Annotated in this window: 93 protein-coding genes and 2 pseudogenes (2 of these 95 only partly in view); 30 read left to right on the top strand and 65 right to left on the bottom strand. The window is 38.7% G+C overall.

The annotated features are described in order from the left end of the window. On the top strand, positions 1–651 hold the 3' portion of the coding sequence (locus tag HPE63_RS04295) for a sulfatase family protein (protein ID WP_188312979.1). 858 nt of this gene lie to the left of the window's left edge; the window shows 651 of its 1,509 coding nt (coding positions 859–1,509); the start codon falls outside the window, past its left edge; its stop codon occupies positions 649–651. A gap of 82 nt (positions 652–733) precedes the next feature. Here the strand turns inward: HPE63_RS04295 and HPE63_RS04290 are convergent, their stop codons facing one another. The 9 genes from HPE63_RS04290 to tsaD all read right to left on the bottom strand — a co-directional run bounded on the left by HPE63_RS04290 (position 734) and on the right by tsaD (position 14,553). Further along, on the bottom strand, positions 734–4,063 hold the full coding sequence (locus HPE63_RS04290; protein WP_188312978.1) for a VCBS repeat-containing protein: 3,330 nt from the start codon (positions 4,061–4,063) through the stop codon (positions 734–736). A gap of 134 nt (positions 4,064–4,197) precedes the next feature. Further along, a complete protein-coding gene (locus HPE63_RS04285) occupies positions 4,198–5,889 on the bottom strand; it encodes a RagB/SusD family nutrient uptake outer membrane protein (protein WP_188312977.1) in 1,692 nt (563 codons plus the stop codon). Positions 5,890–5,899: 10 nt separating this feature from the next. Beyond that, a complete protein-coding gene (locus HPE63_RS04280; RefSeq protein WP_188312976.1) occupies positions 5,900–8,995 on the bottom strand; it encodes a SusC/RagA family TonB-linked outer membrane protein in 3,096 nt (1,031 codons plus the stop codon). A 444-nt stretch (positions 8,996–9,439) separates the two neighbouring features. Further along, positions 9,440–10,567: a THUMP-like domain-containing protein gene (locus tag HPE63_RS04275; RefSeq protein WP_317172897.1), complete on the bottom strand. Its 1,128-nt coding sequence runs from the start codon at positions 10,565–10,567 to the stop codon at positions 9,440–9,442. A gap of 73 nt (positions 10,568–10,640) precedes the next feature. Then, positions 10,641–11,729 carry an AI-2E family transporter gene (locus tag HPE63_RS04270; RefSeq protein WP_188312974.1) on the bottom strand — a complete coding sequence of 363 codons (1,089 nt, stop codon included), beginning with the start codon at positions 11,727–11,729 and terminating at the stop codon, positions 10,641–10,643. A 3-nt stretch (positions 11,730–11,732) separates the two neighbouring features. Continuing rightward, positions 11,733–12,383, bottom strand: coding sequence for a DUF4159 domain-containing protein (locus tag HPE63_RS04265; RefSeq protein WP_188312973.1), 651 nt, complete (start codon positions 12,381–12,383; stop codon positions 11,733–11,735). A 23-nt stretch (positions 12,384–12,406) separates the two neighbouring features. After that, positions 12,407–13,114, bottom strand: coding sequence for a 16S rRNA (uracil(1498)-N(3))-methyltransferase (locus HPE63_RS04260; RefSeq protein ID WP_188312972.1), 708 nt, complete (start codon positions 13,112–13,114; stop codon positions 12,407–12,409). 15 nt (positions 13,115–13,129) lie between these two features. Then, the gene (locus HPE63_RS04255; protein WP_188312971.1) at positions 13,130–13,480 is read right to left on the bottom strand and encodes a TfoX/Sxy family protein; all 351 of its coding nucleotides are present in this window, start codon (positions 13,478–13,480) and stop codon (positions 13,130–13,132) included. A gap of 11 nt (positions 13,481–13,491) precedes the next feature. Further along, positions 13,492–14,553 carry a tRNA (adenosine(37)-N6)-threonylcarbamoyltransferase complex transferase subunit TsaD gene (gene tsaD, locus HPE63_RS04250; protein ID WP_188312970.1) on the bottom strand — a complete coding sequence of 354 codons (1,062 nt, stop codon included), beginning with the start codon at positions 14,551–14,553 and terminating at the stop codon, positions 13,492–13,494. 18 nt (positions 14,554–14,571) lie between these two features. Here tsaD and HPE63_RS04245 point away from each other — a divergent pair, with 18 nt between their 5' ends. The 4 genes from HPE63_RS04245 (at position 14,572) to HPE63_RS04230 (ending at position 22,125) form a co-directional block, all read left to right on the top strand. Next, a complete protein-coding gene (locus HPE63_RS04245) occupies positions 14,572–19,029 on the top strand; it encodes a translocation/assembly module TamB domain-containing protein (RefSeq protein WP_449405378.1) in 4,458 nt (1,485 codons plus the stop codon). A gap of 157 nt (positions 19,030–19,186) precedes the next feature. After that, entirely contained in the window at positions 19,187–20,170 is a 984-nt protein-coding gene (gene pfkA, locus HPE63_RS04240; RefSeq protein WP_188312969.1) for a 6-phosphofructokinase, read from the top strand. Positions 20,171–20,192: 22 nt separating this feature from the next. Next, positions 20,193–21,194 (top strand): type I glyceraldehyde-3-phosphate dehydrogenase, encoded by a 1,002-nt coding sequence (gap, locus tag HPE63_RS04235; RefSeq protein ID WP_188312968.1) that lies wholly within the window; start codon positions 20,193–20,195, stop codon positions 21,192–21,194. Between the two features lie 79 nt (positions 21,195–21,273). Next, positions 21,274–22,125, top strand: coding sequence for an N-acetylglucosamine kinase (locus HPE63_RS04230; protein ID WP_188312967.1), 852 nt, complete (start codon positions 21,274–21,276; stop codon positions 22,123–22,125). A gap of 120 nt (positions 22,126–22,245) precedes the next feature. On the opposite strand, the gene HPE63_RS04225 is transcribed toward HPE63_RS04230, so the two are convergent. Then, positions 22,246–23,298, bottom strand: a complete 1,053-nt coding sequence (locus HPE63_RS04225; RefSeq protein ID WP_188312966.1) for a class I fructose-bisphosphate aldolase — start codon at positions 23,296–23,298, stop codon at positions 22,246–22,248. Between the two features lie 169 nt (positions 23,299–23,467). Between HPE63_RS04225 and HPE63_RS04220 the strand changes: the two genes are divergently transcribed. Continuing rightward, positions 23,468–24,670, top strand: coding sequence for a 6-phosphofructokinase (locus HPE63_RS04220; protein WP_188312965.1), 1,203 nt, complete (start codon positions 23,468–23,470; stop codon positions 24,668–24,670). Between the two features lie 209 nt (positions 24,671–24,879). Here the strand turns inward: HPE63_RS04220 and HPE63_RS04215 are convergent, their stop codons facing one another. Then, entirely contained in the window at positions 24,880–25,260 is a 381-nt protein-coding gene (locus HPE63_RS04215; protein WP_188312964.1) for a RidA family protein, read from the bottom strand. Positions 25,261–25,523: 263 nt separating this feature from the next. Next, the gene (locus tag HPE63_RS04210) at positions 25,524–28,226 is read right to left on the bottom strand and encodes a putative LPS assembly protein LptD (RefSeq protein ID WP_188312963.1); all 2,703 of its coding nucleotides are present in this window, start codon (positions 28,224–28,226) and stop codon (positions 25,524–25,526) included. A 138-nt stretch (positions 28,227–28,364) separates the two neighbouring features. Between HPE63_RS04210 and HPE63_RS04205 the strand changes: the two genes are divergently transcribed. From HPE63_RS04205 to HPE63_RS04155, 11 genes are all read left to right on the top strand, one after another. Further along, the gene (locus HPE63_RS04205; RefSeq protein WP_188312962.1) at positions 28,365–29,669 is read left to right on the top strand and encodes an N-acetylmuramoyl-L-alanine amidase family protein; all 1,305 of its coding nucleotides are present in this window, start codon (positions 28,365–28,367) and stop codon (positions 29,667–29,669) included. 55 nt (positions 29,670–29,724) lie between these two features. Next, a complete protein-coding gene (locus HPE63_RS04200; RefSeq protein WP_188312961.1) occupies positions 29,725–30,693 on the top strand; it encodes an MlaD family protein in 969 nt (322 codons plus the stop codon). Continuing rightward, positions 30,694–32,040, top strand: coding sequence for a (Fe-S)-binding protein (locus HPE63_RS04195; protein WP_188312960.1), 1,347 nt, complete (start codon positions 30,694–30,696; stop codon positions 32,038–32,040). Between the two features lie 18 nt (positions 32,041–32,058). Further along, entirely contained in the window at positions 32,059–32,850 is a 792-nt protein-coding gene (locus HPE63_RS04190) for a (Fe-S)-binding protein (protein WP_188312959.1), read from the top strand. Positions 32,851–32,891: 41 nt separating this feature from the next. After that, complete coding sequence (locus HPE63_RS04185; RefSeq protein ID WP_188312958.1) at positions 32,892–33,374, top strand: ABC transporter ATPase; 483 nt, start codon at positions 32,892–32,894, stop codon at positions 33,372–33,374. A gap of 107 nt (positions 33,375–33,481) precedes the next feature. Continuing rightward, positions 33,482–36,394: a glycoside hydrolase family 3 N-terminal domain-containing protein gene (locus tag HPE63_RS04180; protein WP_188312957.1), complete on the top strand. Its 2,913-nt coding sequence runs from the start codon at positions 33,482–33,484 to the stop codon at positions 36,392–36,394. A 132-nt stretch (positions 36,395–36,526) separates the two neighbouring features. Beyond that, positions 36,527–37,672 (top strand): N-acetyl-alpha-D-glucosaminyl L-malate synthase BshA, encoded by a 1,146-nt coding sequence (gene bshA / locus HPE63_RS04175; protein WP_188312956.1) that lies wholly within the window; start codon positions 36,527–36,529, stop codon positions 37,670–37,672. A 1-nt stretch (position 37,673) separates the two neighbouring features. After that, positions 37,674–38,141 carry a hypothetical protein gene (locus HPE63_RS04170; RefSeq protein ID WP_188312955.1) on the top strand — a complete coding sequence of 156 codons (468 nt, stop codon included), beginning with the start codon at positions 37,674–37,676 and terminating at the stop codon, positions 38,139–38,141. A gap of 120 nt (positions 38,142–38,261) precedes the next feature. Then, entirely contained in the window at positions 38,262–39,443 is a 1,182-nt protein-coding gene (locus HPE63_RS04165) for an OmpA family protein (protein WP_188312954.1), read from the top strand. 161 nt (positions 39,444–39,604) lie between these two features. Continuing rightward, the gene (locus HPE63_RS04160) at positions 39,605–40,567 is read left to right on the top strand and encodes an ATP-grasp domain-containing protein (protein WP_188312953.1); all 963 of its coding nucleotides are present in this window, start codon (positions 39,605–39,607) and stop codon (positions 40,565–40,567) included. A 144-nt stretch (positions 40,568–40,711) separates the two neighbouring features. Beyond that, the gene (locus tag HPE63_RS04155; protein ID WP_188312952.1) at positions 40,712–41,398 is read left to right on the top strand and encodes a metallophosphoesterase family protein; all 687 of its coding nucleotides are present in this window, start codon (positions 40,712–40,714) and stop codon (positions 41,396–41,398) included. Positions 41,399–41,437: 39 nt separating this feature from the next. On the opposite strand, the gene HPE63_RS04150 is transcribed toward HPE63_RS04155, so the two are convergent. The 20 genes and pseudogenes from HPE63_RS04150 to HPE63_RS04060 form a co-directional block, all read right to left on the bottom strand. Beyond that, the gene (locus HPE63_RS04150) at positions 41,438–42,103 is read right to left on the bottom strand and encodes an LbetaH domain-containing protein (RefSeq protein ID WP_188312951.1); all 666 of its coding nucleotides are present in this window, start codon (positions 42,101–42,103) and stop codon (positions 41,438–41,440) included. 323 nt (positions 42,104–42,426) lie between these two features. Beyond that, a complete protein-coding gene (locus HPE63_RS04145; protein WP_188312950.1) occupies positions 42,427–42,642 on the bottom strand; it encodes an acyl carrier protein in 216 nt (71 codons plus the stop codon). 3 nt (positions 42,643–42,645) lie between these two features. Further along, a complete protein-coding gene (locus tag HPE63_RS04140) occupies positions 42,646–43,716 on the bottom strand; it encodes a 3-oxoacyl-ACP synthase III family protein (protein ID WP_188312949.1) in 1,071 nt (356 codons plus the stop codon). Between the two features lie 3 nt (positions 43,717–43,719). After that, positions 43,720–44,442, bottom strand: a complete 723-nt coding sequence (locus HPE63_RS04135; protein ID WP_188312948.1) for an SDR family NAD(P)-dependent oxidoreductase — start codon at positions 44,440–44,442, stop codon at positions 43,720–43,722. Further along, on the bottom strand, positions 44,439–44,837 hold the full coding sequence (locus HPE63_RS04130) for a MaoC/PaaZ C-terminal domain-containing protein (protein WP_188312947.1): 399 nt from the start codon (positions 44,835–44,837) through the stop codon (positions 44,439–44,441). The genes HPE63_RS04135 and HPE63_RS04130 overlap by 4 nt, the downstream gene beginning before the upstream one ends. Further along, the gene (locus tag HPE63_RS04125) at positions 44,834–45,076 is read right to left on the bottom strand and encodes an acyl carrier protein (protein ID WP_188312946.1); all 243 of its coding nucleotides are present in this window, start codon (positions 45,074–45,076) and stop codon (positions 44,834–44,836) included. The genes HPE63_RS04130 and HPE63_RS04125 overlap by 4 nt, the downstream gene beginning before the upstream one ends. 4 nt (positions 45,077–45,080) lie before the next feature. Further along, on the bottom strand, positions 45,081–46,805 hold the full coding sequence (locus tag HPE63_RS04120; RefSeq protein WP_188312945.1) for an HAD-IIIC family phosphatase: 1,725 nt from the start codon (positions 46,803–46,805) through the stop codon (positions 45,081–45,083). 148 nt (positions 46,806–46,953) lie between these two features. Further along, a complete protein-coding gene (gene wecC, locus HPE63_RS04115; RefSeq protein WP_188312944.1) occupies positions 46,954–48,165 on the bottom strand; it encodes a UDP-N-acetyl-D-mannosamine dehydrogenase in 1,212 nt (403 codons plus the stop codon). Continuing rightward, on the bottom strand, positions 48,165–49,286 hold the full coding sequence (gene wecB, locus HPE63_RS04110; protein WP_188312943.1) for a non-hydrolyzing UDP-N-acetylglucosamine 2-epimerase: 1,122 nt from the start codon (positions 49,284–49,286) through the stop codon (positions 48,165–48,167). The genes wecC and wecB overlap by 1 nt, the downstream gene beginning before the upstream one ends. Positions 49,287–49,340: 54 nt before the next feature. Then, entirely contained in the window at positions 49,341–50,585 is a 1,245-nt protein-coding gene (locus tag HPE63_RS04105; RefSeq protein ID WP_188312942.1) for a glycosyltransferase family 4 protein, read from the bottom strand. 51 nt (positions 50,586–50,636) lie between these two features. Then, complete coding sequence (locus HPE63_RS04100) at positions 50,637–52,508, bottom strand: alginate lyase family protein (protein ID WP_188312941.1); 1,872 nt, start codon at positions 52,506–52,508, stop codon at positions 50,637–50,639. A gap of 46 nt (positions 52,509–52,554) precedes the next feature. Further along, positions 52,555–54,675, bottom strand: coding sequence for a bi-domain-containing oxidoreductase (locus tag HPE63_RS04095; RefSeq protein WP_188312940.1), 2,121 nt, complete (start codon positions 54,673–54,675; stop codon positions 52,555–52,557). Between the two features lie 96 nt (positions 54,676–54,771). Then, positions 54,772–54,945: pseudogene (locus HPE63_RS18635) on the bottom strand (DapH/DapD/GlmU-related protein); the annotation flags it as partial. An 81-nt stretch (positions 54,946–55,026) separates the two neighbouring features. After that, a pseudogene (locus tag HPE63_RS18630) lies at positions 55,027–55,146 on the bottom strand (antibiotic acetyltransferase); the annotation flags it as partial. An 88-nt stretch (positions 55,147–55,234) separates the two neighbouring features. After that, positions 55,235–56,413, bottom strand: a complete 1,179-nt coding sequence (locus tag HPE63_RS04085; protein WP_188312938.1) for a glycosyltransferase — start codon at positions 56,411–56,413, stop codon at positions 55,235–55,237. Positions 56,414–56,790: 377 nt separating this feature from the next. Continuing rightward, positions 56,791–58,071, bottom strand: a complete 1,281-nt coding sequence (locus HPE63_RS04080; protein ID WP_188312937.1) for a nucleotide sugar dehydrogenase — start codon at positions 58,069–58,071, stop codon at positions 56,791–56,793. A 219-nt stretch (positions 58,072–58,290) separates the two neighbouring features. Next, complete coding sequence (locus HPE63_RS04075) at positions 58,291–59,619, bottom strand: UDP-glucose dehydrogenase family protein (protein WP_188312936.1); 1,329 nt, start codon at positions 59,617–59,619, stop codon at positions 58,291–58,293. A 6-nt stretch (positions 59,620–59,625) separates the two neighbouring features. Then, on the bottom strand, positions 59,626–60,624 hold the full coding sequence (locus tag HPE63_RS04070) for an SDR family oxidoreductase (RefSeq protein WP_188312935.1): 999 nt from the start codon (positions 60,622–60,624) through the stop codon (positions 59,626–59,628). A 567-nt stretch (positions 60,625–61,191) separates the two neighbouring features. Continuing rightward, on the bottom strand, positions 61,192–61,572 hold the full coding sequence (locus HPE63_RS04065; RefSeq protein WP_317172895.1) for a GIY-YIG nuclease family protein: 381 nt from the start codon (positions 61,570–61,572) through the stop codon (positions 61,192–61,194). Between the two features lie 836 nt (positions 61,573–62,408). Then, on the bottom strand, positions 62,409–63,443 hold the full coding sequence (locus HPE63_RS04060; protein ID WP_188312934.1) for an NAD-dependent epimerase: 1,035 nt from the start codon (positions 63,441–63,443) through the stop codon (positions 62,409–62,411). Between the two features lie 650 nt (positions 63,444–64,093). Between HPE63_RS04060 and HPE63_RS04055 the strand changes: the two genes are divergently transcribed. From HPE63_RS04055 to HPE63_RS04035, 5 genes are all read left to right on the top strand, one after another. Then, the gene (locus tag HPE63_RS04055) at positions 64,094–65,182 is read left to right on the top strand and encodes a DegT/DnrJ/EryC1/StrS family aminotransferase (RefSeq protein WP_188313161.1); all 1,089 of its coding nucleotides are present in this window, start codon (positions 64,094–64,096) and stop codon (positions 65,180–65,182) included. Further along, a complete protein-coding gene (locus HPE63_RS04050) occupies positions 65,179–67,113 on the top strand; it encodes a polysaccharide biosynthesis protein (protein ID WP_188312933.1) in 1,935 nt (644 codons plus the stop codon). Before HPE63_RS04055 ends, HPE63_RS04050 begins: the two co-directional genes overlap by 4 nt. 34 nt (positions 67,114–67,147) lie before the next feature. Beyond that, positions 67,148–67,924 carry a polysaccharide biosynthesis/export family protein gene (locus tag HPE63_RS04045; protein WP_188312932.1) on the top strand — a complete coding sequence of 259 codons (777 nt, stop codon included), beginning with the start codon at positions 67,148–67,150 and terminating at the stop codon, positions 67,922–67,924. A gap of 25 nt (positions 67,925–67,949) precedes the next feature. Next, entirely contained in the window at positions 67,950–70,340 is a 2,391-nt protein-coding gene (locus tag HPE63_RS04040; protein WP_188312931.1) for a GumC family protein, read from the top strand. Between the two features lie 893 nt (positions 70,341–71,233). Further along, positions 71,234–72,937 carry an Ig-like domain-containing protein gene (locus tag HPE63_RS04035; RefSeq protein ID WP_188312930.1) on the top strand — a complete coding sequence of 568 codons (1,704 nt, stop codon included), beginning with the start codon at positions 71,234–71,236 and terminating at the stop codon, positions 72,935–72,937. Positions 72,938–73,117: 180 nt separating this feature from the next. Here the strand turns inward: HPE63_RS04035 and HPE63_RS04030 are convergent, their stop codons facing one another. From HPE63_RS04030 to ppdK, 14 genes are all read right to left on the bottom strand, one after another. Then, the gene (locus tag HPE63_RS04030; protein WP_188312929.1) at positions 73,118–73,291 is read right to left on the bottom strand and encodes a hypothetical protein; all 174 of its coding nucleotides are present in this window, start codon (positions 73,289–73,291) and stop codon (positions 73,118–73,120) included. A gap of 9 nt (positions 73,292–73,300) precedes the next feature. After that, positions 73,301–73,912 carry an acetyltransferase gene (locus HPE63_RS04025; protein ID WP_223198039.1) on the bottom strand — a complete coding sequence of 204 codons (612 nt, stop codon included), beginning with the start codon at positions 73,910–73,912 and terminating at the stop codon, positions 73,301–73,303. Then, the gene (locus HPE63_RS04020; RefSeq protein ID WP_188312928.1) at positions 73,909–74,520 is read right to left on the bottom strand and encodes a sugar transferase; all 612 of its coding nucleotides are present in this window, start codon (positions 74,518–74,520) and stop codon (positions 73,909–73,911) included. Before HPE63_RS04020 ends, HPE63_RS04025 begins: the two co-directional genes overlap by 4 nt. 285 nt (positions 74,521–74,805) lie before the next feature. Beyond that, entirely contained in the window at positions 74,806–75,957 is a 1,152-nt protein-coding gene (locus tag HPE63_RS04015) for a glycosyltransferase family protein (protein ID WP_188312927.1), read from the bottom strand. Next, the gene (locus HPE63_RS04010) at positions 75,926–77,161 is read right to left on the bottom strand and encodes a hypothetical protein (RefSeq protein ID WP_188312926.1); all 1,236 of its coding nucleotides are present in this window, start codon (positions 77,159–77,161) and stop codon (positions 75,926–75,928) included. Before HPE63_RS04010 ends, HPE63_RS04015 begins: the two co-directional genes overlap by 32 nt. Before the next feature lie 243 nt (positions 77,162–77,404). Beyond that, on the bottom strand, positions 77,405–78,511 hold the full coding sequence (locus tag HPE63_RS04005; protein ID WP_188312925.1) for a TDP-N-acetylfucosamine:lipid II N-acetylfucosaminyltransferase: 1,107 nt from the start codon (positions 78,509–78,511) through the stop codon (positions 77,405–77,407). A gap of 55 nt (positions 78,512–78,566) precedes the next feature. Next, positions 78,567–80,279 carry an asparagine synthetase B family protein gene (locus HPE63_RS04000; RefSeq protein ID WP_188312924.1) on the bottom strand — a complete coding sequence of 571 codons (1,713 nt, stop codon included), beginning with the start codon at positions 80,277–80,279 and terminating at the stop codon, positions 78,567–78,569. 202 nt (positions 80,280–80,481) lie between these two features. Next, a complete protein-coding gene (locus HPE63_RS03995; RefSeq protein WP_188312923.1) occupies positions 80,482–81,186 on the bottom strand; it encodes a WbqC family protein in 705 nt (234 codons plus the stop codon). 3 nt (positions 81,187–81,189) lie between these two features. Then, the gene (locus tag HPE63_RS03990; protein ID WP_188312922.1) at positions 81,190–82,272 is read right to left on the bottom strand and encodes a DegT/DnrJ/EryC1/StrS family aminotransferase; all 1,083 of its coding nucleotides are present in this window, start codon (positions 82,270–82,272) and stop codon (positions 81,190–81,192) included. After that, positions 82,269–83,708, bottom strand: a complete 1,440-nt coding sequence (locus tag HPE63_RS03985) for a lipopolysaccharide biosynthesis protein (protein ID WP_188312921.1) — start codon at positions 83,706–83,708, stop codon at positions 82,269–82,271. Before HPE63_RS03985 ends, HPE63_RS03990 begins: the two co-directional genes overlap by 4 nt. After that, on the bottom strand, positions 83,708–84,577 hold the full coding sequence (gene rfbA / locus HPE63_RS03980) for a glucose-1-phosphate thymidylyltransferase RfbA (protein ID WP_188312920.1): 870 nt from the start codon (positions 84,575–84,577) through the stop codon (positions 83,708–83,710). Before rfbA ends, HPE63_RS03985 begins: the two co-directional genes overlap by 1 nt. Positions 84,578–84,580: 3 nt before the next feature. After that, the gene (gene rfbB / locus HPE63_RS03975) at positions 84,581–85,648 is read right to left on the bottom strand and encodes a dTDP-glucose 4,6-dehydratase (RefSeq protein ID WP_188312919.1); all 1,068 of its coding nucleotides are present in this window, start codon (positions 85,646–85,648) and stop codon (positions 84,581–84,583) included. A 684-nt stretch (positions 85,649–86,332) separates the two neighbouring features. Beyond that, positions 86,333–87,070, bottom strand: coding sequence for a tyrosine-protein phosphatase (locus HPE63_RS03970; RefSeq protein ID WP_188312918.1), 738 nt, complete (start codon positions 87,068–87,070; stop codon positions 86,333–86,335). A 177-nt stretch (positions 87,071–87,247) separates the two neighbouring features. Beyond that, positions 87,248–89,977: a pyruvate, phosphate dikinase gene (gene ppdK / locus HPE63_RS03965; RefSeq protein WP_188312917.1), complete on the bottom strand. Its 2,730-nt coding sequence runs from the start codon at positions 89,975–89,977 to the stop codon at positions 87,248–87,250. 401 nt (positions 89,978–90,378) lie between these two features. Here ppdK and HPE63_RS03960 point away from each other — a divergent pair, with 401 nt between their 5' ends. Then, on the top strand, positions 90,379–91,944 hold the full coding sequence (locus tag HPE63_RS03960; RefSeq protein ID WP_188312916.1) for a protein adenylyltransferase SelO: 1,566 nt from the start codon (positions 90,379–90,381) through the stop codon (positions 91,942–91,944). 375 nt (positions 91,945–92,319) lie between these two features. Next, the gene (gene msrA / locus HPE63_RS03955) at positions 92,320–92,814 is read left to right on the top strand and encodes a peptide-methionine (S)-S-oxide reductase MsrA (protein ID WP_188312915.1); all 495 of its coding nucleotides are present in this window, start codon (positions 92,320–92,322) and stop codon (positions 92,812–92,814) included. A gap of 116 nt (positions 92,815–92,930) precedes the next feature. Here msrA and mnmE read toward each other — a convergent pair whose 3' ends face one another. Beyond that, a complete protein-coding gene (gene mnmE, locus HPE63_RS03950; RefSeq protein WP_188312914.1) occupies positions 92,931–94,343 on the bottom strand; it encodes a tRNA uridine-5-carboxymethylaminomethyl(34) synthesis GTPase MnmE in 1,413 nt (470 codons plus the stop codon). 142 nt (positions 94,344–94,485) lie between these two features. On the opposite strand from mnmE, the gene HPE63_RS03945 reads away from it, so the two are divergent. Together HPE63_RS03945 and HPE63_RS03940 are read left to right on the top strand one after the other, a co-directional pair. Beyond that, the gene (locus HPE63_RS03945; RefSeq protein ID WP_188312913.1) at positions 94,486–94,905 is read left to right on the top strand and encodes a hypothetical protein; all 420 of its coding nucleotides are present in this window, start codon (positions 94,486–94,488) and stop codon (positions 94,903–94,905) included. A 75-nt stretch (positions 94,906–94,980) separates the two neighbouring features. Continuing rightward, the gene (locus tag HPE63_RS03940; protein ID WP_188312912.1) at positions 94,981–95,346 is read left to right on the top strand and encodes a DUF4870 domain-containing protein; all 366 of its coding nucleotides are present in this window, start codon (positions 94,981–94,983) and stop codon (positions 95,344–95,346) included. Positions 95,347–95,567: 221 nt separating this feature from the next. Here the strand turns inward: HPE63_RS03940 and HPE63_RS03935 are convergent, their stop codons facing one another. From HPE63_RS03935 to HPE63_RS03920, 4 genes are all read right to left on the bottom strand, one after another. Then, entirely contained in the window at positions 95,568–96,143 is a 576-nt protein-coding gene (locus HPE63_RS03935; RefSeq protein ID WP_188312911.1) for a hypothetical protein, read from the bottom strand. Positions 96,144–96,342: 199 nt separating this feature from the next. Then, positions 96,343–97,461 carry a DNA polymerase III subunit beta gene (dnaN, locus tag HPE63_RS03930; protein WP_188312910.1) on the bottom strand — a complete coding sequence of 373 codons (1,119 nt, stop codon included), beginning with the start codon at positions 97,459–97,461 and terminating at the stop codon, positions 96,343–96,345. 376 nt (positions 97,462–97,837) lie between these two features. Next, a complete protein-coding gene (locus HPE63_RS03925) occupies positions 97,838–98,122 on the bottom strand; it encodes a putative quinol monooxygenase (protein ID WP_188312909.1) in 285 nt (94 codons plus the stop codon). After that, positions 98,123–98,953: an SAM hydrolase/SAM-dependent halogenase family protein gene (locus HPE63_RS03920; protein ID WP_188312908.1), complete on the bottom strand. Its 831-nt coding sequence runs from the start codon at positions 98,951–98,953 to the stop codon at positions 98,123–98,125. 127 nt (positions 98,954–99,080) lie between these two features. Here HPE63_RS03920 and HPE63_RS03915 point away from each other — a divergent pair, with 127 nt between their 5' ends. Together HPE63_RS03915 and HPE63_RS03910 are read left to right on the top strand one after the other, a co-directional pair. After that, on the top strand, positions 99,081–100,034 hold the full coding sequence (locus tag HPE63_RS03915; RefSeq protein WP_188312907.1) for a PhoH family protein: 954 nt from the start codon (positions 99,081–99,083) through the stop codon (positions 100,032–100,034). A gap of 9 nt (positions 100,035–100,043) precedes the next feature. Next, positions 100,044–101,000, top strand: a complete 957-nt coding sequence (locus HPE63_RS03910; RefSeq protein ID WP_188312906.1) for a phosphoribosylaminoimidazolesuccinocarboxamide synthase — start codon at positions 100,044–100,046, stop codon at positions 100,998–101,000. Between the two features lie 10 nt (positions 101,001–101,010). Here the strand turns inward: HPE63_RS03910 and HPE63_RS03905 are convergent, their stop codons facing one another. From HPE63_RS03905 to HPE63_RS03865, 9 genes are all read right to left on the bottom strand, one after another. Continuing rightward, positions 101,011–102,852: a Xaa-Pro dipeptidyl-peptidase gene (locus tag HPE63_RS03905; protein ID WP_188312905.1), complete on the bottom strand. Its 1,842-nt coding sequence runs from the start codon at positions 102,850–102,852 to the stop codon at positions 101,011–101,013. Between the two features lie 95 nt (positions 102,853–102,947). Next, positions 102,948–103,187, bottom strand: a complete 240-nt coding sequence (locus HPE63_RS03900) for a DUF1059 domain-containing protein (RefSeq protein ID WP_188312904.1) — start codon at positions 103,185–103,187, stop codon at positions 102,948–102,950. 107 nt (positions 103,188–103,294) lie between these two features. Next, positions 103,295–103,786, bottom strand: a complete 492-nt coding sequence (locus HPE63_RS03895) for a DinB family protein (RefSeq protein ID WP_223198038.1) — start codon at positions 103,784–103,786, stop codon at positions 103,295–103,297. A gap of 136 nt (positions 103,787–103,922) precedes the next feature. Then, complete coding sequence (locus tag HPE63_RS03890) at positions 103,923–104,303, bottom strand: hypothetical protein (protein WP_188312903.1); 381 nt, start codon at positions 104,301–104,303, stop codon at positions 103,923–103,925. 158 nt (positions 104,304–104,461) lie between these two features. Continuing rightward, positions 104,462–105,886 carry an L-serine ammonia-lyase gene (locus tag HPE63_RS03885; protein ID WP_188313158.1) on the bottom strand — a complete coding sequence of 475 codons (1,425 nt, stop codon included), beginning with the start codon at positions 105,884–105,886 and terminating at the stop codon, positions 104,462–104,464. A gap of 229 nt (positions 105,887–106,115) precedes the next feature. Then, positions 106,116–106,685: a 2-oxoacid:acceptor oxidoreductase family protein gene (locus tag HPE63_RS03880; RefSeq protein ID WP_188312902.1), complete on the bottom strand. Its 570-nt coding sequence runs from the start codon at positions 106,683–106,685 to the stop codon at positions 106,116–106,118. A 4-nt stretch (positions 106,686–106,689) separates the two neighbouring features. Next, positions 106,690–107,463: a thiamine pyrophosphate-dependent enzyme gene (locus HPE63_RS03875; RefSeq protein WP_188312901.1), complete on the bottom strand. Its 774-nt coding sequence runs from the start codon at positions 107,461–107,463 to the stop codon at positions 106,690–106,692. Further along, complete coding sequence (locus tag HPE63_RS03870) at positions 107,417–108,541, bottom strand: 3-methyl-2-oxobutanoate dehydrogenase subunit VorB (protein WP_223198037.1); 1,125 nt, start codon at positions 108,539–108,541, stop codon at positions 107,417–107,419. Before HPE63_RS03870 ends, HPE63_RS03875 begins: the two co-directional genes overlap by 47 nt. Positions 108,542–108,556: 15 nt before the next feature. Next, on the bottom strand, positions 108,557–108,787 hold the full coding sequence (locus HPE63_RS03865) for a 4Fe-4S dicluster domain-containing protein (RefSeq protein WP_188312900.1): 231 nt from the start codon (positions 108,785–108,787) through the stop codon (positions 108,557–108,559). A 463-nt stretch (positions 108,788–109,250) separates the two neighbouring features. Here HPE63_RS03865 and dnaK point away from each other — a divergent pair, with 463 nt between their 5' ends. Continuing rightward, complete coding sequence (gene dnaK / locus HPE63_RS03860; RefSeq protein ID WP_188312899.1) at positions 109,251–111,158, top strand: molecular chaperone DnaK; 1,908 nt, start codon at positions 109,251–109,253, stop codon at positions 111,156–111,158. Positions 111,159–111,228: 70 nt separating this feature from the next. Here the strand turns inward: dnaK and HPE63_RS03855 are convergent, their stop codons facing one another. After that, the gene (locus HPE63_RS03855) at positions 111,229–112,131 is read right to left on the bottom strand and encodes a metallophosphoesterase (protein WP_188312898.1); all 903 of its coding nucleotides are present in this window, start codon (positions 112,129–112,131) and stop codon (positions 111,229–111,231) included. Between the two features lie 160 nt (positions 112,132–112,291). On the opposite strand from HPE63_RS03855, the gene HPE63_RS03850 reads away from it, so the two are divergent. Then, complete coding sequence (locus HPE63_RS03850; protein ID WP_188312897.1) at positions 112,292–113,239, top strand: hypothetical protein; 948 nt, start codon at positions 112,292–112,294, stop codon at positions 113,237–113,239. Here the strand turns inward: HPE63_RS03850 and HPE63_RS03845 are convergent, their stop codons facing one another. The 4 genes in view from HPE63_RS03845 to HPE63_RS03830 are tightly spaced (at most 18 nt apart) and all read right to left on the bottom strand, a layout consistent with a single transcriptional unit that may run on beyond the window. Then, a complete protein-coding gene (locus HPE63_RS03845; RefSeq protein ID WP_188312896.1) occupies positions 113,240–113,632 on the bottom strand; it encodes a VOC family protein in 393 nt (130 codons plus the stop codon). A gap of 10 nt (positions 113,633–113,642) precedes the next feature. Continuing rightward, the gene (locus HPE63_RS03840; RefSeq protein WP_188313156.1) at positions 113,643–114,203 is read right to left on the bottom strand and encodes a GNAT family N-acetyltransferase; all 561 of its coding nucleotides are present in this window, start codon (positions 114,201–114,203) and stop codon (positions 113,643–113,645) included. Positions 114,204–114,221: 18 nt separating this feature from the next. Beyond that, positions 114,222–114,788 (bottom strand): GNAT family N-acetyltransferase, encoded by a 567-nt coding sequence (locus HPE63_RS03835; protein ID WP_188312895.1) that lies wholly within the window; start codon positions 114,786–114,788, stop codon positions 114,222–114,224. A gap of 1 nt (position 114,789) precedes the next feature. Then, positions 114,790–115,343: the 3' portion of an alpha/beta hydrolase gene (locus HPE63_RS03830; RefSeq protein WP_188312894.1), read on the bottom strand. The gene runs 91 nt beyond the window's last position; 554 of the gene's 645 nt are visible here — the last part of the coding sequence; the start codon falls outside the window, past its right edge; it ends in the stop codon at positions 114,790–114,792.

The raw sequence follows: 115,343 nt of genomic DNA, 5'->3' as shown, positions 1-115,343 counted from the left end.
ACATTGTTGGGGGTCGATGAAAGTATCGGCACCGTCATGGATTATTTGAAACAAGAAGGCTTAGATGAGTCCACCTTGGTTATTTATATGGGAGATAATGGATTTAGTTGGGGGGAACACGGACTGATCGATAAAAGACATTTCTATGAAGAATCGGTCAAAGTGCCCTTATTGGTTCGCTGTCCAGAGCTTTTTGAAGGGGGTAAGACACCGGAACAAATGGTACAGAATATTGACATTGGGCCAACCGTTTTGGCAGTAGCAGGAATAGAACAACCCGCAAATATGCCGGGCGTATCATTTATTCCAATAGTTACGGGAGACATGAATGCACCTTCCCGAAGTGAAATTTTCTACGAATACTATTGGGAATATGACTTTCCCATGACCCCTACGGTTTTTGGTATGCGAACGGATCGATATAAGTATATTAAATACCATGGAATTTGGGATCGTAATGAACTTTATGATCTTCAGAATGATCCCGATGAGATGTACAATTTAATCGCTGACCCCGATAAACAGGAGATTGCCAAAAAAATGTCAATGGCAATTTATGATTGGTTGGAAAACACCAATGGGATGCAGATTCCGCTTAAGCGCACGGTAAAATATCGTTTTGGGGATTATAAACATAGTAATGAATACTGATTCGAGTATTACTGATATAATCGTTCTAGCTGCACAGTTGTGGAATATTTAATAGCGTATTCTTATGCAGTTGCCTCTATGGTCATTTTTTTTGAAAGACCTTTATTTTATCCCTGTTTTGGGTCACTATGATGTAGTCGTTATAACCTTGGGCATTTTTAAGGGTAATCATATCCTTGGCGTCCCCGGGAACCAAGAATCCACTTTCCAAGGGGCTGATCATTTCAAAATTTCCTTGGCCATCACCTTTTAGCAACCCTCCATTGAAGGCATCATATCGGCCAATGAACACTTCATTCCCGTAGTTGTTCCCAATCAATAACAAATCAGTATTGCCGTCTGCATTGTAATCAGTAACCGTAAATCGATTAATAGGGGCTACTTGTGCCTCCCAAGGCAATGGTCGCGGCACGAAATTGCCATTCCCATTATTTTCAAAATAGGTGGTCTTATCGTAATTGAAGACCAATTCGGTAGCATCTTTCAGTTCTTCAGGGGATAATAGATTTTGCTGCGTTGCGACTGCATATTCCCTATAATAATTATATTTTGATCTAAATAATGGACTTTGTTTGTATAGGTCTCCCCAAAAATTCACAGGGTAAGATTTATAGGAATCATCATCAAAATCACTCCTAACGTAGGAAAAGAGTATGGGGTCTATGAATCCGTTCTTATCAAAATCCTTGGCCAACAGGGTTACGGACTTTTCTTTTGAGGGTTGATAAAAATTATTCGTCCCTAAATTGCCTGCGACTAAATCCATATCCCCATCTCCATCAAAATCATGGGTCAATAGGCTCTCCCACCACCCTAAGAGACTGTCCAATCCCGTTTCCTCCAACTTACTGAAAGTCGTTTTTTCGTTCTTAAAAACGGTGATGGGCATAAATTCCCCTACCAAAATAAGATCACTGAGTCCGTCTTGGTCGATATCTGCCCACGTAGCGTCTGTGACCATGCCAATAGTATTTAACGAGGGGCACATCGTTTCGGTCATGTCCTTAAGGACCCCTTCAACGTTTTTAAGGAGGTAGCTCTTCTCAGGAATCGGGTATTCGGCAAATGCTGTTCTTCCGCCAATAAATAGGTCGATGAATCCGTCCATATCAAAATCATGTGCCTTCACCACGGATCCACTAGCCCTAATTTTGGGCATTTTATCAGGAGCGAATGAAAAATTCCCGTTCCCATCATTGATCATTAATCGGTCATCATAAAGATTACTTTCCTTATCAAACTCATTGCTACCTGAAACCAGATAGAGGTCAAGGTCGCCATCATTCTCTAAATCGAAGAGCGCCATGGCCTCTTCTTCATATTTTTTGTCGATTTCACCACTGAATAAGGGTGCGCTGGTAAAAGACCCATCCTTTTTCTGTAAAAAGACTACTGGGGAATATCCAGATGCGCTTCCCACGATAAAATCCTCGGTACCATCGCCATTAAGATCACCCGCAACCAAACATGGTCCATTTTGGGTCAGTTTATGGGGTAGGGTTCGTTGCACATTAAAATCGATCATGTCTTTTTCTTGATGGGTATAATCGATACCAATATTTTGTGCAACTTCTGTGTAAATCGGTGCTGGGTTTTTAAATGTCAATGGAAATGAAAGATCATCGGTGTTCATCGTCTTGGCATCCACATAGTTTGCGTGTATGGTTTGGTTTCCCTTTATTTTCGAGAGTGCCTGGAATTTACCATCGGGCCATAGAATTTCAAGCGACTCGATCTCGTTTGTCTTTCCTAGACCAAAATGGGCAATATCGTGAATCGAGGACATATACCCTCTATTCAATCGATGTTCATGAAATTGGAATGTTCCATCGGAAAATCGGACCACAATTTTTGCTCCAATCCCGGAGGCATTTGTTTTAGGCCCTTTTAATTTAACCATCATGTAGTTATGGGTTACATGTTGTTCATTGTTCAGGGTATTTTCAAAAAGGAAGGCTTCGTCATTGATGTTATTCACCACATAGTCCATATCCCCATCATTGTCCAAATCGGCAAAAACCGCTCCATTGGAAAATGACGGAATGCTAAGGCCCCACTCACGGCCAACATCGCTGAATCGTCCATTTTGTTCATTTTTATAAGCATAATTAGGGATTTTAACCACGGGAATGGAATCAAGGATATGGATAGGACTTAAGTAACGTTGTACATTGAATTTGAAATCCCCAAAGTCAAGGTCGGTAATATCACGTGGAAATCCGTTGGTAATCAACAAATCCCTATGACCATCATTGTCCATATCAACGAACAAAGGGGACCAGCTCCAGTCTGTTTTCGCTACCCCGGCCATAAGTCCAATTTCGCTGGAAGGTATACCAATACCCTGTCCCATTTGCAGCATATTTCGCATATACTGGTATTCATAACCAAACTTATCGTTTAAGGCATAATCGTTATATTTTGTATCCCGAATGGTCGTTTTTAATCTGTAATTGGTTTCACCCAACATATCCAGGGTCATGATATCCAAAAAGCCATCATTATTAAAATCAGAAATGTCATTTCCCATCGAAAATTTACTTTGATGTTTGGTATTCTGATCTATGTTGTTCGAGAAAGTGCCGTCGCCATTGTTTATATAAAGTACATCGTTGGTTAGGTAATCATTGCTTACATAGATATCGGTCCAACCATCAAAGTTCATATCGGCGATGGCAAGACCAAGACCATAACCTTCGATGGTGATGCCCGCATTTAGGGTCACATCGGTAAAGGTATTGTCCCCGTTGTTACGATATAACCTATCGTTACTTTGTGCTGAACCATCTGTTATTTTCTTTCTATAATTTGACGGTAGTTCATGAATATCAACATTGTTCAAGACATACAGGTCTAATAAACCATCTTTGTCATAATCGAAAAATGTGGCGTTCATACTATTTCCAGAATCGGCTATCCCATATTCCTCGGCCATTTCTTTGAAAGAGGGAACCCCTTTTTCGTCTATGCCTTGGTTCACGAAGAGCATATTTGCCTTTTCTTTATCTGAAGGTAGCATGGCCGCACAGAGATATACATCCAAAAGCCCATCACTGTTGATGTCTATTACGGAAATTCCAGTGACCCATTTGTCCTTGGCTTCAATACCAGCTTCTTCGGAAATATCCTTGAATTTTAGTTGGCCTTGGTTCAAATACAATTTATTAGGCACTTGATTGCCGGTAAAAAATAGATCAGGGATATTATCATTATTAAAATCTCCCACGGCGACTCCGCCACCATTGAAAATATATTCCACATTCAAAATGTTAAAGCTGTCGGTTTCAACAATTTTATTATTGAAGGTTATCCCGGATTTGTCTGCCGCTATTTTTGAGAACAGGGTGTTGTTCTTTTTACTACAGGCAAGTACTGTAAATAAAACTAGGGATAAATACTTAAGTTTTTTCATTAGAGGAATAAAATATGGTCTACTATGTGAAAGGCAAAAGAACTACAAAATCGTGATTTATGGAAATAAAAAAAGGCATTTAAAAAAATGCCTTTTTCTACAAAATATAATTTCAATCAATGAAATCGATCTGATTAGTACCCAGGATTTTGAGTTAAAATCCCACCACTTAAATCTATAGCATTAACAGGAATTGGGAATCTGTAATGTTTCTCTTCATAGGTGCCCACTTCTTGTCCGAAAGGTGTAATGGTACGCCCTTCATTGGTCGCATATTCAGTCATTACTTCCACAAAATTACCCCATCTTCTTAGATCGAATAAACGATGTCCCTCCATACCTAGTTCAAGACGTCGTTCGAAACGAACCGCGGCTCTAGCACTAGCTACATCACCAAATGCAGTATAAGGCTCAATTTGATAATTGGCAGCATCACCTGAACCATCTACAGCTTGTACATAGTTCGAATTTTTGGCTCTGTCACGTACTCTGTTAACATAGGTAAGTGCCAACGCCAAATCTGGGCTACTTTTTTCAACGGCAGCTTCTGCGGCCATCAAAAGTACATCTGCGAAACGCATAATGTGGTAATTGACGCCAGAAAGCTGCTGTCCCCAACCACCTGTGGCTTGGTTAGCAGTCTCACCGGACCAATACACATTTTTCTTGGGTAAATAGGAACCGGAAATATCGCTATACTCAGCACGGATCCAATCATTACCAACATGTTCACCATACCCGTTATAGTCGATACCCCTTCTACCAACGGTATAATCCGCTCTTGGATCTAAAGGTCCGGCAAAAGGCGTAAATGGTGCACTGGAATCAATGGCGAAATCACTATTCACATCGGAATCATTGTATGTATCCAATAATGGTAATCCTGTGCCATCGGTTTTAAAAGCATTCAACAGATCCTGGGTAGGCTGATAAAAACCACAACAAGAACCAAATGGTCCTGGGTTAGGGAAATTTAAAGCTCCCTGAACATTCGCGTTATAGGATTGTCCATCATCGGTAGTAAACTGAATTGCAAAAATGGATTCTACGCTATTATCACCCGCCAATCTGAAATTATCAACAAAATCAGGTAGTAAATCATACGGTCCGTTAACAACAACATCATTCAATAGGGTAAAAGCAGTATCCCACTCAGATTGGTGTAAATGTGCTTTCCCCAAAAATGCCTTCGCTGCCCATGCTGTTGGTTTGCCAACCAGTGATTGGGCAGTAGGTAAATTATCAATGGCATATTGAAAATCGGCCTCGATCTGATCCCAAATAGGTCCAGGGTTAGGCTGGTTGAATTCGGTAGCGGCATAATTCTCTTCAGAGATGTATGGAACATTGCCCCACATTTTTTGAAGTTCAAAATTATAATGCCCTCTTAAAAAGCGCGCTTCCGCCAATTGTGCCGAGAAATCACCTTCCTCAATCGTGTTGATCAATGCGATTACCGCATTGGCCCTATTGACACCAGCAAATATTACGCCCCATTTTCCTAAGAAATAAGAACTACCGGAAGACCAGTTCATGGTTTCGATATTATAGAGTTCGGGTTGGTCACCATCAGTACTTCCTTTATGGGCATCATCTGCCAATACATCCATAATCCAGTTGTCTCCAGAGGTTGCCCAACCTTCACCAAATCCATTATTTCTGACACCATCGATGGCAGAATAGGCACCGGTAAGCAACAAATTCACCCCGGTCTCGTTCTTCAGCGATTGATCACTAAGTGCACCAACTGCCGGTGACTCGGTAAAATCGCTACTACATGCTAATATGGTAACTAGCAAAATAAAATAAGCAATTGTTCTTTTCATGACTTTTTTTTTAGAATTTAATATTTGCACCCAAAGTAAATATCCTTGAAGCAGGATAAACCCTACCATCAATACCTAAACTTAAGTTGGCGCTTTCACCACCAGGTACGTTTGACACGATTTCGGGATCGGCACCCTCATACCCTGTAATTGTGAATAAATTGGTAGCTTGTACGTATAGACGTAAAGATTTCATTCCAATTTTATCGATGACATCCTGTGGTAAGGTATATCCAATCTGCGTATTTTTCAATCTTAAATAGGATCCATCTTCCACATAATATGAATTGGGATCTCCTTCATTATTGGTAATTGTTGTTGATAATGCCGGTAACGTAGCATTCGTATTGGTTGGGGTCCAAGAATCCAACACCCTAGTACTTCTATTTCCACCAACAAAAGATGGAAAATCGGTATAGAATTTATTGAAATTGTAAATGTCGTTTCCTTGTGAACCGTTAAAGAACAAGGATAGATCAAACCCTTTATAGGCTGTATTTAAATTGATTCCGTAAGTGAAATCAGGATGGGGGGAACCGATTTTGGTTCGGTCATCATCATTAACAGTGCCATCACCGTTTACATCCTCATACTGAAATCTTCCTGTATCGGTGAATCCGATTACATTACGTCCATAGAAAAAGGACATGGGCTCGCCAACTTCTGTTCTTGTTGGTGTTTGTCCTCTTAGAGCCTCTCCAGTCCCTGTTACTGGTGCACCATCGATCAATTCGGTAACTTCATTCTTATAATGGGATATATTTGCGCTTACGCCATAGGACCAACCATTATCGGTTTTATCACTATACCCGATTCCTATGTCAAATCCGGTATTTTTTACATTTCCAAGATTCACATAAGGTGCACTGGCATCGATTGCCGTTGAACTGATTGCACTGAAATCCTGGGTTATCAAATCTTTTGTGGTGATGTTAAAATATTCGAAATCAAACGTTAATTTGTTATCGAGCATCAAAGTTTCAATACCAACATTCGTGGTTTCACTGGTTTCCCATTTAAGGTCGGTGTTACCCACTTGGCTTAATATGGCGCCTGTGGCAATACTACCACCACTTAAGGCATAGTTGGCATATTGGTCGCTTAATATTGAAATATTGGCAGTTGGGTTATCAACCGGTAAGGATTGATTTCCTAATTTACCCCAAGATCCTTTTAACTTTAAACGTTCAACAAAAGCATCCGCTGGATAAAAATCCTCTTCACTGATCAACCAACCCGCACTGAATGATGGAAATATATCGCTCTTATTGTCCCCAACGAATCTGGAAGACTCATCACGACGAATTGTAGCGGTTAAAAAGTATTTGTCCAAATAGGAATAATTGGCGGTCCCAAATACCGAGAACAAGGAATTAAAGCCATCATAGGCGTAATTGACATTGGGAGCCCCTGTACCATTGCTAAGCAAATAAAAATCAGGATCTTCGAACAAATAACCAGAACGGGTAATTTGTTTCCCCTTGCCTGAGCCTTTCAGTGCTTCAATACCAATCAAGGCATTTACGGTATGGTCGCCAAAAGTCTTATTATAATTCAAGGTATTGGTCCAAATCCAGTTATAACTGGTTTGATCCTGTTCGGTCAATGATCTCTCCGAGATTGGTTCCCCAAACTCAGGATCCAATGAGGTAAATGCCCTATTGTCAAAAGTATTAAAACCACCGGCCAAAGTTGTTTTGAACGTTATCTCATCCAATATATCATAGGTTAGGTAAACATCCCCAAAGACGGCATATCGTTTGTTATAGTCATTTCTAGCCCTATAGTTAAGGGCAACCGGGTTTCTTGAATTACTTAGACTTGGCCCTGCTACCCCAGCAAACTCCCCATCGTCATCCCTAACAGGTATTAAGGGTGATATTCTCATTGCCATCTCGAAGGCCTCGTTGTTGCCTGTTTTGGTATTTGAATAAGAAACATTCAGGTGTTCCCCTATTCTTAACTTCTCTCCAATTTTAAACTCTGAATTCAATCGGGTGCTTACACGATCAAACCCTGTATTATTAAGAATACCGTCACTGGCTAAATAACCGACAGACATAAAATACTTACCGGAAGCAGTGCCGTTGGCCACCGATACAGAAAAGTTGGATATTGGTGCCGTACGGGAAAGCTCATCGATCCAATCAGTACCTCCTGGTTTTACAGTAGCGGTATAGACACCTGGAGCCGCAAATACAATCGGGTTATAGGATTGAACCCTGGTATATCCAATAATAGAGGTTGGTACGGTAAAGACACCGGTGCCATTGGGATCATATTGCCCATGGGAAATTACAGCCCCGTCATTTGTTAAACTTTGAAACAGCATATCCGCATGTTGCTGCGGATTCAATAAATCTGGCGCATTTGCGATTTGGGAAAAACCAGTATACATATCCACTGATATCTCAGCGGTATCCATATTGTAACCACCACCTTTTGTAGTAATAATTACAACCCCGTTGGATGCCCTAGCACCATAAATCGCCGCGGCACCATCTTTTAATACGTTCATCTGATCAATATCGGCAGGGTTGATATTGTTCAAGAAGTTGGCGTCGTCTGTTTGTACCCCATCAATAATATACAAGGGATCTGTATTGTTCGTTGTTCCAAAACCACGAATATTGATTTTTGGAGCTGCCCCTGGTGTGTTGTTATTAACTACAGTAACACCGGATGCCCTACCTTGTAAAGCTTCGGCGGCGTTTCTGGTAGGTGCTTTTAGTGCTTCACCCATATCCACGGAAGCTACAGAACCTGTAATGTCCCCTCTTGTCTGGGTGCCATAACCCACAACAACAACCTCTTCCAATTGGCTTGCGTCTTCAACCAATACCACATTGATTGTAGTATTACCATTTACGGCAACTTCCTGTGTGGCATAGCCAATATAACTGATGACCAAAACGGCATCACTATCCGCTTCAATGGTAAAGTTACCATCAAAATCGGTTTGCGTTCCTTGGGTCGTACCTTTTACTACAACACTCGCTCCGGGCAATGGTCCGTTTTGATCGGAGACCATTCCAGTAATTGTTGATTGAAAGGTGTTGTCTAATTCAACCTTTAAAAATGATGTTTCCGAATTTGCTAAAGCCATTTGGGCGCTTAAACAAATTAGGAAAGTTAAAAGCCCATAACCAATAGAGATAAGACTCCTTTTGGGCTTTAACGATTTGTAATCGCGTTTTTGATCCATAATCCTTGATGTTTGTTAGTTTAAATTAAAGTTTAAGTAAATAAAAACAAATTTTCGAGTACCACAATTTTATAGTCCGCAAAAATTTATGGTAATATTAACAAAAATACATGTCAATAAATAAAAATCCACGTCATATTTTGTCAAATATTGGTATTATTTGTCTTGGAAAAAAGGGTCTCGATCGGTTGAACTAAAACAGCTACGCAAACGTTTTCGTAATGTTTTTGGGGTGTTGCAGGCGCTTATAGGCTGTTCTGACGAGTTAAAACACTAGTTTAAATAGGAGCCAACTGAAAGATTTCAACAGGACTATTTATGAGCTAAATACGATAAATAGATTCATTATATATTCATCGGAATGTTTTTTGAAGCCTTGATTATGGCAAGTTGATCATTTTGTAGCTTGGTGAAAAAAAGGTACACATCCCCGCCATCCCTTATTTTGTATTTTATTCGAATGGTGGAAACACTTTCAGGAAAGTTCCTTACGGTGATATTCGCCTGCGTACCCATTAAGGATTTGAGTTCTTTTTTACGATAAGGAATAACCTTGTCAATATAAAACACCCTGCCAGGGAATTCAACCTGCTTCCTAGACGTATATAAATGGGAATGATCATGCAACTTATATACCATTAGTTTTTTGGAAAGGAGTTTAAATGCACCTGCCTTTAATACCGCTGTATTGGGTTCGTATAAAAAAGTAAGGGGTGGTCCTAATAGGGGAGTGGTGTTTTTCTCTTCTGAAAGGTAAAAATCAAAGCTTTGGACTTTTGGTTCCATAATATTTATCGTCTTAACCCCTATTTTGCCGAGATATCCCCTTTGAAGCACCCAAAGCACTTCCTTGACCTCATTTTTAACCGCCACGATATGGATCTCTTTTACATTTGTTAGTTGATGTAAGCCATTGGTCAGATCCAACAAGGGGGAAGTCTTTACCAAAATCTGTTTAGAGTGCTCAAAAAGTAGGGGTAAATGCTCAACGACATTTGGTGTACAATCTGAAAGTAAAAACACTTTGTTTTTATTTTCTAACCTTCGAGAGGGGTCTAGATACAACCAGTCGAATTCACGGTTTGAACAACGCAAAAATTCAAATCCATCCATAGAAGTGACCACCACATTTTCAACCCCCAAAACACCGAAATTATAAGCCGCGATTTCTGATAGATTTTCATCGATTTCGCAGTAGTAAACCTTTTCTATTTTCTTGCTGAAAGCATAGGTGTCAACACCCATTCCTCCGGTAAGGTCAACCAGCGTTTTTCCACCTACTAATTCCGCCTTGTTTTCAGCAGCGATTTCTGATGAAGATTGCTCTATATTTAACTTATTGGGGTAATAGATTTTAGGAGTTTGGAACCAGGTAGGTAGCTTTTTTTCACATTTTTTTTTCGCCTGGATCTGTTCGGCCAGCTCTTGGGGCGTAATTTCTGGAAATGGACTTTTTTTAAGTATGACTGACATGATGTCAGTATTCAAATATTTCAATATAAAATCTTGAACACCAGTATTTAAAATATTTTTATTCAAAGTAAAACTATAAGTTTTTGGTCAAGGATTTTACAATCTTGTTTTCCGCTAAAAACTCCTTTAAAATCACTTTTATCGAGGTGTATCCGGGTACCGCTATGATCATTCCGGTAATCCCGAACAGTAATCCTCCTATGATGATTACCAAGAAAATTTCCAAAGGATGTGACTTTACACTATTGGAAAAAATATAAGGTTGGGAGAAGAAATTATCGATCAATTGCCCTATGATAAAACCGATCATAACATAGATGGTTTTTGGCAGGATTACCGTGCTGAAATCGGACCCCAAATTACTGGTCATAGTCAAGGTCATCATAAGGATTCCACCGATGATCGGACCCACGTAGGGAATCAGGTTCAGGAGGGCGCATAAAAAGGCGATTACGATGGCATTTTCTATACCGAAAATGAACAAGACAATCGAGTAAATAACGAACAATATCATTATTTGTAAAACCAGTCCCAAAAAGTATCTAGACAGTAAGTCCTTAATCGTATCCATCGATTTCTTTAAACGACTTTCTTTATTGTCGGGCACAAAAACCAATAGGCCTTGTTCGAATAGTTTACTGTCCTTTAAAAAGAAAAACGCAATGAATAGTACAGAGAACAAGCCGATACTCAAACTGCCAAGAACGCTCACAAATGAATTCAAGAAATCGGGAATAAAGCTAAAATTCAAATTGGTGAATACTTTTGAGTTTTTTATTCCCTGTTCAATTTCGAATGGACTCAGTCCTAAATATTCGGTTACCTGCCTGTACAAATTCTCAACATTGGCTTGTAAAGCTTCAATATCCAATAAGGAGAGATTTTGGCCTTGCGCCACCAAAAGTGGAATAAATAAAGCGATGATCCCTGCGATGACCCCGATGAGTAACAGCATGGCCACGATAACGGCCAAGGTGTTATTGAATTTAAGTCTTCTTCTCAAAAACAAGACTATGGGCCTGCCTAAAAGCGAGGCTACCAATGCAATAGCCAAATACACCAATACGGATTGTATTTTGTATAAGAAGAGCAATAGGAGTGTAATGCCCGAAAGTATGGCAATCGCCCTTAAAATACCGTCTGCTATGGTTTTGGCTGTCATTGTTTAGTTTTTAAATGCATAAGATATGATATTCGCCCCCATTTGTAATGCTTTAGTCCTGATGGATTCAGGATCATTATGCACGGAGGGGTCTTCCCACCCATCGCCCAAATCGGATTCATAGGTGAACAAAAGGACCAACCTGCCTTCATGAACGATACCGAAGGCTTGGGGTCGTTTTCCTTCGTGCTCATGTATTTTAGGTAAGCCCTCCGAAAAGGTATACTCCTGGGAAAAAATAGGATGATCCACACCCAATTCTTCCATGGTTTCATCGGGAAAAACCTTTGCGATTTCCTTACGTAAATATGGTTCCATGCCATAATTGTCATCAATATGCAAAAAACCGCCGGAAAGCAGGTAAGTTCTTAAATTGTCGGCTTCTTCCTGGGAGAACAACACATTGCCATGACCGGTCATATGTACATAAGGGTATTGAAAGAGGGTAACATCGCCCACTTCCACTGTTTCGGGTTGTTCTTTGATTTTTGTATCGATATTGCTATTGCAAAAGCGTATTAAATTGGGCAATGCCGTTGGATTTGCGTACCAATCCCCACCGCCTTTGTATTTGAGAATGGCGATTTCTTGCGCATTGGCCAAGCTTATTTGGGCAAATAAAAGGAGAATACTAATAAATCTTGAATATCCCATTCCTTAAATATACAAAGATGAATCTATCCGTTATTGATCAAGTTTACCGTTGTGCAGGCCACAATCGCCGCTGTTTCCGTACGTAGTCTGTTCTGACCCAAGGAAATTGGAAGAAAACCCTTTTTATAGGCCTTGTCTATTTCATTCCTGGAGAAATCCCCTTCAGGGCCGATGAGAATGGTCACGTCTTTGTCCGGGGCAACCCGTCTTTTAAGTTCCATCTTTTCGTCCTCATCGCAATGCGCTATGAACAAGAGTCCTTCCCTGTCTTGGGCGATGAACTCCTCATAGGTAGTAACAGGGTTAAGCTTAGGTAAATAGGCCTGCATGGACTGCTTCATCGCGGATTGTAGTACCTTCTCCATACGTTCTGGTTTTACGATCTTACGCTCTGATCGTTCACAGATGATGGGCGTGATTTCGTCCACGCCAATTTCCGTGGCTTTTTCCAAAAACCATTCGAATCGATCATTGCTTTTTGTAGGCGCTACGACGAGATGAAACCAGTACATCTTTCGATGTTTTTTTGTGGTCGCTATTATCTGGGCCTTACATTTCTTAGTATCGGCGGTGATGATCTCTGCATCAAAAATATAGCCTTTGCCATTGGTAATAAGCACTTTATCGCCTTCTTTTTTACGTAAAACTTTTACAATATGATGGCTCTCTTCGGGCGTAAAAACGAATTGGGAAGCACTGTTGTCCAACTTTGGGTTATAAAATAATTGCATAATTAATTATAATTTCTATTTGGTGATTCGTAATTTATTCTGGGCATGTTCAAGGCCCAATTCAATCCAATGTTGTAGCTGCTCTTCGGTGTCATATCCTTTTGCGGACACATAAACGAATTCCTTCATAGGCCTCTTGGCGAAATCCATGGGACGAACGGCATCCATTTTTAATTTTTCATCTATTTTAGGACCGATTATACGTACCATAAGATCGTTTTTTATGACCCCTACGGTCATTTTCCCCTTGAAGAGATAGGCAAGACCCCCGAACATTTTCTTTTTCGAAAAGTGATCGGTAATATTTTTAGGAAATACGTCCAATGCCGCATCCAATCTTTTTTCCAAATCTTCATTATAGGCCATACCACTACTTTTTAAATAATATATCTGGCTTTAGCAGTAACATCCTGGGAAGCGAATAGCTGTTTTTGATATTTATAGTAACCCACAATGCCGATCATCGCGGCATTATCGGTGCAATACTCAAATTTAGGAATATATGTAGTCCACCCGTATTTTTTTTCTGCATTTTTCAAAGCGATGCGTATTCCTGAATTAGCGGATACCCCACCGCCAATGGCCACTTGTTTTATGCCTGTTTTTTTTACTGCTTTTTTTAGCTTATCCATCAAAATATTGATGATCGTGTACTGAATTGAAGCACATATATCGTTCAGGTTTTCCAACACGAAGTTTGGGTTGTCCTTGGTTTCCCTTTGAATAAAATACAGTATGCTGGTTTTTAATCCACTGAAACTAAAATTCAAATCGTCTACCTTGGGTTTTGGAAATGGGAATTTACGGGGATTACCTTGTTGGGCATTTTTATCTACCAAAGGACCCCCTGGATAAGGAAGACCAAGGATTTTGGCACTTTTATCGAAAGCCTCACCTACAGCATCATCCAAGGTTTCACCGAGGATTTCCATATCAAAATAGTCATTCACCTTAACAATTTGTGTATGGCCACCGCTTATGGTCATTGCCAAAAAGGGGAATCGTGGTTTCGAACTGCTTTCATCGGCGATAAAATGTGCCAGAATATGCGCTTGCATATGGTTCACCTCGATTAAAGGTATGTGCAGCCCGAGGGCCAAAGACTTGGCGAAAGAGGTCCCTACCAATAAAGACCCCATAAGTCCCGGTCCGCGAGTAAAAGCTATGGCTGATAATTGTTTTTTGTCGATATTTGCTCTCAATAAAGCTTGGTGCACCACAGGCACAATATTTTGCTGGTGTGCCCTAGAGGCAAGTTCGGGTACAACACCCCCATATTCCTCATGGATTTTTTGAGTTGCAACAACATTGCTTATGACTTTGTCATTGCATAATACGGCCGCAGAAGTGTCATCACAGGATGATTCTATGGCAAGAATATAAATGGTTTCTTTTTCCACCCGGTTTGGAATAAAAATTGAAGTACAAAGGTAAAACATATAAGCCCTATCAGAAAACTGAGAAAAATACTGGTTAGAATACTCTTGGTGGTATTGCTCATTTGTGTATTGGGCACCATAGTACTTTCTATGCCCTTTGTGCAGACCCGATTAGCCAAATACGCTACAAATTCGATAAACAAGGAGTTTGGCACAAATATCAATATCGATGAAATTCGGCTTTCCTTGATCTCTTGGGATGTGGCCATCAAAGGTATCTATATCGAGGATTACCAAAAAGACACCTTGTTTTACATCAACGAATTAGGCACTTCGATTTTAAGTGCCCGTAATTTGGCCAAGGGAAAGCTCCAATTTGGGCATATCGATATCGAAAGACTCAATTTTAAACTAAAGACCTATAAAGATACTACAAGTACTAATTTGGAAGTCTTTATCGATAAACTTGATGATAAACAGCCAAGAAAACCAGGAACACCTCCTTTCTTTTTCTCATCGACCAATGTAAAGATCGCCAATAGTTCCTTTAAACTGATCGACGAAAACTTGGAGCGTCCTGAAACATTGAACTTCAGGGATTTGAATATTTCCTCAACGGATTTTTTAATCTTGGGACCCGACGTTTCAACGGCCATAAACGCTATGTCGTTTAAGGACAAACGCAACATCGAGGTAAAAAAGCTTGCCACTAAGTTCAGCTACACTAAACAGCAAATGCGTTTCGACACGTTGGGCATTGAAACCTTGGGTTCCCAATTGGTAGGAAATCTGGTTTTTGATTACGAAAGGAAGGATTTTAAGGATTTTTTAAACAAGGTAAAGGTAACCGCTGAGTTCACTGATTCGAACGTGGCCTTGAATGAAGTAAACCTGCTTTATGATCAATTTGGGAAAGGGATATCGGTTTCGTTCTCGGCAAAGGTAAATGGGGTGCTGAACGACTTGAACACGGAGGACCTTTTCTTATTATCCGAGAATACGGGTATACGTGGGAATTTTAACTTTAAAAACCTCTTTACCAAAGATGAGCCGTTCGTCATGGATGCCCAAATGAAGAATGTAACCAGTACTTATTATGAGTTACGTGCTTTGATGCCCAATTATATGGGCAGCAATACCTTGTCTTCTACCTTCAGTAAATTTGGGCAGTTTACTATCAGGGGTGACGCCACTGTTACAGAAAGTTCGGTCAAAACCAAGGTGAATCTTAATACGGCTATAGGGAGTAGCTATGCCGATCTTGAATTGACGGACTTCAATAATATTGAAAACGCCGCGTATAACGGGTTTGTCTCTTTAATCGATTTTGACCTGGGCAAGTTCGTTAATGATAAGAGATTTGGGACGACCACCCTTGATTTTAATGTTGAAGGTAAAGGTTTTGTCAAGGAAAAGTTGAATACTGAAGTGATCGGCGAGATTTATTCGATTAATTTCAATGATTATGATTATAAGGACCTTAAAGTTTCAGGTATTCTGAAAGAACAACTGTTCGATGGTTCGATCTTTAGTAATGATGATAATTTAAAATTCAACTTTAAAGGATTGGCAGATTTTGGGGAGGACCGTAACAACTTCAATTTTATAGCCAATGTCGAGTATGCCGATTTAAAGAAGTTGAACTTTATAAACGATAGTGTATCAATTTTCAAGGGAAATGTGAATATTGACATTTCAGGTAACTCATTGGACAATATTGTGGGCGACATGAATTTCACCAAAACCATTTTTCAAAATAAGAACGACACTTATTATTTTGATGATTTTAAGGTTTCTTCGTCCTTCGAAAATGATTCCATTCGCACCATTGATATCAATTCGCCTGATATCATCACGGGCTATATGAAAGGAAATTTCCGGGTTAAGGAATTAGGGCAACTAATTCAAAACTCCTTGGGAAGTATTTATACCAACTATAAGCCATTTAGTATTTCAAAAGGTCAAACGCTTGCCTTTAACTTTAAGATATACAATAAGATAGTAGATGTGTTCTTTCCACAAGTCAAGTTCGATGCCAATACGTTTATCCGCGGTAATATCGTAGCCGATGAAGGTGATTTTAAGTTGACCTTCAAATCGCCCAGCATTGTTGCATTTGGCAATGAAGCAGATAACATAGACATAAAAATCGACAATAAGAACCCATTGTTCAATACATTTATATCAGTGGGGGATTTATCGACGAATTATTATGATCTAAAGGATTTTAATTTGATCAATACCACATTGAAGGATACGCTTTTCTTTAGGGCGGAATTTAAAGGAGGGAGCGAATATAATGATAGTTATAACCTTAATTTTTATCATACCTTCAATAAACAGAACAGGTCGGTTATTGGCCTGAAAACTTCCGACATTAGTTTTAAGAACAATACCTGGATACTAAATAGGGAAGGCAATAATAAGAACAAGGTGATCATCAACAAGACCCTTGATAGTATCGTTATCGAGGAGATTGTGATGAATAACAGCCAATATGAACAAATTCGATTAAAGGGGCAGTTGGCAGATTCGACCTATAAAGACCTAGAACTTCAATTCAAGATCGTATCCCTGGACAAAATAACACCGGCCATTGATAGTTTACGACTGGAAGGGGAGGTAAATGGTACTTTGAACGTATTGCAAAAGGATGACGTGTATTTGCCATCTTCCAACTTAGGGATTACCGATTTTTCCGTAAACGGCTTCAGAATCGGAGATTTAACCATTGGAATAGTAGGTAATCGTGATCTTACCGATTTCGTGGTAAATACCCAGATTACCGATAAGGGGGTTGAAAGGCTCAGTGTCATTGGCAATATCCAAAACAAGACGGAATTGCCCCAAGCCAATCTCATCGCGAATTTCAATGGGTTTAATCTCGAACCTTTCAGTCCGTTGGGTGAAGGAGTGATTACGAATATTCGAGGGGATTTATTCGGCAGTGCCAAATTCACAGGGGATATCGACAATCCTGATTTCAGTGGTTTGTTGACCCTTGATAATGCAGGTATTGCGATTCCTTATTTAAATGTTGATTATGGTTTTGCGCAAAATTCCCGTGTCAGGTTATCCAAGCAGTCTTTCAATTTTGAAAAGATAAATATCACCGATGTGGCCAGAAACACGAAAGCTACATTAGACGGTGCAATCACCCATAGTTTTTTCAAGGACTGGGTGTTGGATTTGAATGTTGACACGAACAATGACCGTTTTTTGATTTTAGATACCCCTTTTGAGGAAGAGGTTCTGTATTACGGAACAGGGTTTTTAAATGGATTCGGACGTATTTTCGGACCCACCAAGGCATTGACCATCAATGTGGATGGAAAAACTGCAAAAGGCACCTCCCTTAAAATACCTTTAAGTGATGTCGCAACAGTTGGTGATTATTCATATATAAAATTTATTGAAAAAGAAGAAGTCAATCCTGAAAATGTGCAGCGGGTTTTAGAAGAAATACAGGGGCTGGAGATGGAATTCAACCTCGACGTAACCCCCGATGCCGAGGTGGAGATCGTTACTGACCAGAAAACAGGCAGTTCATTAAAAGGAACGGGCGAGGGGCTATTGCTCATACGTATCGATACGAAAGACAAATTTGAGATGTTCGGCGATTTTGTTGTGGTGACCGGAGAGTTCAATTATAAATTCGGGGGCGTAATCAATAAAACGTTCAAAGTAAAACCTGGTGGCACCATTGTCTGGGACCGTGACCCACTCTCCGCACAATTGAACATGGAAGCGGTATATTCTTTAAATGCGAATCCTGCTCCGTTACTCGAAAATTCTGGCTATACACGAAGAATACCAACAGACGTGGTTATCCAGTTGACCGATGAACTACAGAGTCCGGAAATCGATTTTAGTATCGAATTCCCAGGTACAAGTTCAATTATCCAATCAGAGTTGGAATATCGGCTACAAGACCCACAAGTTGAAGAGAAAAATGCCATTTTCCTGCTGGCCCAAGGTACTTTTGTAAATGAACAAAGCGGTATTAATTCACAAGCGGTAACGGGTAATCTAATTCAATCTGCTTCTGGATTGTTGAATCAAGTCCTCAGTGGGGGTAACGACAAGTTCGATTTGGGGCTTTCTTATGAACAAGGCATACAGGATGCCAGTACGGACATTGAAACTGAAAATAGGATTGGGGTAACGGTATCAACTCAAATCAGTGATCGCATCCTTATAAATGGCCAAGCTAGGGTTCCGGTAGGGGGTGCTACGGAAACGGTCGTAACGGGCGATTTTGAACTTCAGTTGCTTCTGAACGAAGAAGGGACCCTAAGTGCTAAATTCTTCAATAGGGAAAATGAGATCCAGGCGTTTTTAGGAGACCGCCAAGGCTACACTCAAGGAGCAGGTTTGTCCTACGAGGTAGATTTCAATAGCTTTAAGGAACTCATGCAAAAAATGTTCGGGGGTAAAAAGGCCAAAGAGAAGCAAATTGCAAAAGAATCCGCACCTGTTGAAGTGATGGGCAGGGATAGTCTTCTGCGCTTCCAGGAAAAATCAAAAGGGCTTTGATTTTTTAAACAATTCCCCTTTCTAATGTGCTATTTAAAACGCTGCCGGGAATATTTTTCACTAAAAACGTTTTAGTCTAACATATCGATGATAATATGAGCTCAAGGAGTTCTTTTTTCGGAATAAGTTTGTTAATTTTGTTGGCTTAAATTTTTGGATGGCGAATATTAAAAAAATAGGTGTTTTTACATCCGGTGGGGATTCTCCGGGTATGAACGCGGCAATACGATCTGTTGTAAGAACATGCGCATATTTGAACGTTGAGTGTGTGGGTATTTATTGGGGCTATCAGGGAATGATCAAGGGCGATTTTAAGCTCATGAATGCAAGAAGTGTCCACAACATTATTAATAAAGGGGGTACAATTCTAAAAACGGCCAGGTGTGAGGAATTCAGGACCAAAGAAGGCCGTAAAAAGGCTTATGATCAACTTCAGGCTGCAGGAATCGATGCATTTGTGGTAATTGGTGGTGACGGTAGTTTTACCGGTGCCATGATCTTTAACCAGGAATTTGGTTTCCCCGTTATAGGGATCCCAGGTACCATAGACAATGATATCTTTGGAACAACATTCACATTGGGCTTCGATACGGCATTGAATACCGTTGTTGAGGCCATAGATAAAATTCGGGATACTGCCAGCTCACATAATAGACTGTTCTTCGTAGAGGTAATGGGTCGTGATGTAGGTCATATTGCCCTTAATGCAGGCGTTGGGGCAGGAGCCGAGGAAATTTTGATTCCGGAAGAAAATTTAGGAAGGGAAAGATTATTGGAGTCCTTGAAAAGAAGCAGGTCATCAGGAAAATCATCTAGTATAGTAATTGTTGCAGAAGGTGATAAGACCGGGAAGAATATATTTGAACTAAAGGAATACGTCGAGGCCAATTTCCCAGATTATGAGGTGAGGGTATCTGTACTCGGACATATGCAACGTGGTGGGGCACCATCGTGTTATGATCGTGTTTTAGCCAGTAGAATGGGTGTAAGGGCTGTAGAGGCCCTATTGGAAGGTAAGACCAACCTTATGGTTGGGGTCCAGGATAATCAACTTATTCTTACTCCTATAAACAAGGCCATAAAAGGCCATACAAAAATTGATAAGGAACTCATTAGGGTTTCAGAAATAATGTCAACATAGTTTTAATCTAAATAAGTAAAAAATGTCAAAATTAAAAATTGGTATTAACGGGTTTGGTAGAATCGGAAGGTTGGTTTTCCGTGAATCAACCAAAAGAGATGGAGTAGAAGTTGTTGCAATAAATGATTTGTTGGATGTTGAACATTTAGCATATTTATTGCAGTATGATTCTGTTCATGGTAGATTTGATGGAACCGTCAAAGTAAAAGATGGAAATCTTGTCGTAAATGGTAAAACTGTGCGAATTACGGCAGAAAGAGATCCTAAAAACTTAAAATGGGATGCGGTTGATGCTGAAATCGTGGCTGAATGTACCGGGATTTTCACGAATTTGGAAAAAGCACAATACCACATTGATGGTGGTGCCAAAAAAGTAGTTATTTCTGCACCTTCTCCAGATGCCCCTATGTTCGTCATGGGTGTAAACCATAAAGAGGCCAAAGCTTCAGATACAATTGTCTCCAATGCTTCATGTACTACCAATTGCTTGGCCCCTATAGCCAAAGTGTTGAATGACAATTTTGGAATTGCAGAAGGATTAATGACCACTGTACATGCAACAACAGCAACACAATTGACGGTTGATGGACCTTCAAAGAAAGATTGGAGAGGTGGCCGTAGTGCACTTTTGAACATTATACCATCTTCAACAGGTGCTGCAAAGGCAGTAGGTAAAGTTATTCCTGAATTGAATGGTAAATTGACAGGTATGGCCCTTAGGGTTCCAACTGCCGATGTTTCCGTTGTAGATTTAACGGTACTATTAAAAAAGGAGACCACGTATGAGGAAATCAAGAAAGCTATGAAAGCAGCTTCGGAAGGTCCTATGAAAGGTGTTTTAGGCTATACTGAAGAATCTGTGGTTTCACAGGATTTTGTTGGTGACAGACGCACAAGTATTTTTGATGCTGGCGCTGGGATACAATTGAGCCCTAAGTTTGTGAAAGTTGTTTCTTGGTATGACAATGAAGCAGGATACTCCAATAAAATGATAGACTTGGCCCAATACGTGCATAGTCTTTAAGTCTAATTGATTATATTCAAGCAATCCTGAAAATTTAATGACACCATTGATTTTCAGGATTGTATTTAAATATTGACCTATGATATTAATTGTTGATAGTGGTGCTACAAAGTCCGATTGGATAGCTCTTGATGAAAAAGGAAAACAATTATTTATGACCCAAACCTTAGGGTTAAGCCCAGAGGTATTGACTCGTTCTGTAATCGAGGATCGTTTGGCCAATAATTTTGAGCTTTCAAAAAATAAGGAAAATGTAAGTCATTTATACTTCTATGGGGCTGGTTGTGGTACAGATCGTATGAAAAAATTTCTTAAGGAAATATTCAACGAATTCTTTCCGAATGCCAAAACTGAAGTGAGGGAAGATACGTATGCTGCGATTTATTCGACGACCAAAATCGGTCACCAAGGTATCGTTTGTATTCTAGGTACAGGCTCCAATTGTTGTTATTATGATGGTCGCCAGCTTTTTCAAAAAGTAATTTCCTTAGGCTATATTCCAATGGATGATGGTAGCGGCAATTTTTTTGGTCGAAAACTTATAAGGGATTATTATTTTCATAAAATGCCGCAAGATTTGGGAATAAAGTTTGCGAAAGAGTATGATCTTGAGGCAGATGTTATCAAGGAAAACCTATACAAACAACCCAACCCTAATACCTATTTGGCCACTTTTGCAAGGTTCTTGATCGAAAATAAAGATCATCCTTATAGCAAAGGTGTCATAGATAAAGGTTTTCAGCAATTCATCAACAATTATATTATGCAATTTGAATTGGCAACGAAAGTCCCAATCAACTTTGTCGGTAGTATCGCCCATTTTTTGAAGGATGAACTAACTGCGGTACTTGAACGAAATGATTTGATTGTTGGGGTAATTCGTCAAAGGCCCATCGAAGGGTTAGTGGAATTTCACCTAGAAAACCTCTAAGTGTCGGTTTAAATGTAATAAGTACAGTACTTCAATGAAGGGAGGTCATTTCTTTGACTTCCAAAAATAAAGCCTTGACAGCGGACTGTCAGGGCTTTATTTTTTATACTATTTAGTGTATTATGCAATAGTGATTTTCTTATCCAAATACACGTCCTGGATGGCATTTAGAAGTTCTACACCTTCTGCCATGGGTTTTTGGAATGCCTTTCGACCTGAAATCAGCCCCATACCGCCTGCACGCTTATTGATTACAGCTGTTTTAACAGCCTGTGCCAAATCATTTTGACCCGAAGACCCACCGGAATTTATTAGTCCAGCCCTGCCCATAAGGCAATTCATAACTTGATAGCGTGTAAGATCGATTGGATGGTCTGAGGTCAATTCGGAATATACTTTGTCATGTGTTTTAGCAAAATTGATTGCCTTGAAACCGCCATTGTTTTCCGCTTGTTTTTGTTTTACAATGTCCGCTTGAATGGTGGCGGCCAAATGATTGGCTTGTCCGGTTACATCTGCGGATACGTGATAATCTTTTCCATCCTTTTTAAAAGCGGGATTACGCAGGTATGCCCAAAGTACGGTTACCATCCCCAATTCATGTGCATATTCGAAAGCTTCGGTAACTTCCTGAATTTGACGGGAACTCTCTTCCGAACCATAATATATGGTTGCCCCGACCGCTACACAGCCCATCTCAAAGGCTTGATTTACACTGGCAAACATGATTTGATCAAACTTATTGGGATATGTAAGAAGTTCATTATGATTCAATTTTAGAAGAAATGGGATCTTGTGGGCATATTTCCTTGAAACCGACCCAAGGACACCAAGGGTGGATGCCACGGCATTACAACCTCCTTCAATGGCAAGTTCAACAATCTTTCCAGGATCAAAATAAATAGGGTTTGGTGCGAACGAGGCACCTGCTGTATGCTCAATACCTTGATCTACAGGGAGAATAGAGAGGTATCCGGTACCCCCCATACGCCCATGATTAAAAAGCGTTTGCATATTTCGAAGTACGACAGGGTTTCTGTCCGAGGTTGTCATAACACGATCCACATAATCGGGACCGGGTAGATGTAAATGTTCTTTCTTTACCGTGTTACACTTATGATCTAACAGGTAACCAGCTTCTTTGCCTAAAATTTTATCAATATTTAATGACATAATAGTACTGTTTTAAACTACAACTAAAGATACGGCGATAAAGCCGTTTTAATGCTCCATTTCTAAGGTTTTTTTTAGGAAATGTTAATAAGATTATCAGCATTATTTAGTACTTTAACATACCTTTTTTGGTTGCGATTTTGAATAGGCATTTAAATACATATATATTATGGCACAAGTAAATAAAATCAAAGGAACTATTGGTATTTTAACTGGCGGTGGAGATGTCCCTGGACTCAATCCTGCTATTAGAGCGGTTACGTTCAGAGCTATTCGCGAAGGGTATAAGGTAATAGGATTTAGAAGGGGTTGGGGAGGTTTAATAGATATTGTCAGAAACAGCAAACACGATAATAGTAATAACTTTAACGAATTGTCGCAGGTCGTGGTGAATAAAGCTGCAAGAACCGGGGGGACTTTCCTGCATACCTCAAGGACTAGGCCAAGTCATGTATCGAAACTCATGGTCCCCGCACATTTAAGGGATGCATATAATAAAGAACTGAATGATCTTACACCAGAGGTCATCAAAAATCTTGATTGGCTGGGCGTGGACTATTTAATCGCTATTGGAGGTGACGATACGCTTAGTTATGCCGTACATCTTTTTAAACTGGGCGTAAAAGTCATGGCCATTCCTAAAACCATGGATAATGATGTACCCGGAACGGATTACTGCATTGGATTCAGTACATGTGTTACAAGAACCATTAGTCTCACAAACAGTCTCCGGACTGCGGCAGGCTCGCACGAAAGATTCCTGGTATTGGAAGTATTTGGACGTTATGCCGGGTTTACGGCCATGTTACCCACTTTGGCCGGAGCAGCCAATAGATGTCTGATACCCGAGGTGCCCTTTAATATTGAACTCCTAGCAGAATTACTCACCGAAGACAGGAATAAAAACCCTAGTAATTATTCTATTGTTCTTATTTCCGAAGGGGCAACTTTCGAAGGTGGTGAAATGAAATTTGAAGGGATGGAAAAAGATGCTTTTGGACATGCTAAACTTGGTGGAATTGGGGATGAAGTCTCACTTGCATTAAAAAAGATCTCGCCTAAATATAATAAAGGAAGCCAAGTAAATGTAATCAATCAGAAGCTTGGGTACATGGTACGCTGTGGAGACCCCGATTTTATTGATTCTGTGGTGCCAACGGCCTATGGGAATCTTGCGCTCGATCTATTATTGAAAGGAATAGACGGACGCATGGTAGTATTAAAAAATGGACGTTATGACCATGTCCCTATAGAAGTTGTTACAGAAACCAAAAAGTTTGTGAATGTAGAAAAGTTCTATAATCGTCCAAAACTGCATCCCTATTATAAAAACTTTGAGATGCTTCCACTGTTTATTATGACCAATGACTGATATCGATTTGCGTTAAAGGGGAAGACTCTGAAAACGAAGGGATTTTCGGTACAGGCAATCAGGAAAAATCAAGTTTGGCACTAGTGGTTAAGCTTGATTTTTCATTTTCATATAAGGCAAAACCGATACCCAAGCTCAATAATTATTTATTTACTACTGCCAACTGCCAACTGCCAACTGCCAACTGGCTACTAGCTACTGTCCACTGACTACAGAACAGCGATCATAGATATTTCTACATTTACGAATTTTGGCAAGTTTGCCACTTCCACAGTTTCCCTAGCGGGAGCATTGGCAGCATCGAAGTAACTGGCATAAACCGTATTTATTTCTGAAAATTGGTTCATGTCACTGATGAATATCGAGGATTTGACCACATTTTCAAAAGTCATACCTGCCTCGTTAAGAATAGCGCTGAGGTTTTCCATGCATTGTTTGGTTTCTTTGGCTATATCGCCTTCTATGAGCTTCCCAGTAGCCGGATCGAGCGGTATTTGACCAGAAATATATAGGGTATTACCAGTAAGAATAGCTTGGTTGTAGGGTCCTATCGGTGCTGGGGCATTTTTAGTATTGATTATTTTCTTCATAGGTAGTGTATCGTTTAAGTTCTGAGCTAAAATAAATATTCGTTTTTAATTCGCTGTTAGGGAGCGTAGAAGCAACAAAGGTGAACGTATAAAGTATTTAATTAAATTTAGGATCTATTGGTTTCGTTAAATGCTTCAGCTTAAGTGCTGCCTTCTGACTTCTGCTTACCGTCACCCATCCTCATGCAGGTACCAATTTTCGACATTCGACTTTTGACATTCGACGTATACCATCAACCCAACATCAGCCGTCAAAATATTCATCACCTTGACCGTTGGCTTCTATTTTCCCATTTTAAGTCACTAAGAATAGAGCTCTTGATCCCGATAAAGAAATACCACCTTTTGTAGGTGCCAAAGGGCGTCCAATTGAAACGCATAACAAAACTCTTTAAATCGCGTTCAAAACGCAATTGGGTCAGCGTAAATCCTTTGCCTTTGAAATCATAACCCGATGAGCCACCAACCTTCCATCTTGGCGATAGTTCAATATCGCCAGAGAACATTAATGAGTGACTGCTAAATTCATTTTGTCTCGCGGAATTGGAGTAAGAGGCTGAATAGGCCAATCTAAGATTCCAAGGTAATTTTGTACCGAAAATGGGATTTTCCACATCCTCGCCTGCTTTATCTTCCCTCATAGGGTTATCCTGAAAACTATCCGCCCTTCCAAAGAGGTCGTCCGTTCGACCTCCACTTTGGGCCACATAATCGAATTGATTTACATCCTCGTCTTTGTCATCCTTGTCCTTATCTTTCTTAAATGTCTCATTACTCAAGGAATATCCAACATTAAAGTTCGCACGGGTCAAACGCAAGAGGCTTCCACCATTATTGATGTTAAGGGTGTTTATTCGCCTGCCATTATTGTCAATGGCATAGGGATCAAGGCCTGCTGAGAAATTCACCGACATCTTATTATCGAGTAGATTGGTGCCACCATTGACACTAAGGGGGCTCAATTTCAAGGAATCCGATTCAAAATTATATCCTGTTGAAATATTGAAGTTACTTAAAATAGGTACTTTTTTTGGTTCGGTGGCCGTTGAATCCTTGTCCCTTACTTTGGCTTCAAGGGTATTGGCCAAGGAAAAGCTAAGACTGTTCGATTTGCTTAGACTAGGCGAGCCATAGAGCGTGTTTTGGAATCGTGTGAATTGAACCACGTCCCCGTCTCCATCAATATACTCATCATAGAACTGTTCAAATGAAGGGGCATAGCCATAACTCAAGGAAGGGCGCATTACATGGCGAATGGCCTGTATTTTTTTATCCTCACCAAAGTTGAATGTACCATATAGAGTGGTACCTATACTTGCACTCAAATTATATTTATTAAATCGGTCAAAACCACTGATAGTATCCGTAACTACCTCTTCAAGATCTTCGTCGTATCTTTTATCAAAGGTTTGCAGGGTCCACACATCTTCATAGCTCCCTCCAACACTAACACTAAAAAATTTCGCTACTTTAAAATTGGTAGTGATTGGAATTTGGTGTTTGGCCCCGATTTTGGCTCCATCGAACATTTCGGCCTTTAAGAAATCATCATCAGTGGTCGATATCCTGTTCGCGGCATTTAAATCGTACTGAAAATTGATATTTTGAATAATCCCTTTTTTTATACCATCACGTTTGGCGAATGGGAAAATACGCTCCATACTTGCCTGTAAGGTTGGCAGGGTCATATCAATTGTTTTGGTATTGGTATTTTGGCTATGGGTGGCCGTTAAACTCATGTTCACCGAAGGGTAGGCAGGAAAAGTCTTGGAATAGGATATAGAGGAAGACAAAGTATTGTTTTGGGTGCTCGGCAAGTTTCGTTGTTGTAAGGAATTTCGATAATATTCACTGCTCCCCATGTTTACAGATGCCGAAAACCTTGAATTGGGACTTGCCTTGGTATCTTGGGAGTGTGACATTTGTATGTTCCAGTTTTTGGTGAGGCTATAATCGCTGAATCCTTTTTGACTGGTGACCAAATTTTCGAACCTGAAATTAATGTTCCCACTATATTTATAGCGTTTGGTATAGATCGATTGGGTCTTGAAACCCCAACTTCCATTGGTATAAAAATCCCCGGTCACTAAAATATCGGCATAATCGCCCAAGGGTACATAATATCCCATATCCTGAAGAAAATACCCCCTGTCGGCCTGGTTGCCAAAGGTAGGCATCATAATGCCGGCAGACCTGCCGACAGTCAGCGGAAAGTAGGCAAATGGCAAGGCAATGGGAGTTGGTACATCGGCGATGTATAAGTTGCTATACCCAGCGATAACTTTCTTCTTAGGCACAAATTTCGCCTTACGGACCCTGATATAATAATCAGGATTTATAGTGTCTGTCGAAGTGGTTATTTTAGCTTCTTTTAAAAAATAGACCGAATCGTTTTCCTTTTTGGTAATGTTGGCATAAACTTTCATAGCATCACTGCCCAGTTGCCCTAAACCGGCTTGTTGTTCTGTCCGGGAATTCCATATGATGGCTTTTTGGGTATCAAAATTAAATCGAATCGAGTCTGGGATAACCTCATTCTCTCCTTGTTTAAAATAGGGTAGCTGCGAATAATTCCCAATAGAATCCTTAATGCGTCCGGCATATACCTCGTTCTTCACATAATCCATGACAATAATACCGGCCTTGAGCTCGGTATCCTGATATTTTATTTCAGCTTCATTGTAGAGATAGATTTTTTGTTCCTGCTGACTGAGTTTTACATAATCCTTCGCCTTATATTCTATAATATCGAGTAATAAGGGAGGTTTTGTTTTTACGGTATCAACGACTGTAGAATCATTTATGAACTTTTTGTTGTATTCAGCCTTTGTAAGAAGGGGTGCTACTATGGTATCCTCAACCGCTTTAATGGGCAAAGGCACAATTTTATCTTCCTGAGCGCGTCCAGAAAGGCCACCAATAATAAGTAGTAATAGGAAAAGTAAATAGTGTTTATTTGATTGCAAGGCTATATATCCTATTTTTGTAAAGGTTTGGCTTGACTTTATGGAAATCAAACTTACATATATTTTTTGTTCCCCTTACAGGGTATTACAATAATTTTAACCAATTAAAGATCCTCAAATCATCTTTTGAATATGAACATGAACCGTTTTTTTCTTACCGCTTTGATTCTTATACCTTTAGTGCTTTCCGCTTTTAGAAAGGATAATGGCCCGCAAAGGAATGATGGAAAGTTTGTAGTTGTATTGGATGCCGGTCATGGTGGGCATGACCCTGGCAATTTGGGCAATGGATACCTTGAAAAGAACATAGCCTTGAACATTGTATTGAATGTAGGTAGGCTCTTGGAAGCCAATCCCGATATAAAGGTTATTTACACGAGAAAGGATGACTCATTTGTAGATTTATTCGTTCGGGGTGAAATTGCCAATAAGGCGAATGCAGACTTATTCGTTTCGGTGCACTGTGATTCACATTCTTCCGATGCCCACGGTGCAGGGACCTTTGTTTTGGGATTACATGCCAATAAGCAAAACTTTGAGATTGCGAAGAAGGAAAACTCGGTAATTTATCTTGAGGATAATTATGAAGTCAGATACGCGGATTATGATATCAACTCTCCAGAATCGATTATAGGACTGACGATTATGCAAGAAGAGTTTTTAGACCAAAGTATTGCCTTGGCAAAAATGATACAGGATAATTTTACGGGGCAATTAAAACGTGTGAACCGTAAAGTTAAACAAGCGGGTTTTATAGTGCTGCATCAAACCTTTATGCCCAGTGTATTGGTGGAAACTGGTTTTCTTACCAATAAAGACGAAGGTGCTTATTTAAATTCAAAAAATGGTCAGGTACAAATGGGAAGGGCTATTGCAGAAGCGATACTCAATTATAAAAACAGTGTCCATAAAGGTGTACCCGATCAACCTATGGAGGCTGCGAAAAAGGAAATCGCCCAAAATGAGGTAGTAACAGAACCAATAGAAACCGAAAAGCCTGTAACTATTTCAACACCACCTGAGAATGAAGAAAATCTTGATGCTAGTTCGAATGGGTTAGAGGACAACCCCGTGATAAAAGAATCTATGGAGACCCCAAAAACCGTAGTAGGGAATTCCGAGGTTAAAAAGGAGACGGTTGTCAAAGAAACACAACCGAAAACCACCGAAAATGTACTCAAGGTGACATTTAAAGTTCAAATTATGGCAAGCACCAAAGATTTGGAATTAATTCCCCAAAATTTCAAAGGACTTGGTAAAATATCACGAGAGCCGTATAAAAATCTCTTTCGATATATGTATGGGAGTACCACTGCGTATGATGAGGCAAAATTGCTAAAATCGAACGCCGATGCAAAAGGGTATACAAGTTCTTATATAGTAGCCTATAAAGAAGGTGTAAGAGTACCGCTAAAAGAAGCCCTGAAATACGTTTCGGAATAATAACAGCAGTCTCGATTTTATTTCTAATTTTGTTAGTAACGATAAACCAATCCATTTGAAAGTATCCAGGGAAATTAAGACAGGAATAATCGTAGTTGGGGGAATCCTACTTTTTATATTAGGATTTAGCTATTTAAAATCAACACCTTTATTCGATAACAGCAAGACGTTTTATGCGGTTTACGCCCATGTTGGCGGTCTTCAACCGGGTACCCAGGTTTCGATAAACGGTTATAACGTGGGGATTGTCAATGATATTAAGTTCAAGGATTCATCGGGCAGCCTATTGGTAACATTCTCTGTCAATAACGAATTTAATTTTTCCAGGAACAGTAAGGCGGAGTTGTATGACACGGGTATTATCGGCGGGAAAGGAATTCAAATAAGGCCTGTTTTTGATGGAGCCCCCAATGCACAATCGGGAGATACACTGGTCACTGAGATACGACCTGGACTGACGGAACTGGTGCAACAAAAACTTACCCCTTTGCAACAAAAGATAGAGGGGGCCTTTACCAATGCAGATAGCTTGTTGATCAGTGTTAATCAGGTTTTGGATGCAAAGACGAAAAATGAATTAAGGGAATCTATTGCAGGGTTAAATGGACTTATGAAAAGTTTAGAGGGAAGTGCGGATATCCTTAATCAACTATTGCAGAAAAACCAAGGTAAGCTTGATAGTTCTTTGACCAATTTCAATGAACTTTCTTCCAATTTTGCAAAACTTTCCGATTCATTGAATAATGCGGGGCTTGGACGCACATTGGCGAGTTTGGAATCTACAGTCTCTAATTTGGATAAGATACTCGGCCAGATAGAACATGGCGATGGTACAATGGGTAAACTTATGAAAGATGAGCAGTTATATAATAATTTGAACAATGCCTCGAAGGAATTGGATCTGCTCTTACAGGATTTTCGTCTGAACCCTAAAAGATATGTCAATGTTTCGGTTTTCGGAAAAAAACAAAAGGATTATACCCTACCTGAAAATGACCCTGCCGAAAAAATAGAACAACCATAAATGGAGTATCTTCCCAATATACTATTTGCCCTAATCCTTACTGCAGGTATTGTTTTTTTTGCCCGTAACGTAAAAAAACTAATTCGGAATATCAAGTTGGGCAAGGCCATTGAGGTCAATGATAATAAGCCCCAACGTTGGACGAATATGGTCAGAATCGCCTTGGGCCAGTCAAAAATGGTCGTAAGGCCTATTCCTGGCATACTGCATCTTCTGGTCTATGTCGGCTTTATAATTATAAATCTAGAGGTACTTGAAATCATAATCGATGGACTTTTAGGCACACATAGGATATTTGCGGGACTTGGCAGCCTATATGATATCCTGATCGCTTCTTTCGAGATATTGGCCTTTTTGGTCATTGTCGCTGTAATAGTTTTTTGGATCCGTAGAAACATTATTAAACTACAACGGTTTATGAATCCAGAAATGAAGGGATGGCCCAAAAATGATGCTAACATGATCCTTTACATCGAATTGGTATTAATGTTCCTGTTTTTGACCATGAACGCGGCTGATTTCAAATTGCAACAACTTGGGGTAGCACATTATGTAGAGGCAGGTTCCTTTCCCATAAGTCAGTTTATGGTGCCCTTTTTTGATGGATTGTCAACTCAAACCTTACTTATTATTGAACGAAGTGCATGGTGGTTGCATATTGTTGGCATCCTCTTCTTTTTAAATTATCTCTACTATTCCAAACACTTACATATTCTGTTGGCCTTTCCCAATACGTATTATGGTAAGTTGGAACCAAAAGGAAAATTAGAAAATTTGGGTTCGGTGACAGCGGAAGTGAGGTTGATGATGGACCCCGATGCGGATCCATTTGCCGCACCCACTGAGGATTCTTCGACCGCAGAGGCAGATACCTCAGAACCTGAAAAATTCGGTGCATCCGATGTCACTGATTTAAACTGGGTACAGTTGTTGAATGCATACACCTGTACAGAATGTGGTCGCTGCACCAGTGAATGTCCGGCGAATCTAACAGGAAAGAAGCTTTCCCCGCGCAAGATAATGATGGATACTCGGGATAGGTTAGAAGAGGTGGGTAAGAATTTAGATGCCAACCAAGGAAAATTTGTCGATGATGGCAAACAATTATTGGATGACTACATCACTAGGGAAGAACTATGGGCCTGTACCTCATGCAATGCCTGTACCGAAGCCTGCCCTGTTAGTATTGATCCCTTGTCCATCATTATCGATATGAGGCAATATCTTGTAATGGAACAATCCGCTGCACCATCTGATTTGAATAATATGATGGGCAATATAGAGAATAATGGAGCACCTTGGCCTTTCAATCAAATGGATAGATTGAATTGGAAAGACGAATCCTAGAAAATAACGATGCTTAGTATGGGAAGTGAAATGAAAGTACCGACAATGGCAGAACTTTTCGCCTCGGGAAAGCAACCTGAAGTTTTATTTTGGGTGGGCTGTGCCGGCAGTTTTGACGATCGGGCAAAGAAAATAACAAAGGCATTTGTGAAAATCCTTACAAAGGCCAATGTTTCTTTTGCCGTATTGGGAACCGAGGAGAGTTGTACCGGGGACCCTGCCAAAAGGGCTGGAAATGAGTTTTTGTTCCAGATGCAGGCGGTTACGAATATTGAGGTTATGAACGGTTATGGGGTGAATAAAGTGGTCACAGCTTGTCCCCATTGCTTTAATACCTTAAAAAACGAATACCCCGGACTGGGAGGCAATTATCAAGTATTGCACCATACCCAATTTTTAAAGCAATTGTTGGATGAAGGTCGAATTAGTTTGGAGGGTGGCTCATTCAAAGGAAAAAGGATTACTTTTCATGACCCCTGCTATTTAGGCAGGGCCAATAATGTCTATGAAGCCCCGCGGGAGCTGATCAGAAAGTTGGATGCCGAATTGGTTGAAATGAAAAGCTGCAGATCCCATGGCTTATGTTGTGGGGCCGGGGGTGCCCAAATGTTCAAGGAACCTGAAAAAGGGGATAAGGACATTAATGTGGAACGAACAGAACAAGCATTGGAGACAAACCCGGAAATTATTGCCGCTGCCTGTCCCTTTTGTAACACAATGATGACCGATGGGGTCAAAAGCAAAGAAAAAGAGAACAATATAGCGGTCATGGATATAGCCGAACTGATTGCCAAAGCCGGGGATCTCTAAATTAAATTGACTATTAACCATAATACCCAAAACCAATTTCTATGTTAGTAGCATTCAATACGTTGCCAGATTCATCCAGACTATGGGTCTATCAGGCCAGTCGAAGTTTTACGGAGAATGAATTGCATGAGATTAGACAGGAGTTGGATGCGTTCATAGAGGAATGGACCACCCACGGAAGCGATTTAAAGGCAGGTTACGAAATACGGTACAACCGATTTATTATCTTGGCTTTGGATCAAACACAAACTTCGGCTTCCGGATGTTCTATCGATGCATCGGTACATTTTATCCAACAATTGGAAAAGAAATATAATGTGGAGTTATTGGATAAGATGAACGTATCTTATAAACAAGGGGAATATGTAGCCTATAAGCCGTTGAATGATTTTAAGAAAATGGCCAAACAAAAGGCGGTTTCAAAGAACACCATAGTATTTAATAACTTGGTGACCAATAAGGGGGAATATTTAGAACATTGGGAGGTTCCTGCTTCCGAAAGCTGGCATGGCCGATTTATGTAATGTTTTTTTGGTATTGTATTTGTAAGTTCCAATTCCGAATAGATATGGAATCCGATGAAATGCAATATTTTTTTTGCTTTTAAGTTATTTCCTTAGACTTGTCCAATATGCGATTATATAGCATTATTTCATTCTTCTTATTAATAGTTATAGGTGCCAATGCACAGTATAACCCATTGGTGGTAAAAGATACTTTGGGGCAGCAAAATTGGGTAAATGCCAAATATGATGCCATGACCCTAGATGAACGATTGGGACAATTGTTTATGGTTAGTGTGGCATCGAGCCAAGAAAAGGCCAGTATAGATAAAATCAAGGCACTGATAAAGGAACATCATATCGGAGGTGTGATTTTTTCGACAGGAGGACCTGTACGACAGGCTAAGCTAACCAATTCCTTTCAAGCAGAATCGAATATACCTTTACTAGTGGGAATGGATGCAGAGTGGGGATTGGCCATGCGATTGGATTCTACCTATGCCTTTCCATGGAATATGACTTTAGGGGCCATTACCGATAATTCGATTGTTGAAAAAGTAGGGCGACAAATTGGGTTGCATGCCAAGAGATTGGGGGTACATATTAACTTCGCGCCGGATATTGACATAAATACAAATCCGCTCAATCCTATTATCGGTAACCGTTCTTTCGGTGAGGACCGGGATAATGTGGCCGATAAGGGTATTGCCTTTATGAAGGGTATGGAAGGTGCAGGGGTCCTCTCTAGTGGAAAGCATTTTCCCGGACATGGCGATACGGCAACAGATTCCCACCATGCCTTACCATTGATCGACTTTTCAAAAGAAAGGTTAGATAGTCTTGAACTTTATCCCTATAGAAAATTGATCAAAGCGGGACTGAGCAGTGTGATGGTAGCACATTTAAACGTTCCGAGTCTGGAAATCAAAGAAGATTGGCCCTCATCCCTGTCCGAACAAATAATTTCAGGGATTCTTAAAGAGCAGATGGGATTCGATGGCTTGGTGTTCACCGATGCCTTGAATATGACAGGGGTTACCAACCATGGTAAGGATGGTGATGTTGAATTGGCCGCTTTCCTGGCAGGCAATGATATTTTATTGATGCCCACTGAGGTAGCCAACGCAAAGAAAAAGCTATTGAAGGCTTATGAACGAGGTAGAATCACGGAGCAAAGATTGGCCAATTCCGTCAAAAAGATACTCCAGGCCAAATATAAGGTTGGGCTGAATAAGTATAAACCTATTGAAATCAATGGTTTATACGAAGACCTGAATGATATTCAAAGTGATTTGGTGTATGAAGAGGCCATTGAAAAAGCTATAACTGTAGTAAAAAACAAGTTTTATCTTTTGGGCATTAAAAAGTTGGAAAACAAAAAGATTGCTTATGTAAAGTTTGGCGATGCCGATAACAAACCATTTATCGATGAATTGAACAAATATGCAGAGGTCACCCAAGTGAATGGTAAAGACCTAGCGACTTTAAAAGAAAAATTAAAATCGTACAATCTCATTATCATAGGGCATCATAAAAGTAATGAAAGCCCTTGGAAACCTTACAAATTCTCTAAACAAGAGCTGGAATGGCTACAAGGGATTGCAGATGAACGGTCATCGAACCTTGTATTAGCTGTATTTACCAAACCGTATGCCCTCATGGACATAAGTTCCTTTACTAATATAGATGCTGTTGTGGTTGCTTATCAAAACAGCGTCCTTGCACAACAAAAATCCGCCCAGCTTATTTTTGGGGGTATAGCTTCGAAAGGCGTTTTACCGGTTTCGGCACATGCTGATTTCCCTGTCAATACCAATGTGCAGATAAGTTCCTTAAAACGACTTGGGTATAGTTTTCCTGAACGCGTAGGGCTGAGTTCTGGGAAATTAGGTGAAGTCGATAGATTGGTTAAGGATGGTTTAGATTCGCTTATGTTCCCAGGTGCACAAGTACTTATAGCTCGTAGGGGAAAAGTAGTCTATAACAAAGGGTTTGGGTACCCGACTTATGAATCTAAGACGGAAATCAATACTGAAAATATATATGACCTAGCTTCCTTGACCAAAATCTTAGCGACCTTACCTTTATTGATGAAGATGGAGGAAACCGGGAAAATCGCTTTGAACGATACCTTTCAGGAATTGATACCAGAATATTCGGAAACGGCACTAAAGAACGTCACGGTTTTAAAGGCCCTGTCCCATTATGGACGGCTACCGGCCTGGATAGCCTTCTATGTCAATACATTGGATGAAAAAAGAAAACCCTCTTCTGAATTTTATAGAAATAAACCGATAGCGGGTTTTACGATCAAGGTTACCGATAATCTATTTTTAGCTGATGCCTTTAAGGACACTATTTATAATCGGATTGGGCGTCAAGATCTTAAATCGAACCGGTACCGCTACAGTGATGTTGCCTATTATGTGATGAAAAAGTATATTGAAGATGCATATAAAACGCCTTTGGACAAGTTGGCCGATGATTTTCTTTTTAAACCCCTTGGGGCCAATAACACAAGTTACAATCCGCTGGAAAAATTCCCTAAAAATCGAATAGTACCCACCGAGGAAGATAAATACTACCGATACCAAACTGTGCAGGGTTACGTACATGATATGGGCGCAGCCATGCAAGGTGGGGTAGGAGGGCATGCAGGTCTGTTCAGTAATGCCAATGATGTTGCCAAGATTATGCAGTTGTACCTACAAGGTGGGGAGTACGGGGGTACACGGTTTTTGGATTCCAGGACCATCAAGAAATTCAATACCTGTTACTTTTGTGATAAAAATGTGAGAAGAGGTGTGGGTTTTGACAAGCCACAATTAAAGGATAAGGGACCGACATGCGGATGTGTTTCTAGAAAGAGTTTCGGTCATAGCGGTTTTACAGGAACATATACCTGGGCGGACCCTGATGAGGAGTTGGTCTATGTCTTTTTATCCAATAGAACTTATCCATCAGCATCAAATACACTATTAGTTAAATCTGCGCTTCGGACAAGAATCCAACAAGCTATTTACGACGCTCTCATTAATTAAACCTCAAAATGTTCCTTTCCATTTTCCTAAAATTGCAATATTCTCTTCAAATGAAATCGGGAACTTCTTAAACTTTTTGTAAATAAAACGATGGGATATCGACATACCATACGATTTGATTAAATTTATCCAATGAAGATAGCGATTGTTTGTTACCCAACGTTTGGTGGAAGTGGTGTCGTGGCCACGGAATTAGGAATTGCATTGGCCGATAGGGGCCATGAAGTGCATTTTGTAACGTATCGCCAACCGGTACGTTTAGACTTGTTGAGCCATCGAATTCACTTTCATGAGGTTCATGTACCGGAATATCCTTTATTCCACTATCAACCCTATGAATTGGCTTTATCCAGTAAATTGGTAGATACCGTCAAATTGTACGGGATAGATTTATTGCATGTACACTATGCCATTCCACATGCCTATGCGGGCTATATGGCTAAAAAAATGTTGGAGGAAGAGGGAATATACCTGCCAATGATTACGACATTACATGGAACGGACATAACGCTAGTGGGAAAACATCCATTTTATAAGACCGCCGTTAATTTCAGTATCAACCAATCCGATGTAGTCACAGCGGTTTCAGAGAATTTAAAACAGCGTACCCTTGAATTCTTTGATATTGAAAAAGAGATTGAGGTAGTACCTAATTTTATCGATAAAAATAAGTATAGCACTTCGTTTACAGATTGTCAAAGGTCGTTAATGGCTGAAGAACACGAGCGGATTATCACCCATATAAGCAATTTTAGAGCGGTAAAGCATATCCCCGATGTCATCCATATCTTCAATAAGATACAGCAGGAAATTCCCTCAAAATTGGTCATGGTCGGTGAAGGTCCCGAAAAAGAGAATGCCGAGTTCCTATGCGAGCAGTTAGGGATTATGGATAAGGTACATTTTCTAGGTAACAGTAATGAAATAGATAGGATACTATGTTTTTCAGATTTGTTCCTTTTACCATCCAAATCGGAAAGTTTTGGATTGGCAGCTTTAGAAGCCATGATCAATAGGGTACCCGTTATTTCAACCAATGCTGGAGGTATTCCAGAGGTTAATATTCATGGTGTTACTGGCTTTTTAAGCAATGTAGGGGATGTAGAAGATATGGCAAGCAATGCCTTGAAAATTTTAAAGGATGAAGCTACCTTGGAGCGTTTTAAGGACAATGCAGCAAGAGTAGCGGCGAAATTTGATATTCTAAATGTACTACCTTTATATGAATCGATTTACTTGAAGGCCTATAATACCCGTTTGAACGAGACTTTAAAATAGGATGAGATATTTGACACTGATTATTTTTGCTATTCTTTTTTCCTGTAAAGGACAAAAAAAGGCCGCTATGGAAAATGGGGATGGGCAAAACGACGATTTTGGTTCACTCACTTTGGTGCTTCAAGATAATTATAGCGGTTCCATTACCCCGGATACCCTGATTATAAAGGATAGCAAAACCCTACAAAAATTCTTTTCAAAAGTAAATAGGACCCGTAAACCGGGAATACCGGTCCCAGAGGTTGACTTTGCCCAGGAAATGATATTGATCCTTTGTAGTGGTGAGCAGTCCGTTGGGAGGCAGGTATCACTATCGTTGGCTGCTGAGAACGATGAAGAATTGATACTGAAGACAACAGCTATAGAAACAACGAAAGAAAAGAGTGCTTCCACAGCACTGGTAAGTCCTTTTAGTGTCTATAAAATGCCATTGACACACAAGAGGATTTCCTTTGAAAAGGAGCAATAAAATCAACTTAGGGACACCATTTCGCGCATTCTACCGAAATTCTAGGCTTTTCAAACAACTTATTTGTTAAGATTTCAACTTACCCATTACTTTACTCCCTGAAGTCCAAAATCTTAACCTATGAAAAATTATACGCTATGTGTATTGGTATTGCTAATGCTTGCCACCACTCCGATTTTATCCCAAGAAGATATACAGCTCACTTCAAAAGACAGTATTGTCCAAAGTTCTTGGGTCTTAGGACTCGGCTTAAATATAGTGGACGATACGGCTACACCATTTGGTGAAACCTTCTTGGATATCAAAGATACATGGAACGCAGTGCCTTATCCATCCAGAATCAGTATAGGTAGGTTTTTCAAGAATGGACTGGGTATAGAGGCCATAGGTACCTATAATAAATATAAGGTTGGAAAGATCATTGATGGAGCTATAAATACTGCGCCACGTGATTACTTTGCCATTGATGGAAAAATAAGTTACGATTTAAATAAATTGATCGGAGAAACCAACTGGTTCGACCCTTATCTTCATGTTGGCGCGGGATATAGTTCTATTGGTAATGTAGGTAGGTCTACAGCAAATGCTGGTTTTGGCTTTAATACTTGGTTCAGCGATAGGTGGGGAGCAAATTTCAACACCATGGGGAAATGGGGTATTAAAGAAGGTACAACAAAGCAATTACAGCATTCTGCGGGAGTTGTTTATAGATTTGATGTGGAAAAAGGCCTTTCTAAAAAAGGGGAGGAAAAATTAGCCCTGATCACGGCTATGGAAAATGACAAGCAACGTGTTGCCGATTCCTTATCTGCCGTGCAAAGAGCCAAGGACGAAGCGGCTATGGCTGAACGATTGGCCCAAGAAAAGGAAAAAGCAAGACTCACAGCTTTGGAAAAAGAGAAGTTGGATGCCGAGAAACAGAGAAGACAACAATTGGAGGATGCTATAAATGCTTTGGGTCATGTCTATTTTGATTTTGATTCTTCCTATTTAAACAAACCCTACAAGGGGTTATTGGATAGGTTGGCCTTGATCCTGCAAGAGAATCCATCTGTGACCTTAAAAATCGGCTCCCATACCGATTCCAGGGGTCCAGAAAAATACAATATGTGGCTCTCCGAAAAAAGGATGCAACATACCAAAGCGTATTTGGTTGAACAGAAAGGAATAGATGGGGCTAGGCTAGTAGGGGAGGCTTTTGGTGAGACCGAATTGATCAATGAATGCAAGGACCATATTCGATGTTCCGAAGAAAAGCACAGACAGAATAGGAGGTCGGCGTTTAAGGTGATAAGCTATTGAGCTAATACTAATATGTTAGCTAAAGGAATACGGAACAATGATTTGTTTATAGAAATTGATTAGTATCATTGTAGGGGGAAATAATAACTATAAATTTGTTTAAGATTTATTCTAAAAGCTTAAGTAGCTTATAAAAACTAGGATCAACTTTATAAAGACCTATGAAAAATATTTTCGTAACAGGAGCCAGTTCACTAATTGGCTATGGAATTCTAAAATCAATTAGAGGTACGAAAAAACCCTTTAATTTAATTGGATCAACAATTCATGAAAATTCCATTGCCCCGGCCTTTACCGATGTTTGTATCCATGCCCCATTTAGTGGTTCAGAGGGTTATATTGATTGGATTATTAAAGTTATTAAAGATCACCATGTAGATTTAGTCATTCCAAGTTTCGACGAAGACGTCCATTTTCTATCCAATAACAGAAAACAAATAGAGTTGACAGGAGCTAAATTGGTTTTGAATAATTTTGATTTGGTTCATTTATGCAATGATAAATGGGAATTTTATCAAGTGCTGAAAAGCAACAACTGTCCGTATGCCATTCCCAGTTCGCTTTCATCTGATTTTGATGAATTGGTAAAGGAATTTGGTTTGCCATTGTTATTAAAACCGCGAAAGGGTTTTGCCTCTAAAGGGATTGTCAAGGTAAAGGATGAAGATACCTTTAATCTTCACAAAGCCGAAATTGGCAACCATCTGATGGTTCAACCTATAGTTGGACAGGATGATGAAGAGTTCACAACGGGTGCGTTTTGTGACGGAAAGGGGGGATATTATGCCATAATAACTTTTAAAAGAAAATTATCGAAGGAAGGATATACCAATGAGGCAGAGGTGTTTGAGAGTAAACAAATCGAAGAAGCCGTATTGGGTATTTGTAAAATTTTAAAACCAATGGGACCCACGAACTTTCAGTTCAGGATTCACAATGGGGTGTGTCAACTTTTAGAGATCAATCCACGTTTTTCCGCATCTACATCGATGAGGAGTGCCTTTGGCTATAATGATGCCATCATGGCCATTGAATATTATTTGGAAGGTAAAATTCCAAAACAGCCAAAAATTAAACAAGGAAAAGCGATTAGATATGTAGAGGATTTTATTTTTTATTCATGAAACGAACATTAATAAATTTTAAACATTTTTTCACAAAAGGGAATGTTTAGAATTTTTAATGTGAGAGCGAATGCATCGAGTGGTTGCACACGTTCTCAATTTGATAATTATCATAAAATTAAATAATTGCTAAAATTTGAACGTGTGAAAATAGGGGTAATATCAGATATACATGGCAATTATGAGGCTTTAAAATCGGTTCTTTCCGAATTGGACAGATTGGGAGTCTCGGAAATTTATAGTTTGGGAGATGTCGTTGGATATTATTCCCAGGTCAATGAATGTTGTGAAGAACTCCAAAAAAGGGAAATCCCGAATTTAATGGGCAATCATGATTGGTATTTGGCCAGTGGTGGTTTTTGCCCTCGATCTAGCAGTGTTAATGATTGCCTAATTTATCAAAGGGAAGTAATTACCGATAAAAATATTAAATGGCTTCGGTCGAGTGCCATACAACGGTTTGTTGGCAACATTCATATGGTTCATGGCGGATGGTCCGATCCCATTGATGAATATTTAAAGGTACCGAGCGAAGAATATTTTTCAAGAATTGAAGGTGAAATATTTATGTCTGGTCATACCCATATTCAAACGTTGCAGGTGTACAAAGATAAACTCTACTGTAATCCAGGTTCCGTAGGTCAACCTAGAGATCGAAACCCAAAAGCGGCATTTGCCCTAGTTGAAAATGGGAATATTTCCTTACATAGGGTAGATTACGATATTGATAAAGTAAATGAATTGATGATAAAAGCTGGATTCAACGACCCTAATTATAAGGCTTTAAAAAAGGAAGAAAGGTTTTATGCCGGCTTTCATAAACAGAAATAACCAATAACGTTGACATCTGTTTCTGTTTTAAACCTGTATTTAATTTACTTTAGGAATCGCCATAACTTTTTCTTTAAAGCGATAGAAAACCGTTGTATCGTCTTTGACATTTTTATCCACGGTCATTCCGGCTTGGATCACATTATTGTTGCCGATCTCAACACCTGGAATTGCAAATGATCTAATTCCGAAGTAATTGTTATTACCCACTTTGACCGATCCGGCAACACCTGCTACTGAAAAAAAGTTATTGTCCCCCACAACACAATCATGAGCGATAAAACAATAGGCCGTAAGCAAGTTGTAACTACCTATGGTGGCATATTTCTCCAACATACAAAATGGGCCTACTATATTTCCTTCACCGATATTAAGATTTTTAGGAAGTACAACGCTATGGTGGATAAAACTACCGATTTTAGCCTTCTTGGCCAATAAGGCCTTTATCATTTTCTCTCTAAAAGCGATATCCATAATCGCAATCAAGACCTCCTCATCAGGTTTTGGTTCGTAAGCATCAATATCGCATAAAACAGGAGCCTCGAAATTATATCGGTCATAATGCGGCTTTACATTTTCTGCATAATCGATATAACCCAAAATATTAATTCTTTCCCCTTCAGGTACTTTGGTATTATTGTCTTCGATAAAAAATGTTACTTCCGAGGCACCTCCACCGGTACCTAAAATAATTACGTTTCTCATATTCCTAATATGCTTTAGCGATTGTATTTAACCCAAATCTACTTTTTATTATTGGAAATGGCAATTCAATTTTTAAAAGAATAGGTTTAAAATAATAATGTAGTATAAAATCTTATCTAATAGTCGCAATTTCTATGTTATATATTTACCAATCTTCATTGGCTTAACTCTAATTATACCTGTTGTTAAAGTATAATTTCTTCGGTTTTAGGACAAACTATTTGTACGTCCTTTTTTATAGGCTACTCATAATCTGCACTTTTGGCTTTCATAAAAAAAAGGGTTTTTATAAATATCCGACATAAATGGTTGCATCGCTTACACTACATTTTACCTTCTATTAGCTCCTTTAGCCCCAAAATAGTTCCTGAGTTATTGATTTCCTCTGCCGATAAGGCCACACTATATTCCGAATCACAAAAAGCGATTATAGATAAAACTGCCAATGAATCCCATGCTTCGAAAGAGTTTAGTTCATCACTGAGTTCAACAGTTTCTACTTCCAAGATTTCAGATATTATTGATATATAGTTTTCCATAGTTTAATTATCGTAATCAATAGTTTCGCAAAAGTCTAAATTACTCATTTCCATTAAAAGCGAAGACCAACTTAATCCAACTCCAAACCCTGCCATGCAAATAAGAAAAGATTCATTTTTTAATTTACTTCCCAAATTAAATGTAATTGCCGTAGGTATTGTAACACTATTGGCATTACCAAAATTTTCAACAACGTTATTTGGGACCTTTATTTCTGAAACACCCATCTGATTTGCAAGTTGTTTTAACATGAATTTATTAGGCTGATGAAACATGAAATAATCTACGTCCTCTTTTGATGAACCCGCCTTATCCAATAAATTATCGATCATTGGAGGAACTTCTTTTTGAACAAAATTAAAGACTTCGTCACCTTTCATGTCTACATGGTCCAATGATTTTAGATTCCCCGATTTATCTTTCTCCAATTTTGCGGTCATTTCAGAGGAAGGCAGTTTAAAAGCCCCTGCAGGAATAATCAAGGCGTCTGCCCCTGCGCCTTCAGCCTTTATGGAACCATATATAGTTTTGCCATTCGAATCATTCTCAACAATGGTAATTGATGCCGCATCCCCAATTATAGGTCTACTACTCCTATCATTTTTCGATACTTTCGTACTCATGATATCGGCATTAAGCACCACTACTTTGTTGATTTCATCTTGTTCAAGCAACATAAAGGCTTGATTTAAACCAATTGGATAGCCAGCACACCCTTGGGTAATATCGGTGCAGTAGATATCTTGCTTTAAACCAAGTCTACCATGAATAATATGACTTGTTGGGGGCATAAAATGATCTGGGGATACCGTGACCACGATTAAAGCGTCAATATCATTTTTATGCAGTAGTTTTTTATCGAATAGATAATTCAAACCCGATACACATAAATCTGAAATTGTTGTACCCTTATTTACTACTCTACGTTTATCAAAACCCATGACCAATTTGAGTTTCATGGATTGCCGATGTGTAAAATCATAATTGTCAATTTCATCCTCAAAATTGACTTCATTTTTTGGTAAAACTGTAAGAATACCTGTAATTTTCTTATTGCTAAACGATAGATTCATAATTTATTTGATATTAATTCCATGGTTCATTAAGATGTCAACACCATTGATGTGTGATGAAGCTTTTGTTAAAAAAAGTATAGTTTCGGCAACCTCCTCAACCGTTAATAGTTTTTTCAAAGGATGATCGGCGATCATTTGATCTATAATTCTATGGTCAATTTCGGATGTTAAACTTGTCTGCATGAATGAGGGGGAAACGGCATTGGAAGTTATATTGAATTTTATGTTTTCACTTGCCCAAGATTTTACCAAAGACCCCAAGTAGGCTTTATTTGCGGTATAGCACGCCCAGCCAAGTGGAGGTGTGTTTGCTAAGCCTGAGGTTAAAACGGTAATCAATTTCCCGCTTTTTTTCTTTCTGAAAAGGGCAATAGCAGCCTGTGCAATGCGTATTGTCGGGATAATATTATTGTTGAAATCAGTGGTAAAGTCCTCCTGGGGTATTTTATAAAAATGGGTTCGAGTGGCATTATCATGGTATGCATTGTTGATCAAGACGTCGATATTCAGAGAACCAATGGTATTAACAAGGGAATCGACTTCAGATTCCTTTTTGAAATCACATTTGATGGATTTTGTATTACTGAAATCCATTATGAGTTTTCTAGCGTTTTTTTCCGAATTCGAAAATGTAAAATAAATCGTGTTCGTTGCATCTTTTGCAAGAACCCTTGTAATTGCTTCTCCCAATCCTGAACCGCCGCCTGTGATTAATATATTCATTTTATTACACCTATTTGGAATTTGCCTTTGGCAACAATTTGAGCGTTTCTATTTGTAAAATTATACTTAAACTCCACCGCTTTCACCGATTCATACATCCCGATAACTTCGGCATTAAATTGTAATTCATCATTTAAGTAAACCGCATTTTTAAATTGAATCTCTTGGGAATGGATTATGACATCCTTTGTTGGTAGTTTTTCACCAATAAAATAGGATAAAAAGCCATTTAAAATATTCCCGTGCATCACTACGCCATCAAATCCTTTATCAATAGCAAATTGCTGATTCGTATGTAGGGGGTTATTGTCCTTGAAAACATGGATAAACCCCTCATAAGTTTCTTTGTTTACGATAAATAATTCTTTAAAGGTATCCTTTACTTTAAAAATCATATTCCTTTTTCTTGTATACAATCCATCATTTCACCTACGTCGTTCCAATTTTGGATTTCATTGGATTTAAAACTGATCTTGAAATGTTTTTCAATGGCCACGACCAACAATATGTGCGTTAAGGAATCCCAGTCATCCACATCTTCAGCTTTGGTAGATTCTTCAACAACTATATCTTCATTGTCCAAGGTGTCAATAAAAATTTCATTTATTTGTTTTAACATTTCTTCTCTTATCATACCTCTATTTCTTGATTTTAATATGGCTTGTTTTAATTTTGGCATTCTTTACTTCTAGGATATAATAAGGGTCATTTTTCTTAAACCCAAAATCTGGATAAAGGTCTTTTACCATCGCATTCTTTGCCGTTGGGATGTATTCCCCTTTAATATATAAAAATCCGTTTTCTTTTGCATAATCTAGGATTGTATTCAGTACAAAATTTTCCATATCCCGTTTTAGTACCCTACAACTCATAAACCAAGTATCTATGAATAAGGATTCTTTATCTTCTTTGTGTAAGATTATTACACATATCAATCCATTATCCCCAAATTTATCCTCAAGCGTAAATGTAAATGTAGCATAATCCTTGGATTTGGAAATTCGTTCAATATCCCCTTCCGAATAACGAATTGTCCTCAGATTAAATTGATTTGTTCGTTGGGATAATTGGGCTACTCTTGGCCTATTGAATTTATTAAAAGGTTTTATTTCCGATGTCATATCCAAATTGGCCAAGAAATCATCCTCATTCGTGAATTTTTTCTGGACCTTCACTCTCTCAGCTTCAATTTGATAGAGTTTGGTTCGTTCTGCGTCTTCATTTGAAAAAGAAACGGTTTCAAAAAGATTCAACCCGTATAAATATTCCAAATAATTGGCGGGGTCTTCGGGTAATTCAGGAATACAAATATCCGGAATGTTTTCCCGAACTATATTGCGTTCAAAAGGGTTGTCATCCAAAAAGACCATAGAATCAAAACCGATGTTCAGAATGCTTTGTATTTGCCGTATATTATCTACTTTATTTTCCCAGTTGGCGATGAAAACAGAAATATCCGTCAATCGCAACACCATATCAGGGTGTTTTTCAAAGGGTTCCTTTGCAATAGACTCTGTATTTTTACTGCAAACAGCAACGATAATTCCTCTGTTCTTTAATTTTTTGATCCAATATTGGAATTCGGAAAAAGCTTTTCCAATTCCCAAATTACCTATTTGAATATTCTCTAAACCATCATCGCCGATAACTCCTCCCCACGTCGTATTATCCAAATCAAGAATCACACATTTTTTGATCTTGCCATTGATGGCTTTGATCAAATCAATTGATTTTTCCGCTACATAAGGTAAGATATCGATACTTAAAACCATTTCCGTGCTAACGTACATAGAGGGCTGAAAAACACATCTTTTTCCCTCTTGATTTTGTAAAGTAGAAAGATCACATAAATACAAATTTGGTTTTTTTGAGGCCATTACCATCAACTCATAATTGAGTTTTCGTAATTGAAATAGAAAAGAGGCTTCTGTTTTATTGGCATAATTCCCAAAAATGGAATCATCAATTTCAGTATAATTGTAATATATTATTTTGGCTGAAAGGTGATTCGTGATATTGGAATACATCGTATCAATGGCATCCAACTCATCAGTTGCCAAGGAAGTCTGTTTTTCTGGATCCAGTTTATTGTATTTCCCCAATAATTTATGGGAAGATTGAAATATAAGAACCAAATCTGGCTTAAATTCGAACAAATCAGAGGAAAGATCATATACTTGTCTTTCGATCTGATTAAAATCGGCCTCCCATATTTCAAGGTTGAAACCATGGTCATAGCCTAAACCCCTCAAAGCTTGAGTTAAAAATTGGGTAGCAGTATCCCCTAAGACCGCCAATTTGATAGTTTTTAAACTGGAAAAGTCTTTTTTAAGGTTTTTTTTAAGTTGTAAAAAATCTTTCACTTTTATTTGGTTTCTAACTAGTTTGATTGCCAACTCTTAACATAACGAACATTAATTAAAAATCGTCTTTTAACGTAGAATTATTGCCAAATGCAATTCTTGTTTTTTGCATTTACTATAACACCATATTCCACTTTAATATAAGTTGTTACTTATAGATTCCGCAAAAATCCAATACCACCTTATCAGGGGTTTTGGTTAAGGACTTAAACTCTTTATGAGCCACAAGAAAAACAGCGATATCGGCCTTTTCAAAAGCCGTTTTATAGTCTGTGAGTTTAAATACGTTATGTTCATGTATATTGGGTTCTACAATATAATACTCTTCATTATTCGCATTTTGTAATACACGTTGTACAATATATTTGGCCGGAGACTCCCTTAAATCATCAATATCCGGTTTAAAAGCCAGACCCATCAATGCAATTTTGGGCTTTCTACCATGTTGCAATTCAAATTGCAGCTTGGTATTTTGGACCTTTTCTGCACACCAAAATGATTTATAATTATTCACCTCCCTCGCAGTCCCTATTATTTTAGATTCCATGGGGTAATCGGCTACAATGAAGTAAGGGTCCACGGCGATACAATGACCACCAACCCCACATCCGGGCTGTAAAATGTTTACCCTAGGGTGCTTGTTGGCCAAGTTTATCAATTCCCAAACATTGATATCAGCTTTATCGCAAATCAACGACAATTCGTTGGCAAAGGCTATTTGAACATCCCTGGATGAGTTTTCCACCAATTTGCACATTTCGGCTGTCCGCGCATTGGTTTTATGCAATTCACCCTTTACATATTTAGCATAAAAAGCAACGGCTTTTTCTGTAGATTTCCCATCAATTCCTCCAATAACACGGTCGTTGTGCACCAATTCATACATCACATTCCCTGGCAATACGCGTTCAGGGCAATAAGCAATATGCAATTTTCCATTGAGTTCGGGACGTTCTTCATAGATATAGGTCATCATCTTTTCCGTAGTACCTATGGGGGAGGTAGATTCGATGATATACAAATCACCTTCTTTCAGCAAAGGAAGTATTGCAGTGGTCGCAGCATGGACGAAAGAAATATCCGGTTCATTTTTGTCTTTAAAAGGGGTAGGTACAACAATTAAGTAGGTGTTTGCCACTACGGGTGTTGTTGCAGCTTTTAAAAACCCTTTACTTACCGCATTCGATACCGATTTATCCAAAGAAGGTTCCACGATATGGATTTCACCCCTATTGATGGTATCCACCACATTTTGGTTGATGTCGACACCATGTACATAGGTTCCTCCTTCAGCTATTAAAGCTGCTGTTGGCAGGCCAATATAGCCAAGCCCGATCATTACTACTTCTGGATTGTTCATTAATTCAAATTTTGTATAAATTCCACAATTCTTTTACTCGCCTTTCCATCCCCATACGGGTTATGAAGTCTGCTCATATTTTTATATCGCTCTGTATTGCCCATAAGATCTATGGTCTCACTCACAATTTTTTTGGTATCGGTACCCACTAGGATTACCGTACCGGCATCCACAGCTTCGGGCCTTTCGGTGGTGTCACGCATAACGAGAACGGGTTTGCCCAAACTTGGGGCTTCTTCCTGTACGCCACCACTATCAGTGATCACGAGCTCGCATTTGTTCATGAGCCAAACAAAGGCGGGGTATGCCAATGGGGCGATTAATTTTATATTGTCTTGCTTTCCTAAAATATCATATACCGGTTTCTGTACTTTTGGATTTAAATGCACCGGATAAATGATCTGTACATTATCTACCCTTTCCCCGATTTCTTTTAAGGCATTACAAATATTGATAAATCCTTGCCCGTGATTTTCCCTTCGATGTCCTGTGACCAATATGATCCTTTTAGTAAAATCCAGCTCGCGCTTTAGATGTATAATTTCAGGATCCTCGAGGTTGTCAACTTTGGAAACGCTTTCGAAAAGTGCATCAATAACCGTATTGCCGGTGATTAAAATATTTTCTTTGGAAATGCCCTCATTCCGTAAATTGTCGAACGAAGTTTGTGTTGGGGCAAAATGATAATCCGCAACATGTCCTGTAATTGTTCTATTGATTTCCTCAGGAAAAGGGGATTGCTTGTTAAAAGTTCGTAACCCGGCTTCTACATGACAAATTTTTGCCCCGGAATAGAAGCCCGCAATACTTGATCCCATGGTGGTGGTGGTATCCCCATGAACATATACATAATCCGGTTTAAAATCTTCGAGAACGGGTTGTAACCCAGTAATTATGGCCGCAGTTAAACCGTAGAGGTTCTGGCCTGGTTTCATTAGATTCAAATCATAATCCGGTACTATTTCAAAGAAATCCAGCACCTGATCGAGCATTTCTCGATGTTGTGCGGTAACACAAACCTTTGTTTCAAAAGTTGGGTTTTTTAAAAACTCTTTTACCAAAGGGGCCATCTTAATGGCTTCTGGACGGGTGCCGAAAATAATTAGATTTTTCTTTTTCATTCTTTAATTTTATAGGCTTATTATTTGAAGTTGTAAATTTTATTGCAGGTACAATTACTTTAATAATCTTTGCATTTCCTTTAGGTATTTAAGTCCCAATTTTTCTCTATCAAAATGCTCCTTGGCATATAAATAACCGTTTTCCCCTTGTTCTTTCATATCAAAATCACCTCGAATATACTGCCTAACTTTTTCCGCAATATCATCGGCATTCTCTGGTTCCGCAAATACCCCACATTTAGCATCCTCAACAACCAATTGTCTCGAAACACCATCTATGGCCAATAAAACAGGTTTTTTACAGGACATATAATCGAACGTCTTATTGGAATAAATAGTTTTAAAGGTATCGACTTTTTTTAATACGGAAGTTCCCACATCGGAGGCCAATATGTATTTGAATGCCATCGATTTATTTACATGACCTATAAAGCGAACATTTTGTAGCTTTTTTGCTTTAACTGCTTCCATTAGTGAGTTTTTGGTCATACCCTCACCTACAAGTTGAAACAGCACATTGGTGTCTTGCAACCTTTCAGCAGCCTCGATGAGTTGAATCAAATGATTTGCAATTCCATGGGCGCCTATATAGGTTACAACAAACTTATCATCGATACCTTCCTCTATTCTAAATTTTTTGGCGTCAAAATCGGCCATTACTTTATCTGCTACAGAAAAATCAGCAGCGTTAGGTATATAGATTATCTTTTCAGTCGGTATATTCTTGTCTTTTATTAATTTTTCCCTGAATGCGGGTGTCAGAACATTTATTAACTTTGCTTTTTTGTAAATGGTCTTTTCAAACCAATACGAAAATTTTATCAAAAAGGGATTGCTTATGACACCCGTATCTATGGCGGACTCCGGCCATAAATCCCGTACTTCAAAAATTAAGGGTATTCTTTTAACAGATGACAAAATATAAGCGGGAATGGCAACGAATAATGGGGGAGAAGTAACGAGCATTAGATCATATTTCCCCCTGACTTTAAATAAACCTGCCCAGGTACTAGAAAAAACAAATGAAAAAAAGCCAAATAACCTACCGAGAAAATTTGGACTTTTTGATGTGTCGGAAACATAACATCGAAAGACTTCTGTATTCTTATAAAATTCTTTTTCATGGACGAATAGCTTGCCCTGTGAGTCAATTACTTTTTCTCCTGATACACTGCGCATTCCAGCGATCACAGTAACTGAGTGACCCTCTTCGGCCCATAGCTTGGCCATTTCATTAAAACGGGCCCCTCCACCTTGACCTTTGCCCAAAAAATATTGATGTATTAAAAGAATTTTCATTTTGGTTAACTTCTATGTTTACTTTAACTTAATTTTAGTAACATTCGTATGTTAAGTGTCTATTTTAATTGTAGTACTAAATCCGGTTTTTGAATAGTAGGTATGCCTGATCGAGGGTTCAATCTCACCATAATAGTTGGAACACCATTTTTCTTCTATTTCCGGATGTAAAACATTGCCGCTGCCATCTTTACAGTTGATAAGGACTTGATCATAAGTTTTTGGATTAAAATGCCAATAGAGTTGTGCTACATAACCATCGGCATTTTTTATTCTATCTGTAACCTCCCATTTATTTACCTTCTTTCTCTTTACCACTTCTCTATGGTGGACAATTTTATTTCCAAGTTCCGGAAAACCTGTAAATTGGCCATCGAATATAAAATTATCTTCCTTTTCGGTTATGGTTGCTGTCGCTTTTTTATTCCAATAATTCCAAATAAACCTGCTTCCTTTTAGCATTTGGTTCTTTTTATCAACAGAAACGGTATTATGTCCATAACAGTGGTCAAAAAATAAACTATACTTTTTTTCCGCATTATATTTATAAGACCCAGTGTCCCATATGTAGTTATGGCCATCTAACCATATATCTACATGTAAATTATCCGCATGTCCAGGTCTGTCTTTGTATTTGGCACACTTTACCAAGGTTTTTGAAGAACCATCATTTATGACATAATGACCACCAAAAGGATAAGACGATAATTTGTTTGGTTCAAAGGGCACTATGTAGCAATTGTTGATGCCATACCACAACTGACTTTCATTATGTTCTGAAACTTCACGATGTAAAACGGCACTTAAATCATTAATTTGAGAGGTATAAACGCGATAGTTGTCATCAGTGAGCTTAAAGAACAGTGCGCCATCATTGTTTCCATAATTTGGCAATTTTCCACTAGTTCGGTCCTGACATGTTCGTAAATAGTTTAACGATTTCTCCGACCTATTAATTACGGTCGAATTAAATGGGTCTTTGTGGAGTTCGGCCAGTCTAATACCCCAAGTAAGCAATTGGATCGCTACCCGATGATAATTCATTGAAAATTGTAAAAACGTGCCGTCCTTATAAATTTGATAGGCAATTTCTTCCTCGAACCAATTTTTACCTTTTTTGGACCACTTCTTTGTGTTAGGTAGAAAAGGAAATAACAAACCGCTTAAAAAGAGCATTAGGGTTTCGGTCAGTGCATGATTATTTCTTACCGCAATCCTAGAGAAATCGATATTGTGATACACGTGATGAAGTTGCCAATAAATGGCATTCATGATTTTATTAAAGCGATCTTCAGACAGTTCCTTAGAATTTCTATAATAGTACAATGCAAATGTCCAATTCAATATTCTTATACTGATTTCCTGGCTGCACTTGTAGTTCGGCCCCAAGTTAATCGGATTACAATCAATAAATGAGTCGATTTCATGAAATACAAGTGATGCACAATCTTCTTCAAAATGGTAATCATAACGAATGATATCATACAAAAAAGAAAAACGTGCTTTTTCCCAAACAAATTTTATATCTCCGGCTTCTTTGGACAGATCCTTGATTTTTGTCCAATGCTCTAATTGATATTTGTAATTCGTTTCTGGATTGGTCAACCAATCATAGTTTTCACCCAAGGCAAACTTCGTTTTACTAAAAAATGTATAGGTGTTATCTTTAATTTCATTAAAAGACGCTTCTAATACTACATTTCTGTTTTTAGGAATAGTCAACGATTCCTTGGAATCAAAAAAGAATTGGGGTGCCTCTTTGCGCCATTGGTCCAGTGATATCGAAATATCGATAGGATCAGGGTTTGATGGGAACTTAAATTTCAAAAGCCCGATTTTTACCGATATTTCGTGTATTAAGCGAAATCGGGTATAGCGCATACCCATATTTCCTATGGTATTAAATAGTCTTAAAATCTTCAAATGAAACTTTTTTTATTTCGTTAAATCCATGATTAGTCTAGGAGGATTAAATAGTCACCCAACTTTCTGTTTTTAAACTTTCAATTGCTGCAATTGAAGCTCTGGAAGTATTCATTAAAGATTCAAAATTTATCAACGGGTTATTTCCTTCTTTTACGCTTGTGAAATAATTTTCAAACTGCGACAAATGTCCCTTGTCCATTTTAGTTTTTAGTTTACTAAAGCCTTTGAATCCGTATCCTTTTGTTGTTCTAAAGTTATCCATAATGAGCGTTCGGCCTTGGGAATAAACCTCTAGCCTTTCTTTAGAATAACCTTTTGAACCGTTCGCAAAATAATTGATAACCGCATTGGAACCATTTTCAAACCTCAAGAGCATACTTGCATTATCCGTATTTTCCTTGGGGTGATTCCCCATCGCGTTTAAACATACCGATGTCACGATACTACCTGTTAGATAACTGAGTAAATCAATGTAATGACAGGCTTCGCCAATTATCCTTCCCCCACCGACTTCCATATCATGTACCCAAACATTTTCAGGGATAAAACCTGCATTCATAGTCGCAATAATATTCATAGGTGTTTGAGCTGAACCTAACAATGATTTCATTTTATTGACATGTGGTGAAAATCGACGATTAAATCCAACCATTAAGCTTCCCTGAGAGTTTTTGTATGCCTTTTCTATCAGATCTAATTGACTATTATTTATCGCCAAAGGTTTTTCAACAAATACATGCTTATTGGCCTTAAGACCATCAATGACCATATCGCTATGTAGGTGATGTTGGGTAGTAATAATGACAATATCCACTTCAGGGTCTTCTAAAACATCCGAATAATTGGTTGTACTTCTAGATATCCCATATTTTTTAGCTAGACCGGTTCCACTCAGCCCTTTAGAACTTGTAATATATTTTATTTCTGCATTCGTTTTTTTTAGCATGGGCAGTAAAGTCATGCCTGTAAAATTTCCTGCACCAATAATGCCTATAACTCCCTTTGATTTTGAATACTGTTTTTGATCGGATAAGACAACAGTTGTTGCGTTATCTGGAGATGAACTATATTCCAGAATACTGGCAATAGCTTCCGATGATCTCATATTACTATAGACATCCAAATAGTTATCAATAGGAACATGTTGGGTAATCAATGGTTTTACATCGATAGATTTATTGGAAATTGCTTTTAATATTGCATTAAAATTCCGTTTTTCAGTCCATCTTACATAGGCTATGGGATAGTCAAGACCTTTATTTTCATAATTGGTATCATACCTTCCTGGACCATAGGAACAAGAGACTTGGAAGCTAAGTTCTTTTTCGTAGAAATCCGCTCTCGATATATTGAGTCCGATTACCCCAACCAATACAATTCTACCCTTTTTGCGACTCATTTTTGCCGCATCCGAAATAATTAAATCAGATTGTGCTGACGCGGTAATAATTACTCCATCGCATCCAATACCCTCGGTTTTATCCATTACCAGTTTTACGGGTTCTGAACCTTCTTTAGGGTTAAAAGCTGTGATTCCAAAAGACGATGCCAAGTCCACCTTGGTTTTATCTAGATCGTAACCTATTACTTCGCAGCCATTTGCTTTAAGCAATTGTGCCGTAATTAGTCCGATAAGACCTAAACCTATAACAACAATAGTTTCCCCAAGAGTAGGTTTCAACAATCTAATTCCTTGTAACCCGATAGATCCTATTACCGTAAAACAGGCCTCTTCATCTGAAACATTTTCGGGAATAGAGGTTACTAAATTTTTTGGAATACAAACAAACTCAGCGTGGGGCCCGTTGGAAGCGACGCGATCCCCGATTTTAAACTCGCTGACTCCTTTTCCAATCTCTTCTACAATGCCCACATTACAATACCCTAGAGCAAGGGGTTCACTTAATTTGTTAAATACCGCATTAACTGTTGGCATTAAACCATCCGTTTTTATTTTAGTAATAACCTCTTTAACTTTTTCAGGTTGTTGTTTGGCCTTTTGCAGAAGATTGGCTTTTCCAAATTCTACTAACATTCGTTCTGTTCCTAACGAGACCAAAGTTTTAGTGGTTCTAATTAAGACATGACCCGGTTTTACTTGCGGTTTTGGAACTTTTTCTAGGATGGTTTCCCCTGTTTTAAAGGATTGTATAATTTGTTTCATATTATTTTTCTACTTGATTTAATCTATAGTTTTCTTTTTGCAAAAAACCGCAGAAATGTTATCGTTTTCTAACATTTTAGTATGTATAGCAGCTTCTTCATCCGTAAAACGCAATTTGATAAATTTTGCAGGATTACCACCATAAATACAATATGCTGGAATATCTTTTGTAACCACTGATCCTGCAGCAATTATAGAGCCATTTCCTATTTGGATTCCAGCCATTATCAGGACGTTAGCTCCAATCCAAGCATCCATACCAATAACGGTAGATGGCATTTCAGGTCTTCCAGAGAAGATAACCGGTGTGTCAGGTTTATTGTAGATATGATCTCCGCCAAGTATTTTAACGCCGGGTGCCAGCATAGTATATTTACCAATTTTTACTTTTGGAGCAATTGTACATCCTTTACCTATATATACAAATTCTTCCGCCACAAGGTCAGAATGAATAATTGATTTCCCGCCCATATAGAATGTTGGATGAACATTTTTAAGACCATATTTAAATCTGTACCATTTACCTTTTAAAGAGCGAAAAAAAAGACGCAGATTATACTTATTCATTTCTTAAAATTATCTCATTAATTAAAGTAGCTTGATAGGTCGAATTGTATTTTTCCTTTATTATCTTATGACAGGTGTTTTTTATTACTTCATGTGAAATGTTTTTATGTTCGTCAATCCATTTCTTAATTGTAATAGCGAGATCAGAAACAGAATTTCTTTTAAAGAACAATCCATTTACACCAGGAATTATTGCTTCATATTCGGGCTTTTGGAAGTTGAAATCATCATGTGTAATTACTGGTGTTCCATTCCCTAATGAAGTCATCGCCGTTAAACCTACTTCACCAGGTGAAACGCATATGCTGCTAATATCGAACAATAACTCTAGCTCCTTATTATCATAGCAAGGGCCATAAAAATTGCAATACTCCGAAAGGTTCAAGTTTTGCGCTAAATTTTTCAAACTTTTTAATGCCAGACCGTCTCCTACAAAAAGAATATTAATTTTAAAATCTTCATCCGCTAAGATTCGAGATGCGTCTATAATTTGATCCAACCTCTTGTAATATGTTAGCCTTCCAACAAATATGATTATTGGCAAATTTGGGTCTCGAAAAAGTTCATGTTTTTTGTTTATTAGCCTTTCATCTGAAATATCATTGTTAACGACAATTTCCTCTGCGGTACCTAAAGAATTATAAATTACATGAATATTTTTTTTAAATCCATTATTTTGCATAACAGTCTTAGCACCATGACCATATAACAATAAACCATCCGCTATATTGTACAGTGCCTTTCTTATAAACCATTTAAGCCCCCTTTCATTGGATGTTACCCCATGTGTCCAAAAATATAATTTCTTACGTCTGAAACTGATAATCATTGCAGCAATCCAAGTACTTATGAAATAAACATTTCCCAATAAAATAAACGCATCAAAATTTCCTTTTAACGCCAAGCCGATAATCCCCTTTTGCCAAAGGAATCTTTCTTTATAAAACCATATATTTGTAATAAATTTCCATCTTAGACCTCCGTCTATTATCGCACTATTGGCATAATCGGGATTAATTGTTTTTATATCATTTCCCGATGTACGAGAGGAAAAAAAAGTGTATTTAATATGTTTAGCTTTCATCAACTCATTGAGAACACTATATCTATATAGTGCAAAATAATGATATATAACAGCTACAGATTTTACAGGTTTATCCAAATTGTTCATGCTTTATTGTTGGTGTTTAAAAGATTAAAGACCATTCCAATCCTAATAACTAAGTGGGTTTCAGTATAAATAACTAGACTAAATAGGTGCATAAATACACTATATTTTTAAGTTTATCAATTTTTATGAATCTTGCTACCCATTAAGTCATTACAAATATGTAGACATTTCATAAACTCTATTCCTTAAAGTTTAATGCCCAATATTAGCCTATTTCCTGGTATTGAAAAAAAAAACCAAATACTCTGTCCATAAAATCGATGAAAGATAATATTTACACCAATAAACCTTATAATTGAACTACTTAACCAAAAAAACTTAATCTCAGGGCAAGATTAATTATTTTATATTGTGGGGTCGTCTGCTCTTAAAACTAATCAAAGCCGACCATCAACGGTCTCATTCAAAAACCCTTTAACGTCATATAATACACCATTTGTTTTGAGTAATTCTCTGCAACTGAATTTAGAGAACTCCTTGTGGGCCACCGTCAAGACAACGGCATCAAATTTGCCGTTCGGCATTTCTTTTGTAGTAACTAAATTATATTCAGCTATAACTTCTTTAGGGGAAGCCCAAGGATCAAACACGGTTACTTCGGCACCATAACTTTTCAAATTGTTTATTACGTCAATTGCCTTGGTGTTTCTAACATCCGGACAATTTTCTTTGAAGGTTATCCCCAACACCAAAATTTTAGAACCTTTGATTTTAATATCTTTTTGTACCATCAATTTTACGACTTCAGAGGCTACATACTTCCCCATCCCATCATTCATCCGCCGTCCTGTCAGGATTATCTCTGGGTGATACCCATATTGCTGCGCTTTTTGTGCTAAATAATAGGGATCGACCCCAATACAATGCCCCCCGACCAAACCTGGTTTAAAAGGAAGAAAATTCCATTTGGTACCAGCAGCCCCCAATACCTCATGGGTATCAATACCCATGAGGTTGAATATTTTTGCCAACTCATTGACGAACGCAATATTAATATCCCGCTGTGAATTTTCAATGACCTTTGCCGCTTCGGCAACTTTTATGGAAGGGGCGAGATAGGTGCCAGCTGTAATCACCGAAGCATACAACGAATCTATTTGTTTCGCTATTGTCGGAGTCGATCCTGAAGTCACTTTCAGAATCTTCTCTATCGTGTGCTCCTTATCCCCTGGGTTGATACGTTCTGGGGAATAACCCGCATAAAAATCGGTATTGAATCGTAAGCCACTTATTTTTTCAAGTATTGGAACACATTTTTCTTCTGTGACTCCAGGATATACCGTAGATTCATAAATGACGATATCCCCTTGTTTTAATACCTTTCCTATGGTTTCACTGGCTCGGTACAAATGTGTTAGTACCGGCTTATTGGTGGTATCGACCGGGGTGGGCACCGTTACTATATAATAATTACAATCCCTTAGGTCCTCAAAGTTATCGCTGCAGTACAAACCTGTCCCCATAAAAGGGGTAGGGCTCAGTACCTTTTTTAGAATAGCATCTTCTACTTCCAGGGTACTATCGACGCCAGATTGTAGTTCTTCAATTCTCTGGGAATTGATATCAAAACCAACAACGGCATATTTGGTGGCAAATAATCGCGCCATCGGCAGACCCACATAACCCAATCCGATAATTGCTATTTTAATAGCGCCCATATATAACTACTTTCAATGGTTATTTATTTTTTCTCTCTTGCTTACCATACGCCTTCAGATCTATTTAAAAAGTTACTGATTGCTTCGACAGAGTTCCCTTAATAAGCTAAACCAAAATACTTTAAACAAAATATATTTTATATCCCGACCCTTTAACGTATAATTTAGTATATGTATTATCAACTATCAACTATCAACTATCAACCATCAACTAAATCCTTATTTCTTGCCTATTTGGAAGTACTCAAAACCTAGGTCTTGCATCATCTGACTGTTATATTGATTGCGACCGTCAAAAACAATAGGTTCCTTGAGTTGTTGCTTCAATTCCTCAAAATCAGGGGACCGGAATTCCTTCCATTCGGTCAACAGAATCATAGCGTCAGCCCCTTGAAGGGTTTCATACTTAGAGTTGAAATAAGAAACATGGGGAACATCCTTCAAATAGAAATGTTTGGCCTCTTCCATAGCTTTAGGGTCATAGGCTTGAATATGGGCACCTCGTTGCACCAAGTCCTTAATGATGTAAATGGCAGGAGCCTCCCGCATATCATCGGTTTGGGGTTTAAAGGCCAAGCCCCAAACAGCAAACGTTTTTCCTTTTAAATCTTGTCCAAAACGATTTACCACTTTATGGGCGATTACCATTTTCTGTTTATCGTTTACATCTTCAACGGCGCTAATTAAATTTGCTATATAGCCATGTTCTTGGGCCGTTTTTTTAAGCGCTTTTACATCCTTGGGGAAACAAGACCCTCCATAGCCACTACCTGGATAAATAAAACTATAGCCAATTCGGCTATCCGATCCAATTCCAATACGCACCTTGTTTACATCGGCCCCAACCAATTCACATATATTGGCTACCTCGTTCATAAAGGAAATTTTGGTCGCCAGCATAGCGTTTGCGACGTATTTGGTCATTTCCGCGGAACGTACATCCATGGTGATCAAGCGATCCATACTGCTCCTAAAAAAAGGACTGTACAACAACCGCATTTTTTGGGTAGATGCTTCATTATCAGACCCGACCACCACGCGGTCGGGTTTCATAAAATCATTGATGGCATCCCCTTCCTTTAAAAATTCTGGATTGGATACCACATGAAAATCAATTGCCTTTTTTCTCCTTTCCAGCTCTTTTTGGATTGTTTCTCGGACTTTGTCTGCTGTACCGACCGGAACGGTTGATTTATCAACCACGATTAAAGAATGCTCCATATGTTGCCCTATTTCTTTGGCCACTTGTAACACATATTGCAAATCTGCAGAACCATCGTCACCCATGGGGGTACCCACGGCAATAAAGGCTACATCGCATTTTTTTAGATTTTCTGCAAGACTATTGCTAAAATGTAAGGTGTTACTTTTAACATTTCGTGCTATCATGGCTTCCAATCCAGGTTCGTATATAGGGATTATTCCGTTTTTAAGACCTTCTATTTTTTGGGCATCCACGTCAATACAGGTTACCCGGTTACCCATTTCCGCAAAACAGGTGCCGCTGACCAAACCTACATAACCCGTTCCAATTACTGTTAAATTCATTTTTTACTATTTTAAATTATTCCAATACCAGGATACAGCTTCCTTTAATCCTGTTTTAATATCATATAGTGGGTCATAGCCCAATAGTTTTTTTGCTTTTTCAATGGACGCCAAGGAATGCGGAACATCACCTTGACGGGTAGGACCATATACAACTTTTACATCCGCAATTTTCTTATCAAAGCCACTTAAGTATTGCTTAAGGAGGCCTACAAGTTCATTTAAATCAGTACGTTCCCCATACGCCACATTGTACACCGTATTTACGGCTTCAATTTTATCAGTTAGCATAGACCGTATGTTCATTTCAACGACATTGTCGATATAGGTAAAATCCCTCGAAAAACTACCATCCCCATTAATTATTGGGGATTCGTGCTGCATTAATTGCATCACAAATTTAGGGATTACCGCAGCATAAGCCCCATTGGGATCTTGTTTACGGCCAAAAACGTTGAAGTAGCGCAGGCCTATAGTTTCCAATCCGTAGGTTTTACTAAAAATATCCGCATAGAGTTCATTTACATATTTGGTGATGGCGTAGGGGGACAATGGTTTACCAATGATGTCCTCCACTTTAGGCATGTTTTTGGAATTACCATAGGTGGATGAACTTGCAGCATAGATGAAACGCTTTACTTTTGCATCCCTTGCCGCTACTAACATATTTAAAAAACCGGAGACATTTACATCATTGCTTGTAATAGGGTCATTGATAGATCTTGGCACAGAACCCAAGGCGGCTTGGTGCAGCACATAATCCACACCTGTACAAGCCTTATGGCAATCTTCCAACTTTCGAATATCCCCTTCTATTAAGGTAAAATTGGTATTGGATAGTAAAGAGGCAATATTTTCCCTTTTCCCTGTAGCAAAATTGTCCAGGCAAGTTACTTTGTTGCCATTGGCAATAAGTGTATCACAGAGGTTTGAGCCAATAAAACCAGCCCCTCCAGTCACCAATATTTTATAGTTTGGACTAAGTATAAGATTAGAAATTTCCAATAGATCTTAATAATAAAGATGCAAAGGTCTATAAAAGAATTTAAAAATGGGGACTATTTTATTTTAAGTCTAGCTTAAATCCGATAAAGTGATTGCTACACTCGCGTTTTAGGTTTTATTGAATAGGCTAATTGTAAATCTGAGAATAAAAAATAGTTTTATCCTTCGTTTAATGCGTAGGGGCTAATCTCGCCGTAATGTGATTTCTTGATCACTCCGTTTACTTGAAATGACATAAGCAGTCAATCCGAATGCACATGAGGAATCACATCCTGCTGAGCGAATATGAATTGTTCAGAGTTAGGAGTGAGATTTCTCAGTCACTTTGTTCCTTCGAAATGACATAAGCAGTCATTCCGAACGCAGGTGAGGAATCACATCCTACTGAGCGAATAAGATTTGTTTAGATTTAGGAGTGGGATTTCTCAGTCACTTTGTTCCTTCGAAATGACGGGGAAGTCATTCCGAACGCAGGTGAGGAATCACATCCAGATTGGCATCCATGCTACAATTCTAACTTACCACTCTACTTGATGTGATTTCTCAGTCGTTCCTCCTTCGAAATGACTAAATGATTTGACTATTGAGTGTTTCCCATTTTGGATTAAATTCAGTGATTAACTTGTTTTTCTTTTCCCGTCGCCAATTTTTCAATACTTTTTCCCTGGCAATTGCTTCATTTGGTTTTTCGAAACCTTCATAATAAACTAGATAGATACAATTGTATTTACCTGCAAAAGACTTTTTCGCATTTTGACTGTCAAAATAATGTTGAGCGATTCTTCTTTGAATATTATTGGTTATTCCAATGTATAGTGTAGTTCTATATTCGTTGGTCATGATATAAACAAAGTAGTTATGAAGCATAGATAAATATAATTGTTCCGTCTGAGATTTCGAAGGAGCGACTAAGAAATGACTGCGTAATTCCATTCGTGTTTCAGTCATTCCGAACGCAGGTGAGGAATCACATCCTACATTTCAACTATAATATATTTTTTAGGACTTTTGCTCGCCGCAATGCGATTTCTCTGTCACTTTGTTCCTTCGAAATGACGGGGAAGTCATTCCGAATGCACATGAGGAATCACATCCTGCTGAGCGAATAAGAATTGTTTAGAGTTAGGAGTGAGATTTCTCAGTCACTTTGTTCCTTCGAAATGACATAAGCAGTCATTCCGAATGCCTATGAGGAATCACATACTGCTGAGCGAATAAGGATTGTTTAGATTTAGGAGTGGGATTTCTCAGTCACCTTGTTCCTTCGAAATGACATAAGCAGTCATTCCGAACGCCTATGAGGAATCACATCCAGATTGGCATCCATGCTACAATTCTAACTTACCACTCTACTTGATGTGATTTCTCAGTCGTTTCTCCTTCGAAATGACATAAGCAGTCATTCCGAATGCACGTGAGGAATCACATCCTGCTGAGCGAATAAGATTGTTTAGAGTTAGGAGTGGGATTTCTCAGTCACTTTGTTCCTTCGAAATGACATAAGCAGTCATTCCGAATGCACATGAGGAATCACATCCTGCTGAGCGAATAAGATCGTTTAGAGCAAGGAGTGCGATTTCCCAGTCACTTTGTTCCTTCGAAATGACATAAGCAGTCATTCCGAATGCACGTGAGGAATCACATCCTGCTGAGCGAATATGAATTGTTCAGAGTTAGGAGTGAGATTTCTCAGTCACTTTGTTCCTTCGAAATGACAATTCATTGAGGATAGATAATACATATGTAATTGGAATTTTAAAGAAACTTAAATCGAATCTTAAAATTCAATTTGGGATTTTATAATACCTTTTATACCAGCCGATAAAAGAATCCACCCCTTTTTTTAGGGGGGTATTGGGACTATAGTCATAGTCTCGGATCAAATCATCCACATTGGCCCAGGTTATGGCAACATCCCCGGGTTGCATGGGCAGCATTTCTTTTTTTGCAGTAAGACCCAAACTTGTCTCTATAGCTGTAATAAAATCCAATAATTTCACCGATTTATTGTTCCCAATATTATAGAGCTTGTACAATTCTTTATTGGCTAATCTTTCCAAAGTGCTTTTTTCAATAATACGCACTACGCCCTCAACAACATCATCAACATAGGTGAAGTCACGTGCCATATTGCCATTGTTGAATACCTTGATGGGTTTGCCTTTTATCATAGCATCCGTAAAAAGGAACAAGGCCATATCTGGCCTTCCCCATGGCCCATAGACCGTAAAAAAACGGAGGCCTGTGGTCGGGAATCCAAATAAATGGCTATAGGTATGGGCCATCAGCTCATTGCTTTTTTTAGTGGCAGCATACAAACTAATCGGGTGGTCCACATTATCCGTAGTTTTAAAAGGCACTTTCGTGTTCAAACCATAGACACTGGAACTGCTGGCATAGACCAAATGTTTAATTTTATGATGGCGACAACACTCGAGTAGATTTAAAAAACCTACAACATTACTATCGATGTAGGCTTCGGGATTTTCCAAACTATAGCGTACCCCTGCTTGGGCAGCTAAATGGCAGACCACATCAAAATTTTGTGAATTAAATAGTTTAGACAGGGCATCCCCATCCTCTAGGTTCATTCGCACGAATTTAAACCTTCCCTTGTATTTTTCACTTTCTACAAGTGCATCGAATTTTTCCACTTGTTCTTTACCGACACCTAATTCTTGGAGGCGTCCAAATTTTAAACCTACATCATAATAGGCATTGATATTGTCAAGTCCGACAACCTCATGACCGTTGGCTATTAATTTCAAAGTAGTATGAAAACCAATAAAACCCGCTGCACCTGTGACCAATATTTTCATCTGCGCATTTAAATAATCAATACAAAGTAAGGAATAATATAGCGAATGTTAGTTACCTATCCGAATTTACTAATGGGTTTGAACGCAATCAGCCACCGCAATGGGCCGAAGAATTGAACCATAGTACCAATCTTTGACACGTAACTTGTCATTCCCAAAAAAGATTGGGGACTAGGTCAGAGACAAGAGACCTTAGGCGAGCCTAAAACTTCAGGTTTCCAATACCACCCAACCAGCCTGAACGAGCTCATCGCAAAAATGCCCAATTTGTACGGTATGTGTTTAATAAATTCTTATCTTATGGAAGTATAAAGGGGTATAAGCGATTATAATAGGTGCTAATGGTTTAAATCAACAGCACTCTAATTCATAAAACAGCATTAAACCGAGTTTATCAACACCTTTGCCGAAATATCGTAACAAAATTCATTGTACTTCGATTTATGAAGTAACTTTATACTTAAATTCGCGGAAAATTTGTTTCGAAAAAAAGAGAACTATTCGACCAGCATTGATGTACATCATTTCTCGAAGCGCAATTTATATGTAGTATTGAATTAATTATTACAAGACGAATATAATACAGGTATAATACAGGGATAGATTTGAAAACGACCTTACAAGATAAAATTTGGCTTTCATCTCCCCATATGGGGGGTGCCGAACAGAAATACGTCAAAGAAGCCTTTGACACCAATTGGATTGCACCTTTGGGTCCCAATGTAACCGGATTTGAACGGGATATTCAAAGTTATTTGGGTCAAACTAGTCATGTGGCCGTCTTGAGTTCAGGTACGGCGTCCTTACATTTGGGATTACAATTGTTGGGTGTGGGTCGAGGTGACGAGGTATTATGTCAGTCATTTACTTTTTCCGCATCCGCCAACCCCATTGTATATTTGGGTGCGACCCCTATATTCATAGATAGCGAAAAGGAGACATGGAATATGTCACCGGAACTATTGGAAATTGCCATCCTGGATCGAATTCAACTTGGTAAAAAACCAAAGGCCATAGTAGCGGTACATTTGTACGGTATGCCATACAAGGTAAAGGAGGTTCATGAAATTGCAGCGAAATTCAACATTCCGATCTTGGAAGATAGTGCAGAAGCCTTGGGTAGTTCCTATCATGGAATTAAATGTGGGACTTTTGGGGATATTTCGGTCTTATCCTTTAACGGCAACAAAATTATAACAACTTCGGGAGGAGGGGCCATGGTCTCTAAAAATAAAGGATATATCGAAAAAGCCATTCATTTGGCCACCCAAGCACGGGATAGCGCCGTACATTACCAACACTCGGATATCGGGTATAATTATCGAATGAGCAATGTCTTGGCAGGCATTGGAAGAGGTCAGATGGAAGTATTGGATGATAGAGTGGGGGCACGAAGGTCGAACCATCAATTTTATCTTGATCATTTGAATGCGATTCCTAAAATTGAGTTTTTAAAGGAACCTGATGGCTTTTTTTCCAATCGATGGTTATCCTGTATTTTGACGCCATCGTATGAAATTCGGGAACAAATTCGGTTGGCTCTATTGGAAGATGATATTGAATCGAGACCTTTATGGAAACCTATGCATTTACAACCGGTCTTTAAAGCATGCCCCAATTATTCGGATGGTACTTCTGAAGATTTGTTCAACAAGGGACTTTGTTTACCCAGTGGTTCCAACCTAAGTACGAATGACTTGGAACGTATAGTCCAAATTATCAAAAATACCCAATTATGATACAGAGTTACTTGACCAATAATGCCCAACGTTATGCCTCAAAATGGTTGGTTTTGGCGATAGACCTTGTGGTTGTGGCTATTTCCTTTATGCTATCCTATTTCATTCGTTTTAACCTGACCTTTAATTTTGAGGTGGATAAATTATTGGTGCAATTACCCGTTGTAGTGGTGATTGCATTAATCTCTTTTTTAATTATAGGTTCTTATAAGGGGGGCGTTCGCCATACAGGGGTTCGGGATGTGTACAACCTATTCAATGCAATTTGTTTGTCGAGTATTATTGCTATTTTCTTGATTATAGCCAATAGGCAGTTCGAGGTAGTAGATGATTTCACAATACCTCTATCAATTATCATTATCCATAGTTTAATAAGTTTTGTTGCCCTTACTGCATCCCGGTATATATTCAAATCTATGTATGCCAGTTTATCCAAAGAATTCAAGGCAAGTAAAAAAGTACTTATCTATGGGGCAGGGGATTCGGGAATTTTAACTTATAATGCAATTAGCAATCATGCTAAAAGCAATACCAAGGTAATCGGTTATATAGATAATGACGTTAAAAAAATAGGGAAACAGATTAATGGGGTCATTGTTTACGGACCTGAGGTTTTAACAGAAAGTTTTATTCTAAAAAACAATATATCCGAGATTGTTTTTTGTATTCAAAAAATTGATTCCCGAAGATTAAAGGAATTGGTCGAAGGATTGGTTGATTTTCCAGTGTTGGTCAAGATAGTACCTCCAGTGGAAGATTGGATCAATGGGGAGTTGAATGCGTCACAAATCAAACAGGTTCAAATTGAGGATTTATTGAATAGACCACCAATCGACATCCTAAATTCGAAGATACTGGATGAAGTTAAGGATAAGGTCATCTTGGTTACCGGAGGTGCCGGTTCTATTGGAAGTGAAATTGTGCGTCAGCTATGTAAATATAATTATAGGTCTCTGATTATAGTAGATCAAGCAGAATCGGCCCTATATGATCTTCAACAAGAATTAAAGCAGAATAATCATTCCAATTTCATGCCAATTGTTGCCGACATTCGTGACAAAAACAGGATGAACAATTTATTCCAGGAATATAAACCGAACTTGGTTTTCCATGCGGCGGCATATAAACATGTGCCCTTGATGGAATACAACTCCTACGAGGCCATTAAAATTAACATTGCCGGCACCAAGGCCATTGTGGACCTATCTTTAGCGCATAAGGTAGATAAATTCGTATTTATATCTACGGATAAAGCCGTAAACCCGACCAATGTCATGGGGGCAACCAAGCGCATTGCCGAGATGTATATCAGTTGTATGCAACAAGAGCGTAAAACCAAATTCATCACGACCCGTTTCGGAAACGTGCTTGGTTCCAATGGCTCGGTAATACCCTTGTTTAAAAAGCAAATTGAAAAAGGTGGCCCATTGACAGTGACCCATAAGGATGTTACCCGATATTTTATGACCATTCCGGAAGCTTCCCAGTTGGTTTTGGAAGCAGGCGCCATGGGTGAGGGAGGTGAGATTTTCATCTTCGATATGGGTGAATCCGTGAAGATTTTCGATTTGGCCAAAAATATGATCAAATTATCAGGTTTACGTTACCCTGAGGATATTGACATCAAGGTTACAGGTCTTAGACCCGGCGAAAAATTGTATGAGGAACTATTGGCCAATGGCGAAAATACACTGCCCACCTACCATAAGAAAATCATGATAGGAAAGGTACGGGAATTGGACTATAACTTTGTGCGTACCAAAATCGACGAACTATGTGTCAACAATATGTTCTTCAATGGGGATACTGTGAAGTTGATGAAAGAAATCGTACCTGAATACATATCGAATAATTCGGATTTGTGCAAGCATGATACATCGGCACCTCCAAAGGAACCAAGTAAAAGCACACTCAAAGTTTTACACTCCTAATTTTTTAGTATACTTGCACTATAAAACGATCATTATGTTTGAAAAAATTGCGATTTACATGCGTCCTATAGTTTTCTTGATGGGCGTTATATTCATTACCTCCTGCGCTTCGCGTAAAGAGGTGGTCTATTTCCAGGATACCGGGAATTTTGAAACCCAAGTCAACACGAATACCTTTATTTCAAAATTCAAGGTTGATGATCTAATAGGAATTCATGTCTCTTCCTTAAATCCTGAGGCAAGTATGCCCTTCAACTTATTTGTAGGAGGTGCGGAAATGCGTGGGCAACCAGAACAATTGGATTACTTAGTAGATCAGGCGGGCGAAATTGATTTTCCAGTTATCGGTAAAATAAAGGTTGAGGGGCTATCTCCAGAGGAACTGCGAATACTTCTAAGAGATCGATTATCTGAATATTTAAAAGACCCCATAATAAATATAAGACTCAGGAACTTTACGGTTACTGTGTTGGGAGAGGTCGGAAGGCCAGGTACTTACCCCGTTAATGGGGAGCAAATCACGATTTTGGAGGCTTTGGGATTTGCCGGGGATTTGACAATTAGGAGTGTTCGGAATAATGTTTTGGTTATAAGGGATTTTAATGGTACCAAAGTATATAATCGTATCGATTTAACTTCGAAGAATATGGCCATGTCCCCCGTATATTATCTTACCCAGAACGATGTGGTGTATGTAGAACCCAATAATTCAGCTATAAGGTCATCAACTATCAACCAAAACACTAGTGTTGCAATATCGATTGCCTCCTTATTAATTACATCATCCATACTTCTAATTACTAGATTATAAAATCTGATGTTTACTTTACTTTAAAATGAATAAGGAACCTACAAATCTTCCGCAGGAAAACCCTGATTATAGAGAACTTCTGAAACCTTATCTGAGAAGTTGGAAATGGTTTGTTGTATCGGGACTAATTGCTTTGCTTTTTGGGTATATGTATATCCGTTATGCTATCCCTCAATATGCTGTAGAAGCACAAATCCAAATATTGGAGAATACAGAGGGATCCTCCCAAATCAGTGTTTTTGAAGACTTGGGTATTTTAGGGGCAGGCGGTATACAAATTGAGGACGAAATTGAGATATTGAAATCTAGATCCAACCTAATTGCCTTGGTTAAGAAATTAGGACTTAATATAAATATAAATGCCTTAGGTAATATTAAAAGTTCGGCTATTTATCGGGACCCAGGCCCTCCATTTAATATCAATTTTCTTGCCCCGGATTCCCTTGTCCATAATTCGAGAGCAAGTTTCTTTATTACCTTGTCATCGGATACATCTTTTGAGTATTCTGAGAACGATAATGGGCCTACAACCATGTACGCCTATGGAAAAACAATTGCTTCACCTGTTGGGGATATAATTGTAACTCCCAATAATTTGAACCCACCTAAATCAGGAACAAATAAATATTCTGTGTCCGTTAACCCATTGTCTTCAGTGGCAGCATACTATCAGAATGCCTTGGATATCACGGTCGACAATTTTAGATCTAAGATTCTAACAATTACTTTAAATGATGCTATTGTTCCAAGGGCACAAGACGTTATAAATACATTGATAGCAATCTATAATCAAAATGACATTGATGATAAAAAGGCGCTGGCCGATAGAACATCGGAGTTTATTAATGATAGAATAACAAAAATTTCATCCAACTTAACGAGTGCGGATGAGTCCGCTGTAGAATTTAAATCGAACCGGGGTTTGACGGACATTGCAACCCAAACCAATCTGAATCTTAATCTTGGGGCTCAAAATCAACAACAATTACAGGATGCAGCCATACAATTGGATATTGCCTCTTCGATGAAGGATATCATTGATAATGATGATGGATTCGAGTTGCTTCCTTCGAATATTGGATTAGCAGACCAGTCAATAGCCACTACAACCCAAAGATACAATGAACTGGCTTTGGAACGTAAGCGATTGTTGGAGAGTTCCAATGACAAAAATCCGATTATCGTAAACTTAGACCAGCAACTCGCCGGACTTAAACGCAGTATGCGTACAAGTTTAAATGGGATGACCAATAATTTGGGGCTTCAAGTCAATGATTTGAGTAGTCGTCTATCAAAAATTAACTCTAGAATATACTCGGCTCCAAAAAATGAACAAGCCTTAAGGGATATATCGAGACAGCAAGAAACCACAGAGTCTTTGTATTTGTATTTGTTGCAAAAACGGGAAGAAGCACAAATAGCCTTTGCCTCTTCGGCGGCAAAGTCCAACGTTGTGGATGGTGCCTATGCAGTCAGTGACTTTCCGATTTCCCCAAAAAAGAAAGTTGTGTTATTGGTTTCTTTACTTCTCGGGTTATTAGTGCCATTTTCTATTATATATGTCAATTCTTTAATGGATAATAAAGTGCATAATAAGGTTGGTCTGGAAAAATTGACCGGGGATATTCCAGTATTGGCCGAGCTTCCAAAAATTTCCAAAAAGGAAAATAAGCTCGTTAAACTAGGTGAGCGAACTGTATTGGCAGAATCCCTGCGTATTCTTCGGACCAATTTGGACTACGTGATCAAATCCAAAAAGAAGAAAGCGCATAGAGGGAATATCATCTATGTAACTTCAAGTGTTTCGGGCGAAGGTAAAACTTTGGTAGCCTCAAACTTAGCTATGATTTTTGCCAATACCGATAAAAAAGTATTGTTAATCGGAGCTGATATTAGAAACCCTAAAATATACCAGTTTTATTCCGGAAAAAATGTGGACAAACTAGGCAAGGCTACTAGGAATAAAGGGGATAATGGGCTTACCGAATATTTAGTGGATCAAACTTTGGAGAGTAAGGATATCATCGCGACCCTACTGGCCCATGAACAAACCGTTGACGTTATCTATTCTGGAAAAATACCCCCAAACCCTGCAGAATTATTGATGAACGGGCGAATGAAAGAATTGTTGGACGATGTGGTCGATCAGTATGATTATATCATAGTGGATACAGCTCCATTGATGGTAGTTACCGACACCCTTTTAATAAGTGAATTTGCCCATCAGATCTTATATGTGACCCGGGCAGAAGTGACCGAGTTAAAAGTATTGGAATATCCGCTTAAGCTACATAAAGAAGGTAAACTCAATGGATTGTCTTTTGTTGTCAATGGAGTAGAAGATTCCAAATTGGGATATGGGGGGAAATATGGGTACGGTTATGGAAAAACCGTGAAAAAGTGGTGGAAATTTTAAACGAATTCCATTTGCAAAAATTTGTAACCGGGTTCATCGGTTTATTGACAAACCTTTCGAATGCCTAAACATAGTATTTAGTATTGTAGTTTTATTTCTCAATATTTTCTAAATTCATTTCCTAAACCATATTTTGGTTATAGTTTGTCATACGAAATTCCATATCGCGCTCCTTTGGAAGTTTGGTTCTTCCAGAGCGGTTTTTCTGGCAGTCAATAAAACCTATAACATCTGGTTGGTCATCTGAGATCAAGTTATTAGGAACAACGGACACCATTCCAAAATACTATATTTTTATTTTCAGAATTTGTTCATGACATTAAAGGGAGGACAACATTTGACAATAAAGAAGACAGAGCTTCCATGCGATTTTTTTAGCATTTATCTTCTTTCCACTTCTTCAACTCTGTAAATACCTTTAAAAATCCAATTGGGTATTAGAGGCTTTCCCAACCAATTTATTGTCCATACATTTTTTAGTAGGTAGTTTAGAGTAGTGTAGTTAACAATTAGTAGGTTTTGTCAAATTGGTCTATTTCTTCTTTATGACCTTCAAACGGATTAAACATAAAAGGAGAAAAATATAGGAGTCGATAATTCGGTTACTTCAAATCAAAAATGGTATCCGATGAATAAAGCAAGTAAATATATCCATAAAGGTAAGTTTGTATTTAATGCATGATTTACGAAGATAATGTTAAAAAAACAAGCCGTTCATCGAGAATAGTAGTTTTGAACATCCAAGGGAATGAATTCACGCGTATAAGTACTAATATTAAAAAAATGCAGTTCATCGAAAATATGATGTATTTCATCGTTATCAATTAATTTTTAAATAATTTTGTTGAACCCAAATATAAATTATCATCTTATTCTTGACTTAATTTTTCCCCATGAATTTAAACTCCCTACCCCCACTAAAATTGCTATTGCTTTGTTTTGTAGTTATTTTTCAATTTTCTTGTTCCAAGGATTCCGATTTGTTAACGGATTATGTGATTTCAGATACTTCAGTATCAAAGGGTATTGCGAATCTTGTTGTAGATGATACCTACCAAGTATCATTAAGTGGCAGTATAATCCTCGATGTTTTGGCTAATGATACCTTTGAAAATGGAGCAGAGGTTGTAATTTCGGAAACTTCTACACCAGCTAATGGTACCGTGGCTATTAATAGTGATGAAACGTTAACCTATACGCCCAATGCCGAAATAATCGAACAGGTTTCGGATGCTGCAAATACTGCAGCAGGTGAAGTTGTAGATACATTTACCTATACCGCCGAGGTGGTAAATGGGGATGGTGCAGCTTCTTCGGAAGAAGCTAGTGTTGTGATTACAGCAGGGGACAATGCCGCCAGACAGGAAGGGGTATATCTAAGCACTTACGGGGCTGTAGGGGATGGAGTAACGGACGATACCGCTTCTATACAGAACGCTTTAGACAATGAGACTAATATAACTTCAGAACCAAATAAAACATATTTAATAAGTGGAACACTTGATATTGACAGAAACATGGCGCAAACCATCGATTTCAATGGTTCTACCATCACTAGGAAAGCGCATGTACATTGGATGCTTAATATAGATAAAAGGAATTACAGCAATACGCTGACTACAATAACAAATCTAAATTTAGATGGGAATGATAAAGGAGGTAGCGTAGTGGATATTAAATCAAGGGTGAATTTTAAGAATATAGATATTTACGATGTTATATACGACAATGCTAATGGTATCCGTCTTATGGTATATGATGTTCCCGGTGTATATGGACAATCAATTTTTGATAATGTTAATATATTTAAGCTAAGGAGTTATAATAGCGATGGTTCATCAGGCAATAATCCCGGAATGGTACATGGTTTTTTAGTAAGTGCCCAAGACACACCAACTCAAGATACCCAAATAGTGTATAAAAATTCTAGTTTATATGAATTATGGGGAGAAGATGCAGGCGGGATAACACTTAACTCCCCGGGAAGGGACACAAGCAATAGCCCTCTCTCCTTTTGGTTTGAGAATGTGAATATAAGTGATGCTCAAAGGAGAACAGTTAAATGTTTTATCGGCAATACCACTTGGGTTAATTGTGTTTTTACTGCCGCTGCCAATGACAATCCTAATTTAGTATCCGAATCTGAAGGTGGACTTGGTCCTGCTGGACTGTTTGTTATTTCATCTGGTAGTTCTGCAACAGGGGCCACCAATAATGTGGTTTGCGGTTGTACATTCCAAGGTCATCCTGACGCTCCTTTTGCTTCTTGGTACACTGAAGTTCTTGTTGTGGGGCAATTTGGCCCGGCAGGAGCAGACTTTAGGAATTGTTCTTTTACAGGAGGACACGTTGGTTTTTCACAGAATGGATTTACTGCATATACCGCTGGTATTGGTACTATACAAAATATAAGTTTTGCTAATTGTACTTTCGGTGCAACTAATAAAGTAAAGGTAGTTCGTGAGCCAACAGATTATTTTCAAATGTCCACAGATAATACTTATGTCGGTGGAAAAACTTCTGTAATGGCTCCAACAACATATTCATATATAGAACCAACTATACCTTTTGAAGCTTGTCCAAGCATTGATGATTAAATTGACACTACGGGTCTTCTATGGGAAGGAAGTGGTGAGCGAAGAATACATTTTGATGCCGGTACGGTAAACTAATACGCAATATTTGAACCCATAACAAACGAAACGGGAGAAACTTACACTATTTGTTTAGATTTCTTGTGGAAGAATAGGGCGTAAGGCTGTTCTATCGAAAGCTATTTAAATATAAAGTATAATATATTTTCTCCCGGCCTCTTCTTTAAGACCATCTTCTAAAAATGTTTTTAAATCCCCTTCAAACCCATTGAAGTGAGGCCCAATGGGCTGCACAATGGTATCAAGACTTTTTGAACATACCCTTGCCTTCTTATCCCATATAGGGAAGAAAGCCATACTTTAATGTTATCCGTGAATTCTTTTACCGTATTTTATTATTTTTCCTGGATTGCCAACGACCACGGCATAATCGGGAATATCCCTTAGGATAACCGCCCCTGCTCCTACAACCGCCCACTTCCCGATTTTTACACAGGGAATTACAACTGCATTGGCCCCTATATGGGTGCCTTCCCCCACGCTCACCCCACCTGCCAAGGCAGCGTTTGGGGAGAGGTGCACAAAGTCTCCCAATTCACAATCATGCTCAATAACAGATGCCGTATTAAGGATACAGTTTTTACCTATTTTTGCCGAATTGTTGACGACCACATTGGGCATCAACACGGTGCCTTCGCCTATGGAGACCGCGCCCCCCACTTGTACGGAAGGATGCACCAAACAGGCTGCTAAAGTGAGTACTTTTTCCTGTGCGATCCTTTTCCTAATAGCATTGTTACCAATGGTAATGACAACGTTGGAAATCTTTACCCCTTTTTGGGGTTGTTGAATGCGAAACCCAGCAACCTCCTTGAGTGCGGCATTATCATCATAAACCTCCGCTATTTCCAAATTTATGGATTTTGCAATATCGAGTACCACTTTGGCATGCCCACTTGCCCCATAAATATTGATCATAAGCTTCCTTTAAATGGGGTGGTCGTTGCTTCCCCGGTTTGGTTTACCCCTTCCCGGGCAAACACCTTCTTAATGGTTAACAAAAGTATCTTCAAATCTAAAGTTAACGATTGGTTTTCTACATACCAAACATCAAAATTAAACTTTTCTTCCCAGCTTATGGCATTCCTGCCATTTACCTGTGCCCAACCGGTAATCCCGGGCCGTACCTCATGACGTCTCGCCTGATGTTTAGTATAAAGGGGTAAATACTCCGGTAGCAAGGGTCTAGGACCTACGATACTCATATCGCCTTTAAGTACATTGAGTAATTGCGGTAGTTCGTCTACTGAAGATTTGCGCACCAATTTTCCTAATCGTGTTAACCGCTCTGAATCGGGCAAGAGCTTTCCTTGGGCATCCCGCTTGTCTGTCATCGTTTTAAACTTAATAATGCTGAAAATCTTTTCGTTTTGTCCTGGACGTAATTGGAAAAAAAATGGAGATCCATCGTTGACAAAATACAACCCGATAGTTACAATAATCAAGATAGGACTTAATAAAGTCATGAGCAAAAATGCTACAACAAAGTCTAATACTACTTTTATGTGGTTTCTATAAGAAATCATAAGCTGTCAATACTTTTAAGATATTAATTTGCAAGCGTTTCGTAATTTAAACTATTAATCGAAAGGAATTCCTAGAGGCTTCGCCTTGGGCCTGCCTGCCGCAGACAGGGTTACCGAATTCACCTCCCTTTGAGATGGTCGGAAGTGCCTATGGCAATCCAGGATAGTCGATTACAAAAATTTTTTTATTCCCATTTTTTCTATATCATTGAAATCTTCAATAGATTTCGCTACTATTTCCACATTGTCCAAATCTATTTGTTTTCCATAATTAGTTGAGTTTAATTAACCAGTTATTGGAACATTGTCAATTAAGCTAGAATACAAATCTATTAGTTTGCTTTTTTCAGTATCCAGAAGCCTTTCTTTTGCGGAATCGCCGATAATTAAATTATTCAATTGGTCGAAAAATTCAATATTAGGATGCTCCAAATAGTCTTCTACAAATCCTCCTGCCTTATTAACATTGATAAAATCATATAATACCGGGTTGTTTTTATTTACAATAATCGGCAGACCCAAAAAATAGGATAAATACAACCTATTGGGTGCGCATAGCCTATTATTGGTATAGGTAGGCAGGTACATCACGATACTAGCAGATCCTTTTTTCCAATATAAGGGCAACACTTCATAATTCACTCTACCTACAAAAAAGAATTTATTATCTGGTAACTCGTTCTCCTCCTTAAATTTGATAAAGTCCGCTTCCGTACCCCCCAATAAAAGGATGACATAAGGCTTGGGTAGGTTTTTGCAAAGGTCAGCGAGTTTCTGCCTTCCTCTTTCAATATGTAAAGGCCCCTGATGTATAATAAATTTAGTCCCCTGTTTTTTCCGTAATTCCAATTCATCCAATTTTGATTCCATCAACGCTGAGGTGACTGTATTTGGATTAACATCATAGTATGGCAAGTTTAAAAAGTAATATTGATTATTAGTCAGTTGTAGTTTTTCTCCTAAATATAGCATGCGCTCCTTATTTGCCATTATTACGGCATCGGATTTTTTGATTAGAATATTTTCTAATGCATTCATGATTTGTTTTAAGTAAGATTCGTTTTCATTGGGTACCTCGTGATCGTCATATATCAAATAAAATTTCTTGGGATTTAGTACTCTGTATAATAGTACAGGGAGTAGTACGGCAGAATCTTGTGCATGGACAATCCTTGGTTTTAATTTATTCAATAATTTAAACGCTTTAAAAGTAAATTCAAGAACCGTAAATATCCTCAAAAAGGTATTATGTCTTAACCTTGTATTAATTTGGTGTAATTTAACCGTATCATCAAAAGAAATGGTCACCTTTTTATCAGGAAAAACAATAAGATCAACTTCCAACTCTGTGTTCCATTCTTTCAAAATCCTTAATTGGTTTAAAATCCTTCCATCCGTATTAATATTAGTCTTTGCTATGAATGCTGCGTTGTTCATGAATTTCAGCTTTGGTGATTAAAAAAATAAATGCGATAAATAAAATTGAGTTCTGCCGCAAAATCACATCAATGTTTAAGGATGCTATTAGGTATAAAATCAGTATCGTTTTAAAGAACGGATTATTGGAAAACGAATATAGTTGCTTTAAAATCAATAAAGTCAACAGTAAAGGTATAATGCCATATCGCAGTAGGATTGTTAGGGCAGATGTATCGGTGACTGACATATTCCGTTCGTCTTCAAAAGACCAGCGTGGGACCCATGTAAATATGGGTGTTTTGTAGGGTAATCCAATCACATGATATCCCGATTCCAATTTTTCTTGTACAGCCTTGTAGATTACCTCTCTGTTATCTTCTATGGCATTCTCTGCAATGGATTGTTTTCCTTCTAGAATTGAAAAGATTCTTTTATCCATTTGACGTCTCATGGTATCATTATAAAAATAGGCCCCAAAAAAAATCAGCAAAACCAAAATGCCATAGGATATGATTTTTAGAAACTTTTTTAAGTTAAACCTGACCCGCAGTAAAAAAATGGCCTCCAGAAACAATAAGGCCAATAAGGTTCTGTTAAAACTGAGAATAATCGCAAATATACTGAGTATGGCAGTGATTTTAACCAACTTGCCCCGACTATACCAATGGTCATTATCTTGGATCAAGAGATACATACCTATCAAACCGAATGTAAAGTTCGCATTCTTAACCCTACCTCTTGTTGCACTCAATATATCCGTACCACTTTCCACATCATGGTAGATGGGTAGATCAATAACCAAAGATAGGATGGATATTATTGTGGAAGCACTTACGGCAAGCAATATGGCTTTCCAAACAGTAGTTATATCGGCCCGTATCCCTTGAGCAATGAGGATTAAGGAGGAAAACATGGGCAATCCAATCCGTATGGTTTTAAAGGCGTCTCCAAACGATTGGCCGTAAACAAGATTTTTAACCACAACTTCGGTAAAAACAACGACTAAAATCAATAAAACAATGTTTCTTTTTAATGGAGTGTTATTGATTTTTACATTATTTGGGGAATAACAGAATAGATTGATAATGGGTAAAAAAACAAAGGCGAACTCATTTAAACTTAATTGTACCCCAGGCAATGGCAAAAAGAATGTGCTATTCGTAGGTAAAAAAAAGCCAATAAATAAGATAAGATAAAATATACGATTGAAGAGTAAGTGCATCTAAAAATTAAGTTTTGTTTCAGAAATTAAAGCTGGTTTTTGCATTTTTGTTTGGGTTTGCCGAACCTGCTAAGTTAATGCCTATCAGATTTCGAACTCGAATCATTTGAAAGATCAATATTTTTCATAAATATAGCGGAGATTTCTAAAAGAAAACTTAAAATTCGCCATCCTTGAGTATATCCTACTATTATACTACTAATCACGAAAATTCTTTTTATCAAATATGTTATGATTAGGATATTAATTGTTGAGTAATTGCAATACTTCTAATTGGAAATCGGCTTTGGAATGGTCTTCTTTAAGTTGATTCAAGCACTTTAAATTATGTTCAATTTCATTTTTCGTCAAATGAATCCGCCCGGTTTCCAAATCATTTTTTAAATGCTCTATCTCATAAATATAAAGCCCTTCTTCCTTAAACCACGTATAGGTAGGGTTTTTTTTGTTCAGATACACCTTAACCCCTTTGTGCAAGGCTAAAAATATATTTCCAAGTGCCAACTGCCGGTAACTATTAGTAACGAAGGCAGCGACCGGCCCGTAAAAATCAATAAATTCATGGGGTGGAATAAAGGAATCCAACAGGGTAACCCTTTCCAAATCATCTACCTTTTGCCTTACTCTATGGGTATAGGCATCTTCTGCGCCATAATTGAACAAAAGTCTTATGTTGATTTTCTTATCTAGCTTACATCTTTCCACAATTTCCAAAATATCCAAATGATTGTTATAATATGCCCTGCTATTACCAATAACGATAGTATTTTTTTTGGGATAGTCCAATTCAAAATCAATTGCTTTGGAATAATTCCGATTTTCCAAGGAAAGAGGGATGAACTTTGGCAGATGATCCCAATGCCGTATCAAATAATCGTATTCCTCTTTAAAAACACAGGTAATGGCGTCCGTACGCCTGATGGCCCTATAAAACCATTTTTCTTCCTGAATAATGAATCGAAAAATCGATTTTATCTGACCTTTAAATAATCTGGGTATAACAAAGGACTTGGATTTTGTACTGAGATACAAATGCAATTTCCGTGAATATAGCTCGGTTCCAAAAAACCGCCAGATAATCTTAACTCTTTTATCCACACGATTTATAATTTTGCTTTTATAGAAGTCCAAACTATAAATCACAAGAGCATCCGCGGAGTTGACTATAGTTAAAATTTCGTTTAAGTATTCTAAATGCGGATCAAAAAATTGGGCTTTGTCATGATATTCGGAATTGGATGAATTTTTGGTACCTAAAATCAGTATTTCGTTCACAAAAATTTCACCCATATACCTTTCGGAATCTACTATAAATTTATAATCTGTATGTATATGGATAATTTTTTTCATAGAATATAGTATTCTGCATCTAGCAATATATTTATAGAAACATAAAATTATGCGATTAAAAATTAAGTTTCAATGCAGAAAGAAGGGTTAATACTTGAATCTTTTCAATAGCATTACCTGTGGTGTAAAGATTTTGACAATCGGATTTCAAACCTTGGTTAGTTATCCTTTCAATATTATCCTTAAAGTAATTATCCTGAAAAGTCTTAAGGTCATTATTTGTGTTGTACCAATATTCCAAGGGATTCATATGATTTTTAGTTAACCTAGGAGATGATTTCATACCTAATTTTTGCAGTATAGTAACAGGAAGTTTTTTTAATGGGATTTGTCTACCTTTATAGTTCACTATAAATTGCTTAGCAGTTGGTTTAGCATTAATTTTTGTCCATTTATAGTTAGCAGCTTCTGGGTATTTTGATGAAATCCATTTTAGATAAATACGATGATTCATCCTATTTTTTAACGGTATCGACCTACAATATTCCCAAAAATCCACATTATAAAAAGGTGACATGGTTTCGCTTTTAATTTGTACAATTTTTAACCCTTCATTAGCACCATTAAATCCTCTTTGATAGATCATGGCCAACTCAAGATCCTCAAAAGATTCGAAAGATGTGCTTAAGGAGTTTCTATTCTTCATTGTCGTGGAATATTTTCCTCCCAATGTTTTCAAATCAACTTTGTTTAAACGGCTAATATTACTTCCTATTACAACTTCTCCTAATTGCCCAGTATGTGACATTCCTAACGTATCATAATTCAAATATTTACAAATACTATTGCTATGGGCAAGTCCATAATACAAGGCATTACCTCCCGAGATAGTGCTGATTTCATCAATGTCCTTTAAAAACATACCATTATCTAACGCCTTAAAAATCCATTCATGTTTTAAATCGGCAGCGATTTTTTTTGGAATGGTCTCATCCAAATAATCACTTTGTGAGTATGTTAGATTAATCTGATCCACATAGCCCATTTGATGTGCGACCCAAGAGGTCATTCTAGAATCCAAACCTCCACTTAATGTAACTAAATGCTTGTATGAATATTCCCTATCCTTTTCAAATTGAAGTTGAATAGCTTCCCTAAATTTAATATCCAACTTTTCGATGATTTCATCTTCATCTACATTCCCTTCAAGTTTCGACGGAGGTAGTTTGTAATAATTTATCATTTCAAAGTTGCCATCTTGAATACAGAGATAATTTCCGGGCAATATTTTATGAATATCATCACACAAGGTGTCATCCCCTAACATATAACCATAGCTCAACAAATTATAAGCAGATTCAATATTGAGACTATAGGAAAGATTATTATTATTTAAGAAAGCATATATTTCGCTTATTTTACTTGAAATAAAATAGACTTCCCCCTTTTTATAATAAAAAAGTGATTTTGAACCAATGTGATCCGTAAAAACTAGCCATTTATCCTTCTTTTTGTCATACAAAGCACCACAAAAACTACCCCTAAACTTTTTGAAAAATCCATTCCCTTCTTTCAAATATAATGCAGTAATGGTCTCCTCCCAATTTAAGGATGGCTCTAGTAGGGCTTTTTTATTTAAAATAACACCTTTTAAAACAATTATATAATCATTCGTTTCTAAAAATAAATTATCATTTTCAAATTTATGATTAGAAAAATTTTTAACCTTGAAATCTTTGTAAGCTATATAGTCCTGTTTATGAGCTGTAGTTTCACTTGGCTTATCAATTTTACCCATTGAACCTATTGAAATATTGAATCCATTCATAATTCAAAATTAAAATTTATCGAAAATTTTCCCTTGAAGAAAGTAAAAGTATAATCTTTCAGAAATATTGTAACTATTTAATTGATTAACAACCAATAATATTCTACGTATAACACTGGGTTTACTAATGTTATCATAATAGTCGCTCTAGAACGATTAAAAATTTTCATGGTCTGACAAGATAAAACAATCAAGCTTGCCGCTACACCAATTTATATTGTTCTAAAAGAATTTTAGTTTGTTCCGGGGAGTTGAACATTAAAACATCGATTATCGAGAGATTAGGAACAAAATCATCAGTAAATTGAGTGTAGGGTCTAATCTGTGGTGATAAGAACTCTAAGGTTATCCCATGGCTCTTAAAATGTTCTTTATCATATAATATGTTTCCGCCTATGGGATTAATGTAATGATCACTACCTGATTCTTTTGTGATGTTTATTAATCTAGCGGATCTTTCCTGTCCTTTTGTGTGACTAAAAGACACAGAAGAAAATTTTAAATCTACCTCTATTTCCAAATATTTTGCTACCGATTCTACTGAACGGGCCGCTAATGTAGCTATACTATCGATTCCGGAATGGAATAGCGATTCGATTATCGGAAAAACTTCGGTAAAAAAAGGCGCCTTTTTATAGGCTTGTCTTATCGTAAGTAAAATGTTTTCAGGATAGCCCTTCATATCATCAGCGATTTTGATTTCATTGATCAATCTATTCTGACTAGGTTTATGACAGGGAACCGTAAAATATTGTTCCTGATTATTCAATAATATCTTGTTTCTATTAATAAAACCTCTCTTTATATAATTAACATCATCAGCAAACACAAAATAATCGACTGCATTTACTAATTGGAAATAACCGATATAAGGAAACAGATAAGGTTGCATCACGGCGACTTTCATATCTTAATTATTTTGTGCTCTTAATAATAATCTGCAAATCAAATCCACTTCTTCAACGGTAAGATTAAAATACAAAGGTAAACAAAAGACCCGTTTGGAAATATTGTCGGCCCATTTAAGCGGTTTTGATTCTAAATAGGGTAAGGAACGCGATAAGGATGGATAAAAATAACGCCTACCGAATATCTCGTTCATTTTGAGCAAATCAATGCACTTTAAGAGTAAATCTTCACTTTCAAAAACAATGGGATAGTAGGCATAATTAGGTTTGGAATGCTTATGCCACAATGGTTTAATAGCCTTAAAATTCCTTAGTTTTTGATCATATCGTTCTGTTAATAATTTACGTTGCTCATGTATAGCCTGTACATAATTTAAATTGGCCAAGCCCATGGCAGCATGAAACTCGGAATTCTTACCATTTATTCCCAAATTATAGAATTTCTCAGGGCCGTCATGCCCAAAATTTCGAATATGAGACAGTTCCTTTAATAGCATGGGATCTTTTGTGATAATCAATCCCCCTTCCCCGGAATGGAATAACTTGGTGGCATGCAAACTGCAGGTTGAAATATCACCATATTCAAAAATCGATTTGCCGTTTACATTCACTCCAAAGGCATGGGCAGCATCGTAAATGACCTTAAGTTGATGTTTCTTTGCTATTTTATCAATAGCTTCGACATCACAAGGGTTTCCATAGACATGTGTGGTCAATATAGCGGATGTATGCTCAGTAATCGCCTCTTCAATTTTGGATGGATCAATGTTTAGGCTCTTTTGATCGATATCCACAAAAGTAGGTTTACAATTTTCCCATACAATACTACTGGTAGTAGCTACATATGTAAATGGAGTTGTAATAATTTCACCTTTCAAATCCAATGCTTTAATTGCCATTTGGAGGGCGATGGTTCCATTTGTCACGAACAATAAATGTTCTACGCCCAAATGCTCTTTAAGTTTCATCTCAAGATCGCTCGCCAAAGGCCCCATATTGGTGAGCCATTGACGTTTCCAAATCCCATGTAATAAAATATCATAATCCTCCTTCGGTGGTATAAATGGTAAGGTTACAGGTATCATAATTTTCGATTTTTTATAATTGTTACTAAATCATATAAGGGGCTAGCTTTAAAAAAGGAATGAATCAATAGATAAAAAGTAATTCCTAGCAATGTAGCAATAGTTAATTGTGTGATATTACTAAAGTCCATAAATAAATAAACTGAGTAGTACATCAGTAAAAAAGTAAGACCGGCTAATAGTAAAATTGGCAGCATATCCAAAAATTGCATTTTTGTACTATAGTCTATTAATTTACTGCTGTAATACGTATTGATAGCCAAGCTGATAACAGAAGTAAATACGCCACTCCAGACCAGACCAATAACCCCAAATTGGAATCCTATAATTAGGGCGAGTGTAAGGAATGATTTTTTAAATATTTCCAATTTTAAAAATAAATCGCTTCTTCCGTATACTTTTAACACATTAACATTAAAAGCATGGATTGGGTGTAACATTGCTGCCAAACTTAATATTTGGAAATAAGGAACTGCAGGTACCCATTCAGGACCTAGAATCAATTCAAATAATGGTTCTGCCATGGCAGCCAATCCCAACATTAAAGGTGCAATAATAAAAAAAGCCATACGCAGTAAACGCCTGTAAATCATAGACAATCTTGGTGGGTCATCCTGTAACTGTGCCAACATAGGATATGTTACCTTGCCTAAGATCCCGGTAATAAGTGTTGAAGGATATTCGTTAAACCTTTTCGCCCGTTCATAATGTCCTAGTGTCTGTACCGGGAAAAATTTCCCAATAATAATTTGATAGCTGTTTTTAAAAATCGTATCCAGTAATCCCGATAACATGATTTTGTACCCAAAATTATAATGGTATTTTAACTTTTCTTTTGAAAAATTTAAACTGGGCTTCCATGATCCCGTTATCCAAAGTAATACCGACAATACTATTTGTGAAGTCATATACATAGTTATTATGCTCCAAACACCATAATTATTATAGCCCATGTATAGACCGACACCAACCCCAATAATGATGCTAGGCGCATTTAATAGTGTCATCCTTTTAAAACGCATTTCCTTATTTAAAATCGCCAATTGTACTGCTGAAAAAGCTGAAATAATAAAAATTAAACAATAAACCCGGATTACACTAATAAGCACTTCTTGCTTATAAAACAAGGCAATATAGGGTGCGGAATAAAACATAAGGGCATACACTATTAGACTAATGGTCATATTCATGTAGAATACGGTCGTATAATCATCATCATCCGCATCTTTGGTCCTAATAATTGAAGAAGACATGCCGCTGTCTACTAAAGATGTGCCAATTCCTATAAATACCGCGATCATTCCTATTAGGCCAAAATCAATTGGCCCTAACCAGCGAGCCAACAAGAGCATCGCTATAAAAGAAAGTCCTTTTAAAAATAATGCCTCGGCAAAACTCCATGCAGCACCGTATATTGTTTTATGTTTTAAGGACATTAATCCAGCAAATTTTGAAGATAGGTGTAATATTCTCCTTTTAATTCAAATATTCTCTGTTTTAGTTGTTTTTTATCGATCCAATTATAATTTAAGGCAATCTCTTCCAAACAAGCAATTTTCAACCCTGTTCTTTTTTCTACAGCTTTTACGAACTCAGTGGCTTCCGTTAGGGCCTCATGGGTCCCAGTATCCAGCCAGGCAAAACCTCGACTCAGAATTTCCAGTTTTAATTGTTGCCGATCTAAATATTCTTGATTAATGGAAGTGATTTCCAACTCACCCCTAGCACTAGGCTTAACATTTTTTGCAATCCCGACGACACTGTTGGGATAAAAGTACAATCCAACCACGGCGTACTTTGATTTTGGAATTTTTGGCTTTTCCTCAATACTTAAAACATCATTATTCAGATTGAACTCGACCACACCATAGCGCTCAGGATCAGTCACATAATTCCCATAAATAACCGCCTTTTTTTGTTGCTCTACCGTTTTAATGGCATTCATCAATAACTTTTGCAATCCGGCTCCATAGAAGACATTATCCCCTAAAACCAAAGAAACATCATCATTACCGATAAAATCCTCTCCAATGATGAAAGCCTGTGCCAAACCATCGGGTGATGGTTGTTCGGCATACGATAATTCTATACCAAAGTGTTTACCTGATCCCAATAATTTTTTAAAATTCGGTAAATCTTCAGGTGTTGATATTATCAATATTTCTTTGATCCCTGCAAGCATCAAGACCGATAAGGGATAATAGATCATCGGTTTGTCATAAATAGGCAACAATTGCTTACTCACACTTAGTGTCAATGGGTGCAATCGTGTCCCTGAACCCCCTGCTAAAATTATTCCTTTCATAATTTATTGGTATTGTTTTTCATAATATTGTTGATAGGCCCCACTTGTAACATTGTTCAACCAACCTTCATTCGCCAAATACCAATCAATTGTCTTCGAAAGTCCCTCTTCAAAGGTTACAGTCGGACTCCAACCCAATTCCTTGTTAATTTTGGAGGCGTCAATGGCATACCGAAGGTCATGCCCCGGTCTATCCTTTACATAAGTAATCAAAAGCTCACTACTGCCTTTTTCCCGTCCCAATTTTTCATCCATATGTTTGCATAGCAATTTTACGAGATCAATATTCTTCCACTCGTTAAAACCACCGATATTATACGTTTCTTTATCGAGACCCTCATGATAAACAAGGTCGATGGCAATGGCATGGTCGATTACATACAGCCAGTCTCTTGTATAATTCCCGTTTCCATAGACTGGCAGTGGTTTGTTATGAATAATATTATGGATAAACAAGGGAATCAACTTTTCGGGAAATTGGTTCGCCCCATAATTATTGGAACAATTGGTAATCACATACGGCAAGTCGTATGTTTCGCCATATGCCCGTACAAAATGATCCGAACTGGCTTTTGAAGCAGAATAAGGGGAATTAGGCTCATAAGGGGTTGTTTCTTTGAATAAACCGGTTTCCCCTAAGGTTCCATAAACTTCATCGGTGCTGATATGATAAAAACGTTTTCCTTCCCAGTTGTCTTTCCATAAGGCCTTAAATGCATTCAAAAGAATCATGGTGCCTAGAATATTGGTTTTTGCGAAAGCAAGGGGGTCGGTTATAGATCTGTCCACATGGGACTCTGCCGCTAAGTGGATAACGCCTTCAAATCGATGTTCCTTGAAAATCGCATTCACAAAAGCTTCATCGGTGATATCACCTTGAAGAAACGTATAATTATCATTTCCTTCTATGTCAATTAGATTCTCCAAATTCCCCGCATAGGTCAGTGCATCCAGATTATAGATGTGATACCCCGGATAATTAGTAACGAATCTTCGAACGACATGGGAGCCAATAAATCCTGCACCTCCTGTCACTAAAATATTTTTACTTGGTTTAGCCTTTTCTAGCATGTTTCGAGAAATTATAATTTCATTTTAAAATACGTTGGATTTAAATGTAACTCTTTATTTTCTTTTTTATTTTATGATAACATTCTTTATAACCCTTCTGGGATTGTGCGTCTCAGTTAATGCTCAGCAGATACTATGGTTTAAGGTCAAAAAAGCGGGCTTAGAGGACTTAATTATCGTTATTTTTTTGCTTTTCAACAATTAAACATCATTTGAGGTAATGGTAGTACTGATCGAAGGTATTGTACATATTATGGAAAGTACCCTTATTTTCGATTAAATACGAAAAAACTATATTATTGACACATTTCAATTGGATTTATATTTTACCACATCAAATATCAACATTATTCTGTTAGCGTTGACATTGGCGAAAATAGGAATAACTGCTGATTTTTGTTAGGCTAAAGTATCATGGATAGGTAGTATTGAAAATGAGTTAGGTCATTTAAAAAGAATCTACAATAATAGGGCTATGCACGCGAGTGCATTTGAACAGATCGATTTTAGGAGCAGTGTCAGATATAACGTTTTACTTATTCGTCTTGAACCACACGAAAAAGGCAAAGGCTGATGATTGGCTATTGTAGTCATTGGGGTAAAGGATTCCAATTTGGGATATGGCCATAAATAGGGGTATCGCAATGGAAAAACTACCAAGAAATGGTGGAAATTTTAATCTTTTTAAAATGTATTGTTCGTTTTAAGGAATATCGGCTTTAGGATTTCCAACATTTTCGTGCCCAACTGAACTTCTTTTAAACTGTTTAATTGTTTCATGTTATGTACATCAGAACCTACAAAGTCAATAAAACCGTCTTCCAAAAGTTTGAAGGCCATTTTTTGAACCTCCTTACCATAATACTCACTTAAGCTAAGGAGATTCAATTGAAAAAGAATCCCTTGTTTTTTATAACCCTCATACTTGCTATATGCATTATGAAGGTAAATGTACCTTTCAGGGTGCGCTAAGATGGTAAAATGGTTTATTGAGGATATCTTTATGATAGCCTCATTGAAATTTATGGAAGGTTGCAAATATGACATTTCGACCAAGACATAATTGCCGCCCATGGGCATGATCTCACCTTTTTCTAAAATAGCTTCGAAATTATCATCGATCATATGTTCGGCTGCCGCCCGTAAGGAAACATCTTTTAATTTTTGTGCCAACAATTCATTCTTTAGTCGTAATAGCGCCTCTTTGATGGTGTCTTGATTATTCGGGTAATAGTTATGCATGATATGGGGAGTGGCAATAAAATCGGTCATTCCCATTTCGGCAAAGCCTTTTATCAAGGCTATTGATTCCGTTACATTTTTGGCGCCATCATCTAGGCCCGGTAAAATATGATTGTGTATGTCCAATAACCCTTCTAAATAATCTACAAGAAATTTTTTCTTTCTAAAAAAGTCAAACATGGATCAAATTCATTTAAACAAATTATCGTTGAACCACCAAAATGGCCAATAATCTGCAAAGATAGAACTTCTAATGTGACTACGACACCGATACCAAAACCATTTAGTTACCGTCGGTTCAAAACAAAAAGGCTTTGCAAAATTTTGCAAAGCCTTTTATCGTACTTATAACCAATATTATGCCTTCGCTTTTATAGCGGCTTGGGCGGCTGCCAAACGGGCGATCGGCACCCTATAGGGAGAACAGCTTACATAGTTCATTCCGGTTCGGTAACAGAACTCAACAGAACTTGGTTCTCCGCCATGTTCACCACAAATACCCACTTTTAAATCAGGTTTCACGTTACGGCCTCTTTCTGTAGCCATTTCAACCAATTGTCCTACGCCCTCTTGATCCAGCACTTCAAAAGGATCTACTTTTAGAATACCTTTTTCAATGTAAATCGGTAAGAATTTACCGGCATCATCACGTGAATAACCGAAGGCCATCTGGGTTAAATCATTTGTTCCAAATGAGAAAAATTCGGCATGTTGGGCAATTTTATCCGCGGTAAGTGCAGCTCGCGGAATCTCTATCATGGTACCCACTAAATAATGTATGGTGTCATTTTTTTCTTTAAATACTTTATTGGCAGTCTCCCTGATGATGTTTTCCTGCATAATAAATTCATCCATCGTACCAATCAAAGGAACCATAATTTCAGGCTTTGCTTCTATACCTTTTGCTTTTAGGTTCAAGGCGGCTTCAATAATCGCCCTGGCTTGCATCTCGGTAATTTCCGGATAGGTATTGCCTAAGCGGCATCCCCGATGCCCTAACATAGGGTTAAATTCAGCTAATTCTGCCACTTTGCTTTTAACAGCATCCACGGAGATATGCATTTCTTCGGCCAATTCTTTTTGTAAACTTAATTGGTGGGGAACAAATTCGTGTAGCGGTGGATCCAATAAACGAACAGTTACCGGTAACCCTTGCATGGCTTCAAAAATACCCTCAAAATCTTCACGTTGCATTGGTAATAGGTGTTTTAACGCCCGTTTACGGCCATTAACCGTGTCTGCCAAAATCATTTCGCGCATGGCCTTGATCCGATCCACTTCAAAGAACATATGTTCGGTACGTGTTAAACCAATACCTTGTGCACCAAAACTTCGAGCTACTTTTGCATCTTTGGGGCTATCGGCGTTTGTGCGGACTTCCATGGTTCTGAATTTATCAGATAGTTTCATGATTTCAGCAAATTCACCACTCAATTCAGGCTCAATTGTAGCTACTTTACCTTCGATAATATTACCTGTTGAGCCGTTTAAAGAAATCCAATCCCCTTCATGGTAAACTTGTCCATCAACCTTTAACGTACGCGATTTATAATCTATTTTTAAGGCCCCTGCACCGGAAACACAACATTTGCCCATACCCCGGGCTACAACCGCAGCATGCGATGTCATACCACCACGGGCCGTTAGAATACCCTTGGCAATGTTCATTCCCTCTAAATCTTCAGGTGATGTTTCAATTCGGACTAATATACTATGCATGAATTTAGAGGCTTCATCGGCAAAGAAAACAATCTTACCGGTAGCTGCACCTGGGGAAGCAGGTAAGCCCTGCGCGATTACATGGGCCGATTTCAATGCTTTTGGGTCAAAAACCGGATGCAATAATTCATCCAACTTATTAGGTTCAATACGAAGTATGGCTTCTTTTTCATTGATCAACCCTTCTTTTAGGAGGTCCACAGCTATTTTTACCATTGCCGCACCGGTACGTTTCCCATTACGTGTCTGTAATATCCACAACTTACCATCTTGTATGGTGAACTCCATATCCTGCATATCACGATAGTGCTTTTCCAGCTTTTCTTGATATCCATTTAGTTCTTTATAGATTTTAGGCATCAATTCTTCCAAGGAAGGATAGTTCTCGGCCCTGTCCGCCTCTTCTACCTTGGCCAATTCCGCCCAACGTTTAGAACCTAGTTTTGTAATTTGTTGTGGCGTTCTAACACCAGCAACAACATCCTCACCTTGGGCATCGATAAGGTATTCGCCATTAAAGACATTTTCTCCCGTACCTGCATCCCGTGTAAAGCAAACCCCGGTTCCTGAATTAGTGCCCATATTACCGAAGACCATCGCTTGAACGTTCACAGCAGTACCCCAATCTGCAGGATAACCATGCATATTTCTGTAATATACGGCCCTATCGCCATTCCAACTATTAAAAACGGCCATTACAGCGCCCCATAATTGATCCCAAGGATCGGTCGGGAAATCATGTCCCGTTTGTTTTTTAACGGCATCCTTAAAGTCATAGACCAAATCCCGTAGATCCTGAACGGTGAATTCGGTATCCAATTCAATATTTCTTTTGTCCTTTAGATGTTCCATGATTTCCTCGAAAGGATCTATATCTTGCTTGGTCTTTGGTTTCATTCCCAAAACAACACCGCCGTACATTTGAATGAAACGACGATAGGAATCCCATGCAAATCGTTCATTTTTTGTTCTTTTGACCAATCCAAGAACGGCCTTGTCGTTCAATCCCAAATTAAGGACCGTATCCATCATTCCTGGCATGGAAACCCTCGCACCTGATCGCACAGAAATCAAAAGTGGATTTTCAGCATCCCCGAATTTTGTACCCATGGTCTGCTCAAGGGACTCTATAGCCGCTTGTACGTCTTCTTTCAATGCGTTGATGACACTATCTTTCCCTAACGCATTATATTCCGTACAAACTTCAGTAGTTATTGTAAAACCAGGAGGTACTGGAATTCCTATGGCACTCATTTCTGCCAAGTTTGCTCCTTTTCCTCCTAAGAGATTTTTCATTGTGCTGTTTCCATCTGCTTTTTTATCGCCAAATAGATACACTCTTTTTTTTGTTTCTGTCAAGGTCTCCATAATGTTTTTTCAATTAGTAATCCACCAAAAATAGAGACATAAATTCCTAAATTTCATGACATATATCATATATATACCCTTCTGTAACCTATGTTACAAAATTGTTATAGAGCCATTTACAGATTATTCCAAGGTTAATTTTTGATTTCTTGTTTTTCAGATACTAATTGAGTATCCTTAATATCCAGTAAGTATTTTGGATTATTGCGACCAAAAGTTCAGAAATGGTCGCTAACTTAATGTAGTGGCTTCTTTTTATAACCAACGATGGGCTGATTGTGATTGGGTAGCTTGAATGTTAGCCAACATAAAAGCTACGGTAAAATTTAAAGGAATATTTGACTACCTTTTGTTGTAGTTGCAAGACTGTATCTTTGGACATCTAACTTAATAATAACCTTTTGACGCTAAAACTCAACATAAGGGATAAATTCAATAAAGAACTTCCTGCAGACCCCTTGGTGTCGAACACCAGACGCCAGGTTAGGAACGCCTGTTTTTCATATGTAACCCCAAGAAAGCCATCGAATCCATCTTTGGTCCATGTATCGCCCGAAATGATAAATGCTATCGGTTTAAAGGAATCTTCGGTTTCAAAAGAATTCTTGGCGGTTTTTTCTGGATCAAAAGTTATGAAAGGGACAAAACCCTATGCCATGTGCTACGGTGGGCACCAGTTTGGAAATTGGGCAGGCCAATTAGGCGACGGTCGTGCCATTAACCTTGCCGAGGTTGAACATGAAGGTAGAAATTGGGCCTTACAGCTAAAGGGAGCTGGGGAAACGCCCTATTCAAGAACAGCGGACGGATTGGCAGTTCTGCGTTCCTCGATTAGGGAATATCTTTGTAGCGAGGCTATGTATCATTTGGGCGTGCCTACGACCAGGGCACTATCGATTGTATTAAGTGGTGATCAAGTGATGCGTGATATGTTGTATGACGGGAATCCAGCCTATGAAAAAGGGGCTATCGTTTGCCGTGTAGCACCATCGTTCATTCGCTTTGGCAATTTTGAAATATTCGTTGCCCAGCAAGATGTAAAAACACTGAAGGAATTGGTTGATTTCACCCTTAAATACCATTATCCCCATTTAGGAAAACCCTCTAAGGAGGTATATCTGGCCTTTTTCAAGGAAGTTTCCGTTAAAAGCCTTGAAATGGTCATTCATTGGCAGCGCGTAGGGTTTGTACATGGTGTAATGAACACGGATAATATGTCTATATTAGGATTAACCATCGATTATGGGCCTTATGGTTGGTTGGAAGGGTATGATCATGGATGGACACCCAATACCACGGATAGTGCCCATAGGCGCTATAGATATGGCACACAACCGCAAGTGGTGTTATGGAATTTATTGAAATTGGCCAATGCACTCTATCCGCTTATCGAGGAGGCGGAACCCTTGCAGAACATTCTAAGCGAGTATCAGGAGGAACTTAAGGTCGCCTATTTAAAAATGATGAAATCAAAACTAGGTCTATTTGAAGTGGACGCTAATGACCAAGTATTGGTTGATGAATTGGAGGCTGTTTTACAGCAATCAGAAACCGACATGACCATTTTTTTTCGTGAGCTTGCAAAATTCAGGACCGAAGGTAATTCTAACGGTTTGGCCATAGTGGGAGAGGCTTTTTACGATCCTAAAGGGATAAAGAGTGAAAAAGCCACACTATGGGAAGATTGGTTTTTAAAATATAAGGAACGCTTAAAGAAGGAGTTAAAAAGCGATGTTGAACGAGCTGTTGTTATGAATTCCGTTAACCCTAAGTACGTACTTCGCAATTATATGGCGCAATTGGCCATCGATGATGCGGATAAAGGCGATTATGTATTGCTGGATGAGTTCTTCAACCTATTGAAAAAACCGTATGAAGAGCAGCCAGAGCATCAAAAGTGGTTTGCCAAAAGACCCGAATGGGCGAGGAACAAAGTGGGTTGTTCCATGCTCTCATGTAGTTCTTAGATGGATTTCTACTTTTGAATGGAAAAGAAAGCGAATCTAGCTACATAATGTTAGACCGAGTTAAATAAAATCAGGGTAAAATTTATAACCAATAACCGTTGTGCATAATAAATGAATTTGCATAAATATCAGTTTGAATGCATGATTTACCTATTTTAATAGGAAATCGATCGTTTCGAGAACCATTTTACGGCTAAATCGGTTCTCGATACATTTTTTCTTCATTGCATTATGAAAAAACACTCGAACTGACTTCTGAAGCCAAAACAATACAATCAAAATGTACAACGGTACACCCATGGTAATTTAAAGCAATATAATTTGACTAATTCTTTTTAATGATGGAAATTGTAAAACTTTTAAATGGTTTGGAAAATGGAGGACTATAAAAAAGCCTATTTGGCCGGGGGTTGTTTTTGGGGCATGGAAGAGCTCTTTAGGGCACGACCAGGGGTTAAGGATACGGAGGTAGGGTATATCGGCGGTGAAAATGAGAATCCGACCTATCGCTATCATCCCGGCCATGCCGAAGGTATTGAAATCACCTATGCCCCTTTAGAGACTTCGTTTAGGGAATTGTTGGATTATTTTTTTAGGATCCATGACCCTACGACTGTAGATAAACAAGGCAATGATTTGGGTTCGAGCTATCGTTCGGCTATTTTCTTTCAAAATGAGGTAGAAAAAAAAGAAGCTGTAGAAATGATTACCCTTGTGGATCGAACAAATAGATGGAAGGGTAGGGTGGTGACCACCCTGGAACCGTATACCACTTTTTGGCCTGCAGAACCCGAACATCAGGATTACCTCGTCCGAAATCCAAATGGGTATACCTGTCATTTTGAACGGTTTAAGGAACCTTTTATTTAGGTTTTCTTTCCTATTGAACATGCAAAATTTTTTTCTGAATTCTTATCACCGTTTATGGCTTAGGGACTTGTAGTTTTTAATGGGCTTATAATCAAGGATAATTTATCGGAGGATTATTACTTACCGATACAAAAATTCGCAAAAATATTTCCGAGAAGATCGTCAGAAGTGATTTCCCCCGTGATTTCCCCAAAATGGAACAATGCCTGACGAATGTCAATAGCCAAAAGATCGCCTGGAATTGAATTGTCCATGCCAAACTGGACTTTTTGTACCTCATCCAAGGCTTTTAACAGCGCATCGTAGTGGCGGGTATTGGTGACAATGGTTTCATTATTACGTAAAGCCCCTGTATTGACAAATTTTAATAACCGGTTTTTAAGGTTATCTATACCCTCTTTGGTTTTGGCGGAAATAATCTCAAAATCAGAGCCCTCCACATGGGAAAGTAGTTGCTCAAGGGACTCCCTCTCTTTTTTGTTTAAGATATCGATTTTATTCACCAAGATCACCAAGGGCTTGTCCGGATGTTTCGAAGCTATTTTACCTACCTCGGTCTGTAAACTTTTTAGATTGATCTCGGCATTCTTGAATTCTTCGGCGCTATGAAGAAAAAGAACAACCTGGGCTTGTCCGATTTTTTCAAAGGTTTTTTTAATCCCAATATTTTCGACTACATCTGAGGTGACCCTTATTCCCGCCGTATCAATAAATCGGAACCCTATGCCCCCAATGGTCAATTCGTCCTCAATGGCATCCCTTGTGGTACCTGCAATTTCGGATACAATGGCCCGTTCCTCATTCAGTAGGGCATTGAGCAAGGTAGATTTGCCCACATTGGGTTCCCCGACAATGGCTACGGGAATTCCATTTTTAATAACATTCCCTACGGCAAAGGAATCTAACAACCTTTTAAGAACCTCTTCGATTCGATTGAGCAGCTCCTTGAATTTGGAGCGATCTGCGAATTCAACATCCTCCTCTGCGAAATCCAACTCCAATTCAATCAAGGAGGCAAAATTCAGTAACTCATCCCGTAGGAGTTTTATCTCGTTGCTGAAACCACCCCGCATCTGTTGCATGGCTATTTGATGTGACGCCTCGTTCTCGCTTGAAATCAGGTCGGCAACGGCTTCAGCCTGGCTTAAATCCAACTTTCCATTTAAAAAGGCTCGAAGGGTGAATTCCCCAGCCTCGGCCATTCTGCACCCCTTTCGAAGCAACAATTGTATAATCTGCTGTTGTATATATGGGGATCCATGGCAAGATATCTCGACCACATTTTCACCGGTATAGGAATGGGGACCTTTGAATAGGGAGACCAAAACTTGATCCAGTGTTTTGTTTGCGTCCATAATATGGCCCAAATGGATCGTATGGCTCTTTTGTCGCATCAGATCCTTCCCATGTATGGACTTAAAAACACTATTGCATATCTTGAGAGCATCAGTGCCAGACACCCGGATAACGGCGATGGCCCCTGCACCTGAAGGTGAGGCCAAAGCAACTATAGTATCTGTTGGAGTCATGGGCTAATCTTTGAACGCAAAAATAGGTAAATCCTGAATTATAAATTGTTTTGGGTTAGCATATGATTTAAAATGGGTTTGCTTTGGAATTTGTATTAATTTTATCTATTGAATTCACCATTAATTAAATAGACTTAAAAAGATGAAACAATTATTCATATTCGCTGCGATGTTGCTCTTTAGCTTCAACTTTTCCTATGCCCAATTAGAGGATGGCAATACACCCATACTGACCGAGGAGGAGATCAAAGAACGGAAAGAGGTAATCAAAAAAGTTGAAAAAGAAGAAAAACAAGCGGCCAAGGCAGAAAAGGAAGCAAATAAAAAGGAAAAAGAGAAAAAAAGAGCGGAGAAATTGATCCATAACATCAAAGCCAAAGAAAAAGCGATTTCCAAAAATGAAAAGAAGGTTATTTCAATACAGGATAAACTAAAGAAAGGAACCCAAAAGGGTAAATTATCCCCTGTTGATATTGAAAAGATGAATGCCAAAATCGATAAACTCAATACGACGATTGCCAAGGACAAGGAGAAGCTTGCCAAACTCGTCAAGAAAAAATAGCTGCGTTGGTAGGTGTAACAAAAGGTTGGTTTTTGCGTCGTATTTATAGTTATTCATCTTAAATCAATCAAAAAAATGGAAATTATAAATCGAAACATCGCATTACGGGAAGATAGACAACTCCTCGTCATTACTCACTTGACCCAATATTTGGATTATGTTACCGGATTTGGCGGACTGATCGTACCCTTGATCCTTTGGCTAACTAATAAAGACGCTGTACTAGGAATGGACGAACATGGCAAATCGGTCATCAATCTACAATTGAGCCTAATACTTTATGTGGTGATAGGCATACCTAGTATCCTGTTATTGGGATTGGGTATATTGCTACTGATATTTGCTGGGGTCCTTTCCTTGATAATGCCCATCGTGAATGCCGTTAAGGCCAGCAATGGGGAATCTCCAAGTTATTTCGGTACGATACGGTTTATCTCTTAACTTACATTTACTCAAAAATAGCAAGTTCACCTACTATAGTGTTCCTAACTGCTATTAATAGGAATTTTAATAAGTCAATTTTGCAGCACTATTATTCAAGAGCCTGACTGAAAAAAGTAATACCTATATAAAAAAAGGGTGGGTATTTAAACCCACCCTATACAATTTATAAAGTATACCCAATTCAAAATATCTGTACAATCTACTGAATCAAAATATACTTATTCCTCAAAATCTCCGCAGATGACTGCGTGTATAATCACATAAACAACACCATCGTTATTATAATCCCCTTCATTATAGTATTGACCTGGAGCAACTGTGGTCCTTCCATTTTTTCCAATTGGAACTTCTGTGTCACCGGCATAGAAATGAAACTCCTTTAGAGAGTATCCAGATTTTGGTTCAAAGTCACCAAGAGTAACGGTTCCATCTTCATTGAATGTTACATCAATACCACCGACTGGAGTCCCTTTACTCATATCACATTGGCCAACTCCCGCGTATAAACCGAAGCGTTCAGTTCTATGCTTATCTAGTCTAACGGACCATCCCCAACGATTAAATCCGTAATCCATGTCGATAAAACAAGTATTTAGGCTCGCACAAGAACAATACCTTCCAAAAGCCGTTTCACAGTTTCCATCTTCGGAATTGGATTCCGTTTCAGACTTCTCTTTAGAGATTTTAGCCTTAGCCGCAATGGCATCCATCTCGATCTGGGAGTTCAAATCTTCCCCTTCGCAGGAGGTAAAAAGGAACCCTAGTATTAATAAGGGCAGAATTATTTTTTTCATAATAATAGGAATTAATAAAAGTTAATACTTATTAAAAGCATAACTAAAATAGTCCTAAGAATATAGAGTAATAGCTAAAATGGAAATTATTCGACGTAGCACAAAACTCCCAGTTCAACTACCATTAAACGATAACGATTGTAGGAAAAAACGCAGTGATTAAAGGGATAAACAATTAAAAATTCCGCCTTGAAAACATTTAATTATTCAACATAACAGGCATAACCAGCATGGTTACATGCTCCCCTTCATCCAATCCGTCGATGGGGGTAAGTATTCCTGCTCTATTGGGTAAGCTCATTTCCAAGGACACTTCCTCAGAACCCAAGTTATTGAGCATTTCGGTCAGAAACCTTGAATTGAAGCCGATTTGCATATCATCGCCTTGGTACGAACAGGTAAGCCTTTCTTCCGCCTTATTGCTATAATCGATATCCTCAGCCGAAATATTCAGTTCGGCCCCTGCAATCTTCAATCGGATCTGATGGGTAGTTTTGTTAGAGAAAATGGAAACCCTTCTCACTGAACTTAAAAACTGATTCCTAGAGATGGTCAGTCTGTTCGGGTTTTCCTTCGGAATCACCGCTTCATAATTAGGATATTTACCATCGATCAGCCTACAAATCAATTCCGTATTCTCAAAACTGAATTTGGCATTGCTATCATTATACTCAATGGTCACTTCAGATTCACTGCCGGCCAATATTCCTTTCAAAAGGTTCAATGGTTTTTTGGGCATAATGAATTCCGCTACTTGCGAAGCACTAACATCCGCTCTTTGATATTTTACCAATTTGTGGGCGTCTGTGGCCACAAAAGTCAGATGTTCAGGGGAGAACTGAAAGAATACACCGCTCATTACGGGTCTTAAATCATCATTACCCGCAGCGAATATGGTTTTGTTGATAGCCGTTGCCAAAATGTCACCCATAATGGTGGTAGTACTAGGACTGGCCAATTCTACAGCTTTTGGAAATTCGGCCCCATCGGCATAGGCCAAGGCATATTTACCGTGGTTGGAACTGATCTCAACCGTATTGTTGTCTTCCACGACAAAGGTTAATGGTTGCTCAGGGAATGTCTTTAATATCTCTAGCAATAATTTGGCGGGTACAGCGATCGTTCCTTCATTGTCCGAATCTACTTCGAGTTCCGTACTCATGGTGGTTTCAAGATCGGAAGCCGAAACAGTTAATTTTTTTTGTTGTAAATCAAATAGAAAATTATCTAGGATAGGTAAGGTATTACTATTATTGATCACCCCTCCTAAAACCTGTAATTGTTTAAGCAAATAAGTACTTGATACTATAAATTTCATTCGATGTTCTTTTTTTCTGAATTACTTTATGTTCGATTTGATTTCATTAGGATGTGGACCCCTAATAATTGATTGAACCTGCCTTTGGCAGTCAAACAAAGATATTTTAATTGTCCTTTCTAAAGAAACAAACTTATTAACACTTCCCCATCCAAATTGGTTATTTGAAATTCAGTCGGGTATATGTAAATCCAATAAGCATTATTGTTTCAATCCCCCATACTTACGGGAAAGAGTCAAATTTTAAATATATATTATTTGTCCTGACAAATCTAAAAGTCATCCTTCTATTTTAGAGGATGTTTATAAGTCGAACAATTCCTATATCGCTATGGAGGGTCAATTCGTCGAATCAATCTTGAGTTATGGGGTTTCCTTACTTTTTAACAACACTCCAAGCTTCCGGTTTGTCCTTGAACAATTTTTTGGTGGTACCCCAAACCCCTTTGAAAAGGTCGGAATTCCTGTAGGCGTTTAGATGGGCTTCGCTTTCCCATTGACTATAGGTAAAGAAGATATTGGGATGGGATACATCCTGTAGTAATTCCAGGGAAATACAACCTTCAAAATCCGTTATTAAAGGATAGGACGAATCAAAAATCTGCTCAAAAGCCGCAATATGGGCTGTTTTGAAAGTCAATTTTACGATGCGTACCAACATTTACAAAAAGTTAATGGTGATGGTGTCCCGATAATCCAACCCCAATAGGGTAGAAGCCCCACCAACGGTTTTCAAATTGCTTTTATAAATAGCGAGTTCTATATAGTCCGATGAATTGAAAAGAGCCAGTAAATCCCCTGCCCCTTTTCTCTTGGTCCGATCCAGATCGTAATTAACGATTTCACCATAATTATTAAGGATTTTGGTAATTGAACTGGTCCTGGCATGTAATTCAAAGGATCGCCCTTTTCTATACGCCTCGAACAGGCTTTTCTGGATATTGGTCACCACATTACCATAATGGTCGATATAAATGATGCTACCTACTATTTTTTTACCGTCATCGGTGATTCTTGGCGAGAAATCCTTTAGGTCCTTTAGCCCTTCAAAGGGCTTGCCAACCACCTCCAAGGTACCACCACGAACGATATGACAGGCTACTTTCACAAAAACATCGAGCACGGGAAAAGGTCCGTTAACGGTATTTGGCAAATTGATTTCAATAACCTTTTGCGGTTTTATCTCAGAAATAATAAGACCGATCACCCCATTATTGGCGGTGATGAAATAATGCCCATCGACCAGTACGACAATATGTTGGTTCTCTGGGGTGGCTTCCGAGTCAACACCAACGATATGGATAGTGCCTTCCGGAAAACTTTTATAGGAGTTTTTTAGAATGTAAGCACATTCTTGAATGTTGAACGGACTTATGTTGTGTGAAATATCAACAATCCTGGCTTCTTGAAGTTCTTTGTAGACGGCACCCTTCAATGCGCCCACAAAATGATCTTTTAATCCAAAATCGGTAGTTAATGTAATAATTGCCATGCAGCAATGTTGATATGTTTTTGGTTCGTCAAACTGAAATTTTACTTAAGTTTGTTAAACAAAATTAAACAAAAAAACAGCCGTACGAAATATTATTCCTGGCTTTAATTTAACAACCCAATATTTTTTGAACGAACTAATTCTAGAGCTCATCGAAATTAGTCCAAGAGAGTTTTTTGGACAAGGAAATGAAAACATTGATATCATAAAAAAGTATTTCCCAAAGCTAAAGATCGTGGCACGGGGAAATAAGATTAAGGTCTATGGGGACGAGGATCTTTTGGAGGAATTCGATAGAAGATTCGATATGCTTACCCAACATTTCGCAAAATACAACAAGTTGGACGAGAACATTATAGAAAGGGTATTGACAAGTAATGGCAAAGAGGATTATGCATCCCCTGAGAATAGTGGGGAGGTATTGGTGCATGGTGTCAGTGGCCGGTTGATAAGGGCCCAGACCGTTAACCAACGTAGATTGGTAGATGCCTCCTATAATAATGATATGGTTTTCGCCATTGGTCCGGCTGGTACCGGAAAGACCTATACTGGGGTAGCCTTAGCTGTTAAGGCTCTAAAGGAAAAACAGGTAAAGCGGATTATTTTAACCCGGCCTGCGGTGGAAGCTGGTGAAAATCTTGGATTCTTGCCAGGCGACCTTAAAGAAAAATTAGATCCCTATATGCAGCCGTTATACGATGCCCTGAGGGATATGATTCCCACTGAAAAATTGGCACATTTGATTGAAAATGGAACCATTCAGATTGCTCCAATGGCCTTTATGAGAGGACGAACATTGGATAATGCCTTCGTCATCCTCGATGAAGCCCAGAATACCACACATGCACAGATGAAAATGTTCCTTACCCGAATGGGTAAAAATGCCAAGTTCCTGATTACCGGAGATCCTGGGCAAATCGATTTACCTAGAAGGATTATTTCAGGTTTAAAAGAGGCGCTGTTGATCTTGGGGAATGTGGAGGGTATTTCTATGATTTATTTAGATGACAAGGATGTCATTCGCCATAAACTGGTGAAAAAAGTGATAGACGCCTACAAGAATATAGAACATCAAAATTAAGCATACCCCATGGGCAATACGATAACGAATACAGATTTCAATTTTCCAGGTCAACAAAGTGTTTATAAAGGTAAAGTACGGGAAGTATATCGCCTGGAAGAAGATATTTTGGTGATGATCGCTACTGACCGACTCTCCGCTTTTGATGTGGTGATGCCCAAAGGTATTCCTTATAAAGGGCAAATTTTGAATCAGATCGCCACCAAGATGATGGAAGATACCAAGGATATTGTCCCCAATTGGCTATTGGCAACCCCAGATCCTAATGTAGCTATAGGTTATGCCTGCGAGCCTTATAAGGTAGAAATGGTTATTCGAGGCTATCTTTCTGGTCATGCTGCTCGCGAGTACAAAGCTGGCAAAAGAATGCTTTGTGGCGTTCCCATGCCAGATGGAATGAAAGAGAACGACAAGTTTCCAGAGCCTATCATCACTCCAGCGACCAAGGCTCAAATGGGCAACCATGACGAGGATATTTCCAAGGCTGATATTTTAAAAAGAGGTATCGTAACCGAAGCGGATTACACCGTACTTGAAAAGTATACCAAGGCCTTATTTCAGAGGGGTACGGAGATTGCAGCCAAAAGGGGCTTGATCTTAGTCGATACCAAATATGAATTCGGAAAGACCAAACAGGGAAAGATTGTATTGATCGATGAAATTCATACTCCAGATTCCTCTCGATATTTTTATGCCGAAGGATATCAGGATCGTCAAAATAGGGGAGAAGCCCAAAAGCAACTTTCGAAGGAATTTGTTCGTCAATGGTTGATAAGCAATGGTTTTCAAGGATTGGAAGGACAGACATTACCTGAAATGACCGATGAATATATTGAAACCGTATCTGACCGTTATATCGAACTTTATGAGAATATTACAGGGGAAACCTTTGTAAAAGCGGATATTTCAAATATCCATGAACGTATTGAGAACAATGTTCTCGACTATTTGCTGAAAATAAAATAGTACTCTTTCTTTATTTTGTCATGGCCTTTGTTAAGGTCTCAACACCTCCGACTACGGGTAGACTTAAATGGGTCCGATCCAGATCAATGGTAAGTTCCGTTCCAGGTGTTGGCCAAAGGGTGAACTCTTGGTCACTCGAGAAAATCATTAGTCCTATATGTTGCCCTTTTGGAATAATCTGATCATCGGGCATTAAATCAAAGGTTACCTCATAGAATTTCCCCGGTTGCAAGGGCTCACTTTTGGTCAATGACTTGTGGTTCTGCGGATCGGCCCAACCCCGGGTAATGATATTATCCGTGATTTTTACGTTTTCACCTTCGTTCCAAGGAAGGGATACCAACCAAATGGAAAGATTCGCAGCTGGTTTGCTACTCGCCAAAGTAACCGTTATCCGTGGGGTGCCTGATATATGTACGGCTTCTTTGAGTTCGGGGGTTATGTATAATAAACGATGTTTCGTATTTTCCATTTTGGCTAAAGAAGCTCCTGAATAGGAATAATCATCGACCAAGGTTTCCTTGGTTTTGGTCTTGGTCTTTCCTAAAGTCAATTTCCCTTTTTCCGGTGCCCCGGGACTTAGGTGTAGTTCTACTGGCAAGGCATCTGGATTTGGGTATTCGGCATAGGGGGTAGGATCGGTCTCGTCAGCATTCTCACGTACGATCCAGGCCTTGGGTTCATTTTCCACGCCATTTTCTATACCATGTAAATACCGTGTAAACCAACGGTTCATCATTTTCATGGGTGGCGGTCCTCCATGGCCATTTTGGTGGTAATAGATCTGGGCTGGTAACCCTTTTTCCTTGGCTGCCTTATAAATTCGATAACTATGTTCGGGCATTACGTTCCAATCGTTAAAACCGTGAGACATCAATAAGGCCGCTTTCATAGGTTTCATATCGTTTAGATAGTCACGCCCCGCCCAAAAGTCATTGTAATCCCCGGTAATCCGATCCATTCCGTTTTTCATTTCGGTATCCCGGATCCTGGCATTGTTACCAGCGCGTTTGGACTCATCCCCACTATGAATGTAATCATAGAGCACATCGATATCCTCCCCCAAATACCCCCCGGGGGAACGTACCAATCCGTTCGATCGGTAATAATGATAATAAGAAGTGTTAGGTGCAATAGGGATGATGGCTTCAAGGCCATCAACACCGGTAGTTGCCGCTGCCAAGGGAATGGTGCCATTATAGGATGTCCCGGTCATCCCAACTTTTCCTGTTGACCAATAAGCCGCTATGGTTTCAGTACCATCAGGGGTGGTGTACCCCGGAATACGTCCACATAGCCAATCAATAACGGCTTTAGGTGCCAAAGATTCGTTATCTCCCCCAACTGTTGGTGCCCCTTCGGATAGTCCAGTCCCCGGAGAGGATGAATGTACCACGATGTACCCTCGGGGCACCCAAGTATTTATATGGGAATTGGAAATTATGGGTCGTTTCCCAATTCGGACAACCTCGGGATGTACCCGTTCCTTGCCCATTTCACCGAGCTCATGTCGTACATCCCAAAAAACTCCGTCGATATCGGGGGCGACCCCAGCGAAATAAGGACTTGAAACGTAAATAACGGGTAGTTTGAGTCCTTCTGTTTCTGTTTGCTCGGGTCGGGTGACACTGACATGCATACGGTCGGGTTTCATATCCCCGTCGGAATCGAATTCAGTGGCTACCCATAGGTCGTGACGGATCCACTTGGAGGTATCCTCAAAAGCGGGAATTACCTGTGCCTCCCCATCTTTAAATTTGGGTGCCGCCTGTTCGGCCATTTGGGCCTGGGAGTTAATTATGTTGAGTAAAAGGAATACTACTAAGGAAATTAATGGGAACTGTTTTTTCATAGGGAATGCAAGATTAAGGATTTTTGGAAGATGGCTATCTAAGGCCGGCATCGAATTTGAATAGGCTTATTATAGGTAAAAATCGTATGGGTGTGTTATTCATTATCTGGCAGTGAATCAAATACTTTTCTTTTACTCTCGAGCCATTCAACCATGTCATTTGGCGATTGCATCTTGGCTTTCATCCCAATCATAGCCTTTAGATGGGCTTTGTCCCCTTTTTGGAACATCTCCATACCGTGTCGCTTACTCATTTCCGCTATTTCATCAAAATTGTTCGCTTGGAATTCCAATTCACAGGCACCGCCTAATTGTTTACAGGTCATCGTTTTCATAGTATGAAGTTTTATGGGTTTCGATTCTTAAATCAATATAATAAAATCCTATTTACTAGCCCATTAAAATTTGACTATTTCGAATATGGTAAATTTTAGTAACTTAATTATGTTGTACGCTCCAAATTCAGTTTTCTAAGTAGGGAAATTTGCCCGAGATGATAATAGCTATGTTCAATAACCCCTTCCATATTTCTTAAGAAGGTGCCGTATTTTTTAGCTACAAATACGGTATCCCATTTTTGATCCTCCAATTTTTCTATATGATGTATCAGTTTTTCGGCGTTCATCAAAAATTCATTACTTAGTTTTTTCCAATCGGTTTCCGATGTAATTGGGGGCATTTCAAAACTGTATTTATCCCGAATTTCGAGATCTCCACCATTAAAAACATTGAGAATACCGGCTAAATAGTAGTTGACGTGATAAGTGAGCGCAGCTATCGTGTTCAGTTTTCCGATTTTTTGTGTAGCCTGTACCCAATCCACACTTTGTAACTGTTCTTTATAGTTTGTATTGGCAACCCAATGCCCGTTTAATAGGACTTCGCGTAACCTATTCGCAATAAATCGACTTCTTGTCATTGAATAATCCTCCATAAGTATTCTTAGGAATACCCCAATCTGGTATATTGCCTTAACACAACTTTTATTTGATAAGACTAAAATACTATTTTCTTGTTATTTGTTTGAGGTAGAATCCGGTATTACCTATGCCGCCGTTAGGTTTGCGTGATCATTTTATAAATCCTAATTTCTCTATTTTACTAAAATCATCGGCGTCAATAAGAACTTGAATATTTCTACCTGAGGGACATGTACAAGCATTACAAAATGGACCAGCGGAATATACTTCAATATTAAAATCAAATATTGGAATATCATGACTCTTTAAATATTCAACTAAATTATCCTCCGTTGAATTAAGACCAAATCTGTCCCATTCATTGGTGCATTGAGTTTCACTTATATAGGCCCAGATTAAATCTGAACCCTTTTTCTCACAGCTAAAAAACAAAATCGTTAGTATCCCCACTAGAAGAATACTTCTCGGTTTCATGATTAATTGGTAATATGACGCGGTTAATGGATGTGCTTGTTGTTTTGAACGTGTCATTGAGGTGAACCCTAACTTGGTACAATAAGTACTTTACTAATTTACTAAATCTCTGACAAAAGCGTAAGAATTACAAGGTTTTTGGGATAATAGTGATAGGTTAGACTCTAGAAGTTGTAAAAGTGAGGACAAACCCGTCATAGTATTGCCTTAACCTGCTAACAATCACTTAAATAGACCCCGACGGCGAGTCCGCCTTCCGAGGTTTCCTTGTATTTGGTATTCATGTCCTTTGCGGTTTCCCACATGGTCTGCACCACCTTGTCGAAGGGGACCTTGGCTTCTTTGGGGTCTGAACCCAAAGCCAGTTCCGCAGCGTTGATGGCCTTTATTGCCCCCATGGAGTTCCGTTCTATACATGGCACTTGTACCAGTCCCCCAATAGGATCACAAGTGAGTCCTAAATGGTGTTCCATGGCAATTTCAGCAGCCATCAATACCTGTTCGGGAGTACCTCCCAGTAGTTCTGTCAAAGCTCCTGCGGCCATGGCCGAGGAAACCCCGATTTCGGCCTGGCAACCCCCCATGGCAGCGGATATCGTAGCACCTTTTTTAAATAAGCTCCCAATTTCCCCGGCTACCAATAAAAATTTTTTAATCTCCTCAAAACCGGCATCGTGATTTTCAATGACCAGATAATACATGAGTACAGCCGGGATTACCCCGGCACTCCCATTAGTAGGGGCTGTAACCACGCGGCCCAAGGAGGCGTTGACCTCGTTGACGGCCAGAGCAAAGCAACTGACCCATTTTAAGATCTGTCGAAATTTAACCTCGGTCTGGCGTATGGTATGTAACCATTCCTGGGGCGTGGAGTAGGGTAGGTCACCCTTGAGATTTTGATGGATACCAAAGGCACGACGGCGCACGTTGAGTCCCCCTGGGAGAACACCTTCACTATGGCAGCCGATATACATGCATTCGAGCATGGTGTCCCAAATACGATGTAATTGTAGATCTATTTCTTCATCAGTGCGCAGGGAACGTTCGTTCATTAGTACGATTTCTGAAATGGCTTTGTTTTCTTGTGCGCAATAGGCCAAAAGTTCGCTGCCCAAGGTGATTGGCATGGGAAAGGACTTAAAGGTCTCGATATTACGTTTGGCATTTTTTCGTTCTTCCACTACCACAAAACCCCCACCGATCGAGTAGTAGGTCTTTGATTTTGTCGTACCATTTGTAAAGGTGGCGACGAACTTTAAACCGTTCGCATGAAAGGGAAGGAACTTCCGATTGAAGATAATATCGGTAGCCGGATCAAATGGCAATGGGCGTTCCTTATTAAAATGTAAGCTTTTGGTATTCTTTATTTCTTGAACAATTTGATGAATATCCTCTATGGCCACATATTCGGGGTCGGTCCCGGACAATCCCAGCATAACGGCAAAATCCGTGGCATGACCTTTCCCTGTCAAGGACAATGAGCCATACATATGTACCTGTATCTTTTCGACTTCATGGAAAAGATCTGAGGCCTTGAGTTCGGCAATCCATCTTTCAGCAGCTCGCCAAGGTCCTAAGGTGTGCGAACTTGATGGGCCAATACCGATTTTCAACATATCAAATATGCTGATGCACTCCATTTTGGCGTAGGTCGTCTCCATGATGTAAAGATAAACTTATTGTTGAATCAAGTCCGGTTTACAAATTATCGGAATTATGGAGAGTTGGATTTTACATGGAGGCGATCAATCCAGCCTATGTATAAGGCGCTATTGGGACGATATTATTTTCCAGAATGAAAGTTACAATTGGATGTAGTTATTAACCTTGATCCATATCATGAATAAGACAACATATTTGGGAATATAGCTAATTAGGAAGGGCCTGTTCTTCAATAGTGTAGGGAGACACGTTACCCATACCTTCAATTATCGCTTCTTTGTTCAATGGAATTAAATAATGGTAACGTTCTGATAATGATTTTTTCAAACCTTCAATAACATTTTCAAGCTTTACGATGGGCTTTATCTTTAGAAATGCGCCCAAAACGACCATATTGAATATTTTTTTATTTCCCATTTCGGCAGCTAATTTTGCCCCCTCAATCTGGTAAATCTTAATATCCGTTCTCGTAGGATGTTGGGAAATTCCGTTGGGATCATACAAAAGTGTACCACCAGGCTTAACGGTCTCCTCAAACTTATCCATAGATTGTTGGTTTAAGATAATAGCGGTATCGTACATTTTTAAGTAAGGGGAACTGATTCGCTCATCACTCAAAATAACAGTAACGTTGGCAGTTCCGCCTCGCATTTCGGGACCATATGATGGCATCCAGCTTACTTCCTCATCCTGCATGATGCCTGAATAGGCTAAAATTTTTCCCATAGAAAGCACTCCTTGACCTCCAAAACCTGCAATGATAATTTCTTCCGTCATAACCTTATTTTAATACACCATCTACTTTGATATCCCCGAGAGGGTAGTAGGGGAACATGTTATCTACCATCCATTGATTAGATTCTAAAGGGGTCATTTTCCAACCCGAATTACAGTTTGAAACAATTTCCACAAAGGATACCCCCTTTTTCAATCGTGTATTTTCAAATGCTTTCTGAATGGCCTTTTTAGCTTTACGTGCATGTTTATGTGTATGTACGGCATGCCGCGTCGCAAAATAGACACCTGGTAGATTAGCTACCAATTCAGTCATTTTTATCGGGGAACCCATTGTTTTGACATCCCTTCCATATGGTGATGTTGATGTAGGCATACCCGATAGTGTTGTCGGTGCCATTTGGCCTCCGGTCATACCATAAATACCATTATTTACAAAAATCACCACAATATTCTCGCCCCGGTTACAAGCATGTATGGTTTCTGCCGTCCCAATAGCGGCTAAATCACCATCACCTTGATAGGTAAACACGTATTTATTGGGCCATAATCTCGAAATAGCGGTAGCAACTGCTGGTGCCCTACCGTGCGCGGCCTGGGTCATATCAATATTCATAAAATCATAGGCTAGTACAGAACAACCAACAGGGGCAACCCCAATAGTATCTGCAACGATACCCATTTCATCGATGACCTCCATGGTAAGATTATGTGCTGTACCATGACCGCAACCTGGACAATACGACAAGGTCGCATCGGTCATTAATTTTGTTTTACAGAATACTTGATTCTCGGGTTTTATAATCTCCGATACGTTCATTATGTATTATTTTTTCTTCCAATGCTTCCAATACTTCTTCAGGGGTATGAATAATTCCGCCTGTCCTTCCAAAATGCTCTACGGCTACTTTGTGTTCTACGGATAATCTAACGTCCTCTACCATTTGGCCTGCGTTTAATTCAACGCTCAAAATCCCTTTTACTTGATCTGCCAATTCAAATAGTTGCTGTTTTGGAAAAGGGAATAAGGTAATAGGCCGTAACAACCCGGCTTTAATGCCTTTTTTACGTGCTAATTCGACTGCTTTTTGAGCGATCCGGGCGCTTGAACCGTAAGCAACGAACAGATATTCGGCATCATCACAACTTATTTTTTCAAACCGCAGATCTTCTTTTTCCATTTGCGCGTACTTTTTCAGCAGTCTATGAACACGGGCTTCCATCTTTTCGGATTGTAGGTCAAGTGAGGTAATTATATTTCTTTTCCTATCTGTTTTACCAGTAACCGCCCAGCCTCCATATTTTTTGATTACTTCTTCATCAGAAATTCGTTCTTGCTGGTCTTTCAGGTATACTTTTTCCATCATCTGTCCGATTAGCCCGTCTGAAAGTATTAAAACAGGGGCACGGTATTTAAAGGCAATATCAAAGGCATCCTCTACAAAATCGGACATTTCCTGAACCGATGCCGGCGCCAGCACATAAAGTTTGTAATCGCCATGGCCGCCTCCTTTAACCGATTGGAAATAATCTGCTTGCGAAGGCTGTATAGTACCCAAACCAGGTCCGCCACGAACAACATTAACGATAACCGCGGGCAATTCTGCGCCTGCCAAATAAGAAATTCCTTCCAATTTCAAGGAAATACCTGGGCTTGAAGATGAAGTCATTACTTTTTTTCCGGTACTCGCGGCCCCATAGACCATATTGATCGCTGCGATTTCACTTTCGGCCTGTAAGACGATCATTCCGGTTCGCTCTTCCGGACGTTCAGCCATCAGATGTTCAATTACTTCTGATTGTGGCGTAATGGGATAACCGAAATAAGCATCAACTCCGGCCCTGATGGCAGCCTCAGCCAATGCTTCGTTCCCTTTCATTAATTTTAATTCGGACATAAATTCATTTTTAATTTATCCTGCAACTTTTACCCGATACACTGTTATGGCCCTATCTGGACAAACAACAGCACAGTTCGTACATCCATTACAGGCCTCAGGGTTGCTCATATAGGCATAGTGATAACCTTTTCGATTGACTTCTGTGGACATGCTTATGACATTTTCCGCGCAAACAGGTACGCACAGATCACAACCTTTGCATGTTTCAATATCAACAACGATAGCTCCATTTACTTTTGCCATATTAATAAATTTACATACACTTTAATCAAGGAAATTTTATAATTCATAAAAATAATATTGATTTATTATAATAAATATGATAAATGTCAATTTTTGAAAATTATTACATGGTTTTTAAATTGAAGCTTGGTTCTTGTTTTATCTGTAAACTAGACCGATTTCTAGACTTTACGATGCTACACTTAAGAGTTTAGATTATATAAATCAAATGGATAGTTGGCTTCCCTCGGAGGAAGTGGGCAACTTGGTTTGTTTTATTTAACACATTTGTCGTTAATTAATTATTTCACGCTCATATATGGAAGTGGCTATTTCTCAGACAATCCAGCCATTTGGCATTCAAAAAGGCCATTAATCAAACCTTTCAAAAATGACATCATGTCAGGTTACCGGCAATTGGCATATTGTTTGTCATTCCCTAATCGACATAAAAAATTAAGCACTAATATTTAAAACATATATAATGAGCAAAATTATAGGAATAGATTTGGGTACGACCAACTCCTGCGTTTCAGTAATGGAAGGTAACGAGCCCGTTGTAATTCCCAATGCCGAAGGTAAAAGAACAACACCATCAGTAATCGCATTTGTCGAAGGTGGTGAAATCAAGGTTGGTGATCCTGCAAAAAGACAGGCGGTCACTAACCCGCATAAAACCGTTTATTCGATAAAACGTTTTATGGGTAACAAGTATTCGGAATCAAAAAAAGAAGCTGAACGTGTTCCCTATAAAGTGGTAAAAGGGGATAATGACACCCCAAGGGTCGATATCGACGGGCGTTTATACACCCCCCAGGAACTTTCTGCCATGATCCTTCAGAAAATGAAGAAAACAGCAGAGGATTACTTGGGACAGGATGTAACTCGTGCCGTAATTACGGTTCCAGCGTATTTTAACGATGCACAACGCCAGGCCACCAAAGAGGCAGGTGAAATAGCAGGCCTTAAAGTAGAACGAATCATCAATGAGCCTACAGCCGCATCCTTGGCTTACGGAATGGACAAAAAGGACACAGACCAAAAAATAGTAGTTTTTGACTTTGGTGGAGGTACCCATGACGTTTCCATCCTTGAATTGGGAGATGGCGTTTTTGAAGTATTGTCTACAGATGGTGATACCCATTTGGGAGGGGACGATGTGGATCAAAAAGTCATTGATTGGTTGGCCGAAGAGTTTAAAAAGGATGAAGGGATCGATCTTAGGGATGATGCCATGGCATTGCAACGATTACGTGAAGCGGCCGAAAAGGCAAAAATAGAGTTGTCGTCTACGGCACAGACCGAAATAAATCTACCCTATGTAACTGCTACAGCTTCTGGACCCAAGCATTTGGTGCGTTCCCTATCACGATCTAAATTTGAGCAATTGATCGCAGATTTGGTCAAAAGAACCATTGAGCCTTGTGAAACCGCATTAAAAGCTGCTGGCCTTTCGAAAAGCGATATAGATGAAATTATTCTTGTAGGAGGTTCTACCCGTATCCCTGCCGTACAGGAAGCCGTTGAGAAATTCTTTGGCAAAAAACCATCGAAAGGGGTAAACCCTGATGAAGTTGTTGCCGTAGGTGCAGCGATACAAGGTGGGGTGTTGACAGGTGATGTAAAAGACGTATTGTTGTTAGATGTTACACCACTATCCTTAGGTATTGAGACCATGGGTAGCGTAATGACAAAATTGATCGATGCCAATACTACGATCCCGACGAAAAAATCACAGGTATTCTCTACCGCAGCGGATAACCAGCCTTCAGTCGAGATCCATGTGTTACAAGGTGAGCGACCAATGGCAGCTGATAATAAAACGATAGGACGTTTTCATTTAGATGGCATTCCACCTGCACCAAGAGGAACACCACAGATCGAGGTAACTTTTGATATTGATGCCAATGGTATCATCAAAGTTTCGGCAACCGATAAGGCCACGAATAAAACCCAGGATATCCGAATCGAGGCTTCTTCCGGATTGACCGAAGAGGAAATCAAAAAGATGAAAGCGGAAGCGGAAGCCAATGCAGAATCGGATAAAAAAGCCAAGGAAACTGCGGATAAGTTAAATGAGGCAGATGGTATGATCTTCCAGACCGAAAAGCAATTGAAAGAGTTTGGGGATAAACTTTCCGATGATAAGAAAAAGCCTATCGAAGAAGCTTTGGAAGAATTAAAGAAAGCCCATGAGAGCAAGGATCTTGCTGTGATTACCCCAGCTTTGGATAAAATCAATGAAGCCTGGAAAGTTGCTTCTGAGGAAATGTACAAAGCCCAAGCCGAGGCCCAACAAGCAGGCGCATCACCAAATGGTGAGGATGCCGCTGCAGGGGAAGCTCCGGAAGGTGATAATGTTGAAGACGTAGACTTCGAAGAAGTCAAGTAAACGTTAAAACAAGTAAATTGAAAAGCACCCTGACAATATCATCAGGGTGCTTTTTTATAGGGTTAAGTTATTATCTTATTTTTAAGGCCCGGTCAGGTTCCCTACCATAGCCCTTTATGATCAGTGAATCGTTATGAAAAGCCACCCTGGCAAATGCCGTACTGTCATGGGTATCGACCATGCCTTTAAAGTTCAAATAATGTATTCCATCTTTCTGTAGGTAACCACCAGCGTGGTTGTGCCCATTAAAATAAAACTTTACACAATCGTATTTATCAATGATCGCAGACAATTGCTCGTAATTCCAGAGGTTATGTGCGTTGGTTTCCCCCAGAACCGGGAAGTGGCAATAAAAGCCAACGCGTTCATTATTCTTGGTCGCAAGTTTCAACTCATTTTCGACCCAATTCAATTGATCCAAACCCAAACCCCCGTTCCAAGGTTTTAAATTTGGTAATTCCTTATTGGACAACAACTTAAAAAGGGAGTCTGTCTGTTGTTTTTTAACTTCCGATAAGGCACCGTGTTCACTAAGATCATTTCCATCCAAAACAATAAACCGCCATTTATTCTTTACAATGCTATAATAGCGATCCTTAAGAGCCATTTTTTCGAAGATATAAGGTTTTAAGGAATCCGGTACACTAAAATCATGGTTGCCCAACACATGGTAGGTGTCCGATGTCAATTTGTTCCAAATAGGGAGAAGCGTGTCAAAGCTACTAAAATCCCTATCGATGAAATCTCCCAAATGTATGGTATAATCCAAAGGATGTGTATTTAGTTCAGTGACAGCTTCTTGTAAACGCAAGGGTGCTTTCTTATAAAAACGGACGTCGGTAGGATCACATTGGCAATATTGGCAATCAGCAATAACGCCAATTTCAAAAACCCTGTGGTCGGTAGCAGCTTCCTTTTTTGTGTTACAACCCATGATAAGAACTAGGGAGAGCATGGCTAAAAGCTTCTTCATTTTGGTATGGTTTTTAGTTATTTTATCCATATTAAGGCCAAAGATACGGGACAGATGATGTAAATGTAAATGGGTTACCTATGAATTTCTAGCTTAGAATACAATATTACTGGTATGGAATTTGTTTTATAATTGCAGTATTATAAAGTACCTTTGAAATATGGAGAAAAACTACGCGACTTCTTTTGTACGTTTCCTATTATTTTTGATATTCATGTGCTTCTTCCATTTGGGGCAAGGTCAAGAAATCAGAATATTTACCATAGCCGATTTTGACTTGAAAGGACCGGTGAAATCATGTCTGGTAAGTACCAAATATGGGAAGGAAGCCTATGACTTTGATAAGGAAGGAAAATTGACCAAATCGGTAACCCGCTATAATGATACCGATTACGATGTAACGTATTACAAATATCGGAATGGGGAACTCATTGAAAGACGTTTTGAGAATTACAGAAATAATATTTTTGAAAGTAGTACATCCTATGCGAATTTTTATGAAATAGATACTATTCCCGTTCGAAAGGTCACAGAAAAGATAATTTCATACGATAAGGAATTTTTAGACCGATATGAATATGTTTATAACGCCGATAATATCCTCGTCAAAATCATAAGAACCAATAACGATGGCAATGATGAGACCTTGATTGAGTACACGGATTATAAGGGGGAACAGACCCAGACGAATTCGTTGAATGGAACCCTTCTTAAATCGGTACGAAAATCTACCATTATAGGAAAGGATAAAAAACAAAAGAATATCGTATTGACCAAAAAGTTTTTAGATGGTGAACCAAGTTCAGCCACGGAAGAGGTGTTCGACCAGGACGGAAAACTAAGCACAGTCACCAAATTTATTCAGGACCACGAAAAGAACCAGTTCGTTCCCAATGAAATCAATACCTATGAATATGATGAAAAGGGTGTGTTGGTAAAATCGGTATCAAAATCGGGCAAAGTTGTTAGTGTGAAGGAGTTTATTTACCAATATGACAAAGGGGATGAGGGTAATTGGATCAAGGAGATCATTACCCCTGAAAACAGCTATACCACCCGCAAAATCGCATATTACGAAGTAATGGAGGAAGGTACGGACAAAGAATGATTATCTTTTAGGTTCCAATAAATCCCAATGATTACCATATAGATCCTGAAAAACGACTACGGTACCATAAATCTCTTGCCGAGGCGGTTCATTGAATATTATTCCTTTGACTTTCATACGTTCATAATCCCTCCAGAAATCATCGGTATGAAGAAATAGAAATACCCGGCCACCGGTTTGGTTACCGATATATTCTTGTTGATTTTCAGAAGCGGCCTTGGCCAATAGTAATGCGGTACCGTTTGAACCTTTCGGTGAAACCAATACCCATCTTTTATCCTCCTCCAATGGGATGTCTTCAAGGAGTTTAAAACCTAGTTTTTGTGTATAGAATTCAATAGCCTCATCATATTCCTTTACAACAAGGGTTACGTTTGCGATCGATTGGTTCATAACAATTTTCTTAAGGAGCGTTTCTGGTTAGCCATTCTTCTTTCAAAATACCATAACAACAGGTATTTCGCTTAAACCCATCTAAAAGATAGATGTTTTTTCGAAGTATACCCTCAAGCACAGCCCCTAATTTTTCGACCGCTTTTCGTGATTGCAGATTACGTTCGTCTATGCGAAACTCAACCTTTTCAAAATTAAGGGTTTTGAAAGCATGATTGAGCATTAGGTCTTTCATGTGTGTATTAAGTCCAGTCCCTTGGTATTCCCTACCGATCCAAGTTGAGCCTATATGAAGTACCTTGTTTACCCAATCTATATGCATATACCGTGTACAGCCGGCATACTGCTGCCTACGCTTATCATAAATGATAAAGGGAATGCTGGTTTTTCTGTCTTGTTGATATAACGCAGCTTCAACATAGCATTTCAAAGCTGTTGGAGTTTCGATATCGGAAGGGGAGTATTGCACTAACTTTTCCTGTGCTGCGATAGGAATTAAATGATGATAGTTCTCAAGAGTTAAAGGGGACAATCGTACACATTCATCTTCTAAGGTGATTGCAAGGTTCATCATGATCGATACAACAATTTAAAGGGATTCATACTCACTTCTGGTCATCCGATATTGGGTCAAAGAAACGTATATATTGTCCTCAATAGTATGCCCTCTTTTTACATCATGGTCCTTGAATTCGGCTTCTTTTACCATTCTATTCTTTATCATTACCTTACCTGATGCTTCATTTGAGGTTAAATAAACAGCAAAAATTTTATTGAGTTTAAGTTCTTCGAATCCGAATTTTATTATGGCCTTTACTGCTTCGGTCGTTAAACCCATATTCCAGAAATCTTCGGCCAGCCAATACCCTAATTCTGCTCGGTTGTTTTCTTGGTCAATAGTGAGACCAATACCACCAATAAATGATAAAGTATCGCTAAACCGAATGGCGAACATATAGTTGTCTTTCGCTTTAAATCCACTATTTGCCACGTGCATCCAAGAAATGGCATCTTCTTCATGATAGGGGTAAGGCATGCTTCGGGTATTCTCCACGATCTTTATATTCCCCGCATAGGCAACAATATTCGGAATATCCGATGGTTTAATTTGATCTAAAATCAGGCGTTTCGTTTTAAGAATAGGAAACTGATCCATATTAAAGAAATTGATTTAAAAGTTCTTTTTTTACTTCATGTCCACCTTCGAAAATAATCTGTTTTGCCCTACCTTGAAACAATGATTCCGTTTTCCCCGATTCATGCTTTAATCGTTCGGCATTCATATATTCGTCTTTGTCACCCACCAGTACCGTGATCTTGGTTCTGTTTGCAACCAAAAAATCGAAATCACCGGGTACCAATTCCCTTGGAAGTCCACCGGCATATAAAACCAAATGGTTACACTTAATCCTTCTTTTTGCAACCCATCGTGCGGCGATCGATACACCTTGGGAATATCCGAAGACTATAAAGTTAAGATTATCCTGAATGTTTTCTTGGGTGTACACCTGGTCTATATACGCTAATACATTTTCGGTTTCCAAACGGGTATTTTCCTTGGTCAACCAACTTGCCCCAACATGCCGGTACTGGTTGTTCAAATAATATTTTGATGGGGCCTGTGGGGCTATGATATAATTTTCCTCAGCAGGCAAGTCCTTGAAATAGTTAATAAAGTACCTACTTAAATACCCAATACCGTGAAAGACCA

The sequence above is a fragment of the Maribacter arenosus genome, assembly GCF_014610845.1.
Taxonomy (GTDB): domain Bacteria; phylum Bacteroidota; class Bacteroidia; order Flavobacteriales; family Flavobacteriaceae; genus Maribacter_A; species Maribacter_A arenosus.
Note: the sequence above shows the minus strand (reverse complement) of the source record. Positions and strands in the feature narration are given on the sequence as shown.

Excerpts from the sequence above, each read along its gene's own strand:
- HPE63_RS04255 (WP_188312971.1), bottom strand. The coding sequence starts at position 13,480 with ATGGCCTATAATGAAGATTTGGAAAAAAGATTGGATGCGGCATTGGAC.
- HPE63_RS03855 (WP_188312898.1), bottom strand. The coding sequence starts at position 112,131 with ATGAAGAAGCTTTTAGCCATGCTCTCCCTAGTTCTTATCATGGGTTGT.
- HPE63_RS04000 (WP_188312924.1), bottom strand. The coding sequence starts at position 80,279 with ATGAATGGATTCAATATTTCAATAGGTTCAATGGGTAAAATTGATAAG.
- HPE63_RS04185 (WP_188312958.1), top strand. The coding sequence starts at position 32,892 with ATGTTAGTAGCATTCAATACGTTGCCAGATTCATCCAGACTATGGGTC.
- HPE63_RS04265 (WP_188312973.1), bottom strand. The coding sequence starts at position 12,383 with ATGGGATATTCAAGATTTATTAGTATTCTCCTTTTATTTGCCCAAATA.
- HPE63_RS04150 (WP_188312951.1), bottom strand. The coding sequence starts at position 42,103 with ATGAGAAACGTAATTATTTTAGGTACCGGTGGAGGTGCCTCGGAAGTA.
- HPE63_RS04020 (WP_188312928.1), bottom strand. The coding sequence starts at position 74,520 with ATGATTTCTTATAGAAACCACATAAAAGTAGTATTAGACTTTGTTGTA.
- msrA (WP_188312915.1), top strand. The coding sequence starts at position 92,320 with ATGGAGGACTATAAAAAAGCCTATTTGGCCGGGGGTTGTTTTTGGGGC.
- mnmE (WP_188312914.1), bottom strand. The coding sequence starts at position 94,343 with ATGACTCCAACAGATACTATAGTTGCTTTGGCCTCACCTTCAGGTGCA.
- HPE63_RS03885 (WP_188313158.1), bottom strand. The coding sequence starts at position 105,886 with ATGGAGTGCATCAGCATATTTGATATGTTGAAAATCGGTATTGGCCCA.
- HPE63_RS04075 (WP_188312936.1), bottom strand. The coding sequence starts at position 59,619 with ATGAATTTAACAGTAATTGGAACGGGTTATGTAGGTTTGGTCAGCGGC.
- HPE63_RS03995 (WP_188312923.1), bottom strand. The coding sequence starts at position 81,186 with ATGAAAGTCGCCGTGATGCAACCTTATCTGTTTCCTTATATCGGTTAT.
- HPE63_RS04140 (WP_188312949.1), bottom strand. The coding sequence starts at position 43,716 with ATGAATCTATCGTTTAGCAATAAGAAAATTACAGGTATTCTTACAGTT.
- bshA (WP_188312956.1), top strand. The coding sequence starts at position 36,527 with ATGAAGATAGCGATTGTTTGTTACCCAACGTTTGGTGGAAGTGGTGTC.
- HPE63_RS04205 (WP_188312962.1), top strand. The coding sequence starts at position 28,365 with ATGAACCGTTTTTTTCTTACCGCTTTGATTCTTATACCTTTAGTGCTT.
- HPE63_RS03905 (WP_188312905.1), bottom strand. The coding sequence starts at position 102,852 with ATGAAAAAACAGTTCCCATTAATTTCCTTAGTAGTATTCCTTTTACTC.
- HPE63_RS04290 (WP_188312978.1), bottom strand. The coding sequence starts at position 4,063 with ATGAAAAAACTTAAGTATTTATCCCTAGTTTTATTTACAGTACTTGCC.
- HPE63_RS04225 (WP_188312966.1), bottom strand. The coding sequence starts at position 23,298 with ATGTCATTAAATATTGATAAAATTTTAGGCAAAGAAGCTGGTTACCTG.
- HPE63_RS04270 (WP_188312974.1), bottom strand. The coding sequence starts at position 11,729 with ATGACAGCCAAAACCATAGCAGACGGTATTTTAAGGGCGATTGCCATA.
- HPE63_RS03870 (WP_223198037.1), bottom strand. The coding sequence starts at position 108,541 with ATGTCCGAATTAAAATTAATGAAAGGGAACGAAGCATTGGCTGAGGCT.
- HPE63_RS04030 (WP_188312929.1), bottom strand. The coding sequence starts at position 73,291 with ATGGCTTTCTTCCCTATATGGGATAAGAAGGCAAGGGTATGTTCAAAA.
- HPE63_RS04005 (WP_188312925.1), bottom strand. The coding sequence starts at position 78,511 with ATGAAAAAAATTATCCATATACATACAGATTATAAATTTATAGTAGAT.
- HPE63_RS04095 (WP_188312940.1), bottom strand. The coding sequence starts at position 54,675 with ATGAAACAAATTATACAATCCTTTAAAACAGGGGAAACCATCCTAGAA.
- rfbA (WP_188312920.1), bottom strand. The coding sequence starts at position 84,577 with ATGAAAGGAATAATTTTAGCAGGGGGTTCAGGGACACGATTGCACCCA.
- HPE63_RS03925 (WP_188312909.1), bottom strand. The coding sequence starts at position 98,122 with ATGTTGGTACGCATCGTAAAATTGACTTTCAAAACAGCCCATATTGCG.
- HPE63_RS04035 (WP_188312930.1), top strand. The coding sequence starts at position 71,234 with ATGAATTTAAACTCCCTACCCCCACTAAAATTGCTATTGCTTTGTTTT.
- HPE63_RS04285 (WP_188312977.1), bottom strand. The coding sequence starts at position 5,889 with ATGAAAAGAACAATTGCTTATTTTATTTTGCTAGTTACCATATTAGCA.
- pfkA (WP_188312969.1), top strand. The coding sequence starts at position 19,187 with ATGGCGAATATTAAAAAAATAGGTGTTTTTACATCCGGTGGGGATTCT.
- HPE63_RS03990 (WP_188312922.1), bottom strand. The coding sequence starts at position 82,272 with ATGATACCTGTAACCTTACCATTTATACCACCGAAGGAGGATTATGAT.
- tsaD (WP_188312970.1), bottom strand. The coding sequence starts at position 14,553 with ATGTTTTACCTTTGTACTTCAATTTTTATTCCAAACCGGGTGGAAAAA.
- HPE63_RS04230 (WP_188312967.1), top strand. The coding sequence starts at position 21,274 with ATGATATTAATTGTTGATAGTGGTGCTACAAAGTCCGATTGGATAGCT.
- HPE63_RS04105 (WP_188312942.1), bottom strand. The coding sequence starts at position 50,585 with ATGAAAATTCTTTTAATACATCAATATTTTTTGGGCAAAGGTCAAGGT.
- HPE63_RS04065 (WP_317172895.1), bottom strand. The coding sequence starts at position 61,572 with ATGACTGAAACACGAATGGAATTACGCAGTCATTTCTTAGTCGCTCCT.
- HPE63_RS03895 (WP_223198038.1), bottom strand. The coding sequence starts at position 103,786 with ATGGAGGATTATTCAATGACAAGAAGTCGATTTATTGCGAATAGGTTA.
- HPE63_RS03910 (WP_188312906.1), top strand. The coding sequence starts at position 100,044 with ATGGGCAATACGATAACGAATACAGATTTCAATTTTCCAGGTCAACAA.
- HPE63_RS04025 (WP_223198039.1), bottom strand. The coding sequence starts at position 73,912 with ATGATCAATATTTATGGGGCAAGTGGGCATGCCAAAGTGGTACTCGAT.
- HPE63_RS04130 (WP_188312947.1), bottom strand. The coding sequence starts at position 44,837 with ATGATTTTTAAAGTAAAGGATACCTTTAAAGAATTATTTATCGTAAAC.
- HPE63_RS04015 (WP_188312927.1), bottom strand. The coding sequence starts at position 75,957 with ATGAACAACGCAGCATTCATAGCAAAGACTAATATTAATACGGATGGA.
- HPE63_RS04215 (WP_188312964.1), bottom strand. The coding sequence starts at position 25,260 with ATGAAGAAAATAATCAATACTAAAAATGCCCCAGCACCGATAGGACCC.
- HPE63_RS03940 (WP_188312912.1), top strand. The coding sequence starts at position 94,981 with ATGGAAATTATAAATCGAAACATCGCATTACGGGAAGATAGACAACTC.
- HPE63_RS03935 (WP_188312911.1), bottom strand. The coding sequence starts at position 96,143 with ATGAAAAAAATAATTCTGCCCTTATTAATACTAGGGTTCCTTTTTACC.
- HPE63_RS03850 (WP_188312897.1), top strand. The coding sequence starts at position 112,292 with ATGGAGAAAAACTACGCGACTTCTTTTGTACGTTTCCTATTATTTTTG.
- HPE63_RS04080 (WP_188312937.1), bottom strand. The coding sequence starts at position 58,071 with ATGGGCGCTATTAAAATAGCAATTATCGGATTGGGTTATGTGGGTCTG.
- HPE63_RS03985 (WP_188312921.1), bottom strand. The coding sequence starts at position 83,708 with ATGTCCTTAAAACATAAAACAATATACGGTGCTGCATGGAGTTTTGCC.
- HPE63_RS03875 (WP_188312901.1), bottom strand. The coding sequence starts at position 107,463 with ATGAACGTATCGGAGATTATAAAACCCGAGAATCAAGTATTCTGTAAA.
- HPE63_RS04040 (WP_188312931.1), top strand. The coding sequence starts at position 67,950 with ATGAATAAGGAACCTACAAATCTTCCGCAGGAAAACCCTGATTATAGA.
- HPE63_RS04160 (WP_188312953.1), top strand. The coding sequence starts at position 39,605 with ATGAAAAATATTTTCGTAACAGGAGCCAGTTCACTAATTGGCTATGGA.
- gap (WP_188312968.1), top strand. The coding sequence starts at position 20,193 with ATGTCAAAATTAAAAATTGGTATTAACGGGTTTGGTAGAATCGGAAGG.
- HPE63_RS03900 (WP_188312904.1), bottom strand. The coding sequence starts at position 103,187 with ATGAAAACGATGACCTGTAAACAATTAGGCGGTGCCTGTGAATTGGAA.
- HPE63_RS04280 (WP_188312976.1), bottom strand. The coding sequence starts at position 8,995 with ATGGCTTTAGCAAATTCGGAAACATCATTTTTAAAGGTTGAATTAGAC.
- ppdK (WP_188312917.1), bottom strand. The coding sequence starts at position 89,977 with ATGGAGACCTTGACAGAAACAAAAAAAAGAGTGTATCTATTTGGCGAT.
- HPE63_RS03920 (WP_188312908.1), bottom strand. The coding sequence starts at position 98,953 with ATGGCAATTATTACATTAACTACCGATTTTGGATTAAAAGATCATTTT.
- HPE63_RS03970 (WP_188312918.1), bottom strand. The coding sequence starts at position 87,070 with ATGTTTGACTTTTTTAGAAAGAAAAAATTTCTTGTAGATTATTTAGAA.
- HPE63_RS04050 (WP_188312933.1), top strand. The coding sequence starts at position 65,179 with ATGATACAGAGTTACTTGACCAATAATGCCCAACGTTATGCCTCAAAA.
- rfbB (WP_188312919.1), bottom strand. The coding sequence starts at position 85,648 with ATGCTAGAAAAGGCTAAACCAAGTAAAAATATTTTAGTGACAGGAGGT.
- HPE63_RS04125 (WP_188312946.1), bottom strand. The coding sequence starts at position 45,076 with ATGATAAGAGAAGAAATGTTAAAACAAATAAATGAAATTTTTATTGAC.
- HPE63_RS04180 (WP_188312957.1), top strand. The coding sequence starts at position 33,482 with ATGCGATTATATAGCATTATTTCATTCTTCTTATTAATAGTTATAGGT.
- HPE63_RS04170 (WP_188312955.1), top strand. The coding sequence starts at position 37,674 with ATGAGATATTTGACACTGATTATTTTTGCTATTCTTTTTTCCTGTAAA.
- HPE63_RS04275 (WP_317172897.1), bottom strand. The coding sequence starts at position 10,567 with ATGTCAGTCATACTTAAAAAAAGTCCATTTCCAGAAATTACGCCCCAA.
- HPE63_RS04220 (WP_188312965.1), top strand. The coding sequence starts at position 23,468 with ATGGCACAAGTAAATAAAATCAAAGGAACTATTGGTATTTTAACTGGC.
- HPE63_RS03880 (WP_188312902.1), bottom strand. The coding sequence starts at position 106,685 with ATGACGGAAGAAATTATCATTGCAGGTTTTGGAGGTCAAGGAGTGCTT.
- HPE63_RS04060 (WP_188312934.1), bottom strand. The coding sequence starts at position 63,443 with ATGAAAATATTGGTCACAGGTGCAGCGGGTTTTATTGGTTTTCATACT.
- HPE63_RS04135 (WP_188312948.1), bottom strand. The coding sequence starts at position 44,442 with ATGAATATATTAATCACAGGCGGCGGTTCAGGATTGGGAGAAGCAATT.
- HPE63_RS04165 (WP_188312954.1), top strand. The coding sequence starts at position 38,262 with ATGAAAAATTATACGCTATGTGTATTGGTATTGCTAATGCTTGCCACC.
- HPE63_RS04085 (WP_188312938.1), bottom strand. The coding sequence starts at position 56,413 with ATGAACAATTTGGATAAACCTGTAAAATCTGTAGCTGTTATATATCAT.
- dnaN (WP_188312910.1), bottom strand. The coding sequence starts at position 97,461 with ATGAAATTTATAGTATCAAGTACTTATTTGCTTAAACAATTACAGGTT.
- HPE63_RS04010 (WP_188312926.1), bottom strand. The coding sequence starts at position 77,161 with ATGCACTTACTCTTCAATCGTATATTTTATCTTATCTTATTTATTGGC.
- HPE63_RS04145 (WP_188312950.1), bottom strand. The coding sequence starts at position 42,642 with ATGGAAAACTATATATCAATAATATCTGAAATCTTGGAAGTAGAAACT.
- wecC (WP_188312944.1), bottom strand. The coding sequence starts at position 48,165 with ATGAACAATCCAGAAGTAGTAATGATCGGGCTTGGCTATATTGGCCTG.
- wecB (WP_188312943.1), bottom strand. The coding sequence starts at position 49,286 with ATGAAAAAGAAAAATCTAATTATTTTCGGCACCCGTCCAGAAGCCATT.
- HPE63_RS03845 (WP_188312896.1), bottom strand. The coding sequence starts at position 113,632 with ATGAACCAATCGATCGCAAACGTAACCCTTGTTGTAAAGGAATATGAT.
- HPE63_RS03835 (WP_188312895.1), bottom strand. The coding sequence starts at position 114,788 with ATGGATCAGTTTCCTATTCTTAAAACGAAACGCCTGATTTTAGATCAA.
- HPE63_RS04195 (WP_188312960.1), top strand. The coding sequence starts at position 30,694 with ATGGAGTATCTTCCCAATATACTATTTGCCCTAATCCTTACTGCAGGT.
- HPE63_RS04260 (WP_188312972.1), bottom strand. The coding sequence starts at position 13,114 with ATGCAATTATTTTATAACCCAAAGTTGGACAACAGTGCTTCCCAATTC.
- HPE63_RS03945 (WP_188312913.1), top strand. The coding sequence starts at position 94,486 with ATGAAACAATTATTCATATTCGCTGCGATGTTGCTCTTTAGCTTCAAC.
- HPE63_RS04045 (WP_188312932.1), top strand. The coding sequence starts at position 67,148 with ATGTTTGAAAAAATTGCGATTTACATGCGTCCTATAGTTTTCTTGATG.
- HPE63_RS03865 (WP_188312900.1), bottom strand. The coding sequence starts at position 108,787 with ATGGCAAAAGTAAATGGAGCTATCGTTGTTGATATTGAAACATGCAAA.
- dnaK (WP_188312899.1), top strand. The coding sequence starts at position 109,251 with ATGAGCAAAATTATAGGAATAGATTTGGGTACGACCAACTCCTGCGTT.
- HPE63_RS03840 (WP_188313156.1), bottom strand. The coding sequence starts at position 114,203 with ATGAACCTTGCAATCACCTTAGAAGATGAATGTGTACGATTGTCCCCT.
- HPE63_RS03890 (WP_188312903.1), bottom strand. The coding sequence starts at position 104,303 with ATGACACGTTCAAAACAACAAGCACATCCATTAACCGCGTCATATTAC.
- HPE63_RS04055 (WP_188313161.1), top strand. The coding sequence starts at position 64,094 with ATGGGGGGTGCCGAACAGAAATACGTCAAAGAAGCCTTTGACACCAAT.
- HPE63_RS04190 (WP_188312959.1), top strand. The coding sequence starts at position 32,059 with ATGGGAAGTGAAATGAAAGTACCGACAATGGCAGAACTTTTCGCCTCG.